Annotated in this window: 123 protein-coding genes, 1 tRNA gene and 1 pseudogene (2 of these 125 running past the window's edge); 81 read left to right on the top strand and 44 right to left on the bottom strand. The window is 63.5% G+C overall.

What is annotated here, in order from left to right:
* Both ALII_RS22060 and dcm read right to left on the bottom strand, forming a co-directional pair.
* Window positions 1-464: the start of an Eco29kI family restriction endonuclease gene (locus tag ALII_RS22060; protein WP_139139294.1), read on the bottom strand. Its footprint begins 484 nt before the window's first position; only the first 464 of its 948 coding nucleotides appear in the window; the start codon lies at window positions 462-464; its stop codon lies off the left edge, out of view.
* Between the two features lie 78 nt (window positions 465-542).
* Entirely contained in the window at window positions 543-1709 is a 1167-nt protein-coding gene (gene dcm / locus ALII_RS22055; protein ID WP_024588032.1) for a DNA (cytosine-5-)-methyltransferase, read from the bottom strand.
* A gap of 364 nt (window positions 1710-2073) precedes the next feature.
* Between dcm and ALII_RS0114875 the strand changes: the two genes are divergently transcribed.
* The 3 genes from ALII_RS0114875 to ALII_RS0114865 are packed head-to-tail and all read left to right on the top strand — an operon-like array spanning window position 2074 to window position 7530.
* Window positions 2074-2826, top strand: a complete 753-nt coding sequence (locus ALII_RS0114875; protein WP_024588030.1) for an ImuA family protein — start codon at window positions 2074-2076, stop codon at window positions 2824-2826.
* A complete protein-coding gene (locus ALII_RS0114870) occupies window positions 2741-4261 on the top strand; it encodes a DNA polymerase Y family protein (protein ID WP_024588029.1) in 1521 nt (506 codons plus the stop codon). The genes ALII_RS0114875 and ALII_RS0114870 overlap by 86 nt, the downstream gene beginning before the upstream one ends.
* Entirely contained in the window at window positions 4258-7530 is a 3273-nt protein-coding gene (locus tag ALII_RS0114865) for an error-prone DNA polymerase (protein ID WP_024588028.1), read from the top strand. The genes ALII_RS0114870 and ALII_RS0114865 overlap by 4 nt, the downstream gene beginning before the upstream one ends.
* Here ALII_RS0114865 and ALII_RS0114860 read toward each other — a convergent pair.
* From ALII_RS0114860 to ALII_RS0114845, 4 genes are all read right to left on the bottom strand, one after another.
* Window positions 7502-9277, bottom strand: coding sequence for a helicase-related protein (locus tag ALII_RS0114860; protein ID WP_024588027.1), 1776 nt, complete (start codon window positions 9275-9277; stop codon window positions 7502-7504). The genes ALII_RS0114865 and ALII_RS0114860 overlap by 29 nt on opposite strands.
* Window positions 9277-11076, bottom strand: a complete 1800-nt coding sequence (locus ALII_RS0114855; RefSeq protein WP_024588026.1) for a hypothetical protein — start codon at window positions 11074-11076, stop codon at window positions 9277-9279. The genes ALII_RS0114860 and ALII_RS0114855 overlap by 1 nt, the downstream gene beginning before the upstream one ends.
* Window positions 11073-12263, bottom strand: coding sequence for a DUF6361 family protein (locus ALII_RS0114850; protein ID WP_024588025.1), 1191 nt, complete (start codon window positions 12261-12263; stop codon window positions 11073-11075). The genes ALII_RS0114855 and ALII_RS0114850 overlap by 4 nt, the downstream gene beginning before the upstream one ends.
* A gap of 389 nt (window positions 12264-12652) precedes the next feature.
* Window positions 12653-14527, bottom strand: coding sequence for an EAL domain-containing protein (locus tag ALII_RS0114845; protein ID WP_024588024.1), 1875 nt, complete (start codon window positions 14525-14527; stop codon window positions 12653-12655).
* Between the two features lie 261 nt (window positions 14528-14788).
* Between ALII_RS0114845 and ALII_RS0114840 the strand changes: the two genes are divergently transcribed.
* The 9 genes from ALII_RS0114840 to ALII_RS0114800 all read left to right on the top strand — a co-directional run bounded on the left by ALII_RS0114840 (window position 14789) and on the right by ALII_RS0114800 (window position 26065).
* A complete protein-coding gene (locus ALII_RS0114840; RefSeq protein ID WP_024350854.1) occupies window positions 14789-15748 on the top strand; it encodes a zincin-like metallopeptidase domain-containing protein in 960 nt (319 codons plus the stop codon).
* Window positions 15745-16074, top strand: coding sequence for a hypothetical protein (locus ALII_RS0114835; protein WP_024350853.1), 330 nt, complete (start codon window positions 15745-15747; stop codon window positions 16072-16074). Before ALII_RS0114840 ends, ALII_RS0114835 begins: the two co-directional genes overlap by 4 nt.
* Window positions 16075-16151: 77 nt before the next feature.
* Entirely contained in the window at window positions 16152-18278 is a 2127-nt protein-coding gene (locus ALII_RS0114830) for a ParB/RepB/Spo0J family partition protein (RefSeq protein ID WP_024350852.1), read from the top strand.
* 59 nt (window positions 18279-18337) lie between these two features.
* Window positions 18338-18556 (top strand): hypothetical protein, encoded by a 219-nt coding sequence (locus ALII_RS0114825; RefSeq protein ID WP_024350851.1) that lies wholly within the window; start codon window positions 18338-18340, stop codon window positions 18554-18556.
* 68 nt (window positions 18557-18624) lie between these two features.
* Window positions 18625-19038 (top strand): hypothetical protein, encoded by a 414-nt coding sequence (locus ALII_RS0114820; protein ID WP_024350850.1) that lies wholly within the window; start codon window positions 18625-18627, stop codon window positions 19036-19038.
* Window positions 19035-19259: a DUF6117 family protein gene (locus ALII_RS0114815; protein ID WP_024350849.1), complete on the top strand. Its 225-nt coding sequence runs from the start codon at window positions 19035-19037 to the stop codon at window positions 19257-19259. Before ALII_RS0114820 ends, ALII_RS0114815 begins: the two co-directional genes overlap by 4 nt.
* Before the next feature lie 225 nt (window positions 19260-19484).
* Window positions 19485-23807 (top strand): strawberry notch family protein, encoded by a 4323-nt coding sequence (locus ALII_RS0114810; RefSeq protein ID WP_024350848.1) that lies wholly within the window; start codon window positions 19485-19487, stop codon window positions 23805-23807.
* The gene (locus ALII_RS0114805) at window positions 23807-24844 is read left to right on the top strand and encodes a toprim domain-containing protein (protein WP_024350847.1); all 1038 of its coding nucleotides are present in this window, start codon (window positions 23807-23809) and stop codon (window positions 24842-24844) included. The genes ALII_RS0114810 and ALII_RS0114805 overlap by 1 nt, the downstream gene beginning before the upstream one ends.
* Window positions 24845-25141: 297 nt before the next feature.
* Window positions 25142-26065, top strand: coding sequence for a DUF2493 domain-containing protein (locus ALII_RS0114800; RefSeq protein WP_024350846.1), 924 nt, complete (start codon window positions 25142-25144; stop codon window positions 26063-26065).
* 24 nt (window positions 26066-26089) lie between these two features.
* Here the strand turns inward: ALII_RS0114800 and ALII_RS0114795 are convergent, their stop codons facing one another.
* On the bottom strand, window positions 26090-26308 hold the full coding sequence (locus ALII_RS0114795) for a hypothetical protein (RefSeq protein ID WP_024350845.1): 219 nt from the start codon (window positions 26306-26308) through the stop codon (window positions 26090-26092).
* A gap of 14 nt (window positions 26309-26322) precedes the next feature.
* Window positions 26323-26532 (bottom strand): hypothetical protein, encoded by a 210-nt coding sequence (locus ALII_RS0114790; RefSeq protein ID WP_024350844.1) that lies wholly within the window; start codon window positions 26530-26532, stop codon window positions 26323-26325.
* Window positions 26533-26847: 315 nt separating this feature from the next.
* On the opposite strand from ALII_RS0114790, the gene ALII_RS22885 reads away from it, so the two are divergent.
* The 28 genes from ALII_RS22885 to ALII_RS0114650 all read left to right on the top strand — a co-directional run bounded on the left by ALII_RS22885 (window position 26848) and on the right by ALII_RS0114650 (window position 49151).
* Complete coding sequence (locus ALII_RS22885) at window positions 26848-27015, top strand: hypothetical protein (RefSeq protein WP_167522629.1); 168 nt, start codon at window positions 26848-26850, stop codon at window positions 27013-27015.
* A 143-nt stretch (window positions 27016-27158) separates the two neighbouring features.
* A complete protein-coding gene (locus tag ALII_RS0114780) occupies window positions 27159-27602 on the top strand; it encodes a hypothetical protein (RefSeq protein WP_024350843.1) in 444 nt (147 codons plus the stop codon).
* A gap of 556 nt (window positions 27603-28158) precedes the next feature.
* A complete protein-coding gene (locus tag ALII_RS0114775) occupies window positions 28159-28485 on the top strand; it encodes a DUF736 domain-containing protein (RefSeq protein WP_024350842.1) in 327 nt (108 codons plus the stop codon).
* 167 nt (window positions 28486-28652) lie between these two features.
* Window positions 28653-28895 carry a helix-turn-helix transcriptional regulator gene (locus ALII_RS0114770; RefSeq protein WP_024350841.1) on the top strand — a complete coding sequence of 81 codons (243 nt, stop codon included), beginning with the start codon at window positions 28653-28655 and terminating at the stop codon, window positions 28893-28895.
* 78 nt (window positions 28896-28973) lie between these two features.
* Window positions 28974-29276 (top strand): DUF2285 domain-containing protein, encoded by a 303-nt coding sequence (locus tag ALII_RS21315; protein ID WP_070154326.1) that lies wholly within the window; start codon window positions 28974-28976, stop codon window positions 29274-29276.
* A gap of 467 nt (window positions 29277-29743) precedes the next feature.
* Window positions 29744-30148: a DUF2285 domain-containing protein gene (locus ALII_RS22050; protein ID WP_081651913.1), complete on the top strand. Its 405-nt coding sequence runs from the start codon at window positions 29744-29746 to the stop codon at window positions 30146-30148.
* A gap of 126 nt (window positions 30149-30274) precedes the next feature.
* Complete coding sequence (locus tag ALII_RS0114750) at window positions 30275-30559, top strand: helix-turn-helix domain-containing protein (protein WP_024350838.1); 285 nt, start codon at window positions 30275-30277, stop codon at window positions 30557-30559.
* Between the two features lie 13 nt (window positions 30560-30572).
* Window positions 30573-31460: a replication initiator protein A gene (locus ALII_RS0114745; RefSeq protein ID WP_024350837.1), complete on the top strand. Its 888-nt coding sequence runs from the start codon at window positions 30573-30575 to the stop codon at window positions 31458-31460.
* A gap of 208 nt (window positions 31461-31668) precedes the next feature.
* Window positions 31669-32307, top strand: coding sequence for a ParA family partition ATPase (gene parA / locus ALII_RS0114740; protein ID WP_024350836.1), 639 nt, complete (start codon window positions 31669-31671; stop codon window positions 32305-32307).
* Window positions 32304-32558 carry a hypothetical protein gene (locus ALII_RS0114735; protein ID WP_024350835.1) on the top strand — a complete coding sequence of 85 codons (255 nt, stop codon included), beginning with the start codon at window positions 32304-32306 and terminating at the stop codon, window positions 32556-32558. The genes parA and ALII_RS0114735 overlap by 4 nt, the downstream gene beginning before the upstream one ends.
* Entirely contained in the window at window positions 32555-33076 is a 522-nt protein-coding gene (locus tag ALII_RS0114730; RefSeq protein WP_024350834.1) for a DUF2840 domain-containing protein, read from the top strand. Before ALII_RS0114735 ends, ALII_RS0114730 begins: the two co-directional genes overlap by 4 nt.
* Entirely contained in the window at window positions 33073-33618 is a 546-nt protein-coding gene (locus ALII_RS0114725; RefSeq protein WP_024350833.1) for a S26 family signal peptidase, read from the top strand. The genes ALII_RS0114730 and ALII_RS0114725 overlap by 4 nt, the downstream gene beginning before the upstream one ends.
* A gap of 46 nt (window positions 33619-33664) precedes the next feature.
* Window positions 33665-34012, top strand: coding sequence for a DUF736 domain-containing protein (locus ALII_RS0114720; protein WP_024350832.1), 348 nt, complete (start codon window positions 33665-33667; stop codon window positions 34010-34012).
* 3 nt (window positions 34013-34015) lie between these two features.
* Window positions 34016-34777 (top strand): lytic transglycosylase domain-containing protein, encoded by a 762-nt coding sequence (locus ALII_RS0114715; protein WP_024350831.1) that lies wholly within the window; start codon window positions 34016-34018, stop codon window positions 34775-34777.
* 244 nt (window positions 34778-35021) lie between these two features.
* Window positions 35022-36761: a VirD2 family relaxase/mobilization nuclease gene (locus ALII_RS0114710; RefSeq protein WP_024350830.1), complete on the top strand. Its 1740-nt coding sequence runs from the start codon at window positions 35022-35024 to the stop codon at window positions 36759-36761.
* A gap of 25 nt (window positions 36762-36786) precedes the next feature.
* A complete protein-coding gene (locus tag ALII_RS0114705; RefSeq protein ID WP_024350829.1) occupies window positions 36787-38772 on the top strand; it encodes a conjugal transfer protein TraG in 1986 nt (661 codons plus the stop codon).
* 9 nt (window positions 38773-38781) lie between these two features.
* Window positions 38782-39213 (top strand): hypothetical protein, encoded by a 432-nt coding sequence (locus ALII_RS0114700; protein WP_024350828.1) that lies wholly within the window; start codon window positions 38782-38784, stop codon window positions 39211-39213.
* Between the two features lie 169 nt (window positions 39214-39382).
* A complete protein-coding gene (trbB, locus tag ALII_RS0114695; RefSeq protein WP_024350827.1) occupies window positions 39383-40363 on the top strand; it encodes a P-type conjugative transfer ATPase TrbB in 981 nt (326 codons plus the stop codon).
* Window positions 40363-40695 carry a TrbC/VirB2 family protein gene (locus ALII_RS0114690; RefSeq protein WP_024350826.1) on the top strand — a complete coding sequence of 111 codons (333 nt, stop codon included), beginning with the start codon at window positions 40363-40365 and terminating at the stop codon, window positions 40693-40695. The genes trbB and ALII_RS0114690 overlap by 1 nt, the downstream gene beginning before the upstream one ends.
* On the top strand, window positions 40695-40976 hold the full coding sequence (locus ALII_RS0114685; RefSeq protein ID WP_024350825.1) for a VirB3 family type IV secretion system protein: 282 nt from the start codon (window positions 40695-40697) through the stop codon (window positions 40974-40976). The genes ALII_RS0114690 and ALII_RS0114685 overlap by 1 nt, the downstream gene beginning before the upstream one ends.
* 11 nt (window positions 40977-40987) lie before the next feature.
* The gene (trbE, locus tag ALII_RS0114680) at window positions 40988-43441 is read left to right on the top strand and encodes a conjugal transfer protein TrbE (RefSeq protein WP_024350824.1); all 2454 of its coding nucleotides are present in this window, start codon (window positions 40988-40990) and stop codon (window positions 43439-43441) included.
* Window positions 43438-44208: a P-type conjugative transfer protein TrbJ gene (trbJ, locus tag ALII_RS0114675; RefSeq protein WP_029660577.1), complete on the top strand. Its 771-nt coding sequence runs from the start codon at window positions 43438-43440 to the stop codon at window positions 44206-44208. Before trbE ends, trbJ begins: the two co-directional genes overlap by 4 nt.
* A gap of 11 nt (window positions 44209-44219) precedes the next feature.
* Entirely contained in the window at window positions 44220-44606 is a 387-nt protein-coding gene (trbK-alt, locus tag ALII_RS23245) for a putative entry exclusion protein TrbK-alt (protein WP_070154328.1), read from the top strand.
* A gap of 4 nt (window positions 44607-44610) precedes the next feature.
* On the top strand, window positions 44611-45966 hold the full coding sequence (gene trbL / locus ALII_RS0114670) for a P-type conjugative transfer protein TrbL (protein WP_024350822.1): 1356 nt from the start codon (window positions 44611-44613) through the stop codon (window positions 45964-45966).
* Window positions 45966-46649, top strand: a complete 684-nt coding sequence (gene trbF, locus ALII_RS0114665; RefSeq protein WP_024350821.1) for a conjugal transfer protein TrbF — start codon at window positions 45966-45968, stop codon at window positions 46647-46649. The genes trbL and trbF overlap by 1 nt, the downstream gene beginning before the upstream one ends.
* Window positions 46646-47695 carry a P-type conjugative transfer protein TrbG gene (trbG, locus tag ALII_RS0114660; RefSeq protein WP_024350820.1) on the top strand — a complete coding sequence of 350 codons (1050 nt, stop codon included), beginning with the start codon at window positions 46646-46648 and terminating at the stop codon, window positions 47693-47695. Before trbF ends, trbG begins: the two co-directional genes overlap by 4 nt.
* The gene (locus tag ALII_RS0114655; RefSeq protein ID WP_029660576.1) at window positions 47692-48912 is read left to right on the top strand and encodes a TrbI/VirB10 family protein; all 1221 of its coding nucleotides are present in this window, start codon (window positions 47692-47694) and stop codon (window positions 48910-48912) included. Before trbG ends, ALII_RS0114655 begins: the two co-directional genes overlap by 4 nt.
* Window positions 48913-48914: 2 nt before the next feature.
* A complete protein-coding gene (locus ALII_RS0114650) occupies window positions 48915-49151 on the top strand; it encodes a DUF2274 domain-containing protein (protein WP_024350817.1) in 237 nt (78 codons plus the stop codon).
* Here the strand turns inward: ALII_RS0114650 and ALII_RS0114645 are convergent.
* The gene (locus ALII_RS0114645; RefSeq protein ID WP_024350816.1) at window positions 49148-50050 is read right to left on the bottom strand and encodes a LysR family transcriptional regulator; all 903 of its coding nucleotides are present in this window, start codon (window positions 50048-50050) and stop codon (window positions 49148-49150) included. The two genes, ALII_RS0114650 and ALII_RS0114645, sit on opposite strands and share 4 nt — an antisense overlap.
* 213 nt (window positions 50051-50263) lie before the next feature.
* On the opposite strand from ALII_RS0114645, the gene ALII_RS0114640 reads away from it, so the two are divergent.
* From ALII_RS0114640 to ALII_RS0114620, 4 genes are all read left to right on the top strand, one after another.
* The gene (locus ALII_RS0114640) at window positions 50264-50797 is read left to right on the top strand and encodes a MarR family transcriptional regulator (protein WP_024588022.1); all 534 of its coding nucleotides are present in this window, start codon (window positions 50264-50266) and stop codon (window positions 50795-50797) included.
* Between the two features lie 18 nt (window positions 50798-50815).
* Entirely contained in the window at window positions 50816-51451 is a 636-nt protein-coding gene (locus tag ALII_RS0114635) for a YeeE/YedE thiosulfate transporter family protein (protein WP_348265984.1), read from the top strand.
* Between the two features lie 61 nt (window positions 51452-51512).
* Window positions 51513-52699 (top strand): IS3 family transposase gene (locus tag ALII_RS0114625; protein WP_173401413.1). Its coding sequence is split into 2 segments (ribosomal slippage): window positions 51513-51765 and window positions 51765-52699, totalling 1188 coding nucleotides; the frame shifts between segments, so codons are not numbered across the junction.
* Entirely contained in the window at window positions 52696-53055 is a 360-nt protein-coding gene (locus ALII_RS0114620) for a YeeE/YedE thiosulfate transporter family protein (RefSeq protein WP_081719005.1), read from the top strand. The genes ALII_RS0114625 and ALII_RS0114620 overlap by 4 nt, the downstream gene beginning before the upstream one ends.
* Here the strand turns inward: ALII_RS0114620 and ALII_RS23155 are convergent.
* The 5 genes from ALII_RS23155 to gap all read right to left on the bottom strand — a co-directional run bounded on the left by ALII_RS23155 (window position 53035) and on the right by gap (window position 56025).
* A complete protein-coding gene (locus ALII_RS23155) occupies window positions 53035-53499 on the bottom strand; it encodes a DUF6314 family protein (protein WP_070154329.1) in 465 nt (154 codons plus the stop codon). The two genes, ALII_RS0114620 and ALII_RS23155, sit on opposite strands and share 21 nt — an antisense overlap.
* Before the next feature lie 11 nt (window positions 53500-53510).
* The gene (locus ALII_RS0114615) at window positions 53511-54017 is read right to left on the bottom strand and encodes a DUF417 family protein (protein ID WP_024350814.1); all 507 of its coding nucleotides are present in this window, start codon (window positions 54015-54017) and stop codon (window positions 53511-53513) included.
* A 35-nt stretch (window positions 54018-54052) separates the two neighbouring features.
* A complete protein-coding gene (locus ALII_RS0114610) occupies window positions 54053-54562 on the bottom strand; it encodes a MarR family winged helix-turn-helix transcriptional regulator (protein ID WP_024350813.1) in 510 nt (169 codons plus the stop codon).
* A gap of 92 nt (window positions 54563-54654) precedes the next feature.
* Window positions 54655-54876 carry a hypothetical protein gene (locus ALII_RS0114605; RefSeq protein WP_024350812.1) on the bottom strand — a complete coding sequence of 74 codons (222 nt, stop codon included), beginning with the start codon at window positions 54874-54876 and terminating at the stop codon, window positions 54655-54657.
* A 141-nt stretch (window positions 54877-55017) separates the two neighbouring features.
* Window positions 55018-56025, bottom strand: coding sequence for a type I glyceraldehyde-3-phosphate dehydrogenase (gene gap, locus ALII_RS0114600; protein WP_024350811.1), 1008 nt, complete (start codon window positions 56023-56025; stop codon window positions 55018-55020).
* 257 nt (window positions 56026-56282) lie between these two features.
* Between gap and rpiA the strand changes: the two genes are divergently transcribed.
* Both rpiA and ALII_RS0114585 read left to right on the top strand, forming a co-directional pair.
* Complete coding sequence (gene rpiA / locus ALII_RS0114590; RefSeq protein ID WP_024350810.1) at window positions 56283-56984, top strand: ribose-5-phosphate isomerase RpiA; 702 nt, start codon at window positions 56283-56285, stop codon at window positions 56982-56984.
* Between the two features lie 311 nt (window positions 56985-57295).
* The gene (locus ALII_RS0114585; protein WP_230450755.1) at window positions 57296-57790 is read left to right on the top strand and encodes a MarR family transcriptional regulator; all 495 of its coding nucleotides are present in this window, start codon (window positions 57296-57298) and stop codon (window positions 57788-57790) included.
* Window positions 57791-57810: 20 nt separating this feature from the next.
* Here ALII_RS0114585 and ALII_RS0114580 read toward each other — a convergent pair whose 3' ends face one another.
* From ALII_RS0114580 to ALII_RS0114570, 3 genes are all read right to left on the bottom strand, one after another.
* Entirely contained in the window at window positions 57811-58572 is a 762-nt protein-coding gene (locus ALII_RS0114580) for a ZIP family zinc transporter (protein ID WP_029660571.1), read from the bottom strand.
* Window positions 58573-58648: 76 nt separating this feature from the next.
* Window positions 58649-59185, bottom strand: coding sequence for a peptide-methionine (S)-S-oxide reductase MsrA (gene msrA / locus ALII_RS0114575; protein ID WP_029660570.1), 537 nt, complete (start codon window positions 59183-59185; stop codon window positions 58649-58651).
* Between the two features lie 28 nt (window positions 59186-59213).
* Window positions 59214-60440 (bottom strand): bifunctional alpha/beta hydrolase/OsmC family protein, encoded by a 1227-nt coding sequence (locus tag ALII_RS0114570; RefSeq protein WP_024350806.1) that lies wholly within the window; start codon window positions 60438-60440, stop codon window positions 59214-59216.
* Window positions 60441-60665: 225 nt separating this feature from the next.
* Between ALII_RS0114570 and ALII_RS0114565 the strand changes: the two genes are divergently transcribed.
* The 7 genes from ALII_RS0114565 to ALII_RS0114535 all read left to right on the top strand — a co-directional run bounded on the left by ALII_RS0114565 (window position 60666) and on the right by ALII_RS0114535 (window position 65672).
* Window positions 60666-61541 carry a LysR family transcriptional regulator gene (locus ALII_RS0114565; RefSeq protein WP_024588018.1) on the top strand — a complete coding sequence of 292 codons (876 nt, stop codon included), beginning with the start codon at window positions 60666-60668 and terminating at the stop codon, window positions 61539-61541.
* A 148-nt stretch (window positions 61542-61689) separates the two neighbouring features.
* Window positions 61690-62133 carry a peptide-methionine (R)-S-oxide reductase MsrB gene (gene msrB, locus ALII_RS0114560; protein ID WP_024350804.1) on the top strand — a complete coding sequence of 148 codons (444 nt, stop codon included), beginning with the start codon at window positions 61690-61692 and terminating at the stop codon, window positions 62131-62133.
* Window position 62134: 1 nt separating this feature from the next.
* The gene (gene msrA, locus ALII_RS0114555) at window positions 62135-62674 is read left to right on the top strand and encodes a peptide-methionine (S)-S-oxide reductase MsrA (protein ID WP_024350803.1); all 540 of its coding nucleotides are present in this window, start codon (window positions 62135-62137) and stop codon (window positions 62672-62674) included.
* A 134-nt stretch (window positions 62675-62808) separates the two neighbouring features.
* On the top strand, window positions 62809-63513 hold the full coding sequence (locus ALII_RS0114550) for a glutathione S-transferase N-terminal domain-containing protein (protein ID WP_024350802.1): 705 nt from the start codon (window positions 62809-62811) through the stop codon (window positions 63511-63513).
* Window positions 63510-64478: a magnesium and cobalt transport protein CorA gene (locus ALII_RS0114545; RefSeq protein ID WP_024350801.1), complete on the top strand. Its 969-nt coding sequence runs from the start codon at window positions 63510-63512 to the stop codon at window positions 64476-64478. Before ALII_RS0114550 ends, ALII_RS0114545 begins: the two co-directional genes overlap by 4 nt.
* Before the next feature lie 94 nt (window positions 64479-64572).
* Window positions 64573-65145, top strand: a complete 573-nt coding sequence (locus tag ALII_RS0114540) for a hypothetical protein (protein WP_024350800.1) — start codon at window positions 64573-64575, stop codon at window positions 65143-65145.
* Window positions 65146-65222: 77 nt separating this feature from the next.
* Complete coding sequence (locus ALII_RS0114535; RefSeq protein ID WP_024350799.1) at window positions 65223-65672, top strand: hypothetical protein; 450 nt, start codon at window positions 65223-65225, stop codon at window positions 65670-65672.
* Between the two features lie 105 nt (window positions 65673-65777).
* Here ALII_RS0114535 and ALII_RS0114530 read toward each other — a convergent pair whose 3' ends face one another.
* The 7 genes from ALII_RS0114530 to nadE form a co-directional block, all read right to left on the bottom strand.
* Window positions 65778-66074 (bottom strand): AzlD domain-containing protein, encoded by a 297-nt coding sequence (locus tag ALII_RS0114530; RefSeq protein WP_024350798.1) that lies wholly within the window; start codon window positions 66072-66074, stop codon window positions 65778-65780.
* Window positions 66071-66796 (bottom strand): AzlC family ABC transporter permease, encoded by a 726-nt coding sequence (locus ALII_RS0114525; protein WP_024350797.1) that lies wholly within the window; start codon window positions 66794-66796, stop codon window positions 66071-66073. The genes ALII_RS0114530 and ALII_RS0114525 overlap by 4 nt, the downstream gene beginning before the upstream one ends.
* A gap of 76 nt (window positions 66797-66872) precedes the next feature.
* Complete coding sequence (locus ALII_RS21310) at window positions 66873-67814, bottom strand: MFS transporter (RefSeq protein ID WP_244437441.1); 942 nt, start codon at window positions 67812-67814, stop codon at window positions 66873-66875.
* Window positions 67815-68132 carry a hypothetical protein gene (locus ALII_RS23150; RefSeq protein WP_244437440.1) on the bottom strand — a complete coding sequence of 106 codons (318 nt, stop codon included), beginning with the start codon at window positions 68130-68132 and terminating at the stop codon, window positions 67815-67817. It lies immediately after the preceding gene.
* 8 nt (window positions 68133-68140) lie between these two features.
* Window positions 68141-68632, bottom strand: coding sequence for a DM13 domain-containing protein (locus ALII_RS0114515; RefSeq protein WP_024350795.1), 492 nt, complete (start codon window positions 68630-68632; stop codon window positions 68141-68143).
* A gap of 3 nt (window positions 68633-68635) precedes the next feature.
* Complete coding sequence (locus ALII_RS23145) at window positions 68636-69109, bottom strand: redoxin domain-containing protein (protein ID WP_024350794.1); 474 nt, start codon at window positions 69107-69109, stop codon at window positions 68636-68638.
* Window positions 69110-69343: 234 nt separating this feature from the next.
* Window positions 69344-70225, bottom strand: a complete 882-nt coding sequence (nadE, locus tag ALII_RS0114505) for an ammonia-dependent NAD(+) synthetase (protein ID WP_051141593.1) — start codon at window positions 70223-70225, stop codon at window positions 69344-69346.
* A 302-nt stretch (window positions 70226-70527) separates the two neighbouring features.
* On the opposite strand from nadE, the gene ALII_RS0114500 reads away from it, so the two are divergent.
* From ALII_RS0114500 to ALII_RS0114430, 16 genes and pseudogenes are all read left to right on the top strand, one after another.
* Window positions 70528-71133 (top strand): sulfite oxidase-like oxidoreductase, encoded by a 606-nt coding sequence (locus tag ALII_RS0114500; RefSeq protein WP_024350792.1) that lies wholly within the window; start codon window positions 70528-70530, stop codon window positions 71131-71133.
* Complete coding sequence (locus ALII_RS0114495; protein ID WP_024350791.1) at window positions 71126-71872, top strand: ferredoxin reductase; 747 nt, start codon at window positions 71126-71128, stop codon at window positions 71870-71872. Before ALII_RS0114500 ends, ALII_RS0114495 begins: the two co-directional genes overlap by 8 nt.
* 72 nt (window positions 71873-71944) lie before the next feature.
* Window positions 71945-72958 (top strand): NADP-dependent oxidoreductase, encoded by a 1014-nt coding sequence (locus tag ALII_RS0114490; protein WP_024350790.1) that lies wholly within the window; start codon window positions 71945-71947, stop codon window positions 72956-72958.
* A gap of 75 nt (window positions 72959-73033) precedes the next feature.
* Window positions 73034-74299, top strand: coding sequence for a thiolase family protein (locus tag ALII_RS0114485; RefSeq protein ID WP_024350789.1), 1266 nt, complete (start codon window positions 73034-73036; stop codon window positions 74297-74299).
* A 15-nt stretch (window positions 74300-74314) separates the two neighbouring features.
* Entirely contained in the window at window positions 74315-75385 is a 1071-nt protein-coding gene (locus ALII_RS0114480) for an NADP-dependent oxidoreductase (protein WP_024350788.1), read from the top strand.
* Window positions 75386-75451: 66 nt separating this feature from the next.
* Window positions 75452-77056, top strand: a complete 1605-nt coding sequence (locus tag ALII_RS0114475; protein ID WP_051375908.1) for a GAF domain-containing protein — start codon at window positions 75452-75454, stop codon at window positions 77054-77056.
* A 16-nt stretch (window positions 77057-77072) separates the two neighbouring features.
* A complete protein-coding gene (locus ALII_RS0114470) occupies window positions 77073-77432 on the top strand; it encodes a response regulator (protein ID WP_035449975.1) in 360 nt (119 codons plus the stop codon).
* A 4-nt stretch (window positions 77433-77436) separates the two neighbouring features.
* Window positions 77437-77544, top strand: a pseudogene (locus ALII_RS23140) (hypothetical protein); the annotation flags it as partial.
* Between the two features lie 50 nt (window positions 77545-77594).
* A complete protein-coding gene (gene grxC, locus ALII_RS0114465; protein ID WP_024350786.1) occupies window positions 77595-77867 on the top strand; it encodes a glutaredoxin 3 in 273 nt (90 codons plus the stop codon).
* Between the two features lie 64 nt (window positions 77868-77931).
* On the top strand, window positions 77932-78213 hold the full coding sequence (locus ALII_RS0114460) for a DUF427 domain-containing protein (RefSeq protein WP_024350785.1): 282 nt from the start codon (window positions 77932-77934) through the stop codon (window positions 78211-78213).
* Between the two features lie 38 nt (window positions 78214-78251).
* A complete protein-coding gene (locus ALII_RS0114455) occupies window positions 78252-79007 on the top strand; it encodes an SDR family oxidoreductase (protein WP_024350784.1) in 756 nt (251 codons plus the stop codon).
* A 160-nt stretch (window positions 79008-79167) separates the two neighbouring features.
* Entirely contained in the window at window positions 79168-79614 is a 447-nt protein-coding gene (locus ALII_RS0114450; protein WP_201767728.1) for a nuclear transport factor 2 family protein, read from the top strand.
* A 62-nt stretch (window positions 79615-79676) separates the two neighbouring features.
* Window positions 79677-79943: a hypothetical protein gene (locus ALII_RS0114445; protein WP_024588016.1), complete on the top strand. Its 267-nt coding sequence runs from the start codon at window positions 79677-79679 to the stop codon at window positions 79941-79943.
* 192 nt (window positions 79944-80135) lie between these two features.
* Entirely contained in the window at window positions 80136-80630 is a 495-nt protein-coding gene (locus ALII_RS0114440) for a DNA starvation/stationary phase protection protein (RefSeq protein WP_024350782.1), read from the top strand.
* A 29-nt stretch (window positions 80631-80659) separates the two neighbouring features.
* Window positions 80660-81514: an alpha/beta hydrolase gene (locus tag ALII_RS0114435; RefSeq protein WP_024350781.1), complete on the top strand. Its 855-nt coding sequence runs from the start codon at window positions 80660-80662 to the stop codon at window positions 81512-81514.
* 2 nt (window positions 81515-81516) lie between these two features.
* The gene (locus tag ALII_RS0114430) at window positions 81517-82002 is read left to right on the top strand and encodes a peptide-methionine (S)-S-oxide reductase (RefSeq protein WP_024350780.1); all 486 of its coding nucleotides are present in this window, start codon (window positions 81517-81519) and stop codon (window positions 82000-82002) included.
* Window positions 82003-82146: 144 nt separating this feature from the next.
* Here ALII_RS0114430 and ALII_RS22470 read toward each other — a convergent pair whose 3' ends face one another.
* Window positions 82147-82719, bottom strand: a complete 573-nt coding sequence (locus tag ALII_RS22470; RefSeq protein WP_161632267.1) for a DUF3601 domain-containing protein — start codon at window positions 82717-82719, stop codon at window positions 82147-82149.
* Between the two features lie 226 nt (window positions 82720-82945).
* Window positions 82946-83022, bottom strand: a tRNA-Arg gene (locus tag ALII_RS0114415).
* 397 nt (window positions 83023-83419) lie between these two features.
* On the opposite strand from ALII_RS0114415, the gene ALII_RS0114410 reads away from it, so the two are divergent.
* From ALII_RS0114410 to rpiB, 7 genes are all read left to right on the top strand, one after another.
* The gene (locus ALII_RS0114410; protein WP_081719004.1) at window positions 83420-83959 is read left to right on the top strand and encodes a cell wall hydrolase; all 540 of its coding nucleotides are present in this window, start codon (window positions 83420-83422) and stop codon (window positions 83957-83959) included.
* Between the two features lie 72 nt (window positions 83960-84031).
* Window positions 84032-85114, top strand: a complete 1083-nt coding sequence (locus ALII_RS0114405; RefSeq protein ID WP_029660564.1) for an FAD-dependent oxidoreductase — start codon at window positions 84032-84034, stop codon at window positions 85112-85114.
* Between the two features lie 75 nt (window positions 85115-85189).
* Window positions 85190-85942, top strand: a complete 753-nt coding sequence (locus tag ALII_RS0114400; RefSeq protein WP_029660563.1) for a FadR/GntR family transcriptional regulator — start codon at window positions 85190-85192, stop codon at window positions 85940-85942.
* 12 nt (window positions 85943-85954) lie between these two features.
* The gene (locus tag ALII_RS0114395; protein ID WP_024588012.1) at window positions 85955-86947 is read left to right on the top strand and encodes a TRAP transporter substrate-binding protein; all 993 of its coding nucleotides are present in this window, start codon (window positions 85955-85957) and stop codon (window positions 86945-86947) included.
* A gap of 65 nt (window positions 86948-87012) precedes the next feature.
* Complete coding sequence (locus ALII_RS0114390; RefSeq protein WP_024588011.1) at window positions 87013-87477, top strand: TRAP transporter small permease subunit; 465 nt, start codon at window positions 87013-87015, stop codon at window positions 87475-87477.
* 1 nt (window position 87478) lies between these two features.
* Window positions 87479-88753: a TRAP transporter large permease gene (locus ALII_RS0114385; RefSeq protein ID WP_024588010.1), complete on the top strand. Its 1275-nt coding sequence runs from the start codon at window positions 87479-87481 to the stop codon at window positions 88751-88753.
* A 19-nt stretch (window positions 88754-88772) separates the two neighbouring features.
* Window positions 88773-89219, top strand: coding sequence for a ribose 5-phosphate isomerase B (gene rpiB, locus ALII_RS0114380; protein ID WP_024588009.1), 447 nt, complete (start codon window positions 88773-88775; stop codon window positions 89217-89219).
* A gap of 94 nt (window positions 89220-89313) precedes the next feature.
* Here rpiB and ALII_RS0114375 read toward each other — a convergent pair whose 3' ends face one another.
* Both ALII_RS0114375 and ALII_RS0114370 read right to left on the bottom strand, forming a co-directional pair.
* The gene (locus ALII_RS0114375) at window positions 89314-90225 is read right to left on the bottom strand and encodes a D-alanyl-D-alanine carboxypeptidase family protein (RefSeq protein ID WP_024588008.1); all 912 of its coding nucleotides are present in this window, start codon (window positions 90223-90225) and stop codon (window positions 89314-89316) included.
* A 78-nt stretch (window positions 90226-90303) separates the two neighbouring features.
* Window positions 90304-91437: a 5-methyltetrahydropteroyltriglutamate--homocysteine S-methyltransferase gene (locus tag ALII_RS0114370; protein ID WP_024588007.1), complete on the bottom strand. Its 1134-nt coding sequence runs from the start codon at window positions 91435-91437 to the stop codon at window positions 90304-90306.
* 123 nt (window positions 91438-91560) lie between these two features.
* Here ALII_RS0114370 and ALII_RS0114365 point away from each other — a divergent pair, with 123 nt between their 5' ends.
* Window positions 91561-92589, top strand: a complete 1029-nt coding sequence (locus ALII_RS0114365; RefSeq protein ID WP_024588006.1) for a TRAP transporter substrate-binding protein — start codon at window positions 91561-91563, stop codon at window positions 92587-92589.
* A gap of 48 nt (window positions 92590-92637) precedes the next feature.
* On the opposite strand, the gene ALII_RS0114360 is transcribed toward ALII_RS0114365, so the two are convergent.
* The 7 genes from ALII_RS0114360 to ureC are packed head-to-tail and all read right to left on the bottom strand — an operon-like array spanning window position 92638 to window position 97863.
* A complete protein-coding gene (locus tag ALII_RS0114360) occupies window positions 92638-93408 on the bottom strand; it encodes a class II aldolase and adducin N-terminal domain-containing protein (protein ID WP_024588005.1) in 771 nt (256 codons plus the stop codon).
* A gap of 60 nt (window positions 93409-93468) precedes the next feature.
* A complete protein-coding gene (ureG, locus tag ALII_RS0114355; RefSeq protein ID WP_024588004.1) occupies window positions 93469-94101 on the bottom strand; it encodes an urease accessory protein UreG in 633 nt (210 codons plus the stop codon).
* Entirely contained in the window at window positions 94098-94781 is a 684-nt protein-coding gene (locus tag ALII_RS0114350) for an urease accessory protein UreF (protein WP_024588003.1), read from the bottom strand. Before ALII_RS0114350 ends, ureG begins: the two co-directional genes overlap by 4 nt.
* A complete protein-coding gene (locus ALII_RS0114345) occupies window positions 94738-95223 on the bottom strand; it encodes an urease accessory protein UreE (RefSeq protein WP_081719003.1) in 486 nt (161 codons plus the stop codon). The genes ALII_RS0114350 and ALII_RS0114345 overlap by 44 nt, the downstream gene beginning before the upstream one ends.
* Window positions 95220-95828, bottom strand: a complete 609-nt coding sequence (locus ALII_RS0114340; RefSeq protein ID WP_024588001.1) for a glutathione S-transferase family protein — start codon at window positions 95826-95828, stop codon at window positions 95220-95222. The genes ALII_RS0114345 and ALII_RS0114340 overlap by 4 nt, the downstream gene beginning before the upstream one ends.
* Window positions 95828-96124, bottom strand: a complete 297-nt coding sequence (locus ALII_RS0114335; RefSeq protein ID WP_024588000.1) for a putative quinol monooxygenase — start codon at window positions 96122-96124, stop codon at window positions 95828-95830. Before ALII_RS0114335 ends, ALII_RS0114340 begins: the two co-directional genes overlap by 1 nt.
* 26 nt (window positions 96125-96150) lie before the next feature.
* Entirely contained in the window at window positions 96151-97863 is a 1713-nt protein-coding gene (ureC, locus tag ALII_RS0114330; RefSeq protein WP_024587999.1) for an urease subunit alpha, read from the bottom strand.
* A 214-nt stretch (window positions 97864-98077) separates the two neighbouring features.
* Between ureC and ALII_RS0114325 the strand changes: the two genes are divergently transcribed.
* On the top strand, window positions 98078-98635 hold the full coding sequence (locus ALII_RS0114325; RefSeq protein WP_024587998.1) for a hypothetical protein: 558 nt from the start codon (window positions 98078-98080) through the stop codon (window positions 98633-98635).
* A 165-nt stretch (window positions 98636-98800) separates the two neighbouring features.
* On the top strand, window positions 98801-99346 hold the full coding sequence (locus tag ALII_RS0114320) for a hypothetical protein (protein WP_024587997.1): 546 nt from the start codon (window positions 98801-98803) through the stop codon (window positions 99344-99346).
* A gap of 10 nt (window positions 99347-99356) precedes the next feature.
* Here ALII_RS0114320 and ALII_RS0114315 read toward each other — a convergent pair whose 3' ends face one another.
* The 8 genes from ALII_RS0114315 to ALII_RS0114280 all read right to left on the bottom strand — a co-directional run bounded on the left by ALII_RS0114315 (window position 99357) and on the right by ALII_RS0114280 (window position 106051).
* Entirely contained in the window at window positions 99357-99662 is a 306-nt protein-coding gene (locus ALII_RS0114315) for an urease subunit beta (protein ID WP_024587996.1), read from the bottom strand.
* A 9-nt stretch (window positions 99663-99671) separates the two neighbouring features.
* Complete coding sequence (locus ALII_RS0114310) at window positions 99672-100256, bottom strand: HupE/UreJ family protein (protein WP_024587995.1); 585 nt, start codon at window positions 100254-100256, stop codon at window positions 99672-99674.
* A gap of 28 nt (window positions 100257-100284) precedes the next feature.
* The gene (locus ALII_RS0114305; RefSeq protein ID WP_024587994.1) at window positions 100285-100587 is read right to left on the bottom strand and encodes an urease subunit gamma; all 303 of its coding nucleotides are present in this window, start codon (window positions 100585-100587) and stop codon (window positions 100285-100287) included.
* A 10-nt stretch (window positions 100588-100597) separates the two neighbouring features.
* The gene (locus ALII_RS0114300; RefSeq protein ID WP_024587993.1) at window positions 100598-101425 is read right to left on the bottom strand and encodes an urease accessory protein UreD; all 828 of its coding nucleotides are present in this window, start codon (window positions 101423-101425) and stop codon (window positions 100598-100600) included.
* A gap of 75 nt (window positions 101426-101500) precedes the next feature.
* On the bottom strand, window positions 101501-102352 hold the full coding sequence (locus ALII_RS0114295) for an ABC transporter permease (RefSeq protein ID WP_024587992.1): 852 nt from the start codon (window positions 102350-102352) through the stop codon (window positions 101501-101503).
* A 10-nt stretch (window positions 102353-102362) separates the two neighbouring features.
* A complete protein-coding gene (locus tag ALII_RS0114290; RefSeq protein ID WP_051375903.1) occupies window positions 102363-103649 on the bottom strand; it encodes an ABC transporter permease in 1287 nt (428 codons plus the stop codon).
* A gap of 86 nt (window positions 103650-103735) precedes the next feature.
* Window positions 103736-104842: an ABC transporter substrate-binding protein gene (locus ALII_RS0114285; RefSeq protein WP_024587990.1), complete on the bottom strand. Its 1107-nt coding sequence runs from the start codon at window positions 104840-104842 to the stop codon at window positions 103736-103738.
* A gap of 105 nt (window positions 104843-104947) precedes the next feature.
* Complete coding sequence (locus tag ALII_RS0114280) at window positions 104948-106051, bottom strand: ABC transporter ATP-binding protein (protein ID WP_024587989.1); 1104 nt, start codon at window positions 106049-106051, stop codon at window positions 104948-104950.
* A gap of 244 nt (window positions 106052-106295) precedes the next feature.
* On the opposite strand from ALII_RS0114280, the gene ALII_RS0114275 reads away from it, so the two are divergent.
* Window positions 106296-107735 (top strand): aldehyde dehydrogenase family protein, encoded by a 1440-nt coding sequence (locus ALII_RS0114275; RefSeq protein WP_029660558.1) that lies wholly within the window; start codon window positions 106296-106298, stop codon window positions 107733-107735.
* A 382-nt stretch (window positions 107736-108117) separates the two neighbouring features.
* Window positions 108118-108741 carry a transglutaminase-like cysteine peptidase gene (locus ALII_RS0114270; protein ID WP_024587987.1) on the top strand — a complete coding sequence of 208 codons (624 nt, stop codon included), beginning with the start codon at window positions 108118-108120 and terminating at the stop codon, window positions 108739-108741.
* A gap of 380 nt (window positions 108742-109121) precedes the next feature.
* Here the strand turns inward: ALII_RS0114270 and ALII_RS0114265 are convergent, their stop codons facing one another.
* Window positions 109122-110287, bottom strand: partial view of a YifB family Mg chelatase-like AAA ATPase gene (locus ALII_RS0114265; protein ID WP_024587986.1) — the 3' portion only. Its footprint extends 367 nt past the window's final position; 1166 of the gene's 1533 nt are visible here — the last part of the coding sequence; its start codon lies off the right edge, out of view; it ends in the stop codon at window positions 109122-109124.

The following is a 110287-nucleotide window of genomic DNA, read 5'->3' as shown; positions in this document are numbered from 1 at the left end:
CCAATGGTGCCCGCATGCTCCAGCAGGCGCGCGGTCAGCTTTGCACCCTGTTCACGGGTAGTGCTTGCATCGTCATTGGCAGGATCGGCTTTGCCGACGTAGATTGGTGTTTCCGACCCAGAGATGCCCGCATAAAGTGGATGCTCGCCGCGATAGTAGATCGCGTACACGCCGGAGCCATACGCTGTGCGGACATCGGCGAGCGGAATCATAGGCTGAGCGAGAAGGGCGATTGAGACCATGCGCCCGATGGCCTTTGGATCGGCCGGATCAAACGTTGCTCTCGGCATCCGAATTGGATCGGTGGCCGATCTTGCAGCTTCGAGAGCCGCCGCATGCGAGGCGAGGCCCTCTCGTATACGCCTTACCACGGCTTGTGGCGGATTCTCGCCAGCAGCAGCTAGCACCGCGCTTAACGCATCCTCGAGTGCCTTAATCGCAGCGCGATCAGGTGCGAGCGCCATCCTTCATCCCTCTTCGGTATGCCGACACGAGGTCTTCTGGTCGCGACTCGTTCTCCCGGCTACGGCAAGGCTCAATCCTTACGCCGCCTTTCTTGCTGGTACTAGCGAAGGTTGCGCTCCACCAGCCGCAAGACCCACAAGCCACTCCCCGGCGGCAGCTCCAAGCTGGGCGGGAACCGCATTGCCCAATTGGCGCATACTTTCCGTCCAAGAGCGGGGAAATTCGTATTCGTCAGGGAGCCCCACAAGGCGAGCAGCCTCCCGGGTAGTGAAATAGCGGACGGTCCCGTCGTCTCGAACCATCATGTTTTCCCCCCCGGGAACGCCGTGGTCTCCTGCCTTCAGTGCTTTTGCAGGCAGATCGAGGGGGCTACCCGTATGTCCAGGATAAACCCGCGCACCAGTCTGCAGAACATGGTTGCGTTTTCCATTGGGTTCGCCGAGGCCAAGCAATGTATCCCGAACGGTCATCCAAGGCTGTGTTGATGGAGCAATCGCGAGCTTCTTCAGAGCCGCGACGCGGCGTCGATCCTGCTCAAGGACAGCCTCCTTACGTGGCTTCAAACCATGACGCTTCCAGTATTCGCCTGTTACGAATTGATCCCACAGCAACCGATCTCGAGAATGCGTCGGAACCATCAACGTCGGCGCAACACCGACGCTCATATGAACTCCGAAGATAAGGACGCGATGGCGAATTTGCGCCGCGCCATAATCAGCGGCGTTCACCAGTTGCCAAACAACGCGATATTCGCGCTTCGATCGCGAGGCGTTCAACCTCGTTAGATGCGACCCATGGCTTTCGCCGTCGCGCCGAAGCACCCTTGGGCGCTCTAGGCTCGCGATTATCCAGTTGAGGTACGGTTGGAAACGCGGACCAGCGAGGTTGCGAACGTTCTCGAACAGGAACATCCGCGGTGAGGCCTCACGAATGGCGCGGATAGCCTCTGGCCACATATCGCGATGATCGTCCTGGCCAAGCTTTTTTCCGCCTATCCCAAATGGCTGACACGGCGGCCCACCGGAGATCAGGTCAAGAGTGGCAATTTTCTCCCAATCGATCTCACGAACGTCCTGTAAACCCATAGGCCAGTCACGCACGTGCTCGACGCCATTCAGCTTGTTATGAAGAACCGTTTCAACCGCGTCACGATCGAACTCAGCCATATATGCGTGTTTGAAGCCTGCCCGGGACATCCCCAGAGCAAGCCCGCCACAACCGGCGAAGAGTTCAGCGCTTAACATCTCCGCCTCCTTCTAGTTCGAGCGGTAGCATCGGGCCACCAGCCGCTTCATCCAAATATCGTTCAATCGCACGCCGGATCAGCCACGCTACCTTGACCCCTTGCGCCTTCGCGAGCCTATCAAGCTCGGCCTTCTGACGCCTGGCCAATGTAGTGGTGACGCGCTCGGCATCCCGCCCATCCTTGCCCAAGCTTCCAACCTCCGCGGCGATCCGCGGCATTCCGCGGCAACCAATCGATCTTGGCCGAGAGTCCTTAAAAATTCAACTGGCATTGTGCGGAGTTAAACAGCCTTGACTCTCCAGCCATCAAAGAACAAAACATGAACACAATGCTATACCCGTCTCCGGAGGTCAAGGAAAAGAGTGCGGCCCGAGCCCGCCATAGAGTCTTTGCGCGCGCAGATCGAAAAGATCGAAGGCAGAAGCCGGCGCGCCAATACGGTTCTCCCGTTTGGGATTGCCGACGTCGACTCACGACTCCCCGGTGGCGGGTTGGCGCTTGGCGCCCTGCATGAGATCGCAGGGGGCGGGAACGGCGCGGTCGATGGGGCGGCGGCGGCATTGTTCAGCGCGGGTGTCGCGGCACGGACCAAGGGCAAGATCCTGTGGTGCATCACGCGTCCAGATCTCTTCGCGCCGGCGATCGCTCAAGCTGGTCTCGCGTCCGATCGCGTAATCTATCTCGAAGCCGGCGATGACAAGACCGTGTTGGCCTGCATGGAGGAAGGGCTGCGCCATGGTGGCCTAGGGGCGGTTCTCGGTGAGGTGGCGCGGCTTTCCATGACAGCCTCGCGCCGCCTGCAGTTGGCGGCCGAGGGAAGCGGATCGATCGGGATCGCGCTGCGGCGTTGGCGACGACAGACCGAAGCCACTGATTTCGGCCAACCCACCGCCGCGATGACACGCTGGCGCGTGTCTATGGTGCCATCGACACCTCTGCCTGTTCCGGGCGTAGGGCGTGCCCGCTGGCTAGTCGAACTGATCCGCGCACGCGCGGGCGAGAGTGCAGATTTCGAGTTGGAGGCGTGCGATGACACGGGTCGTCTCGCTCTTCCTGCCGAGTTGGTCCACCGACCGGCTCCGGCGGAAGGCTGGCGACGCGGCGCCTCCGGCTGAGGCGCCGCTCGTCCTGATTGGCCGGGAAGGAAACAGGCGGGTGGTGTTGGCGGCGAATGCCGCTGCCGTGGCCGCCAGCCTTTGCCCCGGCATGCCTGTGACCAAGGCTCAGGTCCTCGTGCCAGACCTCATCGTGCAAGATGCCGAGCCGGCAGCCGATGTGGAGGCACTTGATCGGCTCGCCACCTGGCTCCTGCGCTACGCGCCTGTCGTGGCCCCTGATCCTCCAGACGGGATCATCATCGACTCGACCGGAGCCGATCACCTTCACGGCGGCGAAGCCGCCATGCTGGAGGGCCTGATCGGAAGGCTGGCAATGTCTGGCATCGCCGCTCGCGGCGCGATCGCCGACAGCTGGGGCGCAGCCCACGCCTTGGCCCGGTTTGCAGCCCGTCCAACGATAATCGCTCCTGAACGTCATGATGCATCGCTGTTAGAACCGCTTCCGCTGGCCTCGCTGCGCATCGACGCTTCGATCGTCGCGGCGCTGCGAACGCTTGGCTTCGAAACCATCGGCGATATCCTCTCGCAGCCGCGCGCGCCGCTCACCCTGCGCTTCGGTCCAGCAATCGGCCGCCGTATCGATCAAGCGCTCGGCGATCTGTCAGAGCCGATTGATCCGGTTCGACCCGCCGACCTGATCGAAGTGCGCAGATCGTTCGCGGAACCGATCGGCGCGGCGGAGACCATCGCCCGCTACATCGCCAAGCTCGTCGATCAGCTCTGCGACCGCCTCGAGACAGCTGGTCTCGGCGCACGACGGCTCGACCTCATCTGCCACCGTGTCGACAGTCGCTCACAGGCGGTCCGGGTTGGAATGGCGACGCCGGTCCGGGATACAAAGCGCCTGACGCGCCTCTTATGCGACAAGATCGAGACGATCGAGCCCGGCTTTGGGATCGAGGTGATGACGCTTGCAGCCAGCGTCGCCGAGCCGATCGAGCGCCGGCAGACCGTCAGTTCGCTGATAGAGGAGAGTACACCGGACGTCTCGGACCTGATCGATACGCTCATGAACCGGGTAGGTGAGCACGCGCTCTATCGGCTGGCGCCGGTTGCGAGCGACGTCCCGGAACGCTCCGTTGGCCGCATTCCGGCGATGGCCGCCGATACAGGCGCAGCATGGCCCGGCCATTGGCCCCGGCCCTCGCGTCTGCTGGCCCATCCGGAGCAGGTCGAGACTGTAGCGCTGTTGCCCGACCATCCACCCGTTTCATTTACCTGGCGCGGCGTCCGTCGTCGGCTGCGCCGCGGAGATGGGCCGGAGCGCGTATTCGGCGAGTGGTGGAAACGCGACGCGGAGTTGGTCGCCGTCCGAGACTATTTTCGGGTCGAGGACGACGCCGGCGAACGCTACTGGCTTTATCGTGCCGGTGACGGCGAAGACACAGCGACGGGATCGCACCGCTGGTTCATCCACGGGGTCTTCGGATGACGTCGCCTCGCTACGTCGAACTGCAGGTCACCTCACACTTCAGCTTCTTGCGCGGCGCGTCCTCCTGCGAGGAACTGTTCGCGCAAGCGGCCTTGGCTGGGATCGAGGCCGTCGCCATCGTCGATCGGAATTCGCTCGCCGGCGTCGTCCGTGCTCATGAAGCGGCCAAGACGACCGGCGTTCGCCTGATTGTCGGTTGCCGGCTCGACCTCGCCGATGGGACATCCGTGCTGGTCTATCCAGCGGATCGACCCGCTTATTCGCGCCTCTGCCGGCTTCTTTCCCTCGGTAAGAAACGAGGCGGCAAGGCCAGGTGCATTCTCGAATGGCCTGATCTCGTTGCCTACGGCGATGGCCTGATCGTCGCGCTCGTTCCCGACCTTGCGGATGACGAGTGCGCGTTCCGGCTCCGGCGATTGCGGGACGCTTTCGGCGACAGAGCCTATCTCGCGCTCACCTTGCGCCGCCGGCCAAACGATCAACTCCGACTGCATGAGCTTTCGAACATGGCCACACAGATGCGCGTGCCCACCGTGGTGACGAACGACGTCCTCTTCCACGAGCCGGCCCGGCGGATCCTGCAGGATGTCGTCACATGCATCCGCCACAACGTCACGATCGATACGCTTGGCGATCGGCGAGAGCGACACGCCGACCGCTACATCAAGCCGCCGGACGAAATGCATCGTCTGTTCAGCCGCTATCCCGAGGCCCTTGCCCGGACGCTGCAGATCGCGCACCGCTGCCGCTTCAGCCTCGACGAGCTTGCCTACCAGTATCCGGAAGAGCGCGACGATCCCGCACTCACGCCCCAGCAGACGTTGGCGAAGCTCACCTGGGAAGGGGCGGCTGAACGCTATCCCGAAGGCGTACCCGAGAGCGTGACCGCCGCCCTCCAGCATGAGTTGCGGTTGATCGAGAAGCTGGACTACGCGCCTTATTTCCTGACCGTGAATTCCATCGTTCGCTTCGCACGGTCGAAGGACATTCTGTGTCAGGGTCGCGGATCGGCCGCCAACTCCGCCGTCTGTTACGTTCTTGGCATCACCTCGATCGATCCAGGCCGCAATGACCTGCTGTTCGAGCGATTCATCTCCGAGGAACGGCGCGAGCCGCCCGACATCGACGTCGATTTCGAGCATGAGCGGCGCGAGATCGTCATGCAGTGGGTGTTCGAGACCTACGGCCGAGAGCATGCCGCGCTGTGCTCGACCGTCATCCGGTATCGCACCAAGGGCGCGCTGAGGGACGTCGGCAAGGCGCTCGGCCTGCCCGAAGACCTGATCGGCACGCTGTCGTCGCAGGTGTGGGCGTGGTCAGAGGAAGGCGTCGAGAAGCGTCACGTCGAGGAGTTGAACCTCAACCTCGCCGACCGGCGCCTTCGGATGACGCTCGACCTTGCCCGACAGCTGATGGGCGCTCCCCGCCACCTCAGCCAGCACCCTGGCGGCTTCGTGCTCACCCATGACCGCCTCGACGATCTCGTGCCGATCGAGCCCGCGTCGATGGTCGATCGCCAGGTCATCGAATGGGACAAGGATGATATCGACGCTCTCAAGTTCATGAAGGTCGACGTCCTGGCGCTCGGCATGTTGACTTGCATGAAGAAAGGGCTCGATCTGCTCGCCGAGCACAAGGGCGTAAACCTCGATCTGGCTACCATCCCGGCCGAGGATCCTCGCACCTATGCGATGATCCGGAAGGCCGATACGCTCGGCACCTTCCAGATCGAAAGCCGTGCGCAGATGTCCATGCTGCCGCGCCTTAAACCGCGTACCTATTATGACCTTGTCGTTCAGGTCGCCATCGTCCGGCCTGGGCCGATTCAAGGCGACATGGTTCACCCCTATCTTCGGCGCCGGGAGGGGCTGGAGCCCGTCCATTATCCGAAGCCAGAGCTCGAGAAGGTTCTGGGCAAGACGCTCGGCGTTCCCCTGTTCCAGGAGCAGGCGATGCGCGTCGCGATCGAATGCGCCGGGTTCACGCCCGGGGAAGCCGACATGCTGCGCAAGTCGATGGCGACCTTCAAGTTCACCGGGGGTGTATCGCATTTCCGGGACAAGCTGATCGCCGGCATGGTGGCCAATGGCTACGACGCTGCCTTCGCCGAGCAGACCTTCAAGCAGCTCGAAGGCTTCGGCTCTTACGGCTTTCCGGAAAGCCACGCAGCCTCTTTTGCGCTTATCGCCTACGCGTCGGCCTGGCTGAAGTGCTGGCACCCCGACGTTTTCTGCGCAGCGCTCCTGAACAGCCAGCCCATGGGGTTCTACGCGCCGGCCCAGACCGTGCGTGATGCGCGAGATCATGGCATCGAGGTGCGACCGGTGTGCGCCAATGCGTCCCGTTGGGACTGCACGCTCGAGCCGATCGATGATGACGGCCGATTTGCTGTTCGGCTCGGCCTGCGCATGGTCAAGGGTCTGGCGAACGCCCATGGCGCAGCGATCGTCGCTGCCCGGGCGGGACATCCCTTCATGTCGGTGGACGATCTCTGGCGCCGAGCTGGCGTGCCTGTGGGCGCGTTGACGCAGATCGCTGAGGCGGACGGTTTCCGGCCGCCCTTTGGTCTTGCTCGTCGGGAAGCGCTCTGGGCGATCAAAGCACTTCGGGATGAGCCATTGCCGCTCTTTGCTGCGGCCTCGGCCCGCGAAGCGGAAATCGTGCCCGAGGTTGCCGAACCGGCCATCGTCCTCCGACCCATGACGGCCGGTGGCGATGTCGTCGAAGACTACCGCCACGTCAGCCTGTCTCTACGGGATCACCCCGTATCCTTCCTCCGGCAAGACCTGCGGCGGCGCCGAATGGTCACCTGCCTCGAAGCTATGGAGGCGCGTGACGGCCGGTGGCTCGAAGCGGCCGGCATCGTGCTGGTCCGACAGCGGCCAGGGTCTGCCAAGGGCGTCATGTTCATAACGCTGGAAGACGAAAGCGGCATCGCGAACCTCGTGGTTTGGCCTAAGGTCTTCGAGCAGAACCGTCGCACGATCCTGTCCGCAGGTATGATCGCGGTTCGCGGTCGCGTCCAGCGCGAGGGTGAAGTGGTCCATCTCGTCGCCCAGCGGCTCACGGACCTCTCCGCCGATCTGGCGAGCGTCGGCGATCGACAGACCGCCTTCCCGTTACCGCATGGTCGCGGCGACGAGTTTCACCATGGCTCGCCGACGCCCGATCCACGTGACTTGCCGCCCCGGACCGTTCGGCCGCGCGACATTTTCATCCCAGACCTCCACTTGGACACGATCAAGGTAAAGACGAGAGACTTTCGGTAACGACCGCTGCAGAGGCACGCGAGATAGCCGAGAGGTCGATCGCGAGTTCCCGCGCTCCGGTCTCGTCAGCTCCGACGCGGCGAAGCATCGCGACGAAGGCCTTGGGATCTGGCTGTCCCAACGCGAGCCGGTAGTAGAGCAGGTCCTCGAGCATGCGGTCCCGTCGGGCCGCTCGGTGGCTGAACCGCCAGTCAAAGCTGACGCTGGTCGGGCGGCCTTCGACTGGAAGCCACCACCGCTCGAGCCCCGTGCGGTCGCTATCGACCCTCTTGGCGAGAGAGATCAACTCGCCGAACGGGCTCGAGCCACGGGCGGCAGCGAGCGATTGCGCGCCATGCTCACGCGCCAGCGAGCGCCGGACCGCGAGACTCCCGTAGCGAGCGATGCGGCCCTCGCGCTGCTCGAAGTCGACCGGATCGCCCGGGAGGTCCCAATGAACGATCCGGCTGCACCAGAGATGGAAGTCCAATCCCTCTTGGCCGATCGAGGTGGTGCAGAGCATGTGCGGCCAGAAAGGCGAGTTGAACGCGCGGCGAAGGGTGTTGCTGCGAAGGCGCTTTATTCCCTTCTTTCCGCCGCGGCTCTGTTCGCCTCCGGCGAAGGGAGTCACGGCCTGCACTGGGACGCGGTGGTTGGTTCTGCCGCGGCGAAATTGCACGAGGCCGGGACGGTCGAGCAGGCTCGCCGAAAGCTGTTCGACGATCTCCTGTCCTTCGGCATCGCCCAGACTGGATAAGAGGCACATCTGCTCGTCCAGTACCGCCTCGAAGCCGCCCCTGAGCATCGCGTCCGCGAGCGCGTCGGGATAACGCTTCTTCTTGGACGATGACTGGATGAGGTCGGCGAAGGCCCTGTGGCCGAGATAAGGCCGCAGGTTCTCCCATAAGAACGCGAATGTCCGCTGTCGATCGCGGGGCCGATCCTGCGGAACATCGTGGCGCACAAGGCATCGCGCAAGGATCGAGCCCGGCGATGACAGGAGGTGGTCGCTGAGCGCCGCCACTTCCGCCGGTGAGACCCTGTTGATCTTGGGCAGGCTGGACCAGTTCTTGGCCTTCGCGCCCCGGCTCACCCTGTCGGCCAGCGATGAAACCCTCTGGTATGTTGTCCCGTTAATCTCGCGCTCGATCCCGGCCGCGACGATCCAGGTCGGACGCTTCTCTGTCCCGTCGATGCTCCCCGACTGGCAGTCGAAGATGTCCCGCATTGCCCGCTCGATCTCAATTGCGGTGAAGCCCTTAAGGTCGCCGCGGTCGGCGAGCAATCGCCGTCCTCCCGCGGCTCGCTCGCGGTCGAGCCGTTTCACAGCAGACAATAATGCAGGGAACCGTTCCAGCGCCGAGCGTATCAGTTCGCGCTCCGTCTTCCGGCCGGTCCTCGGGCCCGGCTTCCATCCGGGCAAGCTCGTTTCCGGGGTGAAGGTGAACACCCGGAATCCATTCCCCTCCTCGGGCAGCCAGCCGGGGACCAGCGCGAGACGATCTCCACCGGGATCGTATTCATCGGGGTCGATCCCAGTCAGCGAGACAAACTTCGGGCGGTTTTGACCGGCAATCTCGAGGCTCGGACAGAGGTACATCACGTTCAGTCGTCTGCGTCCCGCCCGCAGCCGCTGGGCGATCGTCCGGGCAATGACGGTCTTGCCCAGCCCGACCTCGTCGGCGACGAGGAAGCGACGCGGGCCGTTTGCCTTAAGAACCTCGCTTGCCACTTCGACGGTGCGGGACTGAAACGGTGCGAGCTCCATCAGACGTCCCGGTGGATGGCGTCGTGGACGGCCTGCAGGAAAGGCCGCACCTCGGACAGGTCCGCGAGAGCAGCGCGCCTCTCCTCCTCGTCGGGCAGTTCCTCGAAGGTCTCGCGAAATGAGTCGAGCATCGCCATCATGCCGGCGGTACGTCGCTCGAAGCCTCGAGGATCGCGGGCCCAGGCGGACAGCATCGTCTCAAGCGTGAACATCTCGGGCACGTTAGAGGGCTCGCGCTCATGGGTATTATGCAGCCGGTCGGACCACCTTTCCCCTGCCGTGCCGTCGAGACCGTCGAGTTGCGAGCGCAGCCAATCCCGGAACCTGCTGGCCCCAACGTATCGGGTCAGGAGCGCGAGGTCGCGCCGGTCGTGGTCGAGACCGGTAACTGGCAGCGAGAGCACCCAGCATCGTTGGATCGTCCTGTCCGTTAGGCTGGTCGCACGGAACGAGACGAGCGACGTCCGTTCGCTCGGCACGACATTCCCGCGCAGAAGTCGGACCTTTCGCATACCTGTCTCGATCCAGACCCAGGCGTCGGGTTCGAGGAACGGTGCTGCCTCGAACCGCGCGGTCGCGAGTGCGGCGTCCGCTCCCTCGCCGACTGTAAGCATCAGTCCGCCGTCCTCGTATTCAAGGGCGAGCTCGCATTCGAGGAGGAGAGCGATCCGCTCATCCAGCTGCCGCTGGCTTTCCTCAAGCCTCGCGAGATCCTCGTCTACTCGGGAATAGTCGAACTCAAAGCCAGATTGCACGAAGCTATGAAGCGAGCTGGCTAGCGCCGTGTCCATGACGTCGAGGATGGCGACAGCCTCGGCGTTTGGACCAAGCAATCCGCGCTTCGTCAGGTTGGCGCTGCCGAGCATGATGGCCGACCGCTTCCCCTTGCTGACGGCGATCATCTTGGCGTGAACACCCGCCGGTAGCGGCTCGATAAACTCAGCGGTCCTGTCGTCGGTCTGCTGGTCTACTGAGACAGTCGTTTCCGGCTCCGGCGCCGCACCTGTCCGAAAGACGATCCCGGATATCGGCGCACAGCTGCCAGCCGACACGTCATTCGTCAGCAGGGTAACGGAGGGGGCGCCCGCGCGTAGCACCTCTCGCAGTCCGGTCACATCGATGAAGGGGCTGACCGCGCTGGCCGTCTCCGCCCCACCCAGCAACGGCGCGGAGATGAAGGACGTGTCTCCACCCGGCCTGCGCCACAGCAATCGCCGAATGGCCGTACCGGCAGGAGCGAGCCAGCGCGCAGTGCGCAGCTCGTTGAGTTCAGTCGCAGTGAATTGGCCTTCGACCAGAAGGCCACGCGCCAGTTCGGCGATGTCCGGAACCAAACGCGCCGCCTTATCGTGCGAGGACGTAACGAGAAGGCCGGCGTCTAGGTCTCGCGAGCCAGTCAAGTTCCGGCTGCCGATCCAGAATCGCCACTGGACGGGATCGCCATCGTATCGAACGAGGGCGACTTTTGGATGCCAGCTCTGGCGGCGCTCGTTGGCCGGGATCGCCTCAATCATCGTGTCGAGCAGAGGCAGGATCGACCTGTGCGCTCGGGGTGCGATTATGCGACCGACCTGATGCAGCACGCGGAGCTTGCCGCGCACGCAGTCGAAGGCCTTCACGAGACCGAGCGGGGAGCTCTCGAACTCGGCCTCAGCATCTCCGCCAAGCGCAAGGACGAGTCCGAGTAGTGCGATAAGGTCGAGCGAGTAGGTGGCGACGACCGCTCGCGAGACGAATTGCCCAGCGTAGGGCCGCAGTGCGCCAAAAACCGAGATGCGGCTGCCCGGGTCGAAACTCATACGCCCACTCCGACGCGGATGATCATCTCCCGCACCACGGGCCACCGATAGTCGAGCGGTGCTGCGACGTCCTTGCGCCAGTCCACGCGCCGCTTAGCGTTCAGCAGGTACGCCCGCTCCCGCTTCAGCTCGCGCTCGCGGGTCTCGAGGGCACGGGAGATGCCGTCCAACTTCCTACCGGAGCGAACCCATTCGAGCACCTCCTGCACGAAGCGCGTGAGGTTGCCATCCATGCGGGTGGCCGCGCGCAGGGCGTCGAGGTTGGTCTCCAGTGCGGCCTCGCCATGCTGCGCAATGAGCTCAGGCAGCGCGTCGGAATGGAGCCGTTCGTCAATTTCCAGGTCCACGTTGCGCTTCGCCTCGACGAGTGCGGCATAGGCTGCACGCGCAATACAGGCGATCGACGCCGCCCTCCGTGCCAGCGCGAGCAGATCCCGCTCCTCGGTAGAGGCCACGTCCTGAACCTTCCGCGACCAAAGCGATACAGTGCACACGCCGGCTTCTGCGAGGCGGCTGAGCAGTGGACGCGTCCCACCTGGACCGGCCTGCCGCCATTTCCGACGGATGTACTCCGCCTCCACGCCACGGAGTTCGAAATCGAGAGCGCCGGACTTGTGCCGCCAACCCTCAGGCGCGCGCGGGATGTCTTCGAATAGATCGGTGACCGATGCCCTCAGCGCGTCGCTGTCGTCTCGCGTGATAAGCCTTGGCCAAGCGGCCTGCAGCTGCGATTCGGTCGGGGCGTAGTCCATGCCCGCGATAGGAGTTGCGATCTGCCAGGAGCGGAGGGCGGTCCAGTAGATCGTGCTCGCGCGAACAACCGGGCGCTCCCGTGCCTGATACTTCATCCATCCCGAGATGCCTGAGTTCTGTAGCTGCGGAACACCCTCCATCAATCGAAGAGAGTAACGGCGCTCTACCTCGAAGAGCCGGTCGCGGTCGAAACGACCGCCGTCGCTATTGGCCAATAGCTCCTGATACGCCCAGGCGACAAAGAATACATAGCGCAGTTGCTGATGCTGGACCGAAGTGCCTGGGAAGAAGCGGTCGGCGAACGCGAAGTGGATTGGTGCAAAGCCGAGCTCGTCGCGCGTCCCGTCCGACGAGAGCTTCGACAGAAATCGGTGAGCCGCATCTCGATCGGCCTCTGAGAGCATGAACCATCCGATAGCGGGCGTACCGGTCATCGAACCTCTCTTGCGCGGCCCGGATCAGGCTCTTCTCGATTGGGCATCCTCGTATGAATGTCGAGTGTCGCAAGTTCGAACGGAACGTTGGTGTCACAAGATGACACCGCAATACTGTCCAAACCCATCCGCCCGTAGGGTAAACGACACGCCCCCTCCGGGCACCAGCAGAAAACCGATTTCAAAGGATCAACCCCCGAGCCAGAATAGCCCGCGCGGTCTATCGCGGGTCAAGCTCAAGACTAATCATTTTGCCGACGTCGCACATACTTGATTGTGCTTGCTTAGATTAAAAGTGGCTACGTTGCGAGCTATGCCTCAATGGCAACCTCTGGGCGCCCTAGCGGCTAGTTGGAACGACCGGTGAGGACGTTGCCACCAAGGGCCGCTCATCTCGTTGAAAGGCGGCGCCTTGAGACAAGCTCAGCCAGACCGGACGATTGCCGAGCGGCATAGAGCGGCATGGTTCCAACGCCGGACGCTGCATGCCGGTAGAGCAACGTGCCCGTCGCATCGCGATCGGCGGGGTATGCGAATGCGTAGCCCTGACCAAGCCCACAGCCCATCGCCCAAAGCTGACTCGCCTGAACCTCGGTCTCGATGCCTACCGCGACCACGGCGACGCCGAGACGGCGGGCGATCTCGATTAGCCCTTCCACGATGATGGTGCTCGGATCGTCAGGCCACAGCCGGGCGACGAATGCCCGGTCGATCTTGATGATATCGACCGGCACGTTCACCAGATGCGTCAGCGAGGCGTAGCCCGTGCCGAAGTCGTCGAGGGCTACGCGCACCCCGGCCGCACGCAACACTTCGATCTCCCGCGCTACGACGCGATCATTCCGCCCGAGATAGACGTCCTCGCTTATCTCCAACACGATCTTGTTCAGCCCGATGCCGGCTTTGGAGAAGGTCTCGGAGACCTTCTTGGCGAGGCTGCCTGTGTAGAAATCCGCTGTCGACACGTTCAGGCTGACCTGTTCGACGAGCAATCCCGCGTTTTGCCAATGACCTATGTCGTCAGCGACGATCGCCATCATGCGGGCCGTCAACTCGGAGGCGACATGAGCGTCAGTCGTTGCTTCGTGGAAAGAGCCGGCAGGAAGAAGATCGCCGCTTCGCGATCGCAGTCGGCACAGGGCTTCGAGCCCCACGATGAGGCCGGTGTCCAGCCTCAGGATCGGCTGGTAGTGCGCCTCGATACGATCCTCGGCCGAGGCTTCCGAGACATCCCGGATCGCGGCGCGCCGGCTCGTAATCCGTGAGCCGATGCCAGGCCAGTAGCGAACGAAGCCGCCACGGCCCGTCTCCTTCGCATGGTAGAGCGCGAAGTCGGCCGCTTCTCCGACGCTCGTCGCTGTGCGTTCGGTCTTGCTCAACGTCGCGCCGCCGATGGTCGCGCGAGGTACAACGGTGTGTCCGTCGCAGTCCGCCGCCACCTCGAGCTCGTCGAAGACGCGTTCGGCCGCAGCATTCAGGTCGGCGACATTTGCCGGCTGCTGGAGGATGACCGCGAATTCGTCGCCTCCTATCCGATAGGTGACGTCCGGCGCCATCGCGCGAGCGATACGCGCCGACGCGGCACGGATCAGAGCGTCGCCCGCCAGATGGCCGAACGTGTCGTTGACGATCTTGAGGTTGTCGAGGTCGATGATGAACAGTGCCCACGACCCGACATCGTCGCAGCGAAGCTGAGTCATCGCGCCGTTATAGGCTGCCCTGTTGGCCAAGCCCGTCAGTGCATCGACATTCGCTCGACGGTCCCGATCGAGCGTACTCTCGTGTCTGCGGAAGGCCGTCTCGCAGAGTTCCACGCAAGCTTCAGCCACCTCTCGCTCGACATCTGCGACCTGACGCGCACCGTGAAAATAGAGGTTCATCACCGCTAGCGTGTCGCCTGCCGCCCCAAGCACAGGCAGTGACCAACACGCCGATACACCAAGCCCGTGAACGATCGCCGCACTATGGGAGGCGCGAGGGTCGGACGCGAGATCCTCCAGGAGCACTGGCTGGCGTAAAGACGCGGCTCTCCCGGGTACATCGGTGTCGGCGCCGATCGCAACCCCGTCATGCGCCTGGCTGTAGGCCTCCGGGAAGCTCGGTGCCGCTAACGGCCGCATCATGCCCGTTCGATCGATGGCGAACACCGAACAGAGCACACCGGGCCATGTCTTTTCGACCCGCAAGCAAAGTTGCCGCATCGTGTCGAAGAGCGGCTCACCGTTCGCGATCATCCGTAGAATTTCGTTTTGAAAGCGCAGCAACGACGGGTCACCCAGGAACACACTTCGCCAAGGCTGACGGTAATCGGAGTTCGCTTAACGGCTGACCTCTGAACACGATAAACATTTCATTATCCTTCAAGGGGGGAAGGCTTTCCCCTACGGCCGAGCCCAAGGTCTCTGCCGACCCCTTCTGGGGGGAGACCCCGCAACGCCCCCCCGAGAGTGAGAGTGCGGACCGGATTGCCGTGACGGGTTGAGAGCTGGGAGAGAGGCTTCCGGCGCCCGTCGCGGAGATCCGCGATGTCCAGACGAACTGCTTTGCCACGTCCAGGCCAGAACCGGGCGAGCCTTTACGACGAGATCACCGATAAGATCGTCGCCGAGTTGGAGGCCGGTCGCGTGCCTTGGGTCCAGCCGTGGGGAACGACGGCCGCAAAGGCCCCGCTTGCCATGCCGAGAAACGCCGCCACCGGCCGGCACTATTCGGGGATCAATATCCTGATCCTTTGGGGCGCCGTGGTCGAACACGGCTTTCCGGGCCAGAGCTGGCTCACCTTCCGTCAAGCACTGTCGCTTGGCGGCAATGTCCGCAAGGGCGCGCGCGGCACGACCGTCGTCTATGCGGACCGCTTCACGCCGGAGGACGAAAAGCGCCGCGCCCGCGAGAGCGGTGACGACGCGCAGGCGATCCCGTTCCTTAAGCGCTTCACCGTGTTCAACGCAGCCCAGTGCGAAGGACTGCCGGAAGACGTCGCGATCGATGCGCCCCCGCCGCCGCAAGGGATGATCGAACCACAGGTCGAAGCGCTGATCCGCGCCTCAGGCATAGACTTTCGCATCGCAGGTGATCGGGCGTTCTACGTGCCTGCGCTCGACTATGTGCAGGTCCCTCCGCCACAAGCCTACTTCGAGCCGATCAACTGGCACCGCACGGCCCTGCATGAACTCGGACACGCGACGGGTCACTCGAGCCGAGTAGGCCGCGACCTGACCGGCGGCTTCGGCACCAAGAAATACGCATTCGAGGAACTGGTCGCCGAGATGAACGCGGCCTTCTGCTGCGCTTCGCTCGGCATCGTGCCCACCGTCCGCCACGCCGACTATATCGGCTCGTGGCTGCAGGTCCTGCGCGAGGACAACCGCGCCATCGTTCGGGCCGCAAGTCAGGCGAGCAAGGCGGCCGACTGGCTGCTGGCCCATGCGCCTGAGGGCGCTGCCCACGTCGTCACCGCAGATGAGCTTGAAAGGAGGGTGGCATGAGCAAGGTCTCGTACCCGCTTCGGGTCTTCTTCGATTGCTCGACCGCTCACCTGTCGGAGGCGTCGAGCACCTATCTGAATGTTCACGCCGCTCAGGGCGACGAGCTTGTCGCGGCGACGCCATACGGCTGGTTTATCTGGGTCGGAGAAGGCGACCGCGATAGTCTCCCTGCCGATCTTGTGAGGATCACCGAATACGCGCGGCGCCTCGGCGCGGAATACATCCTGTTCGACCGAGATGCGCCTGAGGATGAGGGGCTTGCCAAATTCCTTGATCGCGCCGCTGTCCTTCCGGCGTCTCACCGGGCGCACCCAGAAATAGAGTGAGAGGGAGGACGGGGTTTCCGTGACGGGTTGGAGGTCGAGAGAGAGGCTCTCGGCCGCCCGTCGCGGAGTATATCCCGATGGCTGTTGCCGCTCAAAAGATCGTCCTGTCGCCCTCGCGCGACATCCCCTTCAACAAGCTGGTCCTGAGCCAGTCGAACGTCCGACGCATCAAGGCCGGTGTCTCGATCGAAGACCTAGCGGCCTCGATCGCCCGGCGCGGCCTGATCCAGAGTATCAGCGTCTTCCCCGTCGTCGATGCCGAAGGCAACGAGACCGGCATGTTCGAGGTGCCGGCCGGCGGACGCCGGTTCCGGGCGCTGGAACTGCTGGTGAAGCAGAAGCGCCTCGCCAAGGTGTCGCCTGTGCCGTGCGTAGTGCGCGAGCGCGACAGCGCGATCCTCGCGGAAGAAGTCTCGCTCGCCGAGAACATCGAGCGCGCGCCGCTCCATCCCCTCGACCAGTATCGCGCCTTCCAGGACATGCGCGACAAGGGCATGACCGAGGGGGAGATCGCCGCAGCCTTCTTCGTGCAGGCCCAGGTCGTCAAGCAGCGGCTGCGGCTCGCTTCGGCGTCGCCCGCGCTGCTCGAGATTTATGCCGAAGACGGCATGACGCTGGAGCAACTCATGGCCTTCACAGTGTCGAGCGATCACGCCCGTCAGGAGCAGGTCTGGGACGCGATCAAGGACGCCTGGTCGAAGGAGCCTTATCAGATCCGGCGCATGCTGACCGAGACAACCGTCCGCGCCTCGGACAAGCGCGCGGTTTTCGTGGGCATCGAGACCTATGAGGCGGCGGGCGGCGTCGTCATGCGCGATCTCTTCCAGTCCGATGATGGCGGCTGGCTGCAGGACGCGAGGCTGCTCGACCGCCTGGTCGCCGAAAAGCTCAGGGCTACTGCCGAGACGATCGCCGGCGAAGGCTGGAAGTGGATCGAGGTCGCTGTCAGCTTTCCCTACGACACGACGCGCGGCCTGCGGGAATTGCAGGGCGAGCCGCTCGACCTTTCGGCCGAGGAGCAGGCGACCATCGAGGCGCTCAATGCCGAGTATCAGAAGCTCGAAGCCGAGTATGAAGGCGCCGACGAACTGCCGGACGAGGTAGACCAGCGCCTCGGCGAGATCGAGACGGCACTAGCCGCCTTCGAGACCCGGCCGGTGCGCTACGAGGCGGACGATATCCCTCGCGCGGGCGTCTTCATCAGCATCGCCCATGACGGCAGCGTCGCCATCGACCGTGGCTACGTGCGGGCGGAGGATGACGCGCCGATCGATCCCGAGGTCGAGACCGGCGTGGACGCCGACGGCGATCCGGCCGAGCCGTCGGTGCAGAGGGCGGTCATTACCATCGGCGGCCAGCCTGCCGAGCCCGAGGACGACGAGGATGACGGCGTCATCAAGCCGCTGCCGGAGCGTCTGGTGATCGAGCTGACGGCCTATCGCACGCTCGCGCTGCGCAACGCCGTCGCGGAGAACCCGCACGTCGCCATGACGGCGCTCCTCCACAAGCTCGTCTCGGACACCTTCATGACCCGCATGTATACGGGCGCCATGGAAGCCGGGGTGAAGCACGTCTTCTTCCCGGCCCAGGACGATGCGCTGAAGGACAGCCCGTCCGCCCGTGCGGTGCAGGACCGCCACGCCGCCTGGGCGGGTGATATCCCGAAGGACGATGCTGCCCTATGGGACTGGCTCGCCGACCTGGATGAGCCCAGCCGCATGGCTCTTCTCGCGCATTGCGTCAGCTACGGCGTGAATGCGCTCTATGAGCGGCCGAACCCGCACAGTGGCAGCGGTGTATCCCAGCATACCCTCGACATGAGGCTTTCGCAGGCCGACCGCCTGACGATGGCGACAGGCCTCGATCTGGTCGAGGTCGGCTGGCGGCCGACCTTCGGCAACTACCTGAACCGGGTGACAAAGCCCCGCATCCTGCAGGCGGTCCGCGAGGGCGCCGGCGAGCAGGCCGCGCAACTCATCGACCATCTGAAGAAGGGCGACATGGCGAAGGAGGCCGAGCGCCTGCTGGCGGACACCGGCTGGCTGCCGGAACCGCTTCGCGTGGTCACCGAGGTCGAGGCGTCGACGGCGGAAACCCAGACCAGCGGCGAGGATGACAGCGCAGCGCTGCCTGACTTCCTCGCGGGCGATGACGAGGAGGCCGCCGGCGAAGACGATGAACGCCACCTCGTCGCGGCCGAATGATCGTGCAGGCGGGGCGGCTTCGGCCGCTCCGCCGATTCCCCCAATCGAGGAGCTACGTCATGTCGCAATCCAGCCCGCCGCCCCGGCGCGTCGTCTTCCAATATCTCGTTCCCGTGCAGGTCGAGGTCGAGGACGGGCTCGTCGCCTGCGTCACGGTCATCGACGAGACGCCAGTCCGCGATCCCGCCATCGTCGAGGGCGATCCCGCCTATCTCAGCGAGGCGGTGCAGGCCGCCGACGACGGTCAAGACTGGCCGTCCTGGCGGTTCGGCTACTAGCCGGACAATCTTTCGATCCTTTCCGAGCCCGGCCTAGCGCCGGGCTCTTTTCGTTTCTGGAGCCTGCCATGACCGATTTTCTGACCCGCTTTTCCTGCCTGCTCGACGTTGGCACTGCCGCCAACGCGGCGCGCGCTTTCGAGATCTACGCAACGCTGATGGCCGAGAACGCCCGAGAGGATCCGCCGGCCGAGCCGTTCCTGCTCTCCCTTTCGCCCGAATACGGATCGGCTCGCCTGTGGCTGCGCGATCCTGGCAGCGCCGACCAGCAACTCGCGATCACCTTCGTGACGCGCTGCGCCGAGGCCTTCGGCCTGACTGGACGTTGGGGATTCCAGTGGGCGAATGTTGCCTCGGCTCCCGTCATCGACGGCTTCGCCGGCGGCGCCCACCTGCTCGATCTCTCGACCGGCCGTACGCTTGAATGGATCAGCACCGGGCGCTGGCTCGCCGACCGGCTTTCCGAGGGAGGCGCGCGATGAGCATTCCCGACCATGCCCGCGCCAATTTCGAGACGCTGCTGCACGCCGCGACCAGCGGCGACCTGGCGTTGATGGAATGCACCGAGATTGCGACGGGCGAGGTTCGCTACGTCATCTGCGCCGTTGGACGTGACGCCAGCGACTATGTTCTTACACCATTCGGCCATCTCGCCGATGGCAACCCATTTGAGCTCTACCGCCCGCCCGATGCCCCGACCTGAGGCGGGCGCTCGAATAGATCCGCGACGATAGTGCGATCCTTAGCCGGGAGCGGCGCATCGCCCGCCGGCATGACGCAACTGTCGAAGGCGAGCTTGCCGCAAGCCGGAGCGATGGCCGCTGCCCGCGTCAGAGTGAGAGGTCGGCCGGGACGGGGTTGAGCCCGTCCGGTCGAGAGAAAGCGCCGGCCCGGCTCGCCCGTCTCCCGCTCTTTCGAGGTATCCTCCATGCTCCACGCTCCCGTCTCTGGTGCCGCTCCGGCGGTCTTGCTTCCGCTCGCACCGAACGCGCCGCCGGCGGCCGCCATTCTCGCCGCCGCCGGCCATCTCCTTCCTCATCTCGAACAGGGCCGCGCGATCGATGCCGCGATACTGCGCTCGGCCATGGAACAGGCCTTCGGCGCGTCCGACGCTAGCGGCGCCTGGGACTGGAAAACGGCCTATGACGCCTGCGAAGCGGCAACCGTCCTCTTCATGCGCAAATACGGAAAGCCGCTTTTCCGCAAAGCCGCGTCTCCGGCCGCACGGCTCTCCGCGCTCGGCAAGATCGCCGGGCTGCTGCCGACGCACACGCGCCGGTCTGAGGAGGCCCAGGCGCGTCAGCAGTTCTCGACGCCGACGCCGCTCGGTCTCGCGGCCTTGACCGCCGCAGCGCTCACGCCCGCCGACCGGGTGCTGGAGCCCTCAGCCGGCACGGGCCTGCTCGCGATCCTTGCCGAGATTGCCGGGTCCGATCTCATCCTCAATGAACTGGCCGAGACCCGCGCCGATCTTCTTGCCTCTCTCTTTCCGGCCAATGCGATCACGCGTTTCGACGCCGCGCAGATCGACGATCATCTCGACCGCACCGCCATTCCCAGCGTCATCATCATGAACCCGCCGTTCTCGGTTATGGCGAATGTCTCCGGACGCGTCGCCGACGCCGCCTATCGCCATATCGCTTCCGCTCTGGCGCGGCTTGCGCCAGGCGGCCGGTTGGTCGCGATCACCGGCGCGAATTTCTCGCCCGAGCTGCCGGCCTGGCGCGACCACTTCGCCCGGCTGCAGGAGCGCGGCCGCGTCGTGTTCACTGCGGCGATCGCGGGCTCTGTCTATGCCAAGCAAGGCACGACCATCGAAACCCGCCTGACCGTCATCGACAAGGCGCCGGCCGAGGATGATGCACGCTTCCCGGCATCTCTCGGCATCGCGCCCGACGTGGCGACGCTTCTCGCTTGGATCGAACGCGACTTGCCCCCGCGCATTCCGGTCGCGCTGCCAAAGATCTCCCCGGATACGGCGCCGCGCACCGTTCGCGGCTATCTCGCCAAGGCCGCAGCATCCACGGACGGCCGGCCCACGGCTGAGATCGAAGGCCTGCCGCTTGACTATCAGACCGTGGAGCGGATGCCTCTTGAAGATGGCCGACTGTCGGACTCGATCTATGAGGCCTATGCGCTCCAGTCGGTCCGCATCCCGGAGGCGCAGCCCCATCCCACCAAATTGGTACAGTCGGCCGCCATGGCGTCGGTCGCGCCGCCGAAGCCGAGCTATCGCCCGACGCTTCCAGCCGCGATCGTCACCGGGGGCGTTCTGTCCGACGCCCAGCTCGAGACAGTGATCTATGCCGGCGAAGCTCACAGCGAACACCTCGCAGGCGCCTGGATTGTGGACGAGACCGGCGATCTCGTCACCGCCGCGCCGGACGACGCTCCAAGCGCCGTCCGCTTCCGCCGGGGCTTCATGCTCGGCGACGGCACCGGCGCCGGCAAGGGCCGTCAGTCCGCCGGCATCATCCTCGACAACTGGCTGCAGGGTCGCCGCAAGGCAGTATGGATCTCGAAGTCCGACAAGCTGCTCGAAGACGCTCAACGCGACTGGTCGGCGCTCGGTATGGAGCGCTTGTTGGTCACGCCGCTATCCCGTTTCCCTCAGGGCACGCGGATCCGTCTCAGCGAAGGCGTCCTTTTCACCACCTATTCCACGCTACGGTCCGACGACCGTGGCGAGAAGCTTTCGCGCGTCAAACAGATCGTCGAATGGTTGGGCTCCGACTTCGATGGAGTCATCATTTTCGACGAGTCGCACGCAATGCAGAACGCCGGCGGCGGCAAGGGAGAACGGGGCGATGTCGCGCCCTCACAGCAGGGCCGTGCCGGGCTGCGGCTGCAGCACGCGCTGCCGGACGCGCGTGTCGTCTACGTTTCTGCCACCGGCGCGACCACAGTCCACAATCTCGCTTACGCCCAGCGGCTCGGGCTGTGGGGCGGTGACGATTTTCCCTTCGCCAACCGCGCCGAGTTCGTGGAGGCCGTCGACAATGGCGGTGTCGCGGCCATGGAGGTGCTTGCCCGCGACCTGCGCGCGCTCGGCCTCTACACGGCCCGGTCGCTCTCCTATGACGGCGTTGAATACGAACTGGTCGAGCACCAGCTTACGCCCGAGCAAGCCCGCATCTACGATGCGTATGCCGGCGCCTTCGCCATCATCCATAACCATCTCGACGCCGCGATGCAGGCCGCCAACATCACCGGCGATAGCGGCACCCTGAACCGTCAGGCGAAGTCGGCCGCGCGTTCTGCATTCGAAAGCGCCAAGCAGCGGTTCTTCGGTCATCTGCTGACCAGCATGAAGACCCCGACGCTGATCCGCTCGATCGAGCAGGACCTGGCCGACGGGCACAGCGCCGTCATTCAGATCGTCTCGACCGGCGAGGCACTGATGGAGCGCCGACTGGCCGAGATTCCGACCGAGGAATGGAACGACGTGCGTGTCGACATCACGCCGCGGGAATATGTCCTCGACTATCTCGCCCATTCCTTCCCGGTGCAGCTCTACGAGCCGTTCTCCGACAGCGAGGGCAATCTGTCGTCGCGGCCAGTCTTCCGGGACGGTCAGCCCGTCGAGAGCAGGGAGGCCGTCGCCCGCCGTGACGAGCTGATCGAACGGCTCGCGTCGCTAGAACCCGTTCCCGGCGCCCTCGACCAGATCGTCCAGCGCTTTGGCTCCGATGTCGTCGCCGAGGTCACCGGCCGTTCACGGCGCGTTGTGCGCAAGGGCGATCGCCTTGCCGTCGAGAATCGGGCGGGCTCGGCCAATCTCGCCGAGGCCGCCGCCTTCATGGACGACCAGAAGCGCATCCTGGTCTTCTCGGATGCGGGCGGTACGGGGCGCAGCTATCACGCCGATCTTGGCGCGAAGAACCAGCGCCTGCGTATCCACTATCTGCTGGAGCCGGGCTGGAAGGCCGATGCGGCGATCCAGGGTCTCGGTCGGACCAACAGGACCAATCAAGCTCAACCGCCGCTCTTCCGCCCGATCGCCACTGACGTGAAGGCTGAGAAGCGCTTCCTCTCCACGATCGCGCGTAGGCTCGATACACTCGGCGCGATCACGCGTGGGCAGCGCCAGACCGGCGGACAGGGTCTCTTCCGGCCAGAGGACAATCTCGAAAGCCCCTATGCGCGCGGTGCGCTGCGCCAGCTCTATCTGCTGCTCGTGCGTGGCAAGGTCGAGAACTGCTCGCTCGACCGCTTTGAGTCCGCCACCGGTCTCAAGCTCACGGATGACAACGGCATCAAGGACGAGCTGCCGCCGATCACGACCTTCCTCAACCGTCTGCTCGCGCTGACCATCGACCTGCAGGGCGTGCTTTTTACGGCGTTTGAGCAGCTCCTGACGGCGAAAGTCGACGGGGCGGTTCGCAGTGGAGTCTATGACGTCGGACTCGAAACGCTGCAGGCCGAGAGCTTCATCGTCACCGGCAGCGAGGTGATCCATACGCACCCGGGCACCGGCGCGGAAACTCGGCTTCTCACCATCACCCGCCGGGAGCGCAATCGACCGACGAGCCTCGCCGACGCGCTCGATCATCTCTCCGATCCGCGCGCACGGCTCCTGGTCAATGGTCGCTCCGGCCGCGCCGCCGTGCAGATTTCCGCACCATCGATGATGCTCGACGATGGCGAGATCGAGCGCCGCGTCTGCCTGGTCCGGCCGATGGAGCAGCACTATGCGCCGCTGCGCATGATGGGTGAGAGCCAGTGGGAGGAAGCCGATCGCGCCGCCTTCGCCGCCGCGTGGTGGGCTGAGTTGAATGACGTGCCGGAGTTTTCCGACAGCACGATCCACATTGTCGCCGGCCTGTTGTTGCCGATCTGGAAGCGGCTGCCAAACGAGTCGACGCGGGTCTACCGGCTCCAGACCGATGGCGGCGAGCGCATCATCGGCCGCCGCGTCTCGCCCGCCTGGGCGGCAAACGCCGTCACCACGGGCGCAACATCGCTGACCCCTGAGCAGGCCTTCACCGCTCTGATGGACGGCACGACGATCCTCGATCTCGCTGACGGCCTTCAGCTTCGGCGCGCCCGCGTCATGAATGCCCAGCGCCTGGAGCTGACCGGCTTCACCGAGGCGATGCGGGACCGGCTGCGCACCTACGGCCTGTTCAGCGAGATCATCTCGTGGAAGCTCCGCTTTTTCGTGCCGGCCGACGCCGCCGGACCGGGCGTCCTCGCCAAGGTGCTCGATACATATCCCGTGGCGCGCATCTCCGAGCGGGAGGCCGCGTGATGGCACGTCAAGACGCTTCCGATCTCGCGCACAGTCTCGGCCGGCAGGCCGAGGCGGTGTGCCGGCATTATCTTTCCAGCGGTCGCCGCGAGGGCAACTACTGGCTCGTGGGCGATGCGCGCAACACACCCGGCCGCTCGATGTATGTCCGGCTCAAGGACACGCCGAAAGGTCCCGCCGGCAAATGGACCGACGCGGCCACCGGCGAGCATGGCGATCTCCTCGACGTCATCCGAGAAAGCTGCGGCCTCATCGACTTCAAGGATGTCGCCGACGAGGCGCGGACCTTTCTCTCGATGCCGCCGCCGGCGCCGGAGGCCCGTCAGCACGAACGGCCGAACCCAGCGCCGCATGGCTCCCCCGAAGCGGCCCGCCGACTGGTCCGCATGTCGCAGCCGATCCACGGCACGCTCGTACAAACGTATTTACGGGAACGCGGCATTACGGATTTGCGCGGAACCGGAAGCCTGCATTTCCACCCGCGCTGCTATTATCGCCCCGAAGAGCATTCGCCGACCGAGACCTGGCCGGCGATGATCGCGGCCGTCACCGACCTCGACGGCAAGATCACCGGGGCGCATCGCACCTGGCTCGATCCGCGCCGCCGCGATAAGGCGCCAATCGACACGCCGAGGCGAGCCATGGGCGATCTTCTCGGCAACGCGGTCCGCTTCGGCATAGGCAGCGATGTGATAGCGGCGGGCGAAGGCATCGAGACCGTCCTGTCGCTTCGTCAGGTCCTTCCCGACATGCCTATGCTGGCGGCGCTCTCCGCGGCCCATCTCGCTGCAATCCTGTTCCCCGACACACTGCGGCGGCTCTACATCGTCCGCGACAACGATCCGGCCGGTGACGCTGCGCGCGACACCCTCATCGAACGGGCCGACGCGGCCGGGATCGAGGCGATTGTCATCTCGCCGCAGCTGGGCGACTTCAACGAGGATCTGCGCAACCTCGGCCTGGACGCATTGAGCGTGGAAGCCCGGTTGCAGGTCGCGCCGCAGGACGTCGCGCGCTTCATGGCGTTGGCGGCATAGCCGGCAGGAGAACGGGCGTGAGGTTCGCCGCCGTGCTCGGCGGATGCATCATTCCATCGGAGGGGGCCCGCGCCTCGGCCTTCGAGAGGGCGATCGGCCCACAGGCCGGCCAACCGGGCAATGGCGGCGGCCGACTATTTTCCGGCGCGGCCGAGAGGCCGCTTTCCATCGCGAGGCAAAATAGCCGGCCTTAGCCATCGAGCCCTACGCTTTCGCTCCGGGTGCCCGGTCGTCCGGCCTGCGGGCTTCGTCGCCATGAAGGCCGCGACGGTCGCGGTCCAACCGACGGAGCATCCCATGCGCGAGCACGACGACTACGAACCGCATCACGAATCGTCACCCACCGACCATGTCCTCAACGAACTGCAACTCCACGGGTACCGCCCCTTCACCGACGAGCCCGACCAGCGGCTTCTGCCGGACGGCAATCAGGCCGCGGGCGCCGTCGCCGACATCTTCGACGCTCTGATCGGCACCCTGGCAGACACGCGTCTCGAACCTGACCTCGACGATCTCCTCTGGTCGACCGTGAACGTCTTCCACCGCGCCACCGACCGGATCGGCCGCGAACTGGATGACAATGAGCAGTCCCAGAAGCGGGCGCAGCGCGAACAGGACGGCAGCGAGGTGAAATCGGTCGAACTGGAGCGCCTGATCGCAGAGGGGATCACGCTGATAGAGCGCCAGAACGCCTTCGAGCTGATGCGCGACCAGGCCGCCGAACACTACGAACGCCACGTCGGCAAGCCTTGGCTCCCGCGCAGCGGATCGAAGGTCAACCATCGCAATCTGACTTCGGCGATGATCGACAGCCGCGACTTTCTCATGGCGAAGAAGCGCGCCGATCAGGAAGTACTACTTCCGCCCGGTCCCAAGATCATCGTCACCGGCGGCCTCGACTTCAATGATCACCAGCTTATCTGGGCAAAGCTCGATCAGGTTCACGCCAAGCACGCCGGCATGGTTCTGGTCCATGGAAAGTCGCCAAAGGGTGCCGAGAGGATCGCCTCGCTCTGGGCATCGAACCGCAACGTTCCGCAAATCGGCTTTGCACCCGATTGGACCAAGCACGGACGATCGGCACCGTTCAAGCGGAATGACCAGATGCTCGATATCGTGCCGAAGGGCGTGCTGCACTTCCCGGGCACGGGCATAAATGACAACCTCGCCGACAAGGCCAAGAAGCTCGGCATTCCGGTTTGGAAGCACGGCGGCGCGTGAGCGCCGCCACGCATGGGCCGCTGCCTAGCGCTTCATCTTCGTGACTTTGTAGACGCACCCGGAGCGATCATACGTGGTCCAATCACCGACTTGCTGACCGTCTTCAAAGTAGCCGGACCGCAGCTTCGAACCGTCGCGGCGAAACCACTCCCAGTATCCGGTAGGTTGTCCCTCCATCGTCTGGCCGACGACCCACAAGCTTCCGTCCTTGTGTCGCTTCTGGAAAGCGAGCGTCTCCGTCATCGGCAACCCCACGTTCAGTCTGGCTCGCCTGTCACTGCGATACGGGCGGATCGCGCGTAGAAGGCAAGCTCGGTGTCGTTTTCGATCAACGCGTCGAGGAGCGCTTTCATATCCGCTTGGTCCGAAGACGACTGGAAGGGGCCCGGCTGCCGCTCAATCGCCAGCACAGCGATCGTCAAAGCCTTTTTCACGAGGTGCAGATTACGTCCTGTGAACTCCGCCATCGTCCAGCCCTTCGCGACTCTACACTTGCCGCCAAGAGCATAGCGCAAATGAAGCCATCTGAGGACACGACGCGAGGCTGAGTCGAAAGCAGCGTCGAGACTGTAAAACGGGTCTCCCGACGCGAAGACCACCTCCGCCTATCAGCGCTGATCCTTGGTCCAGCCGCGGACTTGTCGCCATCAACCCATGAAGGGTCGGCTATGCGAGCATGCCGCCGCTGCGGCTGCGCCTGCGCGGTGATTGCAGTCCACGGCCGAACACTTCGGGCGCCTGTCGGCGGGGGATGGTCCCCCGCTCCAGCAGGAGCCCAGCAGATGTCCCTCAATCAAGCTCACGCCTTCGCCTTCAGCCTCGCCACCACCCTGATGGTCTCGATTGTCATCTTCCAGGCGGGCGACGGCAGCATGGGTGTCATGCCCGCGGGCGAATATGACGGCGAACTCGCCGCGATCGTCCATGAGGTTGATCCCTTCGCCCGCTGATCGCGGGCAAGGCTTCACGGCCGCAAGCGGAAGTCCGGCAGGATTTCCGCTCCCGTCCCGGCTTGTCATTCGCTATACTTCAGGCGCGCTGTGGTGGTGGTGGAGGCGCGATCGTCAGCCATGAACGATTGGAAACCACTGCCATGATCATCCTTGCCATACTCGCATCCCTCTTCGCCGTCGGCCTGCTCTGCTGGCTGGTGTTCACCTTGGCCGTTTTCACTCTGCCCGCCTTCGTCGGCGTGACGACGGGCGCCTGGGCCAACGAAGGCGGCGCCGGCATTGCCGGCGCTGTCGTCGTGGGCGCGCTCGCGGCGGCGATGACGCTCGCCATCGGGCACCTCCTGATCGCCTTCGTCCGCCCGATGTGGCTGAAACTCGTCGTGGCGATCGCCTTCGTCGCCCCGGCGGCGATCGCGGGTTTTCATGCCACCCATGGCATCGTGAAGCACCTGATGCCGTCGGAAGCGTGGCAGATGGCGTTTTCGATCTTCGGGGCCGTCGCGGTCGGGATCACCGCCTTCCTCCGGGTCGCTGGACTAGTGGCGACTCCCAGCCCATCCAGCCCGGGCCTTACTCGGGCATAATCTTTGTCGAAGTCGTTCCGGCGGATCGGAACAGCACAAGACAAAGCATATCCTCGTAGCCTCCGAGGTTGCAGATGAAGCGGTGGGTGCTGATTGTTCATCGCCCCGAAAAGCAGCCCGCGGGGGAGCGCTTTGGGCAACACCGGCAGCGCATCCGTTCGTGCACCGAAGGCTGAGACGCTCCCGGTGGCAGTCGACGGAGATGCTGGAGCGATGCCTGTAGATGGGGAACGAAGCTGCTACGCACGCCCTGCGCCAACTTGCCGATGCGGGAGGGTCGCCATCTTCTCCGTTATCTGACCGTGCCTAGACCGCTCCAAACGGCCTCTTTAATGGCCTGATCTGGCCGAAGTACGGCTTCGCCTCGATCGCCTATGACACAACAGCCGCGTCGAACTTTCTTCCCCTGCCGGCTGCGCCGTCATTCCTCGCGAGACAAGAAAGCCCTCCTAAGCTGTCAGGCCCCTTCGGGGTGCGCCGTCGACCGCCTCCGGCCTGCCGATCGCCATCGAGGCCGCAATGGTGCGGGCTCGGAAACGGAAAACGGAGAATTACAATGGCGACCATCGGCACCTTCAAGAAGACCGACTCGAACGAGTTCACCGGCGAAATCGTCACCCTCAGCGTCCAGGCCAAGGGCGTGCGCATCGTCCCCGATACCCGCGCCACCGGCGAGAACGCTCCCAGCCACCGCGTCCTGGTGGGCCGCGCCGAGATCGGCGCCGCCTGGTCGAAGCGCTCCAACGAGGGCCGCGACTATCTCGGCCTCAAGCTCGACGATCCGAGCTTCAACGCCCCGATCTACGCCAACCTCTTCGACGACGAGGACGGCGACACCTTCTCGCTGATCTGGTCCCGCCCGAGCGGGCGGCGCGGCGACTGAGGCCTCCGCGCAAGGCCCCGGCCGGAAGGTCGGGGCCTTTCAGCTTTCTGGCAACCGAATCAGCTGACGTTTCCCCGATCGGCTTTGCGGTGGCCAAACTGGCATAGGGCGACTATTATAGTCGTAGTTCTGGCGTGCGCGTAGGTCCGAGTGGGAGGTGATCATGCATGATCACCGCCCGACAATCACGGGCCGCGCGCGCGTTGCTGGGTTGGACACAGGAGACGCTCGCTGACAAGGCTCGCGTATCTCTGACCGCCCTCAAGCGCCTCGAGTCGGCCAGTGGCCTCGAGGTGTACGAGAGCACGCGGGATGAGGTTAGGCGCGCTTTCGAACAGAGTGGCGTCGTGTTCCTGAGCTCCGACCGTGGTGTGGGAGTGATGGTGGTTGATCGCAAAGGGCAAGGCTAACGGCACGCGAGGAGCGAACTCGCAAACGCCCCTCTCATCGGGTTGCGCTAGAAGCTCGCTCGTAACATCGTTAACAAAATGCTCCAGTATGGATGGATATCCGCGCCGGGGAACGCCGTGACTACAAACTTATTTCTTGATGAACCGCCAAGCAGCGCGACGCCGACCGCCTATGACGCGGCCAATGTGAAGCTTTACCTGCGTTTGCTGGATGCCGAAGCGCAAGGCGCTTCCTGGGCGGACGTCGTCGAGACGATTTTCGGGATTTCGGTCAACGCCGAGCCCGAGCGTGCCGAGCGCGTTCACCGCTCGCATCTCGCGCGCGCAAAGTGGATGACGAAGAACGGCTATAGCGGTTTGCTGGCCGGCCGCGTGAACTGAACGTGATGCAGGTTTCGCATCACGTTGCTCCGCCTTCGTTATTCCCAGCCCCCACACAACTTGGAATCGTGTCCGCAGCTCAATTCGCGCGCTAAAACTGCGGAGGCTGTGGAGGATGTCTGAAGAAGATTCTTGGCGGTCAGAGGCCGCTTACGACTATGTCGATGCTCTGTCTCCCGGAGATCTCGCCTGGGAGTTTTTGCGGAGAAACACCGAGTACCGGCGATCATACGACGAATTCCTCCAGGCAGGCGACAACACCGAAGAACTGACCCGGGAGTTTACATCCCGATGGGGGTTGCGATTTCCCGGCAGATCCTTCTGCATCTGCAATCGTCTCTCCAGTCTATTGGGACGCCCACTTCGATCCATCGATCGTCGTCCTCGGCAAAATCCCGACGGCTCACACGCCTCCCTCACTTGACGATTTCATCAGGGCGCAGGCCATAAATGGCATCGATGGCGAGATGCTGCGCCTTCAGATCCGGGGCGAAATTTTCGACGCTTCTCTGCGCGACGGTGCCGGAAGTCTCGCGGCCATGGTCCTTCTTGATGAGCTTACGCCCGACCGCCTGAGCACGCTGGCTCGTTTTTGGGCGGCTCTCGCTGGAAAAACCGTCCCGCCGGATCCGCGTATCACCCGATCCCGACAAAAGCGGGCGCGCGAAATGCTGCGCGTCCTCGACGGTCGGGCATCCGGAGCGACGTATCGTGCAATCGCCGACGCCGTCTTTCCCAAACATGATCACGACGCAGCCTCGTGGGTAGGCAGCGCAATCCGCGAGACGACCATTCGCCTGGCTAGAGACGGCGCGAAGCTCGTCCAGGGCGGCTATCGTTCGATCTTGCGCCGGCCACGCCGAGACCGCTGACGCCCCAAGGGGTGTCGAACTTATCTCCTTTACTTCGACATCGTGCCGACCGCCGCAATCGCGCCACCGTGACCGCAATCCGCCGCCTGTCCGAGGCAGGCGCCGCGAAACCACGGAGGTTCGATCATGGACGAAACGGCCGCCCCCATGCCGCCACGCTACCTCAGGACAGAGGAAGCCGCGCGCTTTCTCGGGCTGTCGGAGCGCACGCTCGAAAAGCACCGAACATATGGCACCGGACCGACCTACCGGAAGCTCGGTGGACGGGTGGTCTATTCGCTGACCGACCTGCAGGCGTGGGCCGATCGCGGCTTGGTGACCTCCACCTCGGATCCGCGTGGCGGCATCGTCGCTCCTGCGAAAGCTGCGGCCTCCCAAGGCCGCAACGCCGGCACTTCCGGCCTTCGCTGATCCGGTCTCCGTGATGTCGTCCCGCCATCAACGCAGCGACGAGCGAGCGCAACTCGACCTCTTCCGGGCGCTGCCCGGTGACCTGGCGCCTCGCGATGCGCAGGACCTGATGGCCTATCCGTTCTTCTCCCTCGCCAAGTCGAAGCGGCTTGCGCCGATCGACTTCAAGGCCGGCTCGGTCAAGATCCGTGTCGAGGCAGTGCCCGAGCATGGCATGGCGACGATCTGGGACGCCGACATCCTCATCTGGGCCGCCTCACAGATCGTCGAGGCTCGCGACGTGGGGCTCCAGCCATCGCGGCTGATGGCCACGACCCCGTATGAAATCCTGAACTTCATCGGCCGCGGCGTATCGCTGCGGGATTACGATCGGCTCAAGGCCGCACTCGACCGACTGCAGTCGACTACCGTCGCGACCTCGATCCGCCAGCCGACAGAGCGGCGGATGCACCGGTTCTCCTGGATCAACGAGTGGAAGGAACGAGCCGACCAACGCGGCAGGCCGCTCGGCCTCGAACTCATCGTTCCCGACTGGTTTTACAGCTCGGTGCTCGACGACGCGCTGGTGCTCACCATTGACCGCAACTACTTCGGCCTGACCGGAGGGCTGGAGCGCTGGCTGTACCGCTTGGTGCGCAAGCACGGCGGCAAGCAGGAGTTCGGCTGGAGCTTCGACTTTCCGCACCTCCATGCAAAGTCGGGTAGCCTCTCGCCGCTCAAGCACTTTGCCTACGACCTCCGCGAGATCGTCCGCCGGCAGCCGCTCCCTGGGTATCAGCTCACCATCGAGCGGTGCGTCGGCGGTCCCGACATCCTGTCCTTCGCACCCACCGATCCCGACGCGCTTGGCATTCCGCGCCGCCGTCGCCGCTCGAAAACTCGCCCTGGGGATAAGCTGTGAATCGTCTCGTGCTATCGGGGACCGGCACTATCGTGCCATCGAGGACCGAAGTCTCGTGCTATCGGGGACCGGATTCGACGAATCCTCGCGCTGAATCAGCGACTTGCAAGCCCTGTAACTTATCTAACCTAGATTCCTACGGAATCTTTCTAACGCGACCGTGCTTTTCGGCCGCTGTGGACGAGTCCCCGATCGCCGGGAGACCGTCATGATCGTCGCACTGCTCAACCAGAAGGGCGGCGTCGGGAAAACGACGCTCGCCCTGCACCTCGCCGGCGAATGGGCTCGCCGTGGACAGCGCGTGACGCTGATCGACGCCGACCCCCAGGGTTCGGCGCTCGACTGGTCGCAGCAGCGCAACCGAGAGGGGTTGGAGCGGCTGTTCGGTGTCGTCGGCCTGGCCCGCGACACGCTCCACCGCGAAGCGCCGGAGTTGGCCCGCGACGTTGACCATGTCGTCATCGACGGCCCGCCGCGCGTCGCTGGGCTGATGCGCTCGGCGCTGCTCGCGGCCGATCTCGTGATGATTCCGGTGCAGCCGTCGCCGCTCGATGGCTGGGCCTCCGCCGAAATGCTCTCGCTGCTCGGCGAGGCACGCATCTACCGCCCGCAACTCGCCGCCCGCTTCGTGCTGAACCGGTGCGCGGCTCGCACCGTGTTGGCGCGCGAGACCGCCGAAACGCTCGCGGATCACGACCCGCCCTTGCTCTCGACCACGATCGGCCAGCGCATCGTCTTCGCCGATGTCGTGCAGACCGGCCGGCTCGCCGCCGAGCAGGACGAGGATTGCCCTGGCGCGCGCGAGATCGCCGCGCTCGCGGCGGAAGTCGCGAGGATCGGCGCATGAGCGCGCGGTCCCCAAAACGCAGCTTCGCGGCGCGTCCGGCCGATCCGGAGAGCTGGATCAAGGCGCCCGAGCGCCACACCCCGCGCGCACAAGCCGGCGAGGACTTCTCGGCGCGACTGACGATCGACGTGACTGCGGATATGCGCGGCCGCATCAAGATCGCCGCCTTCCAGCGCGGGCAGACCGTCGCCGAAATGCTGCGCGCGCTGTTCGAGCGCCAATTCCCACCCCCGTCAGGAGAAGGATCATGACCGGCCATGTCGCCGCGCCAATGCGCGTCGGCCGCGCTGCCGCCGAGCCGCCGCCAGAAGCTTTCACCCAGGTCGAACTTACTTGGGTCGAGAAGCGAACGGAGCACTGGATACGGTTCGGTCACGAGCTACGCGAACAGATCCTCGACCGGCGCCGACGCATCCTCTTCTTCCCTCCGGGAAGCATCTTTGCGCTGGTCCGATGGGCCGCGAATGAGCACGGGACCGTGCTCTCGCGCCTCGACATCCTGCGCGCTGTTGAGCCTGCTGCGCCATGCCAGACGATGCCGACCGTCACGCCCGGAGCGGACATCCTCTTGCGCGTCGACGGCTGGCCGAAGGTGGAGCGCATGCTCCAGCTCATCGACGCCATTGAGGCGCGCGGCATCGAGCCGATCGAGGTCTCGCCGGACCATTGGCGCCACGTCCACAACCGAATGACCGTCGGCGAAACGCCACGCGCTTATGGTCTTCGGCAGCATCGCGCCTTTCTCCTGCGCCAGGAGATCGGCGCATGACGCGGCTCTCCTACGCCATCGCCACAACGGCGGCGGTGTCGCTTCTAGGCCTCGCCTCGATCGCCTCATTCGCGCCGCGCCTCATCTGGAACGCTTCAGCCAGCACGCCGGTCGGCTTCTACACGATCGGCGATGTGCGCGCCCTCGACGTGACCGATCTGGTGGCGGTCGACGCGCCCGAGCCGCTCGCGACATTCCTGTCCGATGGCGACTACCTGCCACGCGGCGTGCCGCTCTTGAAGCGCGTCGCCGCGCTCCCGGGTCAACGGGTTTGCCGGACCGGGCTCGCCATCACGGTCGACGGCGTGCCGATCGGCGACGCCCTCGATCGCGATCGTCGCGGTCGCCCGCTCCCCGTTTGGCAGGGCTGCCGCTTGGTCGCAGCTGGCGAGTTGTTCCTGATGAACTGGCAGGTCCGCGACAGCCTCGACGGCCGCTACTTCGGCCCGCTTCCGGCCACCGCCGTGATCGGCCGGGCCACCCCTCTCTACACCGACGAGGACGGCGATGGCCGCTTCGTCTGGCGCGCGCCGACGCGGTGACGGCGAGCCCATGACCCTGTCCACCGCAACCTGAAGGAGACGACCAATGCCCGTGATCGGTCAATTCATGCGCGAGAATGATGGCTTCATCGGCCATCTGACGACACTTTCCCTGCACCAGGACATCATCGTCGTCGCGGCCGAGCCGTCCGATGCCGAGAACGCGCCGGACTATCGCGTTCATGTGCTCGACACCATGAGCAACGAGACCGGCGCGGAGATCGGCGCAGGCTGGAAGCGCACCGGCGAGAAGGCCGGCGAATACGTCTCGCTGCAGCTTGACGATCCGACCTTCGAACATCCGATCCGCGCCAACCTGTTCCAGTCGGCCGACGACAAGTCCGCCTGGGCCCTACACTGGAACCGCCCGCCAAAGCGCGGCGAGCGGGACTGAACGATGCCCGCCACACGCATCAAACCTGTCGTCGGAGGGAGGATCGCCCTCCGACGTGCAGCTCTCCTTCTCCTTTCCGGCCTGGTCCTCGCCGGATCCGCCGCGAGCACTGCCTACGCCCAGCAGGCGCAGGTCGAGCATCCATCACGCAGCGATCCCTATGGCGCGTACATTGCAGAGGCGTCTCAGCGGTTTGGCGTTCCAGAAACGTGGATACGTGCCGTCATGCGCGTCGAGAGCGCGGGCGATGTGCGCGCGATCTCGTCGGCCGGCGCAATGAGCCTGATGCAAATCATGCCCGCCACGTGGGAGGAGTTGCGCGTCCGGCATCGGCTCGGCGGCAACCCCTACGACCCCCGGGACAACATTCTGGCGGGTGCTGCATATCTGCGCGAGATGCACGACCGTTACGGATCGCCGGGGTTTTTGGCGGCCTACAACGCGGGTCCGGGCCGCTACGAAGAGTATCTCGCCGGCCGCCCATTGCCGGCCGAAACGCGCGCCTATGTCGCGACGCTCGCCCCCATCGTCGGGGGCGGTGAACTGACCGGTCCTGTCATGGTGGCGGCCGCCGATCCACTGACCTGGACGAGAGCGCCGCTCTTCGTCGTACAGTCGGCCGGCAGAGAGTCTGCCGTGCCGTTACAGTCTGACGGCAAGCCGGACACCGCCACGGCGGCGGAACCGGTGCGCGATCAGGGCCCCGTCGCTGCGCCCACCGATGGCCTTTTCGTTGCGCGCAGCGTTTCCGGGGGACCGCGATGACCGCGTTCGCACCCGTTCGTACCGTGGCGTGCCTTGGCGGAAGATGGGCAGTCTGCGGAGGGGGAGCAGTCAGCACAACCGAAAGATGGCGAGATAAAAGCCGGCGATGTGCGGCTTGGTGCGGTCGTGTGTTTTCAGGGGCTTATGGCGCATTTGCGCGAGGTGCACCTTGCCGGCGCAGCCTGCGCATTCGCCATTTTTCCAAGTGTTTCCTTCGCTTTGCGCGATGTGCGGAGCTTTGGCGATGAGCGGCGAGGACGATTTCCGCATCCGGCCTGGCCGCATCCGCTCGACCCGCGCGCAACAGGCACGGCCCTTCATCGCTCAGGCACTTGCGGCCGCACAGCGGGCTGGCGGCCGCGTCTCGCGATCCGGCCAGATCACCAAGAGCAATCGCTCGCGGTTCGGTCGCGGGCAGCGCGCGACAGTGCAGGCCAACCGGCTCCTGACCAGCCGGTCGCGCAACGTGGTTTTCAAGACGCGCGTCGTGCGGCACACCGCCAAGGCCGCGCCGCTTAGCGCCCACCTCAGCTACCTCAGGCGCGAGGGTGTTACCCGGGACGGGGAGAAGGCCCAGCTGTTCGGTCCCGAGACCGGAGACGCCGATCCCAAGGCCTTCGCTGAGCGAACCCAGGACGACCGCCATCATTTCCGCTTCATCGTCTCACCGGAGGACGCAACGGAGATGTCCGACCTCAGGACATACGCCCGCGACCTGATGGGGCAGATGGAAAAGGACCTCGGCACCAAGCTCGACTGGGTCGGCGTCGATCATTGGAACACCGACAATCCCCATGTCCACATCATCCTGCGGGGACGTACCGACGACAGCCAGGACCTCGTAATCTCCCGCGACTACATCAAGGAGGGCATGCGCGCCCGCGCGCAGGACCTCGTCACCCAGGAACTGGGGCCCCGCACCGAGCAGGAGATCCGTCGTAACCTCGGACGTCAGGTCGAGGCGGAACGCTGGACCGATCTCGATCGGCAGATCTCCCGCGACAGCTATCGCAGCGGCATCGTCGACCTCGCGCCACGTCCCGATCAGAAGCCTGACGAGTTCCACGCGTTGAAGGTCGGCAGGCTGCGCAAGCTGGAGACGCTTGGTCTCGCCGATCAGGTCGGTCCCGGTCAATGGGTTGTGTCGGAGACTGCGGAGAAGACTCTACGCGCCCTCGGTGAACGCGGCGACATCATCAAGCGCATCCATCGTGGCCTGACCGAGCGCGGCATCGAGCGTGGCGCCGCGAGCTATGTGCTCGCGGGCGAAAGCATCGATGACCCTGTCATCGGGCGTCTGGTCGATCGCGGTCTCGACGACGAACTGAAGGGCACGGCCTACGCCGTCGTCGACGGCACCGACGGGCGAACCCATCATATTAAGCTCCCCGATCTCGACGCGGCTGCCGACAGCGCGCCGGGTTCGATCGTCGAGCTGCGCAAGTTCGACGACGTGCAGGGCCGCCGCCGTGTCGCACTCGCTGTTCGATCCGATCTCGATATCGAACAGCAGGTCCATGCGACCGGCGCCACCTGGCTCGACCGGCAGGCTATCGCCCGCGAACCGGTGGCTCTCGGTGGAGGCGGCTTTGGCGCGGAGGTGCGGCAGGCAATGGACCGACGCGCCGAGCATCTTATCCACCAAGGGCTCGCCGAGCGTCAGACCCGCGGCGTCAGCTTCTCGCCGGGGCTGATCGAAACTTTGCGCCAGCGCGAGGTCGAAGCGCTCGGGGAGAAGCTCGCGGCCGAGACCGGCCGGCCATTCTCGAAGGCCGGAACGGGCGAGTATGTGGCGGGCACCTATCGCCAGCGCTTCGCGCTCGCCTCCGGCCGCTTCGCCATGATCGACGACGGGCTCGGCTTCCAGCTCGTGCCCTGGTCGCCGTCCCTCGAACGTCAACTCGGCCAGCACGTCTCCGGGGTCTCGCGCGGGGGCGGCGGCGTCGACTGGAGCTTCGGCCGCAATCGCGGCCTCGGCATGTAGCCCCACCAAGAAAGGAGTACCTGCCATGTCGGCGACGAAAATCCTCTGGGGGCAGATCCTCACCGTTTTCCTGATCGTGTTGATGACGACCTGGGGCGCCACGCAATGGACAGCCTACCGTCTCGGCTTCCAGCCCCAGCTCGGTCAGCCTTGGTTCGAACTGGCCGGATGGCCGATCTATTATCCCCCGGCCTTCTTCTGGTGGTGGTATTTCTACGACGCCTATGCGCCGCCGATCTTTGTCGAGGGCGCCTATATCGCCGCGTCGGGTGGCTTCATCTCCATCGCCGTCGCGATCGGCATGTCGGTATGGCGGGCGCGTGAAGCCAAGAACGTCGAGACCTATGGCTCGGCCCGCTGGGCACGACCGGAAGAGGTGAAGGCGGCAGGACTGCTCGGCCCCGACGGAGTCGTACTCGGCAGGCATGAGCGCGAGTATCTCCGCCATGACGGTCCGGAGCATGTGCTGTGCTTCGCGCCGACCCGTTCCGGCAAGGGCGTTGGCCTGGTGGTGCCTTCGCTCTTGACGTGGCCGGGGTCGGCGATCGTCCACGACATCAAGGGCGAGAACTGGACGCTCACCGCCGGCTATCGCGCACGGCATGGCCGCGTGCTGCTCTTCGATCCGACGAACGCGAAGTCGGCGGCCTACAACCCGCTGCTCGAAGTGCGCCGCGGCGAATGGGAAGTCCGCGACGTGCAGAACATCGCCGACATTCTCGTCGACCCGGAAGGCTCGCTCGAAAAGCGAAACCACTGGGAGAAGACATCGCACGCGCTTCTGGTCGGCGCGATCCTGCATGTCCTGTACGCAGAGGCCGACAAGACATTGGCCGGCGTCGCCGCCTTTCTCTCCGATCCGAAGCGCCCGATCGAGTCGACCCTCGCGGCGATGATGAAGACCGCCCATCTCGGCGAGGCCGGTCCACATCCGGTGATCGCCAGCGCCGCCCGCGAACTGCTCAACAAGTCCGATAACGAGCGCTCCGGGGTGCTGTCGACAGCGATGTCGTTCCTCGGCCTGTATCGCGATCCCGTCGTGGCCGAGGTCACCCGTCGCTGCGACTGGCGTATCGCCGACATGGTTGGAGGCAAGTATCCGACCACGCTCTACCTCGTGGTGCCGCCATCGGACATCAACCGGACCAAGCCGCTGATCCGCCTGATCCTCAATCAGGTCGGCCGTCGCCTCACCGAGGACCTGCAGGCGAAGAGCAATCGACACCGGCTGCTGCTCATGCTCGACGAATTTCCCGCCCTTGGGCGCCTGGACTTTTTCGAGAGCGCGCTCGCCTTCATGGCAGGCTACGGTCTGAAGGCGTTCCTCATCGCGCAATCGCTGAACCAAATCGAGAAAGCTTACGGTCCGAACAACTCGATCCTCGATAACTGCCATGTGCGCGTCAGCTTCGCCACCAACGACGAGCGAACTGCGAAGCGCGTTTCGGATGCGCTTGGCACCGCGACCGAAATGAAGGCCATGAAGAACTATGCCGGCCACCGGCTATCGCCCTGGCTCGGCCACCTGATGGTGTCGCGCTCGGAGACTGCACGGCAATTGCTCACGCCGGGCGAGATCATGCAGCTCCCGCCGTCAGACGAGATCGTCATGGTCGCCGGCATCCCGCCTATCCGCGCAAAGAAGGCACGCTATTACGAGGATCGTCGGCTTCAGGAGCGCATCCTTACGCCCCCCGCACTCACGAAGCCCGCAAGCGCTCGAGCCGACGATTGGAGCGCGCTCGCCATACCGGAACCTCCCGTACTGAGTGCGCCAGCTCCGGCAGATAACCTAGCCGACGACGACCCGACGGACTCCGAGCAGCGGCATCAGCCTGAACTGAGCCGCATCAAAACAGTCGAACGCAAGGCGATCGTCGACAACGAATTCGAGATCGATCCTCGCGACGACGTCGATGAGGATGCTGCGCGCCTCAGCCGCATGACGCAGACCATGCGCCAAGTCGCTCGGCAGGCATCGCTCGATCCTGGCGATGGCATCGAGCTATAGGAGGCGGGGGTGACCAAACCTTTGAAGAAGCAGCGGCTGTCGGTCTATCTCGACCCGGACGTCATGAAGGCGCTCGCAGCCCATGCTGCCCGGCGCGATCTGTCCCTGTCACTGGTAGCCGAGGCCGGTATCGCTTCATTCCTCTCGCCGGACGCTGCCGAGCGTCAGGAGGCCGCGACGACGAAGCGGCTTGACCAGCTCGACCGACGCATGGCGCGCATGGAGCGCGATCTGGGAATATCGGTCGAGACGCTCGCCGTGTTCATCCGCTTCTGGCTGACCTCCAACCCGCCGTTGCCGGAGCCGGCGCAAGTTGCGGCTCGCGCCAAAGCGTCGGAGCGCTACGAAGCCTTCGTGACCGCGCTCGGCAGACGACTCGCGCAAGGTCCGAAGCTCAGGCAGGAAATCGCGGAAGACATCCCCGCGCGCGACGCGGAATAATCACTGGTTGACGTATCACAAGTATTCGACCGTTCCGCCGTTTCCCTGTCTTTGTACGCCACAGTACGACGGCCACATGATGGTTGTTGTCACGCCATGATTTCTGCCTCTTCTACTCATCCCCGATCCAGGGCCGCCCGCGGCGGTCCCGCAAAAGAACGGGGACAGCGTGACGGCAGCTCACCAGAAATCGGAGGCGATCCTTCGCGGGGCTCGGATGCTGCGCACTGCGCTCGGCCCGGCGATCGCCACGTTTCTGGAAGACCCCGCAATCGTCGAGGTGATGCTCAACCCCGACGGGCGGCTCTGGGTCGACCGGTTGTCGGAAGGTCTCTCCGACACCGGTGAACGGCTATCTCCAGCCGACGGCGAACGCATAGTTCGACTTGTCGCACATCACGTCGGGGCCGAGGTTCATGCCGGGGCGCCCCGCGTCTCCGCCGAACTGCCTGAAACAGAGGAGCGGTTTGAGGGCCTTCTGCCGCCGGTGGTGTCCGCGCCGGCTTTCGCGATCCGGAAGCCAGCCGTCGCCGTGTTCACGCTCGATGACTATGTCGCGGCTGGCATCATGCTGTCCGACCAAGCCGAAACACTGCGTCAGGCCGTTCTTCATAGGCGGAACATTCTCGTCGCCGGCGGCACCTCCACCGGTAAGACCACGCTCACGAACGCCCTGTTAGCGGAGGTATCGAAGACATCCGATCGCGTCGTGTTGATCGAGGACACCCGTGAACTGCAATGCGCCGCGCCAAACCTGGTCGCAATGCGCACGAAGGACGGCGTCGCTTCTCTCTCCGATCTTGTCCGTTCCTCGTTGCGTCTTCGTCCCGACCGCATCCCGATCGGCGAAGTGCGCGGTGCAGAGGCGCTCGATCTGCTGAAGGCCTGGGGCACCGGCCATCCCGGCGGCGTCGGCACGATCCACGCCGGCACCGCCATCGGCGCTCTTCGCCGGATGGAGCAACTCATCCAGGAAGCCGTCGTCACGGTTCCGCGCGCGCTGATCGCCGAGACCATTGATCTGGTTGCGGTGCTCTCCGGCCGCGGCTCCTCGCGCCGCCTTGCCGAGCTTGCCCGCGTCGAAGGCCTGGGCCCCGACGGCGACTACTGCGTCACTCCAACAATTCCGTCCATCTCAGGAGACAGGTAATGATCAAGCATGCCCTGCGCATCCGCCGTCACATCGCCACGGCGGCTTCCGTCACTTTCATTTCCATAGCCCTCGCACCTGCCGCTCATGCGTCCGGTTCGTCGATGCCATGGGAAGCTCCTCTGCAGTCGATCCTCGAATCGATCGAGGGCCCGGTCGCAAAGATCATCGCGGTGATGATCATCATCATCACCGGCCTGACTCTCGCCTTCGGCGACACGTCGGGCGGAGCGCGCCGCCTGATCCAGATCGTGTTCGGCCTGTCGATCGCCTTCGCCGCGTCGAGCTTCTTCCTCTCGTTCTTCTCGTTCGGCGGCGGGGCGCTTGTCTGATGGCCGTTGGAGCGGATCATAGCGCGGACGTACCGGGCTTTTCCGTGCCGGTTCATCGTGCGCTGACCGAGCACATCCTGCTCGGCGGTGCGCCGCGCTCGCTCGCGATCCTCAATGGCACCCTGGCCGCCGCGCTTGGCTTGGGCCTTCGCCTTTGGCTGGTCGGGCTGGCGCTATGGGCGGTCGGCCACTTCGCCGCCGTCTGGGCGGCCAAACGTGATCCGCAATTTGTCGACGTCGTGCGCAAGCATCTGCGCATCCCCGGCCACTTGGCAACGTGAGGAGCCGGGCAATGATGAACCTAGCCGAATACCGCAATCGGAATACCCGGCTCGCCGACTTCCTACCCTGGGCGGCGCTCGCCGGCGACGGCGTCGTCCTCAACAAAGACGGCAGCCTGCAGCGCTCGGCCCGCTTTCGCGGTCCTGACCTCGACAGCGCAGTGCCAGCCGAGCTCGTCGCCGTCGCTGGCCGGCTGAACAACGCCTTCCGTCGCCTTGGTTCCGGCTGGGCCATATTCGTCGAAGCGCAGCGCCATGGCGCGGTGTCATATCCGGCAAGCACATTTGCCGACAGCGCTTCGGCGCTTGTCGATGCCGAGCGCAAGGCAGACTTTGAAGAAGCCGGCGCCCATTTCGAATCCAGCTACTTTCTCACATTCCTTTATCTACCGCCGGCCGAGGATGCCGCCCGTGCCGAGACCTGGCTTTACGAGGGTCGGGACCATGCCGGCGTCGATGCGCGCGAAGTGCTCCGAAGTTTTGTCGATCGCACCGACCGTATCCTCAACCTGATAGACGCCTTCATGCCGGAGTGCGTATGGCTCGATGACGCCGAAACGCTCACCTACCTGCATTCGACGATCTCGACGAAGCGCCATCGCGTCCGCGTGCCCGAAACGCCGATGTACCTCGACGCTTTGCTCGCCGATCAGCCGCTCACCGGCGGGCTGGAGCCCCGGCTTGGAGATGCGCACGTACGCATCCTCACTATCGTCGGCTTCCCGACCGCGACGACGCCCGGCATCCTCGACGAGCTGAACCGACTTGCCTTTCCCTATCGCTGGTCGACCCGAGCGATCCTGCTCGACAAGACCGACGCGACCAAGCTGCTGACAAAGATCCGGCGGCAGTGGTTCGCAAAGCGCAAGTCGATCGCCGCCATTCTCAAGGAGGTGATGACCAACGAGGCATCGGCGCTCGTTGACACTGACGCAGCCAACAAGGCCGCTGACGCTGATATGGCGCTACAGGAACTGGGCGCCGACTATGCCGGCCAAGCCTACGTGACCGCGACCATCACCGTCTGGGACGATGATCCCCGCGTCGCGGCCGAGAAGCTCCGGCTGGTGGAGAAGGTCATTCAGGGCCGCGACTTCACGGCGATGACTGAGACCATCAATGCTGTCGACGCCTGGCTGGGCTCACTCCCCGGGCATGTCTACGCCAACGTCCGCCAGCCGCCCATCAGCACATTGAATCTCGCTCACATGATCCCGCTGTCAGCGGTGTGGGCGGGACCGGAACGGGACGAGCACTTCGATGCACCCCCACTGCTTTACGGCAGAACGGAGGGCTCGACCCCGTTCCGGCTTTCCATCCACGTCGGCGATGTCGGTCATACGCTGATCGTCGGGCCGACCGGCGCCGGTAAATCGGTGCTTCTCGCACTCATGGCGCTCCAGTTCCGCCGCTATCAACAATCTCAGGTCTTCGCCTTCGACTTCGGCGGATCGATCCGCGCCGCGGCGCTCGCCATGCAGGGCGACTGGCATGATCTCGGCGGCGGTTTGACTGAGGGTTCCGAGGAGAGTGTGTCGCTCCAGCCGCTCGCCCGCATCGACGACGTCGCCGAGCGCGCCTGGGCCTCCGACTGGCTGATCGCGATCCTCTCCCGAGAGAGCGTGCCGGTCACGCCCGAGGTCAAGGAGCATCTGTGGTCGGCGCTTTCGTCGTTGGCGTCAGCGCCGGTCGCCGAGCGCACGTTGACCGGGCTGTCGGTCCTTCTCCAGTCCAATGACCTGAAACAGGCGCTGCGACCCTACTGCGTCGGCGGCCCCTATGGCCGGCTGTTGGACGCTGAGGCCGAGCATCTCGGCGAGGCGCATGTCCAGGCTTTCGAGACCGAAGGTCTGATCGGCACCGGTGCAGCGGCAGCGGTGCTCGCCTATCTCTTCCATCGCATCGAGGACCGCCTCGACGGCCGGCCGACACTCCTGATCGTGGATGAAGGTTGGCTCGCCCTCGACGACGACGGCTTCGCCGGACAACTCCGCGAATGGCTGAAGACGCTGCGCAAGAAAAACGCCAGCGTCATCTTCGCCACCCAGTCGCTCTCCGACATCGACGGCTCTGCGATAGCGCCGGCGATTATCGAGAGCTGCCAAACGCGCATCCTCCTGCCGAACGAGCGCGCGGTCGAGCCGCAGATCACCGCTATTTACCGCCGCTTCGGTCTCAACGACCGGCAGATCGAAATCCTCGCGCGGGCAACGCCCAAGCGAGACTATTACTGCCAGTCGCGACGGGGCAATCGCCTGTTCGAGCTGGGCCTGTCGGATGTGGCCCTGGCGCTGTGCGCAGCCTCATCCAAACAGCATCAAGCGATGATCGCCGACGTCCACGCCCGAAGCGGCACCGGGGGATTCCTCGCCGAGTGGCTGGCGGCCAACCGACTCGACTGGGCTGCCGACCTGATCACCGACCTCACCAACGTCAATCAACAAGACCCGGAGGCACGTCCATGACACGTCTGATTCAAACCCACAGTCGCGCACTGCGCGTGACGGCCGCACTCCTCGCGGTCCCGCTCGCACTTTCACCGGTCCTCAGCACCCCGGCTGCCGCTCAGTGGATCGTCTACGACCCAACGAACTATGCCCAGAACGTCCTCACTGCGGCGCGGACCCTCCAGCAGGTGAATCAGCAGATCACTCAGCTTCAGAACGAAGCTCAGATGCTGATCAATCAGGCGCGCAATCTTGCCAGCCTCCCGCACTCTTCGCTTCAGCAGCTTCAACAGTCGGTTCAGCGGACGCAACAGCTTCTGAGCGAGGCGCAGGGGATAGCCCTTAACGTCCAACAGATCGACCGAGCATTCCAGACCACCTATGGCAATGCCTCGATGTCCGCCTCGGATCAGGCGCTCGTCACACAGGCGCGGGAGCGCTGGCAGAACACTGTCGGTGGTCTGCAGGACGCTATGCGAGTCCAGGCGGGTGTTGTCGGCAACATCGACACCAACCGTACGGAGATGTCAGCGCTTATCGGCCAAAGCCAGGGCGCGACGGGGGCGTTGCAGGCGACGCAGGCCGGCAATCAACTGCTCGCACTGCAGGCCCAACAGCTCGCCGACCTCACCGCCGTCGTCGCCGCTAACGGGCGCGCTCAGAGCCTATCCGAAGCCGAGCGCGCCGCAGCGGCGGAACAGGGTCGTGAGCAGCGCCGTCGCTTTCTCACGCCCGGCAGCGGCTACCAGCCGGGCAATGCGCGCATGTTCCCGAACGGCAATTGAGAGGACCGACCGTGGACGGCAAATTGGTCGCTCGGATGGGCGCCGTGATTTTCGTCGCGGTTGCGGTCACCGCGACCGCGATCGAGATGTCCCGGAAAGAGGAAGTGCCTGAGGCTTGGTCGTCCGGACGAACGCCTCAAGAAACTGCGGATCCCCTGCGCGACGCGCTCATCCGCTGCCAGGCACTCGGTGAAGAAGGTCCGCGAGACCCCGCCTGCCGCCGGGCCTGGGCCGAGAACCGACACCGCTTTCTCGCGCCCGGTTCTCGTCCCGTCGAGCGCTTGCCGGACGTAGCATCACCCATCGGTGACGTCTTCAGCCCTCAACCACGAGGGACAGACGCGCAAGATCACGCGCCGACCGCGCCGAGCACGCCACAGATCAACGAAGCGCGATAGCATCATGGGCAACACCGGCGTCATCGACCACTTCCTCGAGGTCTTCACTCGCTACATCGACAGCGGGTTCGGCCTGCTTAGCGGAGAGGTCGCCTTCATCGCCACGACCCTGATCGTCATCGACGTGACGCTCGCGGCACTGTTCTGGAGCTGGGGCGCCGACGACGACATCATGGCGCGGCTGGTGAAGAAAACGCTCTTCGTCGGCGTCTTCGCCTACATCATCGGCAACTGGAACAACCTCGCACGTATCGTCTTCGAGAGCTTCGCCGGTCTCGGGCTGAAGGCGAGTGGCACCGGATTTTCAACTGCGGACCTCATGCGCCCGGGAAGAGTCGCGCAGACCGGCCTAGACGCCGGTCGACCATTGCTCGACTCCATCTCCAGCCTGATGGGCTACTGGTCGTTCTTCGAGAACTTCATCCAGATTGCCTGCATGTTTCTTGCCTGGGCGCTGGTCCTGCTCGCCTTCTTCATTCTCGCCATCCAGCTGTTCGTCACCCTCATTGAATTCAAGCTGACGACGCTCGCCGGCTTCGTCCTGATCCCGTTCGGCCTGTTCGGCAAATCCGCGTTTATGGCCGAGCGCGTGCTCGGCAACGTCATCTCCTCCGGCATCAAGGTTCTGGTCCTCGCTGTCATCATCGGCATCGGGTCAACGCTCTTCTCAGAGTTCACTTCCGGTTTTGGCGGGCAGAATCCGTCGATCGACGAAGCCATGGCGATCGTGCTGGCCGCGTTGTCACTTCTCGGCCTCGGCATTTTTGGTCCCGGAATCGCCACCGGGCTCGTTTCTGGCGGCCCGCAGCTCAGTGCAGGCGCGGCGATAGGAACCGGCCTCGCAGCGGGCGGCGTGGTCGCTCTTGGCGCCGGCGCCGTCGGTGCAGCAGCCTCCGGCGGCGCGGCCTTGGCAGGCGGTGCGGCAGCCGCAGCTCGTGGTGGCGCCGCCATCGCGGGTGGAGCGTCCACAGCCTACAGCCTTGGCGCAGCCGGACAGTCCGGCGCGGCCGGGGTGGCCTCCGGCCTCGGAGGCGTTGCGCGTGCAGGCGGCAGCGCGGCTGTCTCACCTCTGCGCCGTGCCGCATCGCGCGCTGCCGACACAATGAGGTCAAGCTTCAACGCAGGCGGCAAAGCGGCGTTCGAAGCGACAGGCGGAACATCCACCATGGGCTCAATAGGGGGTGATGCCGCCAGCGATGGCGCGGCGCCTGCGAGCGCTGGCGGGCCGCCGGCTTGGGCGCAGAGAATGCGCCGGTCCCAGCAAATGACTCACGCCGCCCAGGCCACGGCTCATGCCGTCCGCTCTGGCGACGCCCATGGCGGCGGTTCCTCGGTAAATCTGACTCAAGGCGACCGCTAATGTTCAAACGACCATCCACTCACTACGGCAAGGCACCCGAGCCGGAGACGCCGTATCAACGTGCTGCCCAAGTCTGGGACGATCGGATCGGGGCCTCCAGGATCCAGGCGAAAAACTGGCGGCTGATGGCTTTCGGCTCGCTGATCCTTACGGCGGGGTTCGCCACCGCCCTCGTCGTGCAATCAGCTCGCGGGACCGTCGTGCCGTGGGTCGTGCAGGTCGATCGACTGGGTCAGTCCCAGGCGGTCGCACCCGCCGAGGCCGACTTCCGGCCCACCGATCCACAAATCGCCTTTCATCTCGCGCGCTTCATCGAACAGGTTCGCAGCATCCCGGCGGACGCGATCATCGTGCGTCAGAACTGGCTACGGGCGTACGACTTCACAACTGATCGCGGCGCCATGGCGCTCAACGACTATGCTCGCTCGAACGACCCGTTCACGCGGGTCGGCCGACAGCAGGTTGCTGTCGATGTCTCAAGCGTCATCCGCGCCTCGCCCGACAGCTTCCGCGTCGCCTGGGTCGAGCGCCGCTATGAGAACGGCCAGCTCGCCGAGACCACGCGCTGGACCGCGATCCTGACGATCGTCGTGCAGGTCCCCCGCAACGCCGATCGGCTGAGGGCAAATCCGCTCGGCATCTATGTCAACGCCATCAATTGGTCACGGGAGCTTGGGCAATGAAGCCGTCTTTCCGTAAAGCCGGAAACCCGGCTTCACACGCACTTGTAATCCCGGCTCTCCGCCGAGCCGCAATCCCGATGGTCCTGCTGGCGACAACTGCGCTCGCGGGCTGCGCCACCACGAACCCACCGCCCGAGATCTCCTACGACAACGCGGCTCCCGCCGTGCAGACCGTCGATCCGCCAGCGCCCGTCACCGTGGTCGAACTGCCGCGGCCGCTGCCGCTACCCGGCCAGTTGCAGCGTGTGCCGGAGACGCGACGCGCGCCCGAGCCCGCCAACCCAACGGCGCGCGTCAACCAGGCTAATGAGGCGGCCCGCGTCCAGCCGGTGCGCGACGGCTTCATCAACTCCATGCAGGTCTATCCCTGGACGCAAGGCGCGCTCTATCAGGTATATACCGCTGTCGGTCAGATCACCGACATCGCGCTTCAGCCCGGCGAACAGCTCGTCGGCGCAGGCCCTGTTGCGGCCGGGGACACGGTGCGCTGGATCATCGGCGACACCGAGAGCGGATCGGGCGCGACGCGCCAGATCCACATCCTCGTGAAGCCCACACGGGCCGACCTGATGACGAACCTGGTCATCAACACCAACATGCGCACCTATCACATGGAGTTGCGGTCGACAGAGCGAACCTACATGGCTTCAGTGTCCTGGCAGTATCCGCAGGATCAACTCATCGCGCTGCGCCGGCAGAATGCCGACGCGCAGGCCGCTCAACCGGTTGCGAGCGGTGTCGATCTCGCGAACGTCAATTTCCGCTATGCCATCGAGGGTGACCGCGCTCCTTGGCGCCCACTGCGCGCCTTCGACGACGGTCGCCAGGTCTTCATCGAGTTTCCGCGAGGCATTGGTCAGGGCGAGATGCCGCCGCTCTTCGTCGTCGGGCCCGAGGGCAACACCTCAGAACTGGTGAACTACCGCGTTCGCGGCCACCACATGATCGTCGATCGACTCTTCGCGGCGGCGGAACTGCGGTTCGGTTCCGGTCGCGAGCAGAAGCGCGTCAGGATCGTCCGAACAGACGGGAGGCCCACCTCGTGAGCGCGAACTCGCCCACAAATGAGGAAGTGCCAGACGATGATGCACAGCCCCTGACCGGCGAGCCGGTCGGGCCAGCGCCGATGCGTCTGCGCGCCGAACCGCCCCGCGTCACTCGACTATCGCGCAAGGTCCTCGCCGGCCTTGGTCTTGTCGCCAGCGTCGGCCTTGGTGGTGCACTGCTCTACGCGCTCCAGACGCGCGACGCCGGTCGGCCCAACGACGAACTCTATTCGACCGAGAATCGCTCGACGGCTGAGGGCTTGGCCGGCCTGCCGCGAGATTACAGTGGCGTGCCCCAACTCGGTCCGCCCCTTCCCGGTGACCTCGGCCGACCGATCCTCAGCACCCAGGATCGCGGACAGCCGGTGCCCGCTCCCGTTATCGCCACACCCAACCCCGGTATCAGCGCGGAAGAGCAGCGCCGCCTTCAGGAGATCGAGACCGCGCGGACCAGCCGCCTCTTCTCCGGATCGGACAGCCGGGGCGCTCCCGCTGCAGCGGGAGCTGCCCCAGCACTCCCGCACGCTCCGGATTTGGCGAGCCTCGGCCTCGCACCTCCGCCGGCCACACCCTCCGCGCAGGAGCGTCAGAACGCTTTCCTGAACGCAGCGACCGATCGACGGACGGTGTCGCCCGATCGCGTCGTTGCTCCAGCGTCGCCAAATGTACTTCAGGCCGGCGCAGTTATCGCGGCAGCTCTTATAACCGGCATCCGATCCGACCTCCCGGGCCAGATCACCGCTCAGGTGACCGAAAACATCTACGACAGCCCGACAGGGCGCATTCTGCTCGTGCCACAAGGCACGCGCATTATCGGCCAGTACGATAACAATGTGCAATTCGGTCAAAGCCGCGTCCTGCTAGTCTGGAATCGACTGATCTTCCCAAATGGCCGTTCGATAGTGCTCGAGCGCCAGCCCGGCGCAGACGTCGAAGGCTATGCCGGCCTGCAGGATGGCGTCGATTACCACTGGTGGGATCTTGCCAAGGCCGCCGGTCTGTCGACTCTTCTCGGAGTCGGCGCCGAGCTCGCCGCCGACAATGACGACCGTCTCATCCAGGCGATCCGGAATGGCGGTCAAGACACGATCAACGATGCCGGTCAGCAGATCGTCAGACGGCAGCTCAACGTGGCTCCAACATTGACGATCCGGCCGGGATTTCCTGTCCGTGTCGTCGTGACCCGTGATCTCGTTCTCGAACCTTATGGGGGCTGATGATGTCGAAGCTCAAGCTAGGTCCCATCGCCGACGAGAAGCCGATCAAGGTTCAGGTGGAGCTGCCGGCGGCTCTCCACCAAGACCTTTCCGACTACGCGGATTTGTTAGGGCGCGAACAAGGTATGCCTGCTGTCGAGCCCGCGCGGTTGATCGTACCGATGTTGCAGCGGTTCATCGCAACCGATCGAGGGTTCTCGAAGGCTAGGCGTACGAAGACCCAGAACGCCTCCGATTAGCTGGCGCTGCTCCGCGTGAAGGCTGGCAGGACATCGAAGCACTTCAGCAGCAGCGGCAGAGCCGGATTGTCGTTATCGCTCGACGAAATCATAGCCGCCGTCGGCGCCCGCGCGGGTGTGAGCGGAACCAATGCAATATCAGGCCGATGCACGACGCTCGTTATCGTCAGCCCGAAGCCTTGCTCGACCATGGTCAGAAGTGTTTCCCTGCTGACCTGCTGGATAGACAGTTGGATCGCCTCTTCGGCAGCGCCCAGCATCCGCCGGAGAATAGCTGCGAGTTCGCGCCCGGCACCATCGGAGCGGACAAGAAAGACTTCGTCGCAAACGTCCTCCCAGGCGAGCCGCGGTCGCGACGCGAGTTGGTGTATGGGTGATAGGGCAACGAAGAGGTCGGGTTCGCACAACCGTCGAATCTGAAACGGAGGGCCCTTCGTTGCGGCCAGGCTGATCGCCGCGTCTAGCAGCCCGCGCTCCACGCCGAGGGTGTTCTGCTCTGACGTGCCTTCTTCGAGCTTCACCTCGATCGTCGGGTGTCGCTGTCTAAAGGTCGCCAAGAGGTCGATTATGGGACATGCCGGAAACGCCTCGAGCATCCCGAACCTGACTAGTCCAGTCGTAAGTTTACGGACCGATCGCATCTCAGTGGCGGCCTCGCGAAGATACCTCGCCCCGACCGCAGCTTGCTGCAGAAATCGCTCTCCTTCCGGCGTCAATCCAGCGCCCGATCGCGTGCGCTTGAACAGGGAAACGCCAAGCTGCCGTTCGAGCATCTGAACGCGGCGGCTGACCGTTGATTGCGATATCGAAAGGCGATCCGCCGCCCTGCGGAAACTACCCGCTTCGGCGACATGGATAGCATACTTAAGGTATCGAAGATCGAGCGTCAGATCAGGCATGACGCGCATTCCCGGTTCCCGGCTTCCGTTCGCACGAGCAGCGCGCGATGCTCCAAAGCCTTTGCTGGAGGCCCCGCTTTTCGATCTCAGATGGGGAATCCAAGCCGAGCCCATCAGTGAGCATGACCATCTCCGAATCCGTGATAGATGTATGCGCCGGTCATACATATTCGAGCGCTTGATGTCTATGCGTGACGCATATATTCTTTCCGGATGGAGCCCGAGGCCGCCAAATATCATTTTGGTGCACTTGCGCTCGCGGTAGCTGACAGCATCGCGAGCGCATCAGCCTCGCTTTCGCCGAGCGGCCCCGCGGCTGCATTGATGGTCTTCCTTAGCTTCGAGCCGGGATTACCTATCAGTGTCCTTGCGAGCCGGATCCGGCTTTCGCATGCGGGAACGGTCCGATTGATCGATAGGCTCGAATCCGATCACCTGGTGGAAAGGCGGCGACACACGGCGGACAAGAGGGCGCGCTTTATCCACTTGACCAATGCAGGTGTGAAAATGACCGGCGCTCTGCTCAGAGCGCGCGAACAAGTGATTGCAGCGTGTGTCTCGCCGCTGTCGCCGGCTGACCTGAACAAACTAGGCCGATTGTCCGAGCGGCTCCTTATCGCAAACGGTTACGAGAAATCTGGTGTCGAAACTATGTGGCCCGTGGTTGGCTACCGGGGACAGACACCGGCTGAAAATGCATCTCAGCCCGCCCGCCAGCTGCGCCGGCGCCCTTCGCACAAGGGCTGACGAGAAACCGAGGCAGGCTTGATATCTTTGGCATCGATCGCGTTCGACTTTCTCATATGCATACTGGCCTTCTGGTTCGGGTATTCTGCGAACCGAGGCGGCACGTGCTTGGTCGTAGCGGCTCATGAGTTGCAGCAACGGCGCCGACCAAGAATGTTCGTCGGATTTGTTGCGGCGTCTGCGGCTGCTGGCCTTATTGCGATACCGCTCGCTTGGTCGGGGACGCTGAACGCGACCCTCCCACTCTCGACGAGCGTCAACGGCCTCCTCATCATCGGCGCCATCGCCTTCGGCCTCGGCGCGCTCATAAATGACACCTGCCTGCTAGGTTCACTGGCACGGTTAGGGGATGGAGAGATGCGGTTGCTTGCCCTTCCTGCCGGACTGGCAATCGGCATCTTGGCCGCTGATTTCGGCCGGTTTGGCGCCGTCGCGACATGGCCAAGTTTCATCGCTAGGCCGAGTGTCCCTGGGGCCGCGACGCTTCTTGCCTTAGCCGTCGTGCTCGCGCTGGCGGTGATCTTCGTATCGCGGAAGACCCCACCGCGAAGAAGGCAGAGCTGGGCATTTGGCGCTTCAATGATCGGCCTCGGTATCACTGGTGGGCTTCTCTACGCGCTTTCGCCAGCATGGACATTCGCTGACCTTATCTGACGTGCCCCTGAGAATTTCCTCCACGCGGAGCTAGAGTCCGGCCCTTGAAAGGACGGACGGAATGAAACGAGCGAGATTTACGGAAGAGCAGATCATCGGGATCCTGCGGGAGAACGAGGCCGGCGCGAAAGCGGGCGAGCTGGCGCGCAAGCACGGCGTATCCGAGGGCACGATCTACGCCTGGAAGGCCAAGTTCGGCGGGATGAGCGTGTCGGACGCCCAGCGCCTCCGGGCCCTGGAAGACGAGAACGGCCGGCTGAAGCGCCTGCTGGCCGACGCCATGCTCGACAAGGCGGCGCTGAACGATCTGCTCTCAAAAAAGTGGTAGGGCCCGCGGCGATGCGCCAGGCCGTCGCCCATGTGAAGGCGACGTTCGGCGTCAGCGAGCGGCGGGCCTGCTCCATCATCAAGGCCGACCGCAAATCGGTGCGCTATCGCTCTTGCCGCCCGCCAGACACGGCGCTGCGGGAGCGGCTGCGCGCCCTGGCTGTCGAGCGGCGACGGTTCGGTTATCGCCGGCTGTTCGTGTTGCTGCGGCGCGAGGGCGAGCCATCGGGCAAGAACCGGATCTACCGGCTCTATCGCGAGGAAGGCCTGACGGTGCGTAAGCGTCGTTGCCGTCGTCGCGCCATCGGCACACGGGCGCCGATCCTGGTCGAGGCCAGGCCGAACGCCCGCTGGTCATTGGACTTTGTGCACGACCAGTTCGCCACGGGCCGCCGCTTCCGCATTCTCAACGTGGTCGACGACGTCACCCGCGAGTGCCTGGCGGCGATCCCCGACACCTCGATCTCGGGACGCCGCGTCGCGCGAGAGCTGACAGCGCTGATCTCTCGGCGGGGCCGTCCTGCCATGATCGTCAGCGACAACGGCACGGAGTTTACGTCCACGGCCATCCTGGCCTGGGCGCAGGATCATGGCGTCGACTGGCACTACATCGCGCCGGGCAAGCCGACCCAGAACGGGTTTGTGGAATCCTTCAACGGCCGCATGCGCGACGAACTGCTCAACGAGAGCCTGTTTTTCAGTCTGGATCACGCCCGCCAGAAGGTCGCTGCCTGGGCGCTGGACTACAATACCCGCCGACCGCACTCGTCGATCGGCTACCTCACCCCGGAGGCCTTTGCCGCCAGTCTGACCGCAACAGGCCGATCCGCTGCGCAGTATGAAAGCTGCGCGGCTCGGCCTGTTGCTCACCCCACGCTGCGAGGCGTAACTAACCCAAGGACTCTGGTCGCCGCTGGATGAAAACTCAGAGGCACGTCAGCCTTCCTCTTCGAATGTCGCCAACAGGCGAGGTCGCACTGGTTGCGGTCATTGCCTCAGTTGCGGGAGCCATCACGGCATCCGTGCGCCAGGGTCGCTTGCGTTTCCAGCGGCCGACGGCCGCCGGCATCCTGCGGTCGATCGCCGGCGGCGCGTTGATGGGAATAGGCATCGGCCTGATACCCGGTGGCAACGACGCTTTAATCCTTGCCGCAATGCCTACGCTTTCTCCGGGCGGCATAGTCGCCTACCTCGTGATGACGACCACGATCGTTTTCGGATTCGAAGCGCGTGACAGACTGGCCAGGAACGGCGCGTCAGGCCAGGGGAAAAAGTAGACGGTCCGGCGTCGTTCGTGACACCTTTGAGTACCGGCTCCGCAGGTCGTACGCCTTTCGTGGACCAATGACCCTGATAACTGTCTCGAAAGATCCTGCGTCGAGAATTCGGTAAAAAGCGTGATAGGCGTCGTCACCGCAGAAGTGGGTGTCTGTTGCCTCGTACCCCCAATTCTTGCGCGAGAATGCAAGGTTGAGAAACAGCTTCCCGGTGTTCGGTCCGTCTGCGAACTGAACGTCTACTCGGTGGCCGACCGCGCAGTACCGATATTGCCGAGACGCTGAGAGTTCGCGGCCATCCCGAAGCCGAAGTATCCCGCTTTCTCGATAGGTGAGCGCGGATTCACCTGTCGAAGCGAAATCCGCGTCGCCAATCAGTTGTTCGCCCGTCGGATCGACGTTGCGACGAAGCGCCCACTCTCCACGGAGCGTGTCCAAGACCATCGTGCCTATGTTCACGACCGATCGATGGTCATCGGCCCAAGGCGCTCATTTTTGGGTTGGACCGACGCAAACAGCAGCACAAGTGATGCCGCAAGCAAAACTGCGTCCTTCAGCAAAAACTGGCCAGGAGCGGCGGATATCGCAGGAAAGCCTCCGGCAGTCGGCTCCCCGACCCCAGGCGTCGTAAAAAAGAAGGTCAGGGTGATGAAGTAGGTCGCCGCCGACATAAGCGCGCCAAGCGCTGAGAAGGATGGGCGGAAAGCCCCTAAGGCCAGCACGACTGCGGTCGACAGCTCGATGACGCCGACAAAGTAACTTTGGCCCTGTACCCCGAACATACCCAGCCAACTCATGATCGGACTATGGCCGATGAAAGGGGCGATGCCATCGGCCTCGTAAGCCGTGAATTTCATCGCGCCGAACCAAGAGAAAACGATCACGAGCGCCCATCTCAACAGCGCCAGTTCCTTCCGACTGCGCTCGGGCACAAGCAATTCATACCGATCGAAAATACTCATATCGAACTCCTCAAAAGGGGATGATCGTCAGGGCGTCACGGACGATGGTGGCCGACTGGGCAATCGGCACACCGGGCCTGATCGCACAGACGACAGATTGCCAAGCCGCCGTGGAGGTCCGAGAACAGCGACGACAGGATGTTGTCCGCGGCCCGCTCCAGCACGACGCGATCGTCAGCCGACACTTTGCTCAGCAGCTCGGACACCGCCGCGTTCCGCAGACCTAGCAGCTTGGTCCGCTCCACCTGACCACGCGAGGTCAGCGAGACATGAACTACCCGGCGGTCAGAGGGCGACGGCGATTTCGCCACCAGGCCTTGCTCGCCTAGCCTCTCGACGACGCGAACTGCACCTGCATGCGAAAGCCGGAGAGTTTGCCGTACCTGGCCGATCGACATTCCTGGCGCGTGACCGATCGCGATCAAAGCCGCGGCCGTCTCGCCCCCCGCATTGAATGCTTCAGCGATCGCCAAGCGCACGCGGTCAGACACCGCTTGAGACAGCGCGCCAAAGATGTTGATCAAGCGATCCGAGGGGTCATCCATCGCCGCGACTCACGCAATATATGCGTCGCGCATACAATATCTGTGGGCCGGTGTCGAGCCTCGTGCCGGAGTACAAGCGTTCGCTGGAAGGCTTAGACGTCGTCGGTGCCTACCGGCCCACCTTCGCCCTCCATCCGATTGATCGCACGCACATCCTTGGCGTTGAACTTGAGCCTTACGCCGAGCCCTCCGCTATTGTCCTCGCTGATGAAAACCGCGCCGCCGCGTTCGAGCGCGTCCCGCAGCCGCGTCAAATCCGAGGCTGCAAACACGCTGGCGCCGGCTTCGAATTGAGCTAGCGCCTCTTCCTCCAAGCCTGCGATCTTGGCGACATGTGATCGCGGCCACTGAATGAGCGCTCTCGCTGCACGTGCTAGTGGCCCATTCATGTTTAATGCCTCCGTTTCGCGAACGCATCCTGTCGCCAAGATACGACCTTTCCCGCAACCGATCCGCTAGATGAGCTTCGCCATCACCACGGCGACATCCGCCATGCGTGTCGCGAAGCTCCACTCGTTGTCGTACCAAGCAAGCACGCGAACCATCCGGCCATCGACGACATCGGTCTGGGGGAGCGCGACGATCGAGGATTCGGTCCGGTGGGTCAGATCCACAGACACCAGAGGCTCTGTCGTGAATGCGAGCACCCCACTCATCGGACCACTCGCAGCCTGACGAATGGCGTCGTTCACTTCGTCGATCGTCACCTCCCGGGATGCGGAAATAGCGAGATCGACGACCGATACGTTCGGCGTTGGCACGCGGATTGACGAGCCATGGAGCTTGCCTTTCAGTTCTGGCAGCACGCGTCCGATTGCGTTCGCGGCTCCGGTCGAGGTTGGGATCATCGACAGCGCGGCTGCCCGTGCGCGGTAGAGATCCTTATGCACCGTATCCAGCGTCGGTTGGTCACCGGTATAGGCGTGAACCGTGGTCATGTAGCCCCGCTCAATGCCACATAGATCGTTCAGTATCTTCGCGACGGGCGCGAGGACATTCGTGGTGCATGAGCCATTCGATACGACGACATCTTCGGTTGTCAGCGTTTCGTGATTGACCTTGAAGACGATCGTCTTGTCTGCGCCCTCGCTGGGCGCGGAGACGAGCACGCGCTTTGCTCCTGCACGGATGTGCGATTCAGCCTTCTCCTTGGAGGTGAACAAACCCGTGCATTCGAGCGCCACGTCGACTCCAAGCTCGTTATGCGGAAGCTTTGATGGATCGCGCTCCGAAAACACTTTGATTTTACCGGACCCGATGTCGATCCAGTCTTCGCCGGTGGCTATCGATCCTTGAAAGGGGCCGTGAACTGAATCGTACTTCAGGAGGTGCGCCAACGTAGCAACCGGCCCGAGGTCGTTGATCGCAACCACCTCGATGTCATCACGCCGTAGTTCGACGATCGACCGTAAGGCCAGTCGTCCGATCCGACCGAAACCGTTGATTGCGACCTTGACCGTCATGCCTGTGTCCCCTGGTTCGCCGAACTGGCTACGGCATACGCACTTCGCTCAGTGCCGCCTGGCACGCGGTGGTCGTCTCCAGCAGCGAAAGCTTGCCGATCAGACCATCCTCATTATGTATGCGCCACGCATAGACCTATCCGTCTGTTGGCTGCAGGTCAACGAGGCAATGTCGGCATGGAGGATTAGGTTTGCGCCGCCCGGTTTCACAATCGACCTGGTGAAGGCACGCATACCGGCGAGATGAAGTGGCGTTGATGTTTACCCAAGAAGAAGAGAGGAGGCTGGCTGCGGCTAGAGCAGTCGACGAGATCGAAGACGGCATGTTCGTTGGCCTTGGGACCGGAAGCACAACAGCCTATGCCATTAAGAGCCTGAGCGACCGCATTCGGCAGGGCCTTCGCATCACCGCTGTCGCCACCTCCCGAGCGACCGAAATGTTGGCTCGTCGTCTCGCGGTGCCGCTCGTTCCTTTTGAGCAGTTCAGTTCGATAGACCTCACGATCGACGGCGCTGACGAGATCGACTGCCACTTTCAGGCGATCAAAGGCGGCGGCGGCGCCTTGCTCCGAGAGAAGGTCGTGGCCGCCGCTTCTAGCCGGATGATCGTGATCGTAGACGCTAGCAAAGTCGTTCAACGACTCGGCGGGTTTCCTTTGGCGGTCGAAGTCGTGCCCTTCGCGAGCGAGTTCGTTCGAACGCATCTTGCCAACCTCGGAGCCAGTGTGACGCTTCGCTCGGTCGGCGGAGAACCATTCATCACAGACCAGAGCAATCACATCTTGGATGCAGCCTTCGGCAAGGCCCTTAGGCCGATCGAGATCGCCGGAGCGATCGATGCCATCCCCGGCGTAATGGAGCACGGCTTGTTTCTCAGCGAGATTGACACTGTGGTGGTCGGACGCGGTGAGACGGTCGAGGTGCATCTCAGAGAGCAAGCCCCCGGATCCCTCCGTTAGGTGCCGACGAGGGGTGGCACCTGGCGCAGGCGTGATGTGATTCGGCCGTCGGGCAGCCAAAATCACGACAGCCCACCCCGATCTATAGCCGCCAGGTATCGCCATTTTGTGTGTCCCGACGATCGAAGTCCTGTATTCCAATCGTCCGCGCCATCCGCAGCATATCCTAAGCCACTGTAAAGGCGCACCTTTCGGCTTGCCAGAATCCCCCGGCGCCGCAGGGGTATGGCTTGCTGTCTATGCTTCGCGCACATATAGATGGGGCAATGGATGGACCTCGAGATCGAAATATCTTCGGGGCGTTCGCACTCATGATCAGCGACGACATCGTTCGCGCTAGTTCATCGCGGGCGCCAGAAGCTGGACCCGCCGCCTCGGCGCTTGCGTTGATTGCCCATAAGCCAGGGCTATCGATCCGCATGCTGTCAGTTGGGGTGGGACTTTCCCATGCCGCGACCGTCCGCTTGGTGGACCGTTTGTCGACGGAGGGATTGGTCGAGCGGCGTGAGCATTCGACTGACGGGCGCACGCGGTCCCTCCATCTTACAGAGGCTGGCAAGGTCGCGAGCGATGCGGTCCTGGCCTCGCGAGACAAGGTGATCGCTGAGGGACTATCGATCCTCACCCCTACCGAGTTGGACGCTCTTTATAGCATTGCTGAACGCGTGCTGCGCGATCGCCTGGAAAACCTCGAGCATTCCTACCGCATCTGCCGCTTGTGCTGTTACGAGGGCTGCACGAATTGCCCGATCGATGCCGAGTTGCACGAGCGCGGCGTAGACCGCGAGAACGGCGGCGAGGCTTAGAGCTCCGGAAGTCGCAGGTTTCAGTGTTGAGCGATGAGATACGCCGCCAGAAACCCCACGACCGTGATCAGGCCTATGAACGGCGGCGCCTTCTCGAAAGCTTCGGGAATCATAGCCTCCGCCAGCATCGCGATGACCGCGCCGGCTGCGAACGACAGAATGGCAGGGGCTTGAGTGGACGCCGAGCCGAGCAGAAGGTTTCCCGTACCGGCGGCGATGCAGACAAGTAGCGGAATACCGATCCAGACCGCGTAGATATAGCTTCGCGATCGGCCCGCGACCTTCATTCCGGAAGTGCTCGATAGACCCTGTGGCACATTAGCCAAAAAGAAGCCTGCCACTACTGCAAGGCTGATCCTGCCTCCACCAGCCACGGACATCCCAATCACGAGGGCCTCTGGAATGCCGTCGAGGACGCTGCCAAGCGCAATCGCAGCACCGCTACCGCGGTGCTCCTGTTCAGTGGCCTGCTCGGTGCATTCACCGCATCGCTTTCGATGCTTCGCGCCCCTGCGAGAGAGAAACCAGTTTGTGCCGCTGAAGATTGCGGCCCCTGCGAGCAGCGCAAAGATCGCTAAGGGTCCCAGGCCAGCCGACACGCGATCACCGATGAGTTCGGTAGCGACCACGGCAATCAACACACCACCACCGAAGCCCATCACCGCTGAGATCATGCGGTGAGTGAGTCGCCCGTACAGCACGTCCGCAAGAACCGCCCCCACCAGAAGTCCGCTTCCTGACAAAAGCCCCCACAAGCCGGCGATTACGTATTCGGGTATCATCGCAAGAACCCGGCTGACCTAGCGACGCGGGGCGAGCGCCTTAGCGTCCGTATCGTTGATGACCGTCCCTGCGTGCTCATCGTTTCGCTCGGTCCAATCGCCAGGCCGGTCGCTCGAAGTGGCAGCTATAGCCGCCGGGTCGACGCTGGAGGTACTTCTGATGCTCTGGCTCGGCCTCCCAGAACGGCTCTTCCGGGTTGATCTCGGATACGACAGGTCCCGGCCAGCGCCCCGACGCTTCGATCTCGGCGATTGTCTCCAGAGCAACGTCCATCTGCTTCTCAGACGTGTAGAAAATCGCGGACCGATAGCTTGGTCCGACGTCGTTACCTTGTTGCTCGTATGTCGTCGGATCGTGGATTTGGAAGAAGAGTTCCAGGAGAGCACGATATGTCAGTATCGAAGGATCAAACGTGACCTCCACCGCTTCCGCATGACCATGGTGTCTCGTGTAAGTCGGGTCCGGCATTTCGCCGCCGATGTAGCCGACACGCGTCGTCACGACGCCCTTCGCGCGGCGAAGTAAATCTTCGAGGCCCCAGAAACACCCACCCGCAAGTATCGCTCGCTCGGTTCGCGTCGGCGTCTGGTCAGTAGTGGGCAGACTCTGCATTCGATCAACCTCCGCTCTGTGCACCACATCAGTTCGCCGGCGCCGCACCTGCAGGCTGCGCATCGCTCGAAAGTTCGGTCTGCACATCCGAGCCTCGGACGAGTGTCAGGTCGACCGGACACCGATCCGCGATTTCCAGAATGCGCGCCCGCTGTTCATCGCTGAGCGGCCCATCGAGAGAGACGGTGCGCGTGAAGCGGTCGGGAGGCATCATGTCCGCCACTTTCTCGTGTCGCACGGTCGTCGTCGCTCGCTCCAGCGGGAAGCCTTTGCGGTTCGCGTAAAGACGCATTGTCATCACCGTGCAGGCGGCCAGTCCGGCCGACACCAGTTCGTAAGGAGACAGGCCGCTGCCGAGACCTCCGACCGATTCTGGTTCATCGGCGAACAGCGTGTGCTCGCCACTACGGACCGTGAGTTGGAACTTCCCCGCCAACGTTTCCGACGCCACGACTCCATTCGCTAACTCGACTTGCGGAAGGTCCGCCGCGAGCGGCGGCAGGAAGCGGCTTGCCCACGCTGCGACCATAGCTGAGGCGTAGTTCGCATCTTCGACATCGGTGAGAAGGTGATCGGCCGTGTCGAGCGAAACAAAGCTCTTGGGATGGCGCGACGCGACGAAGATGCGCGAGGCGTGCTCGATACCCACGACTTGATCCACCGGTGAATGCATCACAAGCACCGGACGTCGAAGGGCAGCGATAGACCTCTCGATGTCCACTTCGTCGACCGTTTCAAGGAAACTGCGGCGGATCAGGAAGGGCCTGCCAGCAATCTCCACCGATGCCTCGCCCTCGCTCGCTATCGCGTCTAGGTCGGCAGGTTGAAAGACGCGCAATATATGCTGAAGATCAGCCGGGGCGCCGATCGTCACTACCGCTGCGATATCCGGCAAGTCGGCGGCGGCTACGATCGCAGCCGTGCCGCCCAGGCTGTGTCCGACAAGGAGGGAGGGGGCCTTACCGGCGACAGCCATGGCCTCCGCGGCGGCCTTAAGATCATCGACGTCGGAAGCGAAGCTTATCGCTTCATCCGCAGAACTCTCGATCCCGGTGCCGGCGAAGTCGAACCGCAAGACGCCGATGCCAGCCCGCGAGAGGGCGCGTGCGATGTACACGGCGGCGCGGCTGTCTTTCCCGCAAGTGAAGCAATGGGCGAAAATAGCCCAGCCGCGAGGCGTACCTTCGGGCGCCTCCAAATACCCGGCTAGATCAGAGCCTCCACCACCGGGAAACGTGAACGGTCTTCCTGTCATAAGCGTCGAGCCTCCCACGGCGACTTAGTGGGTGCACCGGAACCCTTGGGCCCTGGCGGAAGCGCCATCAGGCCCGGACTAGCCGTCCAAGACATTCTTTTTATATGCGTGGCGCATATAGACAAGCCCCTAAAGCGTGATTATATGCGTCGCGCATACTTCTGGTGGCGGTCGAAAAGACCGGTCCTGAAGCGGCATCATTCACGGCGTGCAGGCCGAAGGGCTATGGAACTCAATCAGGTCAGCTATTTCATCAACTTGGCCGAGACGCTGAATTTTACAGCAGCGGCGCGGTTGAGCGGTGTGTCCCAGCCAAGCCTGACACGCGCGATCCGCCGCTTGGAGGAAGAGCTCGGCGGTCCGCTCATTTATCGCGATGGGAAGAACAGCCGTCTCACCGGCCTTGGCCAGGACGTGGAGGCTGAGTTTCGGCGCATGTTAGTCGCGATGAAAAGTGTTCGGCATCATTCTGAAAACTGGGCCATGGGGAGGCACCGGGTGCTGGACGTCGCCGTCGCCCCGACCGTCGGGCCGAAGCTTTTTACAGCCTTCTTCGAAAGCGCGTTGGCAGAAGTGCCATCGATCGAGATCAAGATGCATTCGCTCGGGGCGAGTGAAGACACATCGGAGGTGCTGTCGGGCAAGTATCACGCATGCATCCTGCCGCGCGAGACGCGGCCGGACCGCAAGCTTGATGTGCGACCTCTGTTCCGTGAGCGCTTCGTACTCGGCTGTTCCGCGAAACACCCGCTCGCGGCGAGCGATATCGTGCGAGGCGAGGACTTGTTGGAGTTCCCGTTCGTTGATCGTCTGAAGTGTGAGTTTCGCGAGCAGATCCTAGACCATTTCGCACGACGGGAGGTACTGATGCGGCCGCGCTTCCGGTCCGATCGTGACGATTGGGTGCAACGGGTCGTCGCAGACGGCGAGGCCATATGCATCCTTCCGGAGCGGTCGGCTACAGCCCAAGGTTTGGTTACGCGTCCGATCGATGGGTTTGTCCTCGAGCGAGAGGTCGTGATCGCGACGGTCTCTGGCTCCACGGCGCCGGTTGAGATCAGGAAGATCGCGCAGATGGCGGCCAGATACGCGTGGAACTGAACGCCGCTGATCACAGCGGAGCTATCGAAACTATACGCACAGCGTATTGGATAAATATAATTGGCACTGCGATAGTCGAGGTGACCGTCAAGCAAGATAAGATGTCCGTAATGTGCCTTGGCCCTGAAACCAAGTATTGGAGACGATCATGAAGTTTGAAAAGTCTCAGGCAGCGATCGACCGCCTGACCCCCGAGCAACGCCGGATCACCCAGGAAGACGGCACGGAGCGAGCCTTCACCGGTGAATACAACGATAACAAAGAACCGGGCATCTACGTCGATGTCGTGTCCGGAGAGCCGCTTTTCGCATCGACGGACAAGTTCGAGTCGAAATCCGGCTGGCCCAGCTTCACCAAGCCCATCGTCCCCGCGCACGTGAACGAGGTGCGGGACAGTTCGCACGGCATGGTCCGGACGGAAGTTCGATCGGTCCATGGCGACAGCCATCTCGGCCACGTGTTCCCCGACGGTCCGGCCGACCGTGGCGGACTACGCTATTGCATTAACTCGGCCGCCCTTCGCTTCATCCCGCGCGATGAGATGGAAGCCGAGGGCTACGGCGAATATCTCGATCAGGTGGAGGAGGCGTAACATGCATCAGCGCGCTGTTCTCGCAGGCGGATGTTTTTGGGGCATGCAGGATCTGATCCGCAAGCAGCCCGGCATCGTGTCGACCCGCGTCGGATACACCGGTGGCGACGTCCCGAACGCCACCTATCGCAATCACGGTACTCACGCTGAAGGGATCGAGATCATTTTCGACCCGGCAGCGACAAGTTACCGTAACATCCTGGAATACTTCTTCCAGATCCACGACCCGACGACGAAAGATCGGCAAGGCAACGATCGCGGCCTCTCCTATCGATCCGGCATCTACTATGTGGACGATGAGCAGAAACGGGTCGCCGAGGAGACGATCGCCGACGTCGACGCCTCCGGACTGTGGGACGGCAAAGTCGTCACCGAAGTCGAGCCTGTCGGCGATTTCTGGGAAGCGGAGCCGGAGCACCAAGACTATCTCGAGAAGCGCCCGGGCGGTTACACGTGCCATTTCCCGCGCGCGAATTGGGTGCTCCCCAAGCGTCAAGACGCTGATGCTACCCAGCCTACCACCGGAGCGGCAGCAGAATAGCTGCAGCGCCTATCGCGACATAGCGCTCTGCATCGCAAGCAATGGGACCGCATCGGCGAACGATGCGGTCCTCGTACGGCCCCTCAAGCGGTCATGCCGCTTGCCGGCCATCGATTTGGTAGGATTGCCCCAGCATGCCAGACCTTTCGTCATATCCGATCACCAAGCGCTGGCCTGCCTCCAATCCCGATCTCCTGCAGTTCTATGCAGCGCCCACGCCCAACGGCGTCAAGGTCTCCATCATGCTCGAGGAGACCGGCCTGCCATACGAGCCCCACTTTATCGACATCAGCACAAACGAGGCCAAAGACCCCGCTTTCGTGTCGCTGAACCCAAACGGGCGGATCCCTGCGATCATCGATCCGTCAGGCCCCGATGGTGAGCCGCTCGGCGTTTGGGAGTCCGGTGCGATCCTCGTTTACCTCGCCGAGAAGACGGGCCGATTGATTCCACCGGGACAAGCCAGGCGTTATGAGGTGCTGAGTTGGGTATTCTTCCAGATGTCGGCGATCGGCCCGATGTTCGGTCAGCTGGGCTTCTTTCTGCGTTGGGGCGGAAAGGACTACGAGGACAAGCGGCCTCAGCAACGGTTCGCCGACGAGTCCAAGCGCCTGCTGGGGATCTTGGATCGCCAGCTGGATGGGCGCGAGTGGATCGTCGACGACTATTCCATCGCCGACATCGCGACGCTCGGCTGGGTCAATGCCCTGGTCAGCACCTATGACGCCGGCGACCTGTTGCGCATCGCCGAACACCGGAACGTCCGGGGTTGGTTGGATCGCGGCCTCGCTCGACCAGCCGTGCAGCGGGGCCTGGTCATCCCTGCGAGGCCCGCATGAGCGTCATCGCCGCTTACTATTACAACGAGGGTCGCCGCATCCGCGAAGTCGCTATCGACGAGCGGGTTGAGCTCGACAAGAACCGATCTGGCTTCTGCTGGATTGGGCTCAGCGAGCCTTCGGAAAGCGAACTCAGGGCGCTTCAGTCGACCTACAATCTGCATCCATTGGCGATTGATAACGCGATGCATCCGATGTGCCCGCCGAAGCTCGAAGTCTATAACGGCGAGCTTTACGTCGTCGCTCAGACGGCCGAGCTGGTTGGGGACCGCATACGCTACGGCAAGACCGCGATCTTCACTGGTCACAACCATCTGATCACCGTGCGTCACGGCAACGCCGGAGCGCTTGGCAATCTTCGCGAGCAGCTTGAGGGTTCGCCTGCTCAGTTTGGTAAGGGTGTCGACTACGTCCTGCATGCCATCCTTCACCGCATCGTCGATCAGTATCTGCCGATCTTCGAAATGATCGAGGACGACGTGCTCGCGATGGAGAGGCGATCGCTCGACGACTTCCTGGGGCGGGCGGAGGTCGCGCGCATCTTCGGCTTGCGATGCGAATTGACGCGTTTCCAGCGAACCCTTGGCGCTATGGCGGAACTGGTGCGCAAGCTCGTTCGCGGACATTTCCCGTGCATCAGCGCTGAGGTGCGGCCGTACTTCAACGATGTCGCCGACCATGTCGATCGGGTCCAGTCCATGGTCGATGGCCTCCTCCAGGTGCTGTCCACGGTCTTCGAATTCAGCAGCCTTCTTGAGGCGCAGAGGACAGGCGTCATCACGCGCCAGCTCGCTGCCTGGGCGGCGATCCTCGCGGTCCCTACGGCCATCGCGGGCATATATGGAATGAACTTCAGGAACATGCCGGAGCTGGACACAGCTTACGGCTATTTCGTCGTGCTCGGCCTAATGCTGACGTTCTGTCTTTTCCTGTTCGTCCGCTTCAAGCGAGCCAAGTGGCTATGATGGTGCTCCGCATCTTCAGTGCTGGTCGGTCGCGGAGCCAAAGCGCGCCTTCGGTCGGCGCGCAACCCCTACAATCCGAACTCGAGGTGCATTGATGACAACTCAAGTGAGAGACGTTCTGGACGCCGTACAGTCCTTCGTGGCTAAGGGCTATGACCGAGAGTACCGTGTGAAGGACGGCGCTCTTGTCGATCTCGAACTCGGATCGACCCTCGACGCGTGCAGCATTCGTGTCGATGCCGCATTACGCCTTGAGAGCGGCGATGGAGCCGAAGACGCTTCGAACATCTACGCCATCACAGATCCGGCGACCGAGCATAAAGGTCTGCTTATCGATGCCTTCGATGTGTTCGACGAGATATGTCACCGTGACCTGTCCGAACGGCTTCTTGAGCATCGTGAAACAGCTCCGGCCGGTGACGCCGACGTGCCGAGCAAGCATGGGCTGCGCAAAGTCTACAAAAGCGAGTTTGATCGCGACCCTGAGCGTTACGTTTTGCGGGAAGGCTTCCCTGACTTTCCGGCATGCCCGTTCGGGGGAGCCTTCAGCATCCTCGGCTTCGATACAGCAGAACAATCATACGTCTGGCTCGTGACGAGCATTATTCGGGATCCCCGGCTGATCAGGATTCCCTACCAGGGCGAAGACGTTATTACCGACGAATGATGTCGGCGGAGCGCGGGAAAACCCAGACCCCAACGATGGATGGGATGCCCCTTAAGGTCAAAAATAACGAGGCAGAGATGGACTGGAACAAGGACCATATTCGCGAGACAATGCTGTCGCTTGAAACCGCGGCGCTGCAAAGCGCTCGCAAGAAGTATCTGGATTACGTCTCCACCGCGCGCCTCGATCGCAGCGAGCCGATCGAGAACGACGAGCAGGCGCAAGCCGAGGTGGCGAGCGACTTTGCTGAGGCGCTCGATGACACTCTCGATGACTATGTTGATAAGCTCGACAAACTCCGGACAATCGATTTTGGACCAAAGTCAGAAGTCTCGGAAGGCGCCGTCGTCAAGCTGTCCGGTAAGCACTTCGTCATTTCGGTCTCGACTGGCAGGTTCATTTGTCATGGGCAGGAACTGATGGGCATCTCGACGATGGCCCCGATCTACGAGGCGATCGAAGGCGCGCGAGCCGGGGAAACGGTGCAGTTCAATGGCCGCGATTTGACCGTGGAGGCTGTTGCGTAGGCGGGACCCGCGGTCCTCGGATCGTGAGTGCGGGCCATCGACGTTCGCAGCCTTACTGGACGACCTCCGGCCTCCCCATTGCCGCTTCTCTCAGATGATCGGCACTTACGAGCTAAGCCACCCCAGACCTGCGTAGGCGAGCATTCCCAATACCATCGCCACGATGACCTGGTTCGTGGCGATCGCTGCACCCAGCGCGACACCGGCCGCGATCCAGGTTGGAGGTGGCTGACCGATCAACGACGACGCGACCAAGCTGACCACGATCAGCCCAGGCAACTCGTCCAGAACCCAAGCCTGCCTGGAAACCCTAATTCGTTCACCGGCAATCAATCCGGCGACCCGGATCGCAAACGCAGCCACAACGAGCAAACTGACAACAACCCAGTGCGAAGCGCTCATCGGGCTGCCGCCTCGATCCTGCGCTTCAAGAAGGTCACCACCAAGCCGAAGAATGCGCCGACGATGATCCCGTAAGCTTTGGGCATGCCGAGCGAGATGACGGCCATGGTCGCTGCCGCGGCCATGGTCCATGGCAGAACTTGGGAACGTCCCCGCCACAGACCTCGCGCCATCGCAATGAAGGCCGCCGTGAACGCGAAGCTCAGGCCAAAGCGTCCGAGATCGGGCAGCGCGGCGCCAAGCAAGGCCCCGAGCGTCGTGGAGGCTGTCCACATGGAGATGTTCACCAGCCCTGAGCCTATGAGGAATGGTGCTCCGACATCGGGGGACTTCGCCCGCTCGGACATCGTCAAAGCCCAGTTCTCGTCGCCAGTAATGTGGATGGCGAAGAGCTTCTTCCTCAGCGACAAGCCGGCCAACACCTCGGATAAAGAGGCGATGATGCCGACATAGCGCAGGTTGAGCGACGCACCGGCCAGAACCGCGCCCAACACGACACCTGTGGAAGCGAACTGCTCAACCGCGATGATTTGCGAAGAGCCCGCATGGGTAGAGGCGCTCATGATCGCGACGCCCCACCACGGGAAACCTACCTGTACGGCCAGGAAACCAAAGGCCAAGCCGTACACGCTGGCCCCCAAGGCCAACGGGAGGATGGCGATCGCCCCCCGTTTAGCCTCGTATGCGTTTCTCGCGGCTAGAGCGTTCACGCTCTCATCCATGACACGTTCCGCCTTGTTCTCAGCCAGGCTCCTCTAACAGCCGACTGGCAATCCTTCGGTCGTCGGCATAGGCGTCTCAGCGGCGCTGATCCGCCGGGGTTCGTATCATCGCGTCGAGCGACCCGGTGATCATCGCCGTGCTCGGGCAGCGTGTTGCTCTCGTCTTGACCGAGCGGTCTGAGTGCCTGCGGACACCGGCCAAGACCGCCAGGGCAGTCAGCAGTGCCGCTGCGTAGAGGAACAGGCCGCCAGGGCCGAGGAGGTCCATCACCAGGCCTCCGATGAGCGGCCCGGCGGCGGTTCCGATCCCGTTGAGTAGGAGAAGTCCGCGAGCGGTCCCCAGCAGCCGACCCGCAGGAAGGTCGTCATTCGCAACGGCAAGGCATAGCGAATAGATGGGAATACCGAAGCCGCCGAACAGCGCGCCCGCCGCAAGTAGCACAGGCAGAGGCGCCTCCGCAGCCAGCGCTACGCCGATCGCAGCCGCCGCGGAAGCCAGGGCGGCGCCGGCAATGACGAGTGTCCGCGACACGCGGTCCGATAGCCATCCCAATGGCCACTGCAGCACGAGCGTTCCACCAAGGACCGCAGCCATGAACGCAGAAATGCCGCCCACATCGAGGCCAATCCTCTGCGCAAAATTGGGGCCTAGTCCCCAGAAGCCGCCGATGGCCAGGCCGGCTAGGAAAACGCCGACCGACGGAAGGGGCGAAATTGCAACGAGATCGCGAAAGGCGACGGGCTCCTGTTGAACCTCGGCCGGGGGATGACTGGGCAGTAGCGTGACGGGGACGACGGCCGCAGATATCAGCAGCGAGACGAACAGGAATAGCGTCACGTCTGTAGGCGGCGCGATGTTGAGCAGCGCTTGACCAAGGGCCCATGAACCCATCGAAACAACGCCGAAGATCGACAAAAGCTGACCGCGCGTGGATTGAATCGCGTGCGCGTTGAGCCAACTCTCAGTCGCTAGGATCATGCCTGCATAGGCGAAGCCGGTCACAAGGCGAAGCGGCATCTATACGTTTGCCTCCACGAATGCGACATGAAGAAGAGCCGTCATTGAAGCCATCGCGGCGAAGCCAGCGAAAGTCCTCACATGGCCCACGGACACGATCATCTTGGGCAGCGTGAGAGCGCCAATGGTGAAGCCCGCAAAGTATAGGGACATCATCGCGCTGATCGTTTGAGCTGAAAAGCCTTCCTCCCCAGCCCTCACGATCAGGAGCGTACCCAGTAGACCATTGCCCAAGAGCAACGTGGCGACGCTCAACAATAGCGCTGCGACCGGCGCCAAAACGAGCCCCCGCGCGCAGGCCGCCTTCACGCTGTTCATCGCCTGACTCATTTCCGAGCCTGGCGCGGAGGCTGATACGCCGCAGAACTGATGAACTGATCAAAGGCTTCGCACCAGATGACAACGGCGCTGTAGTCGCGAACGTCGATGTCGGCGGGCACCTCCATAATGAAGCCGTTGAACGTCCTCACATCGCCGACCCGGGCCGACGCGTCCTTGATCGCGAGGAACGCTTCCTCGGTCTCGACGAAGTGCGGGGCGAGATAAAGCTTGTAGTCCGGCCCGGGAGAGAGACGGCCGATGTGTGCGATCCGGTGAGGCAGGATCTGCACTTCGCCTTCACCCCAGTGCAGCAGGTCGCTGCCGGCTAGATCACGAGAAAGCTTTCCCGAATAGAGCGCCTCAGGCGTCGAACTCCTCAACGCAGCTTCAGTGGGCGACGCCGGCGCGGTGAGGATAGGCAGCGTGTAGATGCCGGCAGCAAAGCCTGTGATGCCAACGACGAAGTGGGTGCAGGCTAGAATAAGCCACCGTGGCATGTTTCACGAGCTCTCCAAATTTGCCACCAAACGATCCGCGTCCAGGTGGAAATCCGAAAAGACGATGCGACCGTCGGCATTGATGACCGTGAACCACGGCGTTCCCCGTGTCCGGTAATCCTCCATGAACGTTGGAAACGCAGCACCAGGCGGCGGTTCGTCGTGCCCGAAGGCGACGGGGAGACGGTACTCCACCTGATTGATGCGCAACTTGTCGAATGTATTTTCGTGCGCTCCTTCGAAGACCGTCTGGATCACTGCGAATCCGACGCCTCTGGACTCCAGCGCACCATGCAATTTCTGCAGTGTGGGAAACCCATGCAGATGGCAGCCCCTGCACCAGTGCTGAAACGCGAAAAGGATCTTCGGCCCTACGCCAAGATCCGATAGCTTGATCGGCGTCTGGAGGTCGCTTCCATCCACGGCGATCCACCGATGAATGCGAAGCTCTGGCGCTTGACGATCGGCCGCGCTCATCCCTCTCTCCGAACACGAAGCATGTGCCCGACGTGCAGCGAAAACTCGCGAGCGCAGGGGAACTGCTATACTTCACCGCCCCACGGCCCGAGCGTCAAATAGTCGATAAGACCAAAATCTTGTCTCGACTATACCCGACGAGGCCACGAGTTTACGTGGATGACTATGAATTCCAACGCCGGTCTTTTCCAATAGCGGCGTGACATAGTTTCTATGTCCTAGGCGGGAGCAAATTTAGCGTCCGTTCGACCCTTGCGGCGCCAGAAGCTGCACGTTGGAGGCCACAGGCAGCGCGCGCTTATGCGCGGTGGCTCGGTACGCTCTTTGGATCGTCTCGACCGCCGCCTGGGCCACACCCCTTCCTTCGAGGTAATCGTCTATCTCATCATAGGTCACGCCGTAGGCGTCTTCGTCGGGGTGTAACGGCATCGCGTCATCCAAATCTGCCGTGGGAACCTTACTGATCAGTTCCGCCGGGGCGCCCAGATGAGACGCGATCGCGCGAACGCGCCGCTTATTGAGACCGGCGAGAGGGAGAACATCGGCCGCGCCATCGCCGAACTTTGTGAAGAAACCCATCACCGCTTCGGCTGCATGGTCCGTGCCAATCACAAGGCCGCCCAGGGTCCCCGCGAGAGCAAACTGGGCGACCATCCGTTGGCGTGCCTTGATGTTCCCGAGCACCGTACTGCGCAGGCCGGGGTCGGCGGACTCGTAATTGGAGCCTGTCATCTCGCTCCACAGCGCGTCGGTCGCGGGCTTTATATTGATCACCGCAACGCGGTCGGGCCTGATGGCTGACAAGGCAAGCTGAGCATCGCGCTCGTCCATCTGTTCGCCATAGGGCAGCCGCACCGCTACAAACTCGCATTCGTACCCGATCTGACGCAGATCCTTCACGGCCGATTGCGCGATTAGGCCCGCCGTCAGGGAATCGACGCCGCCGCTGATTCCAAGCACATACGCTCGCTGCCCCGACGACCTCAGATAGTCGCGGAGGAAGGCGGCGCGTTCTGCCGCCTCGCGTCGGGCATCGAACGACGCCGAAACGCCGAGCGCTGCGATAATCTCGTCTTGGATGGGAATGACGACCTCCTGGGCACGCCGCAGTCGCATGCTGGCGACCTCACCTCGCGAAGCTTCTCTGTCCCACGAGCCATAACGCTCACGCAACACCGATTCAAAGCTATCGAAACTATAGCGACAGGGCATTGGGAAAGCAGTCTGATATAAAGCTATAGTCGAGGCGGGATTATCGCGAGTCATAGTGATGAATTGCGTGTCTCTACTGATTTAACACCCGGTTGTCTGAACATCAGCTTTGCGATCCGCTCGATATCTTTCCTTTGCGAGGGTCATCTACGCATTAGCCTGAGATGAAGTCGGTCGGTCTGTCGTGACGAGCAAGGGGGTTCGGCATGGTCACCAGAGGTTTCACCGGCCGCGGTTCAGGCGGCGACCACGAGGGCCGTATTCCGCCAGGTCAACATCTCGTGGAGAACTTTCCCGTTCTTACCGCTGGGCCAACGCCTCGTATCGAGACGTCCGACTGGAAGTTCACGGTCAAGATCGGTCCGAGACCCGTGAAGGTCTGGAGTTGGAGTGAATTCAACGCCCTTCCAAAGACCAAAGTGACCAAAGACATTCACTGCGTCACGTCCTGGTCCAAGCTCGACACGAAGTGGGAAGGCGTGCTGATCGAGGACATCCTCGCTGACGCTGAAGTTAAACAGCCAACAGACTTCGTTCTCGCGCACTGCTACGATGGCTATTCGACGAATGTTCCGCTCGCGGACATGTTGTCCGGCAAAGCTATGGTCGCGCTGAGCTACGCGGGCCAGCCGCTTCCCCGCGACCATGGCGGACCGGCGCGCCTTCTTGTTCCGCATCTCTACTTCTGGAAGTCCGCCAAGTGGGTGAATGCGCTGCAGTTCACCACTCGCGACGAGGCCGGGTTCTGGGAGTTGCGCGGTTATCACATCTACGGTGATCCGTGGCGCGAGCAACGGTACACCCATGACTGAGTTCGATGCGCAACCCGCGTCGTGGCAGTCAGGCGTGATCGACGAAATCGTCCAACAGACACCGAGTATCAAGAGCTTTTTCCTGCGATTGCAGGAACCATTCGTCCATACAGCAGGCCAGCACGTCGACGTCCGGCTGACCGCCCCAGACGGCTATCAGGCGATGCGCAGTTATTCGATCGCATCGTCGGCGGGCTCTTCACCGATCCTGGAACTCGCCATCGAGCGCCTGCCGAATGGCGAAGTTTCGCCATTCTTCCACGACGTCGCCGCAGCCGGCGACGAGATCGAACTCAGGGGACCGCTTGGAGGCCACTTTCTTTGGCCCGAGCCTACCGACAAGCCGGTGCTGCTGATCGGCGCAGGTTCAGGCGTGGTGCCGCTGATGGCGATGATCCGGCAGCGTCGGGCATCGGCACAGGCCGTTCCAGTCGCTCTGCTCTTGTCGGCGCGAACCGCTGAGGACGTGCTCTTCTCCAGCGAACTCCACTCAATCGAGATGAGCGATCCCACGTTCATCTTGACGCTCGCGATTACGCGAGAAGCGCCAAAGCGCGCCTCGGACTATGGCCGACGGATCGACGATGGGATGGTCCAGGCGACAATCGCACGTCTCGGTCGCGACCCGGGCCACGTGTTCGTTTGCGGGTCGAACGGTTTCGTCAACATCGCGACGGACGGCGCATTGTCGGCAGGGCTGGGCGTCTCGATCATCAAGACCGAGCGCTACGGTGGGTAGGGGCGGCCAGATGATCGCATCCCATCACGCGGGAGCGCCCAGCTCAAGCTCTGTCCGGGAAAGGCTTCGCCCATGACCATCATGGCCCGTCAATTTCACCTTAAAAGTCGTCCCGAAGGGCTACCGCAGGCCAACAACTTCGAACTCGTCGAGCAGGATCTCCCCGCGCCAGAGCGAGGACAACTGCTCGTCGCCAACCGGTGGCTCTCCGTTGACCCTTACATGCGCGGCCGCATGACCGGTCGAGAAAGCTATATGCCGCCCTTCCAAGTTGGCGAGCCTCTGGATGGCGCCGCGATCGGCGTCATAGTCGAAAGCAAGGATGAACGGTTCAGCCCTGGCGAGGTCGTGAGCCACTTTGCCGGCTGGCGCGACCGCGCGATCATCGACGCCGCATCCGCTACTAGGATCGATACGACGATTCCAGAGCAGGCGTATCTGGGCCCGCTCGGTTTCCCAGGCTTCGCCGCCTACATCGGCATGCTCCAGATCGGAAAGCCGCGAGCTGGCGAAACTGTGTTCGTGTCAGCAGCAGCGGGTTCTGTCGGATCGCTCGCTGTCCAAATCGCAAAGATCAAGGAATGCCGAGTCGTTGCGTCCGCGGGCGGCGAGGACAAATTGCGTTGGCTGCGCGAGGAAGCAGGCGCTGATGCCACGATAAACTACAAGAATACGGACGACATGGTCGCAGCACTTCGCGAAGCTGCGCCTAAGGGTGTCGACATCTATTTCGACAACGTCGGTGGCACGCACCTGGAAGCGGCGCTTGAGGCGGCCAATGACTTCGCACGCTTCGCTCTGTGCGGAATGATCGAGCAATACAACAGCGAGCCGGTCGGTCCCCGCAATATCTATGCGGTTATTGAGAAGAGCCTCCTGCTGCAAGGCTTCGTCACCATCCACAACATGTCGGTTTGGGAGGATTTCCAGCGCGACGTCACCCGGTGGATCGCCGATGGGAAGGTCAAATGGCAGGAGACGGTTGTTCACGGCCTCGAGAGAACCCCGTCGGCGTTCCTCGATCTCTTCGCCGGAAAAAACATCGGAAAGATGGTTATCGACCTCAGGGATGGGGAGACGCCCTGACGGGCGGCGCCTGCCGTCAGCGGACCGCACCACGCCACCTCGTCTAATTAGAATCTTTTGCTTTGGGAGATCACCGTGAGCCGCTTCGCTGAACCAGTTTTCATAGCCGCAGGCTTGCGGACACCATTCGGCCGTGGCGGAGGAGCGCTGGCAAATTATGACGCGGCCTCATTGTCAGTGCCAGTCGTCCAAGAAATGGCGAAGCTTGCGGAGCCCGATCTGACGATCTGGGGAACCGTCATCCCGAACCTGGGCTGGAGCAATATCGCTCGCGAAATCTGGCTGGACGCGAAGCTCAACCCCAACGTTCCAGCATTCTCCGTAGTCCTAGCGTGCTCGACCAGCATGACCGCGAGCTTCGCCGCAGCCGGGATGCTCGGCGGCGGGCTCAACCTGATACTGGTCGGCGGGTCTGAGGTCATGAGCCGACCATCGCTCGCTCTCACCGCTGAGGCATCTAAACGACTCACCGATCTCTTCGCGCAGGATCCGGCCGCAGCACTTGCCGCCCTGGGGGCGTTGACCCCTCAAGACTATGTGCTCCCCACGAAGGGCTGGGCCAACCGCCTTACGGGCAGGACGATGGGCGATCACATGGAGGAGACCGCCAAGGCGTGGCGCATCTCGCGTGAGGCTCAGGATGACTGGGCTCTAAAAAGCCACCAGCGCGCCGTCGCCGGCTGGAACGGCGGCTTCTTCGATGACCTCGTGATCTCGTTGCCGGAGCTTTCCCGCGATGCGAACCCGCGCGCGGACACATCCGCCGAACGTCTATCCGGTTTGAAGCCCGCCTTCGATCGTGAGAGCGGAATGGGTAGCCTGACAGCCGGCAACAGCTCCCCCATCACGGATGGGGCGGCCGGCTGTTGGGTGTCCAACGAGGAGGGTCTGAAGAGGCTGCCCGATGGCACGCCCTATGCGCGGATAATCGACTACGAAGTCTCGGCGGTCGACCTGCGCACGGAGGGGCTGCTGATGGCGCCGTCATATGCCGTTCCACGACTTCTCGCGCGCCATCACCTTGGCTTCGCCGACATCGCACTTTGGGAAATCCACGAGGCCTTCGCGGCACAGGTGCTGGCCAACGTCGCGGCCATCACCGATCCGAACTGGGTCCGAGAGAAGGCCCGTGTTTCGGCTGAGATGGGCAACTTCGATTGGGATCGCGTCAATCCGAACGGCGGCTCGGTAGCCATCGGACATCCCTTCGGCGCGACCGGCGCGCGTGATCTCAGCCAAGCTGTGAAAGAGCTGTGGGCCATGCCGGTCGGATCTCGAGGGATCGTCAGCATCTGCGCCGATGGTGGTCAAGGCACTGTCGCCCTCCTCGAACGCATCTGATCGGAGGACAAAAAAATGAAGGCGATCCGCTTCCATGAGTTCGGCGCTCCCGATGTTCTTCGCTATGAGGACGCGCTGACACCTGTGATAAAGCCGGGAGAGGTGCTCGTCCGTGTACAAGCGGCAGGCCTCAACCCGCCCGACTGGTATCTCCGCGAGGGATACAAGGCTCTGCCGCCCGAGTGGCGGCCGTCGGTGACATTCCCCGCCATACCGGGCTCGGATGTGTCCGGGATCGTCGAGAAGGTCGCCGACGATGTGACCGCGTTCTCGCCGGGCGATGAAGTTTTCGGAATGATCCGCTTTCCCAGCTTCGGCGAGAGCCTGGGATACGCCGAGTATGTTTCCGCGCCTGCTTCCGACCTTGCGGCCAAGCCCCGACACCTGGACCACATTCATGCAGCCGCCGTTCCCATGTCGGGGCTGACCGCTTGGCAGTTCCTGATCGAGCTAGGCCATAACGAGCAGAACCCGCTGCAGTCCGAGCGCCACAGCCCGGTCCCGTTGGCTGGGAAGAGCGTTATGATCAACGGCGCTGCAGGGGGTGTCGGTCATCTGGCATTGCAGTTGGCAAAGCACGAAGGCGCGCGTGTCATCGCTGTCGCTTCAACCCGGCACGAAGCGTTCCTCCGCGAACTGGGTGCCGACGAGTTCATCGACTACACGAAGACCAAACCCGAAGACGATGTGCGAGACATCGATCTTGTCGTCGATGCCGTCGGCGGTCCGACCTCCGGCCGCTTCCTTCGGACCATACGTCGGGGCGGAGCGCTGTTCCCGATTTTTCCCCTTGGCTTTGCCGGACATGATGAAGCTGCCGACCGGGGAGTGACCGTTTCGGCGACGCAGGTGCGTTCCAGTGGCGACCAGTTGGCCCAGCTAGCTCGCTTGCTCGACAGCGGCGCGGTTCGCGTCGCCGTCGACAGCACATACCCCCTTTCCGAAGCGGCCGCCGCTCACGAACGCGCAGAGGCAGGCCATATCCAGGGCAAGATCGTCCTCGCCGTCGGTAACCCCATCGCCGATCAGAGCGGCCAAGCGGGCGTGCCGTCATCGCAGTGGCCGCCCCGCATGAGGGGGCACTGACATGACGCGGGAAACGCCGATGATCGGCCACGCTCGACCTTCGAGGCATCATCCAGGAGAACTGCGGTGAGCCTGAGCGCTGACAGAACCGATTTCGGGGCGGCACAGCGGGTGCGGGCGCTTGCAGACCTCATGGTGCTCGACACACCGGATGAGCAAGCCTTCGACGATCTCGTTTTTGTCGCCGCAAAGGCCTGTGACGTTCCCATCGCGCTCATCACCCTGCTGGATACTGACCGGCAATGGTTCAAAGCCAAGTACGGGCTTGAGGTATGCGAGACGGAGATCGAACACTCGGTCTGTCGGATCGAGATCGATCAGGGCGATCTTCTCGAGATCGTCGATCTCACAAATGATGCGCGGACCAAGCGCAATCCGCTCGTCACAGGCGCCCGGCACTTTCGCGCCTACGCTGGCGCACCGCTCGTCCTGCGATCCGGAGCGATCGTAGGTCGCCTGTGCGTCATCGATACCGTTCCGCGGCCTGAAGGGCTCAGCGAGATGGAAAAGGCGATGCTGCAGGCGCTCGCCCGTCTCGCCAGCGAAAATCTCGAACTCCGCCGGATCGCAACGGCGAGCGAGCGCCTCACAGCCTTGCAGACCGCCCTGGTCGAAATCGGCGAAACCATTCGGAGCAGCCACGATACCGCAGGGATGGCTTCGGCGACCGCCGCCATCGTCGGCCGAGCGCTCTCCGCAGACCGAGCCGGGTTCGGATCCGTCAACGAGGACGTCGATACGATTGACGTCGAAACCGATTGGACGGCGCCGGGGGCCGTGAGCATTGCCGGGCGCCACCGTCTCGACGAGTATGGGAGCTTGCGCGAGCCGCTCGTCGTTGGCGACCCGCTCGTCGTTTGGGACGCCCTGACCGACGATCGCACTCTGCACAATCTCGAGAGCGCAATGCGGGTCGGCGTTCGGTCGTTGGTCGATATGCCGGTTCGAGATCGTGGCAAAACCATCGCCGTCTTCTTCGTTCATTCGGCGCATCCCCGACCTTGGCCCGCAGAGGAAATCTCGTTCCTGCGAAGTGCGGCGGACCGGCTTGAGGCAGGCGTCGCGAGGCATCGTACCGAGCAGCAGCAACTCATAGTGAACGGCGAAATTGCTCACCGCCTGAAGAACATGCTCACCATGGTTCAGGCCATCGCCAGCCAAACGCTGCGAAGCGTCACCGATCGCGAAGCGGTCTACGCCTTCGAGCGTCGGCTGATGGCTCTGAGCGCGGCGCACGACGCCTTGCTTCAAAAGAGTTGGACACAAGCTGATCTACAAGCTGTCGCAGCGACAGTGATCGACGCGATCGGGTTCTCAGATCGGGTCGACATGAGTGGGCCGGCGGTGGCGCTGGGGCCACGAGCGGCGCTCTCGTTCTCCCTCATCGTCCACGAGTTACTGACCAACGCCTGCAAATACGGCGCGCTGACCAGTGACGATGGCCACGTCTCGCTGTCGTGGGAAGTCGAGGTCGGCCTGGACGACGACCTTCTCCGCGTGAAATGGCGAGAACGGGGTGGGCCTCCGGTTGTGCCGCCAACTCGCCGAGGCTTTGGATCGAAGCTGATCAACATCGGCCTGGTCGGCACCGGGGGCGTCGATGTTCGCTACGAGCCCGCCGGGTTAACGGCCGATCTGCACGCCTCCATGCGTCACCTGGTTCAAGGTTGATGGGAGTATGGGTGGAATGGTGAAACCCGTGGTGCTCGTCGTCGAAGACGAACCACTTCTCCGTCTGTTTGCGACGGACATGATCGAGGAGGCAGGTTTCGAAGTCTTGCAGGCGCCGAATGCATCCGCCGCGCTTATGACCTTGGAGGAACGACTGGATGTGCGCGTCGTGTTCACGGACGTGAACATGCCCGGCGGGATCGATGGCATCATGCTCGCCATTTGCATCCGCCGGCGGTGGCCGACCATCCAGATCATCATCACGTCCGGGAGGCCTTGGCCGGTCGAGGCCGTCGTTCCAGCGGACGTTGTGTTCTTCGCCAAGCCATACCGGCAAGACCGGGTTTTGGACACGGTCCGGAAGATGGCGGCGTGATGGCCAGCGCCTCAAACAACTCGGACGCCAGAGCGGTGAGGTCCACGAGTGCACCTTCGAAATCGAGCTTCTCTACCCGGGGGCGCAAGCCTTTGCCTTCACCTTCGGATGACCCCCGCGAATCCGGCCGGCCCGTCATCCCTCAACGATTGGAGACACAACATGAAGCCTGAGGTTCTCATCTACACCACGAGTTGGTGCCCGTTCTGCCGCCGCGCGAAGGCGCTCCTTCAAGAGAAGGGCGTGGCATTCACCGAGCTTGATATCGAAGCCGATCCTGCACACCGGAAGGCGATGATCGAGTCGTCGGGGCGAAGCACCGTGCCGCAGATCTTCATCAACGAGACGCATGTCGGCGGCTCCGACGATCTCGCTGCGCTCGATGCAGATGGCTCGCTCGACAAGCTGCTTGCCGGACAAACTCCGGCAAACTGATTTGTCCCGCCAGATAGGGCCACTGGTCGATGCAAGTGGCTGAAAATTAAAAGAGGAGTCCGGTTTGGTCTCAGCAGTTTGGAACGATGCCACCCTCGCGGTCAGCGACGAGACTATGGTCGTGGATGGAAACCATTATTTCCCGCCTCAATCGGTTGACCGGCAGTATCTGGCACCGAGCGAGCACACGTCTGTCTGTCCCGTGAAGGGGACGGCGCAATACTTTCATCTCCAGGTCGGCGACCGGCGCAATGCAAACGCCGCCTGGACCTACGCCGACCCTTCTCCGGCGGCGCACTCCATCAAGGATCACATCGCCTTCTGGAAAGGCGTCAACGTCGCTTAGCCGTCAGCCCGCCATTAGACTTCAGAAAGGAACCGCCGATGTCGAAAGTTTTGGACGGCAAAGTCGCTATCATCACGGGTGGCTCTCGGGGCCTTGGCGCCGTGCTGGCGGCGACGCTCGCCGATCAGGGAGCCGATATTGCTATCACCTACGCTGCTTCGGCCGATAAAGCCGAGTCCGTCGCCGAGGTGGTGAGGGCCAAAGGCGTTCGCGCTCTCGCGATCCGATGCGATCAAGCGGATACGTCCGCCGCCCAGCCCATGGTCGAGCAGGTCGTAGCTGAACTCGGCAAGCTCGACATCTTGATCAACAACGCCGCAATCGCCGTCCAAGGAAAATTGGTCGACGATCCGACGCTCGATTCCGCTGCGTTCGACAGGCAGTGGATGGTAAATGTGCTTGGGACCGTGGCGATCACGCGTGCGGCGGCGCAGAAAATCTCTGACGGTGGCCGCATTGTCTTCATCGGTTCCGGCCTGGGCACCCGAGCGATCGTGCCGGGAATTGCCGACTACGCAGGAACCAAGGCAGCAATCGCAGGATATGCCCGCGGGGTGCAACGTGATCTTGGCCCACGCAACATTACCGTCAACGTCGTCCAACCTGGCATCATGCCGACCGACATGACCGGGGAAGTCGCTGAGAATTTTCCGCAGGCCGTCATCGATATGCATCCCATCCGTCGGATCGCCACGATTGAAGAAGTGGCGGGCGCCGTCAGTTACCTCGTTAGTCCCGCTGCAAGCTACACAGCTGGCGCGGTGATAGATGTGTCAGGGGGCGTCCTGGTCTGAATCGATGCGCGACGGGCGTGTCACGCGGATAACTGAAGGACGATCGCTTCCGCGCCTCAGCGCTCCGTTGAATTCCGGGCAGCAGATCGGCTGATCCTGCAGGGCCCATTATTCTCGAAGCCACAGCGGATAATGCTTCCGCATTTCAGGAGTTCATAGAGTGCCGAATGCAGAGCTGACCCAAGAGCGCATCGCCGTCGCCACCGACTATTTCCGGAAAATCGACAGTGGCGATCCCACCATTCTCGACATTCTGACTGACGATGTCGTGACGTACTTCCCGAAGTTCGGAGTTGGATATGGCAAAGCCGAATTCATGGAAGTCGCCAAGGGTCTGTTGGGGTCGCTTCAGCGGATCGAGCACGATTTCGATCGCATGACCTTCCACGTAGCCCGCGACCACGTGATCGTGGAAGGCTTTGAAGGTGGCGTTATGGCTGACGGCACGGCGTGGCCGGTTGAAGGCCGATCCGAAGGCCGTTTCGCCAACGTATTCGAGTTCGACGGCGCGCTTATCAAGCGTGTTTTCATCTACGTAGACCCGGACTTCGCTAGCGCTAATGACGCGGGGTTTCTTTGGGGCCGCAACGTCAGACTGACGCGATGACTCCAATCGCATGGCGCGGCACTCACGTTCGCAGGGCGAAGGCCGATTGGCGGTGATGCAGAATGGACCATCCAGAATTCGATACGGCTTTCGAGCGTCTGCCTGAGGGGTATAGCGAAGGCGCTTACGAAGGCAGGCGTTTCGGCGTGACGGTTCGTCGGTCGGAGGATGGACGGAGGAACAGCCTTTTTGCTCGAGAACTAGCCGGGAACGACATCGTCAGCTTCAATCTGTATCGCGTTGCTTCGGGCAGTGCGTCGCTGAAGCCGTGCGAGATGTCCTCGGAGAAGGTTATCGCTTTCGTATTGGGCTATCAGCCGAATGCCTGATGAGCATGTGGGGTTCGCTGCCTTCCCATGTTCCCGTGCCGCTCCAAGCGCCCTTCTGGTCGCCAGAACTATCGAAACTATAGACACAAGCCATTGGACTTCGATCTGAGGTAAATTCATCCTCTATACCTCAGCGTGCCAGAGAATCGGCGCTGATCTTTTGCGCAAGCCATCATCGAGGAAGTTCACGCGATGACAAACTCCAGTGCTGCAACCGTGCCTTCACCATCTGACCTCGACGAGAACGCGACCATGACGGTTGCCGACGCGCTGAAGATAATATTGGCGAACAGCTATGCGGTCTACCTCAAGACAAAGAACTTTCACTGGCATGTCTCGGGCCCGTACTTCAGGGACTACCATCTCCTTCTCGATGAGCAAGCTGCGGAAATCCTCGCAGCGACCGATGCGATGGCGGAGCGCGCCCGGAAGACCGGAAATACGACCATACGATCGATCGGCGATATCGCCCGCCACCAGACGATCAAGGACAACGACGCTGAGTTCGTCACGCCGCAGGACATGCTGGCGGAGCTGCGCGCCGATAATCTTCACATGGTCGAGTCGCTGCGCCGCGCAAAGGAAGTCGCCGACGAGGCGAAGGACAACGCGACCTCCGGCCTGATCGATACCTGGACCGACGAAGCGGAACGCCGAGCGTGGTTCCTTTTCGAAGTCAGCCGATAGGTCTGCTGCTCAACGGATCGGATCGTTTCATGGCGCCTAACGATGTGCAGACCCAGTTCCTTCAGACAGAGGGCGGTAGGATAGCCTTCGACGATACGGGTGGAACCGGACCTCTCGTCGTAGGCATCCCAGGAATGGGAGACCTGCGCTCCGAGTATCGGCTCATCAAGCCCATGCTGCAGCATGCGGGATGCCGAGTGGTGACGATGGACGTCCGCGGATTCGGCCAATCGTCGCCGGAGTGGTCGGATTACTCCGCGCGAGCGGTCGGCCGTGACGCCGTCGCCATCCTCCGACAGTTGGCTGACGGGCCAGCCGTGATCATGGGCAACTCGTTCGCAGCCGGCTCCGCGCTTTGGGCTGCCAAGGAAGCTCCTAGTCACGTCAACGGGGTGGTGCTGCTCGGTCCGATCGTTCGCGATCTTCCCCTCACGACGATCCAGAAACTTGTCCTTGGGCTCGGATTCGCGGGGCCATGGCGAACCTGGTTCTGGACCACTTACTGGAGCAGCCTATTCCCGACGAAACCGGCGCCGGATCATGCTGAGGTAAAAGCGGCGATTGCTGCAAACCTCAGGGAGCCAAAGCGCATGCAGGCTCTCTTGACGATGCTCTCATTGTCGAAGTCCGACACCGCAGCGATCTTGGACGAGATCTCTGTGCCGAGCCTCATCGTCATGGGCACAAAGGATCCCGACTTCACGGACCCTGTCGAAGAAGCCCGGAGCTTGGCTTCGAGGCTCCATGCCGAAACCATGATTGTCGAGGGCGCTGGACACTACCCTCATGTCGAAATGGCGAACGATGTCGGACAGCGGATCATCGCGTTCGTCCGCCAGCTCGATAAGTCTGGCCCGGCCGTTGTGCCTTTGCGCAGGAGTTAAGTATGGCAAAGGTTGGCTTTGGAGGAGGTTGCCACTGGTGCACCGAGGGCGTTTTCCAAGCGTTGCGTGGCGTCACGCAGGTCGAGCAGGGTTTCCTACAATCGGCCGCCCCGGCGAACACCTGGGCTGAGGGGGTGGTCGTGACGTTCGAACCCTCCGTTATCGGGCTGGGGACACTGTCCGAGGTGCACCTGCGCACACACTCCGCTACACGTGCCCGCTCGGTTGAAAACAAATACCGAAGCGCGATCTATATCTTCGACGAGAGTCAGCGGGTCGAAGCCGAAGAGGCGATACGCGGACTCGCTGAGGAGGCCGGCAAGCCGGTCCACACCCTCATCCTGCCGTTCGTGGGCTTCAAGGCTTCGGACGAGAGATACCAGAACTATTATCGCACCGACCCAAACAGACCCTTTTGTCGTCGATACATCGATCCCAAGCTCGACTTCATCCGCAAGCATTTTTCGGAGAACGCGCTTCCCGAGTAGCCACGGCTGTATCGGCATCTGTCAGAACGACCGAACTGCCAACAACTTCGAGCGAAAGATCGATGGTACCTTTTCTGAGAAGCCGCCGTCCGCGCTGCTTCCTATTTTTTTTAAAACGATGGCCAGCAGGATTCACGGACGCATCTAAAGACGTGAACGCTTGAACACTGGGATGGATCGGGATCGATCCTCGTCCAAGGTTTTCAGCCATCTCTGGCGAGGCACGACCCGCTCTAACCTCGTTTCCAAGCCGTCGAGGAAGGGGTGCCACACGCTATGAGTCTCTGCCAGGAAGATTGCGGTTCCACGGCGATGGCTGATCGTGAGGCAACGCGTCTCGTCGTAGTGCTGCTGCCCATAGAAAGCGGCGACCGTAGTAACGTCCTGCCAACCGAAGGCCACTCGATCGACGCCGTCGAAGGAAACCAGCTTGTCGCCATCGACGGCTAGCAGGCCAGCAAACACGCTTCGATAAAACGGCTCGCATTGCGGGAGGACATCACTCAGGGCTGCAATAATCGCTGCTTCGGCACCGGTTCGATCCTGAAGGCGAATCTCCAGATCGTCGCCGTCCTTGGTGAGAAAGAAAAGCGACAGGCCATCTTCATAGGGAAGAAATGTGTATGTGCGGTAGCGCCATTGTTGCCCCTGGCGATGGAGGCGTCCGTCATGATCACGGAAGTCGCGTTCGACGCGATAATGACGTCCGGGATGCAAATGCCCATACGCCTTCCCGAGAGTGTTCCTACTGAACCATCTTACGATCACCGCCACTCCGATGGGCCTAACGCCGAGGCGATCTCGTTACGGTCGGTTTAAGAGGGCACGGTCAGTGCCGCGCAACTCGACTGGGCGCCAATCGCCGGCACGCTCACATACCGCAACAGTGTCATCTTATTGAGTGCTCGGCGAGCGCTTGTAGCGCCATCCCCAAAGAGAGGGGTGGCGCACCCATCAGGATTCGAACCTGAGACCTCTACCTTCGGAGGGTAGCGCTCTATCCAGCTGAGCTATGGGTGCCTGTTGCTTACGCAGTGCTTACGCGGAAAACCTGTAGGGTGGAAGCCTCAACGGTAACTCCCGCAAACCTTTGTAAACAAACTCCTTTTCTACGTCTCTCACAAACCAGCAGCCCTTGACTTCAGCCTTCGGAGGGCGACACTCTATCCAGCTGAGCTACGGGTGCCAGGCGGCGCGCGCGGCGCCGTTGGACGGGTTGGTCATAGCCGAACCGGTCGCGCGCTTCAACAGATGATTGGCGGCCGAAATCGTCCACCAAACAGCGGATGGTGGGTGCCCGGCGCGTCGAAACGCCGCGCGCACCTTCCGGTTCGTCACGTTTTCGTCACCTGGGGTTCGGATTGCGGACGCATTGGGCTGACAAAAGCGCCGCGTCATCAACAAAACCAGAGCGACCATGCACCGACCGTTCGCAGTGGCGATTCTCATCGCCATCGCCGCCTTCAGCGCCCTTGCGCGCGCCAACGCAGCCCCGCTGCCCGAAAAGCCTGAAATTGCCACCGAGGCCCCGACCTATCGAAGCTACAACAAGGAGATCGAATGCCTGACGGCGGCGATCTATTTCGAAGCGCGGGGCGAGCCGGTCCGCGGCCAGAACATGGTCGCTCAGGTCGTCCTCAATCGCGTCGCGAGCAGCTTCTATCCAGATACGGTCTGCGATGTCGTCTACCAGAACGCTCATCGCAAGAATGCCTGCCAGTTCTCCTTCGCCTGCGATGATCTGGCCGATGAGTTCAACGAGCGTGCCGCGCACCGCATGGCGCAAAAGATAGCGGTGTTCGCCTTCAACTGTGACGATGCCTGCAAGGCTTCGCGCGGCGACATTGCCCAGTCGACGCACTACCATGCCGACTATGTCGCGCCGTTCTGGTCGAAGAAGCTGCAGAAGACCGGAAAGGTCGGCAGCCACATCTTCTACTATACGGCCTCGATGTAATCGTCCGCACGCAAAGACGACTGGCCTTTGCCGGCCGCGTCGGCCACCCTGGCGCGGACGGCGGAGGCAGACTTGGCGGGACGGATCGTACTGGTGGGAGGTGGGCATGCCCATCTCCATGTCGTGGAAGACCTTGGTCGGGCGTGCCCTCCCGGCTGGGAGATGGTGCTCGTTTCGCCCGAAACCCATGCCGTCTATTCGGGAATGGTTCCGGGCATCATTGCGGGCCCTTATCGCCGCGACGAGAGCGAAATCGATCTGCCGCGCCTGTGTGAAGCATATGGCGTCGGGTATCGCCGCGCACGTGCCGCCGGCATCGACCGGCGGCAAAAGCGGCTGATGCTCGACGACGGCACGTCGCTTCCCTACGATCTTCTATCGCTCGACGTCGGCAGCGTCCCGGCCGTGGACGATATCGAAGGCGCGCGCGACCATGCCTTGCCGGTCAAGCCGCTCGGCGCGTTCCTCGGGCGTCTCGACAGTGCTGTCGACGCGGCTTCGCGGCGCATCGCAATCGTCGGCGGCGGCCCGGCGGGCGTCGAGATCGCGCTGGCGCTTCGACACCGGCAGGAAGCGACCGAGATCGCGATCGTTTCCGGCGGCGACCTTCTCGAATCCCAACCATCTTCCGTGCGCAGGCAGGTTCGCGGCATCCTGGCGGCACGCAGCATCGTGCTGCACGAGAACGCCGAAGTCGTCCGCATCGCTCCGGATCATGTCGGCATCGCCGGATGCCCGCCGATCGCCTCGAACCTGACAATCCTCGCGACCGGAGCCGCGGCACCAACCTGGCTCACGGCGACCGGCCTTGCACTGCCGAGCGGGTTCGTCGCCGTCCATGCGACCCTGCAAACCGTGACCGATCCGGATATCTTCGCCGCTGGCGACTGTGCCGTCATCGAGGGTGTATCCCGGCCGAAGGCGGGCGTCTTTGCCGTTCGTGCGGGGCCCCCTCTCGCGGCCAATCTGCGCGCCCGCGCGCTGGGTCGGCCGCTTCGACCCTGGTCGCCACAGGCAAAGCATCTCGCCGTTCTTGCCACCGGACCCAAACATGCCATCGCCACGCGCGGCAGGCTCCATGTGTCGGGCCGCTTTGTCTGGTGGCTGAAAGACCGGATCGACCGAAGCTGGGTGGAGCGATTCCGAAAGCGCTGAACCATGTCGCTTGACGGCAGCGAGCAATCGCGCCACAAGTGGTATGACCACTGTAAGGCCACTGGGAGGAACAAGGTGCTTTCGGAGGGAGCGGAGGAACTGCTCGGCACGGAAAAGGTGTTCGCCTATTTTCGCGAACAGCTTCTGTCCAGCGCGCTCAATGCCGGCGATCGCCTGCTTGGCGAGCGCGAACTGGCGTTGCGCCTCGGCGTCTCACGCCCGGTGCTTCGCGAGACGCTGCGCTCGCTCGCCATGCTCGGCTTTCTCGACATCCGGCATGGCAAGGGCGCTTATGTGCGCCATGCGGACGTGTCGGTGCTCACCGATTTCTTCACCTTCTGCCTCGCCCAGCAGCCCGATATCCTCGATGACGTGATGGAAGCGCGGGTGGCAATCGAATGCCAGGCCATTCGCCTCGCCTGCGATCGCGCCAGTGCCAGCGACATCGAGCGCATCGGCGGTCTGTTGCAGACGCTACGCGAGACGCTCCACGATCCAGTCGCCGGTGCAGAGGCGGATTTCGCGTTCCACATGGCGCTGGTCGAGGCGGGCCGCAGCCCGGCGCTGATCATGCTCTACCAGTCGATTTCCGAACTCCTGCGCCGCAGCCACGTGCAGCGCCGCCGTCAGACGACGGTCGTGCCAGACATTCGCGATTCTTTGTTCGAGGCACACCGCGAGGTGTTCCTGTCGATCGTCGAGCGCGACGGCGATGCCGCCGACCGCCGCCTGCGCGATCACTTCGCCATCGGCGATGAGCTCCGCCGCAAGAGCTACATCGCTGCGTTCACGGAGGATGCGGCGTTCAGTCGAGACAAGACCATCTAGGGAGGAAGTCCAATGTTCCATTCGCGTATCCTGAAGCTGCTTGCCGCAACCGCAATTGCCGTCGGCGTCGCCGCCGGTGCCAATGCCGCCGAACTGCGTTACGCCCATGTCGGCGCCGAAGGCGACATCCAGACCATCTTCGCAACAGAGGCGGCGACCGGCATTGCCGAGGCGACGAGCGATGCGGTCACCGTCCAGGTCTATCCCGCCAGCCAGCTCGGCGGCGTCGCCGAGATGGTCGACGGCGTGCGCATGGGTTCGATCTCCATGGGCCACCACGATTTCGCGTCGCTCGCGCGCATCGTGCCCGAGGTCGCCGCATTCAACGCGCCGTTCATCTATCGCGACGGCGCGCATGCTCTGGCCGCGACCGATCCCCAGACCTCGCCCGCCCTGCAGGCGATCAACGAGAAGCTGGTCGCCGAAGGCGGCGTCCGGATCATCGGCCGCATCTATCGCGGCGCGCGCCACATCTCGTCGAATTTCGAGGTCAAGTCGCCGGAGGATCTGGCCGGAAAGCCGTTCCGCGCCGTTCCGCTCGATCTTTGGGTGTCGATGGTCAAGGGCTTCGGTGCGACGCCGACGCCGGTCGAGGTCGCCGAACTGCCGACTGCGCTCATGACGGGTCTCGTCGTCGGCCAGGAAAACCCGCTGACAATGATCACCGCGAACAAGCTCTATGAGGTGCAGTCGCACATCGCGATGACCGGCCACATGCAGGCCGTGCTCGCCGTGTTCGTGAACGAGGAAGTCTGGCAGGGGCTGGAAGAAGAGCAGCGCCAGGCCATCACCGAGGTTCTGGAGCGCGAGGCGCAGGAATCGCTCGTCATGGCGACCGAATCCGAGGTCGAACTGGTCGAAGAGGTGAAGGGACACGGAATGACCGTCATCACTGAAGCCGAAGGTCTCGATCTCGAAGCCTTCCGCACCCAGGTGCTGGAGCAGATCCGAGCTGATTTCCCGTCCTACGAGACGTATATCGAGCAGATTGCCGCCGTCGAATAAGGCGCGCTTGAAGTCGTGCCGGCGGCGGCATCGATCGCCGCCGGCTCTTCGGGAGGATTGAGGAAATGGTCATCGTCAAACGCGCATTGGGCGCGTTCTGCGTGCTCGTGCTCGTCGCGCTGGTCGCCGTGCCGTTCACGCAGGTCATCATGCGCGATGTATTCGGCGCGGCGATCATCGGCGCCGAGGAGTTCACGCGCTTCCTGCTGATCGTGCTCGTCTTCACCGCCTTTCCGCTGGTCGTGCTCGATCACGAGAACATCGTCATGGCCGAGTTCCTGGACGCGATGCCGACATTGCTGCGCAAGACGCTGACCTTCGTCATCACGGCGGTGGCCGTCGCTGCCGCCGCCTTCGTCGCCTATGTCGCCTGGCAGACCATCTTCCGCAATCTCAACAATGCGACGCCGACGCTCAAGATTCCGTTCTGGCTGTTCCTCGGTGCGACCTTCTTCGGTTTCGCAGCCGCGACGCTTGGCCATCTAATCGACCTGCTCCATCCGCCGCGCGAAGAAACCAAGGTGCTCTGACATGGGTCTTGCAGTCATCGGCGCCTTCCTCGTCCTGTTCATCGCCGGCTTTCCCGTCGTCTATGCCATTCTCATTCCCTCGATCGCCTATGTGCTGATCGAAGGCCTGCCTTACGGGCTGCTCGTCCAGCGCATCACCTACGCGCTCGACTCCTTTCCGCTGGTCGCGGTCCCGATCTTCATTTTTGTCGGCAATCTGATGAATTCGGCCGGCATCACCGATCGCATCTTCCGCTTTGCCGACACGGCAGTGGGTCGCTTTCCAGGCGGTCTCGCGCAGGTAAACATCTTCTCCAGCCTCATCTTTTCGGGCATGTCGGGTGCGGCGCTGGCCGATGTCGGCGGGCTTGGCCGCATCGAGATTGCGGCGATGAAGAAGAAGGGGTTCACGGCGCCGTTCTCGGCAGCCGTCACCGGCGCGTCCGCCGTCGTCGGGCCGATCTTTCCGCCCTCGATTCCGCTGATCGTCTACGGATCGGTCACCAGCGTCTCGATCGTCCAGCTTCTTCTTGCGGGCATCGTCCCGGCACTGGTCTGCGTCGCGCTGCTGATGCTCATGACCGTCTTCCTGTCCTACCGCTACAACCTGCCGCGCGCCGAACGCTGGCCGACCCTGCGCGAACTCGGCGGCGATCTGTTGCCGGCGCTGCCCGCGCTCCTGGCCCCCGTCCTGATGATCGCCGGCATGCTGCTCGGCCTGTTCACGCCGACCGAGGCCGCCGCAGTGACCGTCGTCTACGTGCTCGCGATCAGCGCGATCTTCTATCGCGACCTTACCTTGGAGCATCTCTGGCAGGCGTTGATCCTGACCGTGAAGAGCACCAGCGCGATCCTGATCATCGTCGCGGTGGCGGCATTGTTCGGCTGGATTCTTGCCGTCGAGCAGATCCCTCAGGATTTCGCCCGCTGGATTCTCCAGTTCTCGACCGATCCGATCGTGCTTCTGATCGTCGCGAACCTAATCTTCTTCATCGCCGGCATGTTCCTCGATTCCACCACCGCGACGCTGCTCGTCGTGCCGGTCATCGCGCCGCCCATGGTTCTGGCCGGCATCGATCCGGTCCACCTCGGCATCATAACCATCTTCAATCTGATGTTCGGCCTGCTCACCCCGCCGATGGGTCTGTCGCTGTTCCTGTTGTCGAGCATCGCCAATGTCTCGCTCAGGCAGTTGCTGCGCGCGCTGGTGCCGTTCTATGTCCCGCTTCTCGCCACGCTCGCCATCATTACCTTCTGGGAAGGCCTCGTCCTGTGGCTTCCCTCGATGCTTCGTTAAGATCAAAACTGGAGTTCACATGCGCATCGTTATCGGCTCGGACCACGCCGGCTTCCCGTTGAAGTCGACCATCGTGGAATATGTCAAATCGCTCGGCCATGAGGTCCAGGATGTCGGCTCGTTCGACCCGAATCCTGTCGACTTCCCCGACATCGCGCGGCAGGTGACGGACAAGATCAACGCCGGAGAGGCAGAGCGCGGCCTGATGGTCTGCGGCACCGGCGTCGGCGCATCCATCGCCGCCAACAAGGTCAAGGGCATTCGCGCAGCCGTCTGCCACGACGTCCATTCGGCGCACCAGTCAGTCGAGCATGACGACGTCAACGTCATGTGCATCGGCGCGCAGATCGTCGGACCCTGGCTCGCCAAGGATCTGGTCGAATCCTATCTGAAGGCCGAATTCTCGACCGACGAGGATTTCCGTCGCCGGGTCGCCAAGCTCGCCGAAATGGACGCCGCTCGCTGATCATCGGATCGAGCGTCCTCCCAAGGGAGGCGCTCCGTTGCGGCGGCGCGAATTGGGGCCGCGCCGCCGCAACGTGCCTTTAGGTCCCGGCGGCTCAGCGCATGGGTGCGAGCAGCGCCTGCTGCGGCAGAGGTCGCGGCGCCGCCGTGGTCGCGACGGACCCCGCCATCGGCATGTACTGCTCGATGAGCTGTTCCATGTGCGAGTTTCGGCTCTTCGCCGTCTCGCCGCCCATCACCACCGCAACAAGCCGCCGCCCGCCGCGCTCGACGGACGTGGCCAGGTTGAACCCCGAAGCCCGGATATAGCCCGTCTTCAGGCCATCGACGCCGGCCACGCGGCCAAGCAGGTCGTTGTGGCCGCGAATGGTCTTGCCCGCATAGCTGAATTCGCGATTGGCGAAATAGTGGTAATGGTGCGGGAAGCGCTTGTTGAGCGCGATGGAGAGCAGCGCCATGTCGCGCGCCGTCGTCTGCTGGCCTGCATCGGGCAGGCCGGAGGCGTTGCGGAACGTGGTGGAGTTCATGCCCATCTGGCGTGCGCGCTGGGTCATCATCGTCGCGAAATTCGGTTCCGTCCCGCCAAGGAACTCGGCCGTCGCAACCGCGACGTCATTGGCCGAACGGATCACAAGGGCGCGGATCGCGGTGTCCACATCGATCGCCTCGCCCTGACGAAAACCGATCTTGGTCGGGACCTGGCCGCGCGCATTGTCGGATACCGGGATCAGCGTCTGCTTGCCGATGCGCCCGGAATCCAGCGCTTCGAACAGCATGAAGACCGTCATCATCTTGGTCAGCGAGGCCGGGTAGCGAAGCTGATCGGCGTGGACGGAATAAAGCGAACGTCCCGTACTGACATCGACGACGATGGCGGCGTATTTCTCGGAGGGGATCGGCGGCGGTGGTTCGGGCAGGACCGAGGTCGAGCAGGCGGAAACCATCACCGCCAGCGCGAGAAGCGCCGCCAAGGGCGACCCGAACGCACGCCTCAACAACCCGCCCATCAAAAACGCTCCCGCAAAACCATGTCCCCGTACCATCGTTCTGCACGAGGCATGGTTAAGCGGCAATGAAGAATGACGTTACTTCGCGACCCCACCCCAGATCGCCTCGGCGGTCTCGACGACGAGGTCGAGCTTGCGGCGCTGGTCGTCGAAGGAGATAGAGTTCCCTTCCTCGGTCGAGGCGAATCCGCATTGCGGCGCGATGCCGAGCTGTTCGAGATCGGCATATTTCGCCGCCTCGTCGAACTTGCGCTTCAGGTCGTCGACCTTCTCCATCTCGCCGGTCTTGGTCGTGATGAATCCGGGCAGCACGCGCTTCTTGCCCTTCGGCAACAGGCGCAGCGGCTCGAGCCCGCCGGCACGCTCGCTGTCATATTCCATGAAGTAGATGTCGACGCCGGTCTGGTTGAAGACCGCATCCGCCGCAGGATCGTAGGCGCCTTCGGCCGCATGGGTGGAGCGGAAGTTGCCACGGCACATGTGCATGCCGATGACCATGTCGTCAGGCCGGTCCTTGATCGCGTCGTGCATCATCTTCGCGTACTGCTCGATCAGCCAGTCGGGATCGGTGCCCTGCTCCTTCTGCGCCGCGCGGTGCTTCGGGTCGCACAGATAGGCGAAGAAGATGTCGTCCATCTGCAGATAGCGACAACCGGCATCGTAGAAGGCCTTCACGGCCTTGGCGTAGGTCTTGGCCAGGTCGGCGAAAAGCGCTTCGGGGTCGTCGCGATATTCCTTCGGGTGAATATCGTCCTTGGCCGTGCGGAAATGGCAGCAGCTCGGGCCGGGGATCGAAATCTTCGGCATCACCTTCGTCTTCGATGCCACGTAGCGGAAATGGTCCAGCATCGGGTGATCGTCGGGAAAATTGAGCTTGCCGGTGATCGTCGGGAAGACGGGCCTCAGCTTGACGCCGGCAAAGGCGACGCCCTTTTCGGGCGCACGTTCTTCCATGTCGAACCCTTCGAGCCCGCCCATGAAATCATAGTGCCAGAACGAGCGGCGGATTTCGCCGTCGGTGACGGTCGGCAGCCCGGCCTCCTCCTGCATGCGGATCGCCTCGTCGATCGCGGCGTTCTCGATCTCCTCGAGTTCCTCTGCGGCGATCGCCTTGTCCTCGTAGAACCGCTTGCGCGCATCCTTGACCGCCTTGGGCCGCAAGAGGCTTCCCACGTGGTCGGCACGAAAGGGCGGGTTGGCTGTCGCAGTCATGGCAGTCCTCCAATTTCAAATCCTGGGCGCGCTTGGCTACCATGCGAAAGTGGTGTCGGCCAGCCGCTTCCATGGCGGAAAGTTCTATCGTATAACAATCATGGGACATGCAGGGAGGAACCCATGTTGAATTGGAAAGCACTGGCTGCCGGCGCCGTTGCCGTGGCAGCTTTTACCACCGTTGCCGCCGCGCAGGAGACGACGCTGCGCCTTCACCAGATGCTGCCGCCGCAGGCGACCATCCCGGCTGAGGCGCTGAAGCCCTGGGCCGCCAAGGTGATGGAGGAGTCCGGCGGACGCCTCAAGATCGAGCAGTATGACGCGATGCAGCTTGGCGGAACGCCGCCGCAACTCGTCGATCAGGTCACCGACGGCGTCGTCGACATGATCTGGACCGTCATCGGCTATACGCCCGGCCGCTATCCGTCGACGGAAGCCTTCGAGCTTCCCTTCATGGTGACGACCGGCGAAGCGACGTCGAAGGCCTTCCACGAATATTGCGAGAAGTACTGCACCGAGGAATTCTCGGGCATGAAGGTCATCGCCTGGCACGCGCATGGTCCAGGTCTGATCCATTCGAAGAACCCGATCGCGACGCTCGAGGACATGCAGGGCGTCAAGATCCGCGGCGGCTCGCGCGTCATCAACCAGATGCTTGAAGCACTGGGCTCGACGCCGATCGGCATGCCGGTTCCGGCCGTCTCGGAATCGCTGTCGAAGGGCGTCATCGACGCGACGACCATTCCGTGGGAAGTGACGCCGTCGCTGCGCGTTTCCGAACTCGTCAAGAACCACACCGGTTTCACCGGCGACGAGGGCCTCTATACGCAGACCTTCGTCTTCGCGATGAATCAGGCTTCTTATGACGCGCTTCCCGATGACCTGAAGGCCGTCATCGACGCCAATTCGGGTATCGAGGCCGCCGCGATGTTCGGTCGTGTCATGGATTCGGGCGACGAGAAGGGCCTGAAGATCGCTCAGGACCTCGGCAACAACATCATCACCCTCGACGAGGCAGAGACCCAGCGCTGGAAAGACACCGCCGCGCCGCTCATCGACGCCTGGATCGAGGAGATGAACGGCAAGGGCATGGACGCCAACGCCATGGTGGACGACGCCCGCGCGATGATCGCCAAGCACCTCGGCTCCTGATCTCGTATTTCGACCAGAAACCGGCCGCGAGCAATCGCGGCCGGTTTTTCAATTGCGGAAGTTCGATCCTTCCTCGTCGAGGATCGACTTCAATTCCTCCAGATGCCGCTTAGCCGACGCGACCGGATAATTATCCATCTGCGTCGCGACGCGTTCGGCGATCTCGTCCGACAGATGGCGGATCGGCTGGCCGGTCCACAGCGCCTTGATGTAGGTCTCGCAGGCGCGCTCGAAATAATAGAGCCGGTCGAACGTGTCGCCCACCGTCTCGCCGATGATCATGACGCCATGATTGCCCATCACCATCACCTTGGCCTTCGGGTCGGCGAAGAGCCGCGAGCAGCGCTCGCCCTCTTCCTCGAAGGCGAGCCCACCATAATGCGCGTCGACCACCTGCCGGCCGTGGAACATCGCCGAGTTCTGGTCGATCGCCGGCAGGAGCGAATTCTCCAGCGAGGCGAGTACGGTCGCGTGCACCGAGTGGACATGCATGACGCAGCGCGCATGCGGCACGTTGCGGTGGATCGCGCCGTGCAGGCCCCACGCCGTCGGGTCGGGGGCATCCGGCCGCTTCATCGTCTCGGGATCGTTGGCGTCGATCAAAAGCAGGTCGCTCGCCTTGATGCGCGAGAAATGCATCAGGTTCGGATTGATCAGGATCTGCGTCCCGCCCTCGTCGACGGCGAGCGAGAAATGGTTCGCCACCGCCTCGTGCATGTTGAGCCGCGCCGTCCAGCGGAAGGCGGCGGCGAGGTCGCAGCGCTCCTCGTAGAAGGGCAGGTTCGGGCGGCGCGTGTCGGCCAGTTGGGTGACGCTCATCGGGCGCTCTCCTAATTGTTCAGGCCACAGCATGTCGCGCCGGGCCGCAAGGCGCAACCGTCAGGACGCCTGCCGCAACTGGTCCAATCCACCATTCTCGACGAGAAAATCGACGATCTCGTCGACGCCCTTGCTGCGCGAAAGATCGGTGAAGGCGAACGGCTTGCCTGCCCGCGCCTTGATCGCGTCGCGCTCCATCTGTTCGAGGTCGACATTCACGTAAGGCGCGAGATCGGCCTTGTTGACGACAAGGAAGTCCGACCGCGTGATGCCCGGCCCGCCCTTGCGCGGAATGTCGCCGCCCTGGCAGACCGAAATGACGTAGAGCGTCAGGTCGGCAAGGTCCGGCGAGAAAGTGGCCGCCAGATTGTCGCCACCCGATTCGATGAAGACGATGTCGAGCCCGGGAATCCGCGCCGTGAGCTGGTCGATCGCCTGCAGGTTGATCGACGCGTCCTCGCGGATGGCGGTGTGCGGGCACCCGCCCGTCTCCACGCCGACGATGCGGTCTTCGGACAGCGCCTGAAGCCGCACCAGCGCCATCGCGTCTTCCTTGGTGTAGATGTCGTTGGTCACGACCGCGACCGAATAGCGCTCGCGCATCGCCTTGCACAGCTTCTCGGTCAGCGTCGTCTTGCCCGAGCCGACCGGCCCGCCGATGCCGACCCGCAAGGGTCCGTTGGAAGAAGTCATGAGCGGAACAGCCTCGAATATTGCGTTTCGTGGTTCATGGCGGCGATTTCGGCGATGAAGGCCGAACCGCCGAGCTCGTCGAGCGTTGACCCGGCCGCCCGCACGGCGATATCGAGGATCGTCGGCTCCATCTCGCGCAGGAGCGTCACGCCGCGCTCCTGGCCGAGAAGGGAAAGCCGGATTCCGGCCTGAATCTGGTTGGAGACGAAGGCCTGCAGATAGGCCGCGATCGTCTCTCGGAGTGGCAGACCATTGAAGCCCGCAGATGCGCCGAAGACGACAGGATAGGGCGTGGTCGCCGGCAGGGCGAGCCCTTCGGTCCACCCGGCAACCGCCTTCGCAAAGGCTTGCCCTTGCGCCATCGTCTCCAGGTGCCGTTCGGCCGAGCCCGCCATCGCCTCGGCCAGTTCGGCAACGTCGCAAAGTTCGCCGCCGTCGCGCCCGCGCCGCCACGCCTCGGCCACCAACACCGCGTCGTTCCAGCCGGTGCCGTACCGCATCAGCCCGTCGAGCCATGCGGCGAAATCGCCGACATGCCCGTCCGCCACCGCCCGCTCCAGCCCGTGGCTGTAACTGAACGAGCCGACTGGAAAGGCTGGCGACAGCCAAGCCATCAGCCGTAGCGCGTGCGCCGCCTCAGCCATGGTCGTGGCTATGTGAATGCTGGTGGTCGTGCCCATGCGCCTTGCCGGAATAGGCGCCGCGCACAGGCTCGAACCCGGTTCGCACAGGGGCGAGCGTCGCACCGAGCCCTTCCAGCATCGCCTCGATCACATGGTCGCGCAGGATGAGGATACGGTCCTCGTCGATCTGCGCGGCCAGATGGCGGTTGCCGATATGCCAGGCGAGTTCGACAAGATGCAGCCGGTCCCGCGGGCGGATTTGGATCAGGTCTTCTTCAGCCGCCGTCACTTCGGCAAGCGCGCCATTGTCGAGCAGCAGGCAGTCGCCGGCATGAAGCGCGACGGGTTGCGGCAGGTCGACCAACACACGCGCGCCGTTCTGAAGGATCAGGAGCTTGCGTCGCAGATGCCGCTCGTCATGGGCGAGCGCAACCGTGCCGACCACGTTTCGGTCGCCACGCGCTTTCGCTTCCACCACGCCGTTCGCCCGATACATCATGCCGCCGCCGCCTCCTTTTCGCGGGCCTGTGCGCGCGCCAGTGCCGGCCGGGCCAGAACGCGGTCGAAATAGGCGTTCACGCGGTCGGAGCCGACGTCGAACTTCGCCCCGCGCGCCCATTGCCCGCAATGGCCGAGGATGATGTCGGCAGCCGTGAAGCGGTCGCCGAGCGCGAATGCGCGGTCGCCGAGACGCTTGTCGAAATTGCCGATCTCCGTCGCGAATTCCGCCTTGCACCAGGGTCCGACCTCGGCGCGCAACTCGTCGGCCAGCCGGAAGGCGTGTTTCAGCCGGTTCCAGAGCGGCGCTTCGAGCTCGGCCTGCGCGAAGAACATCCACGAGGCGATCTCTGCGCGCTCCGCCGCTGTCGTGCCGCCCATACCCTGATCGGCGTGCTTGTCAGCCAGATAGAAGACGATCGCGGCCGAATCCGTGACGACCACCTTGCCATCGGCCAGAGCCGGCATCTTGCCACTCGGATTGTACCGCAGCATCGTCTCGGTATGCATCTTCGCCTTGACGATCTCGTAAGGCTGGCCGAGTTCTTCCAGCATCCAGGTGACCCGCGTCAGACGCGAGCCGGGCGATCCGACAGCCTGATACATCAGTGGTTCTCCACCTTTTCCGGGTGGACGATCTCGATCTTCCGCTCGATCAGATGCGGCGCGCTCGCCTCGCGCCAGGCGGCCACATGCGCGCTTTTGGCATGAACCGAAAGCGCCTCGCGCGTTTCCCATTTCTCCACGAAGACGAGCCGCTCGGGGTTGGCGATGTCGGCGTGGAGGTCGTAGGCGATGCAGCCATCCTCCTTCAGCGTCGCCTCACGGCAGGCGCGCGCCGGCGCGCGCAGATGGTCGAGCGCGCCGGGTTTGATGGTGAGCGTGGCGAAGACGTAGATCATGATACCTCCCTTGTTCGACCGGGAAGCTAGAACAGAAAATACCGCTGCGCCATCGGCAGGACGGTCGCCGGCTCGCAGGTCAAAAGCTCGCCATCGGCGCGCACTTCGTAAGTCTCCGGGTCCACGTCGATATGCGGCGTCGCATCGTTGAGGATCATCGAGCGCTTGCCGATCCCGCCGCGCGTGTTCTCGACTGCGATCATTTCCTTCTCGACGCCCAGCCTTTCCCGAAGACCACTGTCGAGCGCCGCCTTCGAGACGAAGGTAACGGAGGAATTGGTGATCGCCTTGCCGAAGGCGCCGAACATCGGCCGATAGTGCACAGGCTGCGGCGTCGGGATCGAGGCGTTGGGGTCGCCCATCGGCGCCGCTGCGATCGTTCCGCCAACGAGCACCATGTCCGGCTTCACGCCGAAGAAGGCCGGGTTCCAGAGCACGAGATCCGCGCGCTTGCCGATTTCGATCGAACCGATCTCCTTCGACAGCCCATGCGCGATGGCCGGGTTGATCGTGTATTTGGCGATATAGCGTCGGACGCGGAAATTATCGTTCTCGCCGGTCTCCTCCTTCAACCGCCCGCGCTGGCGCTTCATCTTGTCGGCCGTCTGCCAGGTGCGGATCGGCACTTCGCCTACGCGGCCCATCGCCTGGCTGTCCGACGAGATGATCGAGAACGCGCCCATGTCGTGCAGGATGTCCTCCGCAGCGATCGTCTCCTTGCGGATGCGGCTTTCGGCAAAGGCGACGTCCTCGGGGATCGACGGCGACAGGTGGTGGCAGACCATCAGCATGTCGAGATGCTCGGCGATGGTATTGATCGTATAGGGCCGCGTCGGATTGGTGGAGGAGGGGATGAAATTGTCGAACCCGCAGACCTTGATGATGTCCGGCGCATGGCCCCCGCCTGCGCCTTCCGTATGGAAGGCGTGGATCGTCCGCCCCTTGATCGCGTCGATCGTGTTTTCGACGAAGCCGCTTTCGTTGAGCGTGTCCGTGTGGATCATCACCTGGATGTCGTGATCGTCGGCGACCGTCAGGCAGCAGTCGATCGCCGCCGGCGTCGTGCCCCAGTCTTCGTGCAGCTTGAGCGCGCAGGCACCGCCCAGCACCATTTCCTCCAGCGCTTTCGGCCGCGAGGCGTTGCCCTTGCCCGAAAGGCCGATATTCATCGGGAACGCGTCGAAGCTCTGGATCATCCGCGCGATGTGCCACGGTCCTGGCGTGCATGTGGTGGCCAGCGTGCCGTGCGCCGGCCCGGTGCCGCCGCCCAGCATCGTGGTCATGCCCGCCGTCAGCGCCTCCTCGATCTGCTGCGGACAGATGAAGTGGATATGCGCGTCGAAGCCGCCCGCCGTGAGGATCTTGCCCTCGCCGGCAATCGCTTCCGTGCCGGGCCCGACGATGATCGTCACCCCGTCCTGCGTGTCGGGATTTCCCGCCTTGCCGATCGAATGGATGCGCCCGTCCTTGAGCCCGATATCGGCCTTGTAGATGCCCGTATGATCGACGATCAGCGCATTGGTGATGACAGTATCCACCGCGCCTTCGCTGCGCGCGAACTGGCTCTGGCCCATGCCGTCGCGGATCACCTTGCCGCCGCCGAACTTCACCTCTTCCCCATAGACGGTGTAGTCCCGCTCCACCTCGATGAAGAGTTCCGTATCGGCGAGCCGAACCTTGTCGCCGGTTGTCGGTCCGAACATGCGGGCATAGGCGGCGCGCGAGAGGCGGCTAGGCATGGATGGCTCCTGCGAATTCAATGATGCCAAGGACTTGGCGCGGCTGGGACATGCTCGCGTCACATTGCGCATCTTCCGGCCACGAAATGACCAGCGAATGACCCCGATCGGCGCGCAACCGAGCGCCCGGTTCGACATTTCCCTTCCAGCCGCCTGAGAGCGGTGATCGTGAGCAAGGGACAGATTTCAAATCGAACCGAAAAGGACTTTCACGATGAAACGGATTATTGGACTGACGACCGCTGCCCTGATGGGCGCTTCGATGATGGTCGCCCCCGCACTTGCCCAGACGGGCGTCGGCGGCAGCGCAACGGGCGGTGTCAATGCCGAGACCGGCGTTACCGGCGGCGTCGGTGGTGCCGGAGCGGATGTCGATGCCGGTGCCAGCGGCAGCGCGGGTGCCGATACGACCACCGGCACGATGACCGACACCGAAACCGATGCCGGCACGACCGCTGCGATCGGCGCTGATGCGACCTTCGACGGCGCCCTGGCGGCGATCGAGGGCAACGCCACCAGCACCGCCGCAATCGACACGATGACGGAAGTCGGAACCGTCGAGGTCGTCAAGATCGGCGAGCTGGAAGGTGCGGACATGACCGCGCTGGAAACCGCGACGACTGAGCGTGAGGCCGAGATCACCGAGCTTCAGGCTGCTCTCGAAGCCAACACGGCTGTCTCTGCGGCGCTCGAAGCCGAGGACGTTGCGGCCAATGAGGTCGTCGCGGCCCAGATGGGTGCCGGTGGCGAACTCGTGATCTACGTCGAGTAACGCGTATTTCGAGTAGCGACAAAGCGGCGCGGGCTTGGACCCGCGCCGTTTTTTTGTGCTAGGGAGAACGCGCTTCGCAGTTGCGGTAGAGGCTCTGGCAAGCCAAATTCCCGCAGCAACCCGATTCCGACCCTGATCCGCAGCCAGACCAAAGGACCGTTCAAGATGGCTCAGATGTTCCGCAATTCCAGGCCTCTGGCACTCGTTCTGGCCGGCGCGGTCGGACTGGCGGCCCTCCCGGCCCTGGCTCAGGGCCTCGACAGCGAGGGCGCGATCGATACGATCGTCGGCAGCGACGTGAAGACCGGCGAAAAGAGCGCCGTCGACGAAAGCGAGCGCGTCATCGCCGCCATCGAGGCGACGATGGACAATGCGCAGCTCGTGCGTCGCGCGTTCAACATCGACGAGGTCGAGATCGTGTTCCTTCCCGAGGTCGGCGAGGGCGACAGTGGCATCACCGAAAAGCGCGAGGAATTCGCCGACCAGATCGTCGAGCTTCAGCAGTCGATCGAAGGCAGCGCGATTTTCTACCATGCGGTCGATTCCCGCCAGATTCTCGTGCGCGACATCGTCGCCGTCGAGTTTGGCGACGAAAACCGCACGGTGACGATCTTCGTCGCAGGCGCCGCTCCGGCCGGCGCGGCGCCCGAAGAGGACACCGTGGAAGACGAAGCGGTCCCCTCGGAAGCCGACAACGACGCCGCAGACTGAAGTCGGCCCATTACAGCTCGCCCATGATCTTCTGCTGGAAGCCGAAAATGCGTCGGCTCCCGCCGATCGGAACGAGCATCACATCGCGCTCCTGGCCCGGCTCGAACCGCACCGCCGTTCCGGCGGCGATGTCGAGCCGCATGCCTCGCGCGGCCTGGCGGTCGAAGACCAGACCTTCGTTGACTTCATGAAAATGGTAGTGACTGCCGACCTGTATCGGCCGGTCGCCTGTGTTGGCGACCTTGATGACGATCGCTTGCCTGCCTGAATTGAGCTCGATCTCGCCTGCGGCCGGGATGATTTCTCCGGGAATCATGGAGCGCTCCTAGCCGGCGACGAATACGAGGGCGCCGGTAAAGGCGGTGACGGCGCCGAGGGCACGGACGGGCAGATCGCGCTGGTTGAGCCGAGACAGGGTAGAGGCGAGCCGGATGCCGGCCGCGTGCAGCGCGATCGTCGCGATCAGGAACCCGGCGCCATAGGTCAAGGCGCTCGCTTCGCCCATTTCCGAACCATGCGCATGGCCGTGGAAGATCGCGAACAGGCCGACGAGAAGCGCTGCTGGCACGGCGGGCAGGCAGATCGCCGCGGCGACGAGGAGGCCGAGAACGACCACGGAACCGAGGATCATCGGCTCGACATAGGGAAGCGGCACACCTGCGACCGCCAGCGCAAAACCGGCGGCCATGAAGCCGGCGAAACCGGCGGGAACCAGCAGGATCGAACGCCCGCCGAGCGAAGCCGACCAGAGTCCCACGGCCACCATGGCCAATATGTGGTCGAGCCCGGTGATCGGATGCAGAAGGCCTGAAAGGAATGAGTGGTCGGTGCCGGATGCGTGGCCCGGATGGGCGAGCGCCGGTGTGGCTGCGGCGATGAAAACCAGGGTGGCGAAAAAGCGTGTCGGCATCGGCCGTCTTCCTTGTTGCATCGTCGGTTCAGCGGATCGGCTCGTGAACCGTCACGAGCTTGGTTCCATCGGGAAAGGTCGCTTCGACCTGCACGTCATGGATCATTTCGGCGATGCCTTCCATGACCTGGTCTCGCGTGATCACGTGGGCGCCGGCCTCCATCAGGTCGGCGACGGAACGCCCGTCGCGCGCGCCCTCGACCACGAAGTCGCAGATGAGTGCGATGGCTTCCGGGTGATTGAGCTTGACGCCCCTCTCGAGACGTTTGCGAGCCACGATCGCAGCCATGGCGATCAACAGCTTGTCCTTCTCGCGGGGTGTCAAATTCATCGCGTCGCTTTCAACTTGTCCAAATCTTGGGCAGGCCTGCCTGTCCATTAAGCAGACCGACGAGCGGTATCAGCCGCGCCCTCAGGGCGTAGCCGTCGGTCGCGACAAGTCTGGCAAGAAGCTTGCCAGACGGCCCGATCCGCCAGTGACTGGCCCCACCATGTTCGCCGATGATCGCGCGTGCCGGTTCGAGCATCCGCTCCGCCGCATCGCCGATCATCAGGAGAGTCGCGACGGCCCGTCCGCCGCCAGCCATCGCCGGGCCCGCAAGTTGCATCGCAATGTCGGGGCCGATCCGGAAATCCTCGGCATGGACGAGCGAGCCCTCGACGCGCACCCGCCAGCGATCGGAAAACATCGCCGTTTCGACATGTTCGCCCATGGCCGCGCGCCCGAAGATGGTGGCTTCGAGAAGAAGGATGCTGGCGCCTTGCGCAAGATCGACGTCGAGCCTGCGCCGCAGCGCCGAGCGGTCGAACAGGATCGTCTCCTGCGGCAGCCAGGCGATCCGGGCATCCGCGCCGGCCTTCAGTGACACGGAGATTTCGGCGTGTCCGCCCGCAGTTCTATAGACTTTTTCACAGGCCTGCGTGGTGAGCGTCAGACGGGTTCCGGTTGCCGCATTGATGGTCCAGTCGACGGTATCGCCCCCGGTCAGCCCGCCGGCGGTGTTGATGAGCACCGCCTCGATCGCCGGGCTTTCCGGCGCAGGAAAGCGGATCTTCGCCGCGCCTTCCTGAAACAGCCGGTCGATCCGCGTCCGGCCATCGGAATGCTTGACCGAAAGCCGCCCGGTCGCGCGCACGCGCTGAAGGGTCGGATGGTCGGTACGGATCATGGTCAAGTCGCGCGCTCGCGGCAGGAGTGGCTGGTCGCCATCGGCCGAGCAACCTGCATGCCAATTTCGCGCCCGTCAGTGCGGCGTCATCCCCCGCATCCGCTCGGACCGGCGGCGCAGGAGTTCGATCGTCGTCAGGAGCGCGATCGAGAACAGCACCAGCACGGTCGCGACGGCGAGGATCGTGGGGCTGATCTGCTCGCGGATGCCAGACCACATCTCGCGCGGGATCGTGCGCTGCTCGACGCCGGCAAGGAAGAGCACGATGACGATTTCGTCGAACGAGGTGATGAAGGCGAAGAGCGCGCCCGAGATCACGCCGGGCAGGATCAGCGGCATGGTGATCTTGCGAAAGGCCGTCGCCGGCGAGGCGCCGAGACTGGCGGCCGCGCGCGTCAGCGAATGGTCGAAGCCGACGAGGGTCGCGGTTACGGTGATGATGACGAAGGGCGTGCCGAGCGCGGCATGGGCCATGATCACGCCCGGCAGCGTTCCGGCTAGGCCGACGCGCGAATAGAAGAAGAACATGCCCGCTGCCGAAATGATCAGCGGCACGATCATCGGCGAGATCAATAGCCCCATGATCAGGCCGCGGAACGGCATTTCCCGACGCGACAGGCCAAGCGCGGCGAGCGTCCCGAGCACTGTCGCGATCAGCGTCGCGAACACGCCGATGATCAGCGAGTTGCGGATCGCCGTCATCCACGCCGCGGAATTCCAGAAGGCGTTGTACCAGCGCAGCGAATAGCCGGCCGGGTCGAGCGTCAGCATTTCGCGCGTGTAGGTGAAGTAGGGTTGCACGTTGAAGGACAGCGGGATGATCACGAGGATCGGCGCCATCAGGAAGAAGAAGATCAGCCCGCAGAAGATGCGGAACGCGTAGTACCAGGTGCGTTCGAGCGGGCCGGCATAGGTGGGAAGCGCCATCGTCTCGTCCTCAGCCCAGCTTCACGTTGTCGATGCCGACGATGCGATTGTAGACCCAGTAGAGGATCAGAACGCCGGTGAGGAGGATCGTGCCGAGCGCGGCGGCGAGGCCCCAGTTCAGCGAATTCTGCATGTGGAAGGCGATCAGGTTCGAGATCATCTGGCCGCTCTGCCCGCCCACCAGCGCCGGGGTGATGTAGTAGCCGATCGAGATGATGAAGACGAGGATCGCGCCCGCGCCGATGCCCGGAACCGTCAGCGGCACATAGACCTTCCAGAACGCCGTCCAGTTGTTCGCGCCGAGCGAGCGTGCCGCGCGCATGTAGGAGGGCGAGATGCCTTTCATCACGCTGTAGAGCGGCAACACCATGAAGGGCAGCAGCACGTGCGTCATGGCGATGATCGTGCCGACGGCGTTGTGGATCATCGGCAGCCGGCCGCTGTTGGAGATTATGCCGGACCAGACCAGCAATTCGTTGATCACGCCCTGTTGCTGCAGGAGAACGATCCAGGCCGTCGTTCGCACGAGAAGCGAGGTCCAGAATGGCAAGAGAACGAAGATCATCAGGAGGTTCGACGTGCGCATCGGCAGCGACGCCAGCAGGAACGCGATCGGGTAGCCGAGCAGCAGCGTCGTGCAGGTGATCGCGACGGACAGTGCCAGCGTCCGCAGAAAGAGCTGCACGTAGACGCGCTGCGTTGACGGCTGCCTGACGAGCTCGCCCTCGGCATTGTACTGCATGTCGATGGCCGAGACGTAGTGGGCGGTCGTGTAGGGCCGGCCCTCACGCTTCAGGATGGTCCATATCTGCATCTCGCCCCAGCGGCGATTGTCATCGATCACGGCCTCGCGAAACGGGGCCTCGAGTTCGTCCGCGCCCCGCGCGAGGCCGGCGACCAGACTGCGCGCGCCCGAAAGTTCGTAGTTCAGCCGGATCGCGAGCTGGCCGACCGAACGGTTTTCCTGTGCGGTCGCAAGATCGGCGACGAGCGCGGCATAGGTTTCCTCGCCGGGCAGGTCCTCGCCGTTCCAGTCGGAGAGCGTTTCCATGGTCTGCGGCAGGACGGCGACGATCACCGGATTGTCGACGCTGCGCCACATCATCTGGCCGATCGGGATGATGAAGGTGATGAGGATGAAGGCGAGCAGCGGCGCGACGAGCAGGAAGGCGGTGATCTTGCGGCGCCTTTCGGCGCGCTTCAGCGACGTCTTCAGCGGCACGCCGTCGGCCGTCACCATGTCCCGCGCCATCGGGTCGGGGGAAGAGGCGGCCGGAGCAAGCGCTGCCTGTGCCATCGGAATGCAACTCCTCGCGGCGACAAGCCGCGTCATTCGTCGGAAGGGAGGCGGGCGGGCACCGAAGCGCCCGCCCGCTGGTTCGTCTACTGCAGCATCCAGCTCGCGTAACGCTCGCGCAGCTCGTCGCCGTAGTCGGTCCAGAAGTCGTTGTTGAGCACGATCGGAGCCGTGTAGTTGTCCGGGTTGGTCGGCATGTGCGGCGCCATGTCGATGCCCAGATCCTCATGCTGGCCGACGAGCGGCGCAGACGAGGCGCGGGCCGGGCCGTACGAGATGTACTTGGCCTGATCGGCAAGGCGCTGCGTGTCGGTCGCCCAGAACAGGAACTCCTTCACCGCTTCGACATTGCTGGTGCCGGCCGGCACGACCCAACCGTCCCACTCGACGAGCTGGCCGTCCCAGATGATCTCGAAGGGCTGGTTCTCGGTCTCGGCGGCGGCGAAGAGACGGCCATTATAGCTCGTCGCGAACGCGGCTTCCTTGTCGGCGAGAAGCTGCGGGCCCTGTGCGCCCTCGGTCCAGAAGATCAGGTCCGACTTGATCGTGTCGAGCTTGGCGAAGGCGCGGTCCACGCCTTCCGGCGTCTCGAGCGTCTCGTAGATTTCGTCGAGCGGCACGCCGTCGGCATAGAGCGCCCATTCGAGATTGCCGGCCGGGCGGTCCTGGATGGCGCGCTTGCCGGGGAACTCTTCGGGATTGAAGAAGTCGGCGATCGTCGAGGGCTCCTTGCCTTCGTCGAACATTTCCGTGTTGTAGCCGATCACGGTCGAATAGACGATCTGCGGGATGAAGCAGTCGCCGAGCGAACCGGGCAGGAAGTCTTCCGAAGCGGGCGTGCCGTCCGGGGCCGGCGCCAGCCATTCGTCGGCGTCGATTTCCATGATGATGCCCTCGTCGCAGGCGAGCTGCGCATCCGACGGCAGCATGTCGACGAGATCCCAGGTGACGTTGTTGGCCTGCGACTGGGCGCGCAGCGAGGCGAGCGCGTTGGCCGATCCGTCATCGTTGAGGAAGCGGATGCTGGGATTTTCTTCCATGTAGGGGTCGAGATAGGCGCGCTGCTGGCTCTCCGAATAGGCGCCGCCCCACGAGACGACGGTGAGCGAAGTCGGGTCCTGTGCGTAGGCGCCGAGCGCGAGCAGGCTGACCGCCGCTCCCGCGCCGACGACCTTGAAACGTAGATGCTTCATGACGTTCTCCTCTGGTTTCGCCGATGGTTCCTGCATCGGCTTCGTGCTCTTCCACGCCGTTCGAAACGGCGATTCTTGTCCACGCCGCAAAGACGGCGTCTCTTGTCAGGCGTCGAGCGCCCGGCAATCTTCCGCGGCCCAACCCACGCGAACCGTCTCGCCCGCGGCGAGTTGGTCGTTGCGCGCGGCGTTGGGCACCTTGATGATGAAATCGGGATTGCCGCACACGCTGACGCGCGTGCGGATATGGTCGCCCAGATAGATGAGTTCCTCCACCCGCGCGTCGAAGCTGTTGGCGAGGCCTTCCGGCGGGGCGATGCGCACCCGTTCGGGACGCAGCGACAAGGTGGTCTTCTCGCCGGTGCCCGCGACGTTGACGGGCAGCGCCTGCACCAGCGAACCGTCCGTCAGCCGCACCGCGCAGCTCTTGCCATTCATCGCCTCGACCTTGCCGGCCAGCTTGTTGTTCTCGCCGATGAAGGAGGCGACGAAGGCATTGTCGGGCCGCTCATAGAGATCGGCCGGCGCCGCGAGTTGCTGGATCACGCCGTCCTCGAAGACCGCGATGCGGTTCGACATGGTCAGCGCTTCGGACTGGTCGTGCGTCACGTAGACGACGGTGACGCCCAGATCGTCGTGGATGTGCTTGATCTCGTACTGCATCTGCTCGCGCAGATTCTTGTCGAGCGCGCCGAGCGGCTCGTCCATCAGCACCAGCGTCGGCTCGAAGACCAGGGCGCGCGCCACTGCGACGCGCTGCTGCTGCCCGCCCGAAAGCTGCGCCGGCATCCGGTTGCCCAGCTGGCCGAGCTTGACCATGTCGAGCGCGCGCTTGACCCGCGCCGTAATCTCGGCCTTCGGCTTGGAGCGCACCTTGAGTGGAAAGGCGAGGTTCTCGGCCACCGTCATGTGTGGAAACAGCGCATAGTTCTGGAAGACCATGCCGATGTCGCGCTTGTGCGGCGGCACGTTGTCGATGCGCTCGCCCTTGAGGCGGATTTCGCCGTGGGTGGCGCTCTCGAAGCCGGCGAGCATCATCAGGCAGGTCGTCTTGCCCGAGCCCGATGGCCCGAGCATGGTCAGGAATTCGCCCTGCGCGATGTCGAGGTTCAAATTCTTGACGACCAGAACTTCGCCATCATAGCTCTTCTGGACGTTTTGGAAGCGAACGAATCCGGGCTCGTCCGCGCCATTGCTGACGCTTACCATGAACTCAACTGTTCCCCTGTTGTCCTTGGCCTCATGACCGGACAGTCTTTGCTTTAACCCTAGGATCACCATATCCGGGCAAATTGCAACAGTGGCCAGCATTGCTTGGTCCAGTTTGCCTGTTTGCGTCGCGCGCTGGTCTTTTCGCGCTGCAATATACATCGCAACAATCCGGTTTGCGGCTATCGCCGGCGCGCGCCCTCGCGCTATCTGGAGCACACGAAAGCGATCGAAGGAGACGAAGATGATCGAGAAGACCGAATTCTACATCGATGGACGCTGGGTCGCGCCGAGCGCGCCGAAGACCCTCGACGTGATCAATCCCGCCGACGAGCAGCCTTTCGCCATCATCTCGCTTGGCTCGGCCGCCGATGTCGACAAGGCCGTCGATGCCGCGCGCCGCGCCTTCCCGTCCTGGAGCGCGACGACGAAGGAAGAGCGCGTCGCCGCGCTGGAGCGTCTGCTCGAAGCCTACAAGGCCCGCGTCGCGGACATGGCCAAGGCGATCTCCGACGAGATGGGCGCGCCGATGAAGCTTGCGATGGAAAGCCAGGCGGCCGTCGGCGTCAGCCACATCAAGACCTTCATCCGCACCCTGAAGAATTTCGAGTTCGAGCACGCGCTCGACGAGCGCAATCCACAGGAGCGCATCGTTCATGAGCCGATCGGCGTCTGCGGCCTGATCACGCCGTGGAACTGGCCGATGAACCAGGTCACGCTGAAGGTCGTGCCGGCGATCGCCGCCGGCTGCACGGTCGTCCTGAAGCCCTCCGAGGTCGCGCCGCTCTCCTCCATCGTCTTCGCCGAGATCATGGATGCCGCAGGCTTCCCCGCCGGCGTGTTCAACATGGTCAATGGCGACGGGCCGACGGTCGGCGAGGCGATGTCGCGTCATCCGGGCATCGACATGATGTCCTTCACCGGTTCCACCCGCGCCGGCATCGCGGTCACCAAGGCGGCGGCCGACACGGTCAAGCGCGTGACGCTGGAACTGGGCGGCAAGTCGCCCAACATCGTCTTCGCCGACAGCGACCTCGAAGCCGCCATCGTGCGCGGCCTCGATCACTGCTTCGAGAACACCGGCCAGTCCTGCAACGCGCCGACCCGCATGCTCGTCGAGCGCTCGGTCTATGACCGCGCCGTGGAGCTTGCCGGCGAACACGCGAAGACCGTCAAGGTAGGCAATCCCGCGGACGACGGCGACCATATCGGTCCCCTCGTCTCGCAGGCGCAGTTCGACAAGGTGCAGGGCCTGATCGACGTCGCGATAAAGGAGGGCGCGAAAATCGTCGCCGGCGGCGCGGGCCGTCCCGAGGGCTTCAACCGTGGCTACTATGTCCGCCCAACCATCTTTGCCGACGTCACCAACGAGATGACGATCGCCCGCGAGGAGGTCTTCGGCCCGGTCCTGGCGATGATCCCGTTCGAGGGCGAAGACGAGGCGGTCGCCATCGCCAACGACACGCCTTACGGCCTGTCGAGCTACGTGCAGACCGGCGACGCCGAACGCGCCCGCCGCGTCGCGCGGCAGTTGCGCGCCGGAATGGTGCAGGTCAACGGCACAAGCCGCGCTCCCGGTTCGCCCTTCGGCGGCTACAAGCAGTCGGGGCTCGGCCGCGAAGGCGGCAAGTTCGGGCTGGAAGACTTCCTTGAAGTCAAGGCCGTCGCCGGCTGGCCGCAATAGGACCGCAACCTCTGCCGGACCCGGTAGGGGTAGCAGGCAATTGGCCCCGAATCAGAAGCCGCCTCCTTCACGGGCGCGGCTTTTTTGCCATTCGGTTTCGGCCAACCTAGCGGGCTTTTCCGCCGCTAGGGTCAAGTGTGCTCAGCCGGCCATCGTCGGATGGCATTTGTCCGCGACCGTTCGAGCCCGTAATCATCTCATATGGTTAACGGCCCTTGACCCGCGGCAATGCCCGGTTTGCAGGCAATATTGTGTGTGCGGATTGTCACAGCGGGCCAGTCCCCGATGTGGGTAATGCGCGCGTCGATTGACAGCACCGATCACCCGACCTTAACCTTTTGTTAACGACACGAAAAACGTGCGCAATCGGGGTTTTGGGCGAATGGGTGGATCTTCGAGATCACTGCGATTGCTTGCGGTCGCGATTCTGGCGGTCGCCATGGCGCCGGCCCTGCCGGCATCGGCGATGCCCGGCTCGGGCGCCGCGATGCAGGTCGGCGGCCTCACGTCACAGCCGATCGGCCATTACGATCTGTGCCAGCGCAGCCCCGGCGAGTGCTCGATCCGTCCGATCGATCGCGGTCCTTTGCCGGTCGACAATGCGCTGTGGCGCAAGATCGACCGCATCAACCGCTCGGTCAACGAAGCCGTATCGCCGCGCAGCGACCTCGAAATCTACGGGCGTGACGAATGGTGGGCCTATCCGGTCAACGGCGTCGGCGATTGTGAAGACTACGCGCTGGAAAAGCGCAAGCGTCTGGCCGAAGCAGGCGTCTCCTTGTCCAACATTCTCCTTACGGTCGTGCGCAAGCCCGACGGCGAAGGCCATGCCGTCCTGACCGTGCGCACCGATCGCGGCGATTTCATCCTCGACAATCTGAACAACGACCTGCGCCCCTGGTACTCGACGGGCTACAAGTTCCTGAAGCGCCAGGCGTCGAACCACACCGGCCACTGGGTCACGCTGCGCGAAGACCGCAACATGCTGGTCGGCGCGCTGCAATAGGGCGCTTGCCCGGGACGGCGTCCAGCGGTCCGACCAAGCGGGCATCCATGCAAGATGGACGTCCTGATCGACTGCGCGCCGTGAATCCTACCCAGTTCGCTTCCTTGTTCTGGACCCGCATTGACCGATAAGGGCATCGCGTTGCAGCACATCAGCAAACACGGAACCCGCCGCCCGCTTCGCGCTCTGCGACCGATGCGCGTTCCCCGGAGGAACCAGCCGCATACGGTCGTCACCGGTCCCGCGACTGCGTGAGCCAGCTTGCGCCATCAAAGACAACGGTCGCGCAGCGCTACCCAAGCCTGGCGGGCCCGCGTGCGTGCCTATCGGTGTCCTCTGTCTGCTTCATTTCTTGTTCAACACTGCGCCGCCACGGCCACCTACGCCGCAGCCGCGAGCCTTTCTCCGGCCATCCGGTAGGAGATCGCTTCGGCCAGATGGATGCGCGCGACAGTCTCGGCGCCGTCGAGATCTGCGAGTGTGCGCGCTACCTTGAGCACGCGATGATAGGCGCGCGCTGAAAGGTTGAGCTTCTCACTCGCGTCCCTCAGCAGCGCGGCACCGGCCGCGTCAGGTGCGGCGACGCTCTCGATCAGGCCGGCGCTGCAATGTGCGTTCGTCGTCGCCGATGATATCCCGAGCGCGGCGTAGCGCTCCGCCTGCAAACGGCGCGCGGCAGCAACGCGCGTCCTCACTGTTTCGCTCTTCTCGGCCCGTCCGGGCGCGATCAGATCGGAGGCGCTGACGGCGGGGACGTCGATCCTCAGGTCGATGCGGTCGAGGAGAGGTCCGGAAATTCGCGCCTGATAGTCGGACTGGCAGCGCGGCCCGCGCGCGCAGCGATGGCCCGGCTCGCCCGCCATGCCGCACCGGCAGGGGTTCATCGCCGCGACGAGCTGGATGCGCGCCGGATAGGAGACGCGGTGATTGGCGCGCGCAATGACGCTTTCGCCGTTCTCGATCGGCTGGCGCAGCGAATCGAGCACCACCGGCTGGAATTCCGGAAATTCGTCGAGGAAGAGAACGCCATTATGCGCCAGCGAGACTTCGCCAGGCCGCGCCCGCAATCCGCCGCCGACCATCGCCGCCATCGAGGCCGAATGATGCGGGCTGCGAAAGGGCCGCCGATCCGAGAGCTTGCCGCCGGCCAGTTCTCCGGCGATCGATGCGATCATCGAGACCTCCAGCAGTTCCTTCGGCGCAAGCGGCGGCAGGATCGAGGGCAGGCGCTGTGCCAGCATCGACTTGCCCGAGCCGGGCGGCCCGATCATCAGGAGGTTGTGCCCGCCCGCCGCGGCCACTTCGAGCGCGCGCTTGGCGCTTTCCTGCCCCTTGATATCGGCGAGATCGGGCAGGTTGCCGGATTGCGGCTCGATCATCGCCTCGGGACGGCCGAGCACTTGCGTGCCGCGAAAATGATTGGCCATCGCGATCAGGCTGCGCGGCGCGAGAATGTCGATCTCGGCTCCCGCCCAGGCCGCCTCCGATCCGCAGGCCGACGGGCAGATCAGACCGCGTCCCATGGCGTTCGCGCCCATCGCCGCGG

This window comes from Aliihoeflea sp. 2WW (assembly GCF_000497755.1).
Lineage (GTDB): Bacteria > Pseudomonadota > Alphaproteobacteria > Rhizobiales > Rhizobiaceae > Aliihoeflea.
The sequence above is the reverse complement of the archived record's forward strand: the minus strand, read 5'-3'. Positions and strand labels throughout refer to the sequence as shown.

Excerpts from the sequence above, each read along its gene's own strand:
- dcm (WP_024588032.1), bottom strand. The coding sequence starts at position 1,709 with ATGTTAAGCGCTGAACTCTTCGCCGGTTGTGGCGGGCTTGCTCTGGGG.
- ALII_RS0114870 (WP_024588029.1), top strand. The coding sequence starts at position 2,741 with ATGACACGGGTCGTCTCGCTCTTCCTGCCGAGTTGGTCCACCGACCGG.
- ALII_RS0114865 (WP_024588028.1), top strand. The coding sequence starts at position 4,258 with ATGACGTCGCCTCGCTACGTCGAACTGCAGGTCACCTCACACTTCAGC.
- ALII_RS0114860 (WP_024588027.1), bottom strand. The coding sequence starts at position 9,277 with ATGGAGCTCGCACCGTTTCAGTCCCGCACCGTCGAAGTGGCAAGCGAG.
- ALII_RS0114855 (WP_024588026.1), bottom strand. The coding sequence starts at position 11,076 with ATGAGTTTCGACCCGGGCAGCCGCATCTCGGTTTTTGGCGCACTGCGG.
- ALII_RS0114850 (WP_024588025.1), bottom strand. The coding sequence starts at position 12,263 with ATGACCGGTACGCCCGCTATCGGATGGTTCATGCTCTCAGAGGCCGAT.
- ALII_RS0114840 (WP_024350854.1), top strand. The coding sequence starts at position 14,789 with ATGTCCAGACGAACTGCTTTGCCACGTCCAGGCCAGAACCGGGCGAGC.
- ALII_RS0114835 (WP_024350853.1), top strand. The coding sequence starts at position 15,745 with ATGAGCAAGGTCTCGTACCCGCTTCGGGTCTTCTTCGATTGCTCGACC.
- ALII_RS0114830 (WP_024350852.1), top strand. The coding sequence starts at position 16,152 with ATGGCTGTTGCCGCTCAAAAGATCGTCCTGTCGCCCTCGCGCGACATC.
- ALII_RS0114825 (WP_024350851.1), top strand. The coding sequence starts at position 18,338 with ATGTCGCAATCCAGCCCGCCGCCCCGGCGCGTCGTCTTCCAATATCTC.
- ALII_RS0114820 (WP_024350850.1), top strand. The coding sequence starts at position 18,625 with ATGACCGATTTTCTGACCCGCTTTTCCTGCCTGCTCGACGTTGGCACT.
- ALII_RS0114815 (WP_024350849.1), top strand. The coding sequence starts at position 19,035 with ATGAGCATTCCCGACCATGCCCGCGCCAATTTCGAGACGCTGCTGCAC.
- ALII_RS0114810 (WP_024350848.1), top strand. The coding sequence starts at position 19,485 with ATGCTCCACGCTCCCGTCTCTGGTGCCGCTCCGGCGGTCTTGCTTCCG.
- ALII_RS0114805 (WP_024350847.1), top strand. The coding sequence starts at position 23,807 with ATGGCACGTCAAGACGCTTCCGATCTCGCGCACAGTCTCGGCCGGCAG.
- ALII_RS0114800 (WP_024350846.1), top strand. The coding sequence starts at position 25,142 with ATGCGCGAGCACGACGACTACGAACCGCATCACGAATCGTCACCCACC.
- ALII_RS0114795 (WP_024350845.1), bottom strand. The coding sequence starts at position 26,308 with ATGACGGAGACGCTCGCTTTCCAGAAGCGACACAAGGACGGAAGCTTG.
- ALII_RS0114790 (WP_024350844.1), bottom strand. The coding sequence starts at position 26,532 with ATGGCGGAGTTCACAGGACGTAATCTGCACCTCGTGAAAAAGGCTTTG.
- ALII_RS22885 (WP_167522629.1), top strand. The coding sequence starts at position 26,848 with ATGTCCCTCAATCAAGCTCACGCCTTCGCCTTCAGCCTCGCCACCACC.
- ALII_RS0114780 (WP_024350843.1), top strand. The coding sequence starts at position 27,159 with ATGATCATCCTTGCCATACTCGCATCCCTCTTCGCCGTCGGCCTGCTC.
- ALII_RS0114775 (WP_024350842.1), top strand. The coding sequence starts at position 28,159 with ATGGCGACCATCGGCACCTTCAAGAAGACCGACTCGAACGAGTTCACC.
- ALII_RS0114770 (WP_024350841.1), top strand. The coding sequence starts at position 28,653 with ATGATCACCGCCCGACAATCACGGGCCGCGCGCGCGTTGCTGGGTTGG.
- ALII_RS21315 (WP_070154326.1), top strand. The coding sequence starts at position 28,974 with ATGCTCCAGTATGGATGGATATCCGCGCCGGGGAACGCCGTGACTACA.
- ALII_RS22050 (WP_081651913.1), top strand. The coding sequence starts at position 29,744 with ATGCTGCGCCTTCAGATCCGGGGCGAAATTTTCGACGCTTCTCTGCGC.
- ALII_RS0114750 (WP_024350838.1), top strand. The coding sequence starts at position 30,275 with ATGGACGAAACGGCCGCCCCCATGCCGCCACGCTACCTCAGGACAGAG.
- ALII_RS0114745 (WP_024350837.1), top strand. The coding sequence starts at position 30,573 with ATGTCGTCCCGCCATCAACGCAGCGACGAGCGAGCGCAACTCGACCTC.
- parA (WP_024350836.1), top strand. The coding sequence starts at position 31,669 with ATGATCGTCGCACTGCTCAACCAGAAGGGCGGCGTCGGGAAAACGACG.
- ALII_RS0114735 (WP_024350835.1), top strand. The coding sequence starts at position 32,304 with ATGAGCGCGCGGTCCCCAAAACGCAGCTTCGCGGCGCGTCCGGCCGAT.
- ALII_RS0114730 (WP_024350834.1), top strand. The coding sequence starts at position 32,555 with ATGACCGGCCATGTCGCCGCGCCAATGCGCGTCGGCCGCGCTGCCGCC.
- ALII_RS0114725 (WP_024350833.1), top strand. The coding sequence starts at position 33,073 with ATGACGCGGCTCTCCTACGCCATCGCCACAACGGCGGCGGTGTCGCTT.
- ALII_RS0114720 (WP_024350832.1), top strand. The coding sequence starts at position 33,665 with ATGCCCGTGATCGGTCAATTCATGCGCGAGAATGATGGCTTCATCGGC.
- ALII_RS0114715 (WP_024350831.1), top strand. The coding sequence starts at position 34,016 with ATGCCCGCCACACGCATCAAACCTGTCGTCGGAGGGAGGATCGCCCTC.
- ALII_RS0114710 (WP_024350830.1), top strand. The coding sequence starts at position 35,022 with ATGAGCGGCGAGGACGATTTCCGCATCCGGCCTGGCCGCATCCGCTCG.
- ALII_RS0114705 (WP_024350829.1), top strand. The coding sequence starts at position 36,787 with ATGTCGGCGACGAAAATCCTCTGGGGGCAGATCCTCACCGTTTTCCTG.
- ALII_RS0114690 (WP_024350826.1), top strand. The coding sequence starts at position 40,363 with ATGATCAAGCATGCCCTGCGCATCCGCCGTCACATCGCCACGGCGGCT.
- ALII_RS0114685 (WP_024350825.1), top strand. The coding sequence starts at position 40,695 with ATGGCCGTTGGAGCGGATCATAGCGCGGACGTACCGGGCTTTTCCGTG.
- trbE (WP_024350824.1), top strand. The coding sequence starts at position 40,988 with ATGATGAACCTAGCCGAATACCGCAATCGGAATACCCGGCTCGCCGAC.
- trbJ (WP_029660577.1), top strand. The coding sequence starts at position 43,438 with ATGACACGTCTGATTCAAACCCACAGTCGCGCACTGCGCGTGACGGCC.
- trbL (WP_024350822.1), top strand. The coding sequence starts at position 44,611 with ATGGGCAACACCGGCGTCATCGACCACTTCCTCGAGGTCTTCACTCGC.
- trbF (WP_024350821.1), top strand. The coding sequence starts at position 45,966 with ATGTTCAAACGACCATCCACTCACTACGGCAAGGCACCCGAGCCGGAG.
- trbG (WP_024350820.1), top strand. The coding sequence starts at position 46,646 with ATGAAGCCGTCTTTCCGTAAAGCCGGAAACCCGGCTTCACACGCACTT.
- ALII_RS0114650 (WP_024350817.1), top strand. The coding sequence starts at position 48,915 with ATGTCGAAGCTCAAGCTAGGTCCCATCGCCGACGAGAAGCCGATCAAG.
- ALII_RS0114645 (WP_024350816.1), bottom strand. The coding sequence starts at position 50,050 with ATGCCTGATCTGACGCTCGATCTTCGATACCTTAAGTATGCTATCCAT.
- ALII_RS0114640 (WP_024588022.1), top strand. The coding sequence starts at position 50,264 with ATGGAGCCCGAGGCCGCCAAATATCATTTTGGTGCACTTGCGCTCGCG.
- ALII_RS0114620 (WP_081719005.1), top strand. The coding sequence starts at position 52,696 with ATGAAAACTCAGAGGCACGTCAGCCTTCCTCTTCGAATGTCGCCAACA.
- ALII_RS23155 (WP_070154329.1), bottom strand. The coding sequence starts at position 53,499 with ATGGTCTTGGACACGCTCCGTGGAGAGTGGGCGCTTCGTCGCAACGTC.
- ALII_RS0114615 (WP_024350814.1), bottom strand. The coding sequence starts at position 54,017 with ATGAGTATTTTCGATCGGTATGAATTGCTTGTGCCCGAGCGCAGTCGG.
- ALII_RS0114610 (WP_024350813.1), bottom strand. The coding sequence starts at position 54,562 with ATGGATGACCCCTCGGATCGCTTGATCAACATCTTTGGCGCGCTGTCT.
- gap (WP_024350811.1), bottom strand. The coding sequence starts at position 56,025 with ATGACGGTCAAGGTCGCAATCAACGGTTTCGGTCGGATCGGACGACTG.
- rpiA (WP_024350810.1), top strand. The coding sequence starts at position 56,283 with ATGTTTACCCAAGAAGAAGAGAGGAGGCTGGCTGCGGCTAGAGCAGTC.
- ALII_RS0114585 (WP_230450755.1), top strand. The coding sequence starts at position 57,296 with ATGATCAGCGACGACATCGTTCGCGCTAGTTCATCGCGGGCGCCAGAA.
- ALII_RS0114580 (WP_029660571.1), bottom strand. The coding sequence starts at position 58,572 with ATGATACCCGAATACGTAATCGCCGGCTTGTGGGGGCTTTTGTCAGGA.
- msrA (WP_029660570.1), bottom strand. The coding sequence starts at position 59,185 with ATGCAGAGTCTGCCCACTACTGACCAGACGCCGACGCGAACCGAGCGA.
- ALII_RS0114570 (WP_024350806.1), bottom strand. The coding sequence starts at position 60,440 with ATGACAGGAAGACCGTTCACGTTTCCCGGTGGTGGAGGCTCTGATCTA.
- ALII_RS0114565 (WP_024588018.1), top strand. The coding sequence starts at position 60,666 with ATGGAACTCAATCAGGTCAGCTATTTCATCAACTTGGCCGAGACGCTG.
- msrB (WP_024350804.1), top strand. The coding sequence starts at position 61,690 with ATGAAGTTTGAAAAGTCTCAGGCAGCGATCGACCGCCTGACCCCCGAG.
- msrA (WP_024350803.1), top strand. The coding sequence starts at position 62,135 with ATGCATCAGCGCGCTGTTCTCGCAGGCGGATGTTTTTGGGGCATGCAG.
- ALII_RS0114550 (WP_024350802.1), top strand. The coding sequence starts at position 62,809 with ATGCCAGACCTTTCGTCATATCCGATCACCAAGCGCTGGCCTGCCTCC.
- ALII_RS0114545 (WP_024350801.1), top strand. The coding sequence starts at position 63,510 with ATGAGCGTCATCGCCGCTTACTATTACAACGAGGGTCGCCGCATCCGC.
- ALII_RS0114540 (WP_024350800.1), top strand. The coding sequence starts at position 64,573 with ATGACAACTCAAGTGAGAGACGTTCTGGACGCCGTACAGTCCTTCGTG.
- ALII_RS0114535 (WP_024350799.1), top strand. The coding sequence starts at position 65,223 with ATGGACTGGAACAAGGACCATATTCGCGAGACAATGCTGTCGCTTGAA.
- ALII_RS0114530 (WP_024350798.1), bottom strand. The coding sequence starts at position 66,074 with ATGAGCGCTTCGCACTGGGTTGTTGTCAGTTTGCTCGTTGTGGCTGCG.
- ALII_RS0114525 (WP_024350797.1), bottom strand. The coding sequence starts at position 66,796 with ATGGATGAGAGCGTGAACGCTCTAGCCGCGAGAAACGCATACGAGGCT.
- ALII_RS21310 (WP_244437441.1), bottom strand. The coding sequence starts at position 67,814 with ATGCCGCTTCGCCTTGTGACCGGCTTCGCCTATGCAGGCATGATCCTA.
- ALII_RS23150 (WP_244437440.1), bottom strand. The coding sequence starts at position 68,132 with ATGAACAGCGTGAAGGCGGCCTGCGCGCGGGGGCTCGTTTTGGCGCCG.
- ALII_RS0114515 (WP_024350795.1), bottom strand. The coding sequence starts at position 68,632 with ATGCCACGGTGGCTTATTCTAGCCTGCACCCACTTCGTCGTTGGCATC.
- ALII_RS23145 (WP_024350794.1), bottom strand. The coding sequence starts at position 69,109 with ATGAGCGCGGCCGATCGTCAAGCGCCAGAGCTTCGCATTCATCGGTGG.
- nadE (WP_051141593.1), bottom strand. The coding sequence starts at position 70,225 with ATGCGACTGCGGCGTGCCCAGGAGGTCGTCATTCCCATCCAAGACGAG.
- ALII_RS0114500 (WP_024350792.1), top strand. The coding sequence starts at position 70,528 with ATGGTCACCAGAGGTTTCACCGGCCGCGGTTCAGGCGGCGACCACGAG.
- ALII_RS0114495 (WP_024350791.1), top strand. The coding sequence starts at position 71,126 with ATGACTGAGTTCGATGCGCAACCCGCGTCGTGGCAGTCAGGCGTGATC.
- ALII_RS0114490 (WP_024350790.1), top strand. The coding sequence starts at position 71,945 with ATGACCATCATGGCCCGTCAATTTCACCTTAAAAGTCGTCCCGAAGGG.
- ALII_RS0114480 (WP_024350788.1), top strand. The coding sequence starts at position 74,315 with ATGAAGGCGATCCGCTTCCATGAGTTCGGCGCTCCCGATGTTCTTCGC.
- ALII_RS0114470 (WP_035449975.1), top strand. The coding sequence starts at position 77,073 with ATGGTGAAACCCGTGGTGCTCGTCGTCGAAGACGAACCACTTCTCCGT.
- grxC (WP_024350786.1), top strand. The coding sequence starts at position 77,595 with ATGAAGCCTGAGGTTCTCATCTACACCACGAGTTGGTGCCCGTTCTGC.
- ALII_RS0114455 (WP_024350784.1), top strand. The coding sequence starts at position 78,252 with ATGTCGAAAGTTTTGGACGGCAAAGTCGCTATCATCACGGGTGGCTCT.
- ALII_RS0114445 (WP_024588016.1), top strand. The coding sequence starts at position 79,677 with ATGGACCATCCAGAATTCGATACGGCTTTCGAGCGTCTGCCTGAGGGG.
- ALII_RS0114440 (WP_024350782.1), top strand. The coding sequence starts at position 80,136 with ATGACAAACTCCAGTGCTGCAACCGTGCCTTCACCATCTGACCTCGAC.
- ALII_RS0114435 (WP_024350781.1), top strand. The coding sequence starts at position 80,660 with ATGGCGCCTAACGATGTGCAGACCCAGTTCCTTCAGACAGAGGGCGGT.
- ALII_RS0114430 (WP_024350780.1), top strand. The coding sequence starts at position 81,517 with ATGGCAAAGGTTGGCTTTGGAGGAGGTTGCCACTGGTGCACCGAGGGC.
- ALII_RS0114410 (WP_081719004.1), top strand. The coding sequence starts at position 83,420 with ATGCACCGACCGTTCGCAGTGGCGATTCTCATCGCCATCGCCGCCTTC.
- ALII_RS0114395 (WP_024588012.1), top strand. The coding sequence starts at position 85,955 with ATGTTCCATTCGCGTATCCTGAAGCTGCTTGCCGCAACCGCAATTGCC.
- ALII_RS0114390 (WP_024588011.1), top strand. The coding sequence starts at position 87,013 with ATGGTCATCGTCAAACGCGCATTGGGCGCGTTCTGCGTGCTCGTGCTC.
- ALII_RS0114385 (WP_024588010.1), top strand. The coding sequence starts at position 87,479 with ATGGGTCTTGCAGTCATCGGCGCCTTCCTCGTCCTGTTCATCGCCGGC.
- rpiB (WP_024588009.1), top strand. The coding sequence starts at position 88,773 with ATGCGCATCGTTATCGGCTCGGACCACGCCGGCTTCCCGTTGAAGTCG.
- ALII_RS0114375 (WP_024588008.1), bottom strand. The coding sequence starts at position 90,225 with ATGGGCGGGTTGTTGAGGCGTGCGTTCGGGTCGCCCTTGGCGGCGCTT.
- ALII_RS0114370 (WP_024588007.1), bottom strand. The coding sequence starts at position 91,437 with ATGACTGCGACAGCCAACCCGCCCTTTCGTGCCGACCACGTGGGAAGC.
- ALII_RS0114365 (WP_024588006.1), top strand. The coding sequence starts at position 91,561 with ATGTTGAATTGGAAAGCACTGGCTGCCGGCGCCGTTGCCGTGGCAGCT.
- ALII_RS0114360 (WP_024588005.1), bottom strand. The coding sequence starts at position 93,408 with ATGAGCGTCACCCAACTGGCCGACACGCGCCGCCCGAACCTGCCCTTC.
- ureG (WP_024588004.1), bottom strand. The coding sequence starts at position 94,101 with ATGACTTCTTCCAACGGACCCTTGCGGGTCGGCATCGGCGGGCCGGTC.
- ALII_RS0114350 (WP_024588003.1), bottom strand. The coding sequence starts at position 94,781 with ATGGGCACGACCACCAGCATTCACATAGCCACGACCATGGCTGAGGCG.
- ALII_RS0114345 (WP_081719003.1), bottom strand. The coding sequence starts at position 95,223 with ATGATGTATCGGGCGAACGGCGTGGTGGAAGCGAAAGCGCGTGGCGAC.
- ALII_RS0114340 (WP_024588001.1), bottom strand. The coding sequence starts at position 95,828 with ATGTATCAGGCTGTCGGATCGCCCGGCTCGCGTCTGACGCGGGTCACC.
- ALII_RS0114335 (WP_024588000.1), bottom strand. The coding sequence starts at position 96,124 with ATGATCTACGTCTTCGCCACGCTCACCATCAAACCCGGCGCGCTCGAC.
- ureC (WP_024587999.1), bottom strand. The coding sequence starts at position 97,863 with ATGCCTAGCCGCCTCTCGCGCGCCGCCTATGCCCGCATGTTCGGACCG.
- ALII_RS0114325 (WP_024587998.1), top strand. The coding sequence starts at position 98,078 with ATGAAACGGATTATTGGACTGACGACCGCTGCCCTGATGGGCGCTTCG.
- ALII_RS0114320 (WP_024587997.1), top strand. The coding sequence starts at position 98,801 with ATGGCTCAGATGTTCCGCAATTCCAGGCCTCTGGCACTCGTTCTGGCC.
- ALII_RS0114315 (WP_024587996.1), bottom strand. The coding sequence starts at position 99,662 with ATGATTCCCGGAGAAATCATCCCGGCCGCAGGCGAGATCGAGCTCAAT.
- ALII_RS0114310 (WP_024587995.1), bottom strand. The coding sequence starts at position 100,256 with ATGCCGACACGCTTTTTCGCCACCCTGGTTTTCATCGCCGCAGCCACA.
- ALII_RS0114305 (WP_024587994.1), bottom strand. The coding sequence starts at position 100,587 with ATGAATTTGACACCCCGCGAGAAGGACAAGCTGTTGATCGCCATGGCT.
- ALII_RS0114300 (WP_024587993.1), bottom strand. The coding sequence starts at position 101,425 with ATGATCCGTACCGACCATCCGACCCTTCAGCGCGTGCGCGCGACCGGG.
- ALII_RS0114295 (WP_024587992.1), bottom strand. The coding sequence starts at position 102,352 with ATGGCGCTTCCCACCTATGCCGGCCCGCTCGAACGCACCTGGTACTAC.
- ALII_RS0114290 (WP_051375903.1), bottom strand. The coding sequence starts at position 103,649 with ATGGCACAGGCAGCGCTTGCTCCGGCCGCCTCTTCCCCCGACCCGATG.
- ALII_RS0114285 (WP_024587990.1), bottom strand. The coding sequence starts at position 104,842 with ATGAAGCATCTACGTTTCAAGGTCGTCGGCGCGGGAGCGGCGGTCAGC.
- ALII_RS0114280 (WP_024587989.1), bottom strand. The coding sequence starts at position 106,051 with ATGGTAAGCGTCAGCAATGGCGCGGACGAGCCCGGATTCGTTCGCTTC.
- ALII_RS0114275 (WP_029660558.1), top strand. The coding sequence starts at position 106,296 with ATGATCGAGAAGACCGAATTCTACATCGATGGACGCTGGGTCGCGCCG.
- ALII_RS0114270 (WP_024587987.1), top strand. The coding sequence starts at position 108,118 with ATGGGTGGATCTTCGAGATCACTGCGATTGCTTGCGGTCGCGATTCTG.